The organism is Sanguibacter suarezii NBRC 16159 (assembly GCF_001552735.1).
GTDB lineage: Bacteria > Actinomycetota > Actinomycetes > Actinomycetales > Cellulomonadaceae > Sanguibacter > Sanguibacter suarezii.
Genome location: NZ_BCRT01000001.1, coordinates 57,672 through 169,551, shown reverse-complemented (window position 1 = coordinate 169,551; position 111,880 = coordinate 57,672). Strand labels below are relative to the sequence as shown.

Here is a 111,880-nt window from a genome sequence, read left to right as displayed (position 1 = left end):
GCTGCCGTGGGCACCGCCCGGACTGGTCGACGAGGTCGTGGCCCGGGTCGCGCAGCCGACCATCGACGAGATGAAGGCCCGTGGCATCCCCTTCGTCGGGGTGCTCTACGTCGGCCTCGCGCTGACCAGCCGCGGCACCCGGGTGATCGAGTTCAACGCCCGCTTCGGTGACCCTGAGACGCAGGTGGTGCTGTCCCGTCTGCAGACCCCGCTGTCGGTCCTGCTGCTGGCAGCGGCCACCGGCACCCTGGCCGAGCTGCCCCGCCTGCGCTGGGCCGACTCCGCCGCGGTGACCGTCGTGGTCGCCGCCAACGGCTACCCCTCCGCAGTGCGGTCCGGGGACCCGATCACTGGCGTCACCGAGGCCGAGCGGCTCGAGGGCGTGCACGTGCTGCACGCCGGCACCAAGGTCGACGACGACGGCCACCTGGTCAGCGCGGGCGGTCGGGTGCTCTCGGTCGTGGCCGTGGGGGAGGACCTGGCCGAGGCCCGACGTCGGGCATACGCCGGGGTGGACCAGATCGTGCTGCCGGGCTCGCACCACCGCACCGACATCGCCGCGGCCGCTGCCGCCGGCCAGACCGCTGGGACGCTGCGATGAGCGCCGGCTTCCAGGCAGACGCCCAGGCGTACGAGGGATGGCGCCACGTGTACTCCGGCAAGGTCCGTGACCTCTACGAGCCGGACCTGGCCGCCTACGGCGGGGTGCACCCGCTCGGCGACGTCGTCCTCGTGGTGGCCTCGGACCGGGTCAGCGCCTTCGACCACGTGCTCTCGCCCGGCATCCCGGACAAGGGCACGATCCTCACCCAGCTGAGCCTGTGGTGGTTCGACCAGTTCTCCGACATCGTCGACAACCACGTGGTGAGCACCGAGATCTCGACGATGGTCGGCGACGGGCTGGTCCCGGACGCGCTCGCCGGCCGGGCGATGATCTGCCGCCGGCTCGAGATGTTCCCCGTGGAGTGCGTGGTGCGCGGCTACCTCACCGGCTCGGGCCTGGTGGAGTACCGCGAGAGCCAGTCGGTCTGTGGTGTGCCGCTGTCGCCAGGGCTCGTCGACGGGTCACGCCTGCCCGAGCCGATCTTCACGCCGGCGACCAAGGCCGAGGTCGGCGAGCACGACGAGAACGTCAGCTTCGAGGTGGTGGCCGCCAAGATCGGCGAGGCCGCCGCGACTCGGCTGCGTGAGCTCACGCTGGCTGTCTACGCCCGCGCCGAGGCGATCGCCCTCGACCGGGGAGTGATCCTGGCGGACACGAAGTTCGAGTTCGGCACCGACCCGGTGACCGGGGAGATCGTGCTGGGCGACGAGGTGCTCACCCCCGACTCCTCGCGGTTCTGGGATCTCGGTGCGTGGGAGCCGGGCCAGGCGCAGCCGAGCTTCGACAAGCAGCCGATCCGCGACTGGCTGGTCTCGCCGGAGGCGGGCTGGGACCGCGCAGGCGCCCCGCCCCTGCTGTCCGACGCCGTCGTGCAGGCTACCCGCGCGCGATACCTGGACGCCTACTACCGCCTGACGGGCGAGTCGCTGTTCTGACCCGCTGATCGCACCGGACATTCCTCGTGCGCGGTGGCGAGTTTCGACCCAGTGTTAGGGGACCCATACCCAGGGAAGGTTAGGCATGCCATACTCGAAGCATGTCCTCCCGCGCGCAGACTCAGGAACGCACCCAGCCGGCCTACCGTGTGTTCTCGGTGACCGTCGCCCGGGTGCGCCGCCTGTCACCCTCCTTCGTCCGGATCACCTTCACCGGGCCTGACCTGCACGCCTTCGGGACGGACGGGCTGGATCAGCGGATCAAGGTGGTCCTGCCCACCGCTGCTGGCCGGGCCCCCGTCGCCGCGGACTTCGACGGCGACTCCTGGTACCAGGCCTGGCGCGAGCTGCCCGACGACGAGCGCTGCCCGCTGCGCACCTACACCGTGCGGGCCGTGCGCCCCGACGCCGGTCTGGGTGAGGTGGACATCGACTTCGTCCTGCACGGCGACGGCGACGGCGAGAACGACGGCCCGGCCTCGCGCTGGGTCGCCGCTGCTCAGGTGGGCGCCGAGTGCGTGCTCATCGGCCCGAACGCCCGCTACGAGGGACCGCCGTCGGGCATCGAGTGGGCGCCCCCGGCTGGGGCGACCTCGCTCGTGCTCGCCGGGGACGAGACCGCCGCGCCGGCGATCACCTCGATCCTGGAGTCCCTGGCCCCCGGCACCCGCGCGCACGCCTTCATCGAGGTCCCCCACGAGGGCGACGCCCTGCCCGTCGCCCTGCCCGACGGCGTGCGTCTCACCTGGCTGCCCCGCCACGGCGCGAACGTGGTGGCCTCCGACCACGGCGTGCTGCTGGACCGCGCGGTCCGTGACCACATGCGCGGCTGCGCGCAGTCGGCCGCCGAGGCTGCCGCCGCGTCGAGCGCCGAGCTGGAAGACATCGACATCGACGCCGGGATCCTCTGGGAGGTGCCGGCCGCAGGCGGGACGGCGCCGCTGGCGGCCAGCCCTGGCTGCGCGCTCCGCGGCTGCTACGCCTGGATCGCGGGGGAGGCCGGCGTGGTCAAGGACCTGCGCCGTCACCTCGTCCGGGACCTCGGCATCGACCGCCGCTCGGTCGCCTTCATGGGGTACTGGCGCCGCGGCAAGGCCGAGGGCTGAGGGCTCTGCGAGGAGGCCGACCACGGTCGACGTCTCAGGGGCGGGACGGGTCCGCTGGCGTGCACGATGTGGCGATAAACTAAGCCGCAGCGCCTCACAGTGCCATGCGACTCGCCGCGACCGCAGCGGGCGCTGGCCGGTGCTCGCCCGTCACGTGATCAGAACCAAGCACTAGGAGCCCCCGTGGGACGCGTAGTCGTCGACGTCATGCCCAAGCCTGAGATCCTCGACCCGCAGGGGAAGGCTGTCGCCGGTGCGCTGCCGCGCCTCGGCTTCACCGGCTTCACCAGCGTGCGTCAGGGCAAGCGCTTCGAGCTCGAGGTGGACGGTGACGTCACCCCCGAGGTGCTCGCCGCAGCCCGCGAGGCCGCAGAGCGCGTCCTGTCCAACCCGATCATCGAGGACGTCGTGAGCGTCGTGGACGCCGCCTCCCTCGACACGGTCGCCTCGGCATGAGCGAGTCCCAGCAGGCGCTGACCGGCGCCCGGATCGGTGTCATCACCTTCCCCGGCACCCTCGACGACCGCGACGCGGCCCGCGCGGTGCGCCTCGCCGGCGGCCAGGCCGTCTCGCTGTGGCACGCCGACGCAGACCTCAAGGACGTCGACGCGGTCGTGCTGCCCGGTGGCTTCTCCTACGGGGACTACCTGCGCGCCGGGGCCATCTCCCGCTTCGCCCCCGTCATGGACGCCCTCGTCGACGCGGCCAAGGGCGGGTTGCCCGTGCTCGGCATCTGCAACGGCTTCCAGATCCTCACCGAGGCGCACCTGCTGCCCGGATCCATGATCAAGAACGAGCACCTGGCGTTCCTGTGCAAGGAGCAGGACCTCATCGTGGAGAACGTGGACACCGCGTGGACCCGCGACTTCACGGCCGGCCAGACGATCAGCATCCCGTTGAAGAACCAGGACGGCCAGTTCGTCGCCGACGAGCGCACCCTCGACGAGCTCGAGGGTGAGGGCCGCGTCGTGTTCCGCTACGCCGGCACCAACCCCAACGGTTCACGCCGGGGCATCGCGGGAATCTCCAACGCGGCCGGGAACGTCGTGGGTCTCATGCCGCACCCCGAGCACGCAGTCGAGGCCGGGTTCGGCACCGACGCTGCGGCCGGTCCGCGCGCCGGCACCGACGGCCTAGCCTTCTTCACCTCCGTGCTCGGGACCCTCGTCACCGCCTGACGCACCCGCCTGACTCACGCGCCGGTGCCCTGACGGGCCGCGCAGCAGAGCCCCGGTCGACTCGTGTCGACCGGGGCTCCGTCGTTCTTGGACGTCGTCCGGGAGGTCCTTCGCGGACCGGACGCGAGGACGGCGCTGAGGTCAGATCCCGGCGATGAGGTTGATCACCGAGGCCAGGATCACCGAACCGAAGACGTAGGCCAGCAGCGCGTGGCCCAGCACCGTCTTGCGGATCTCTGGGGACTCCACGTTCGTGTCCGAGATGGCGAAGCTCATCCCCACGGTGAACGCCACGTAGAGGAAGTCCACGTACCGCGGCGGTTCCGGTTGGTTGAACCGGATCCCGCCGTCGGGCCCGGTGTAGTACTGCCGGGCGTAGTTGAGCCCGAAGAGCGTGTGCACCGCGAGCCACGACAGCACCACGCTGGCCAGGGCGATGGCGGCGGTGAGGATCTGGAAACGATGGCTCCCGCTGGAGGCGAGCAGCAGGAACCCCACGCCCACCAGGCTCACCACAGCAGCCGCCAGCACGATCAGGTGCGAGGCGGCGCGCGTGGGCTCCTCACGCGTGGCGTGCGTCGCGGTCTCGGTCGCGTCCATCCGCAGCACGCTCAGCCAGGTCCAGCTCACGAAGATCAGGGCGACGACGTCCCATCCGAGCAGCGGCGCGAAGCGCGGGTACCCGGCCACGGCCATGGCCACGGCCGCCGGGATACCCGCAGCCAGCCCGACGCCGAGCCGCACCGCGGCCATCGGGAGACCGGCGGAGGACCCATCGGTCGCCTGGCGGTCCACGGACGGTCGCGGGGTGGGGGACTGCTCCTCGGGCGTCACGTCGTCAGTTAACCACCGCCGCGCCGGGGCTGCCCCTGGGGCTCCAGGGCGTCGCTGGACCGCAGCGTTTCTCACCCTTGTGGCGAGTGACGGACCTGAGTACAGTGCTGGCAAGTGGTACGGACCAATGACGGTTGAGCGCGGAAGGGCCCGCGCAACCGCTCTGGGACCGCTCCGCCGCCGTGCACGACGCCGCCGTGCACCACCCACGCCAGCAGAGAGGTCCCGCCGTGGACACCACCGACGTCTGTCCGGACCTCAAGTACGAGAGGCTGCGCGCGAGCATCGCCGAGGACATCGCCGCCGGTCTCGCCCCGCACGACTCGCTGCCCTCCGAGCGGACGCTCATGACCACCTACGGCGTCTCACGGATGACCGTGCGCCGCGCGCTGGCGCTGCTCGTGGAGGAGGGACTCGTCTACCGCCGCCGGGGGTCGGGCACCTACGTCGCCGACCCGGCCATGATCTCCAAGACGCTGTCCCTGACCTCCTTCAGCGAGGACGTGCGTGAGCGCGGCATGACCCCCGGGGCGCTGACCCAGCAGGTCAGCTGGCTGCCCGCCACCCCCGAGGTCGCCGCCGATCTCGGGTTGTCCCCGGGGGAGGAGGTGGTCCACCTCGAGCGTGTGCGCACCGCGGACGGCATCCCGCTGTGCATCGAGGAGGTGTGGCTGGCCGCCGACCTCGTCCCCGCAGACTTCGCCGCCGGCGCGGTCACCTCCCTCTACGAGACCTTGAGCGACCTCGGCCTGGAGCCGCAGGTGGCGTCCCAGACCATCCGGGCCACGCTCGTCGACGTCGAGCAGGCGGCGCTGCTCGACGTCGCGCCGCACTCCGCGGCCTTCAGCGTCTCGCGCGTCACCTACTCGGGCGACGCCCGTCCGCTCGAACGTGCTCACAGCCTGTATCGCGCCGACCGCTACGACTTCACCTTCGCGGTGCACCGCGGATGTCGCTCATGACCGCCCCCGGCCCGCGCCTCGGCCTGGACATCGGTGGCACGAAGATGCTCGCCGTCCTCGCCGATCCGTCCGGGACCGTCCTCGCCCAGCGCGAGAGGCCCACCCCCGCACGCAGCGGGGCGCAGTCGATCGTCACGACCGCGGCCGAGCTCCTGCGTGAGGTCGCCCTCGCGGGCGGCATGACCGGGCCGCTGCGTCGCGTCGGCGTCGGCACCGCGGGCGTCGTCGACCACCGCACCGGCACCATCCTCGCCGCGACCGACGCGCTGCCCGGCTGGGCAGGGACCCCGCTCGCCGCCGAGCTCTCCGCGCTGCTCGACGGCGCACAGGTGGCGGTGGTCAACGACGTCGTCGCCTTCGCCCTCGGGGAAGGCCGGTACGGCGCAGCCGCCGGGCTGACCAGCTACGTCGCGGTGACGGTGGGCACCGGCGTCGGTGGCGCCGTCGTCGTGGACGGGACCCCGCTCGTGGGAGCGCACCACCTTGCCGGGCACGTGGGCCACATGGCCGTGCCGCAGGCCGGCGACCGGCGGTGCCCGTGCGGGCGCCGCGGTCACGTGGAGGCGATCGCCTCAGGAACCGCGATGGTCGAGACTTACCGCCTCGCCGGCGGACAGGCCGCCACCCTCGTCGACGTGGCCGCCGCGCTGCGCGCCGGGGACGAGCGCGCCGTCGACGCGGTGCGGCTGGCGGGGCGCGGGCTCGGCACGGCGTTGGCCTCCCTCGCCAACGCCGTAGACCCGCAGGTCATCGTCGTGGGAGGGGGCGCGCTCCAGGTGAGCCAGCTGCTGCTGGCCCAGGCCCGCGCGGCCTTCGCCGAGACCGCGCTCGCCTCCCTCGGAGGCGTCGAGATCCGCCATGCCCAGCTCCCCGGACTGGCGGTGGCGCTCGGAGCGACGCTGCTCGGCGCCCGCCCGCCCGGACCCGCAGACCCAGAGCACCACCAGAACGACACCGCCCCCTCCGCCCCCACACCCAGCTCGCGAGGACTCTCATGATCACGCTCACCCTGCTCCCGCTCGACGACCGCCCGGCCACCCGGGCCATCCCCCAGGAGGTCGCCGCGATCGCCGGCGTCAGCGTCGCCACGCCACCCGTGGAGCTGCGCCCGCACTGCCGCACGGCGCCTGACCCCGAGGCCGTCTCGGAGTGGTTCCGCACCTCCCGGGCTCGCACCGACGCGGCCGTGGTGAGCCTGGACGCCCTCGGCTTCGGTGGTCTGATCGGCTCACGGATCGGTCACGAGCCGGTCGAGGACGTGCTCGCCCTGTGGCGTCCGCTGACCGAGCCGGGCGGTCCGGTGCACGCCGCCATCGTCGTGCCCCGCACCCCCAACAGCCTGGACGCGATGGAAGAGCCGGAGTACTGGAGCCAGCACGGCCCGAACCTGCACGCGCTCTCCGCCCAGCTCGCCTCGACCGAGGACGAGCTCACCGCGGCCCGCGACACGGTCGCTCCGGCCGTGCCCGACGACGTCGTCACGGACTGGACCGGGCGCCGTCTGCGGCAGCACACCCTGGCGCTGGCTGCGCTGAGCATGGCCCAGCGCGGCACCCTCGACACCCTCGTCGTCGGCGTGGACGACGCGGCCTTGAAGTCCCTGTCTGCCCGCGCCCAGACCGACCTCGCCCGGTGGTCCCAGATCGCGGGGACCACCGACCGCGTGATCGTCCACCCCGGCGCGGACGAGACCGGTGCCGTGCTCGTGGCCCGGGCGATCGGTCAGCACCTGGGACTGAGCGGCCCGCGGGTCGCCCTCGCCTGCGCCGACGCGGACGGCCTCGACCGCCCGGCACCCTACGAGACCGGCCCGGTCCGCCTCACCGTGGTCCGCCAGCTCGAGGCCGCCGGCGCCACCGTCGTGGAGGACGTGGCTGAGGCCGACATCGTCCTCGTCGTCCACCCGCCCTTCTGCCCGGTCTGCGGTGCCAGCGCGGGCTGCGCCGTCGACCACGCGAGCTGGGCTGGCGCGCCCAAGGACACCTGGGACTGGGACGGTGCGGCGCGCACCACCGCGGTCGTCACCGAGCTGCTCGCCGCCGGGCACCGGGTGGCCCTCGCCGACGTCGCCCAGCCCAACGGCGCCGACCCTGCCCTGGTCGGCGCGCTCGCCCCGGCCATGAGCTGGGCCGACCTGGACGGCTACGCCGCCTGGAACACCGCCGGCAACACCCTGGGCACGGTGGCCGCTCAGCTCGTCGTGGCTCACCTGGGCCGGGCCGCCGGCAGCTTCGACGCCCAGGCGCACCGCCTCGCGATCGCCCGCCGGGTGGTCGAGGACTACGGATGGATGTCCGTGGTGCGCCACAAGGCTCGTCTCACGCTCGGCTCTGACCCGGCCCGTCACGACGACGTCAGCGGCGCCCACCCGTCCGCCGCCGCCTGGGAGGACGAGCTGCGCGAGATCCTGGCGGCCAGCCCCGGGCTGCAGGGCCTGCAGGTGGTCCCTGGGAGCCTGAGCTTCCCGTGGGCCCGGACCTTCGAGATCGACCTGTCCATCGTGGACGTGACGGACGGCGCGGGGCTATGAGTCCGGACGCCGCGAGCCCGACTGCCGTGAGTCCGGACGCGCTCGACGCCGTCCGCGGCCGCCTCATCGTCTCCTGCCAGGCGGCCGAGGGGGAGCCGCTGCGCGGACCGGAGCACATGGCCGCGATGGCCATGACCGTGCTGGGCGGCGGCGCGAGCGCCGTCCGCCTGGAAGGGCCCGACGACGTCGCGGCCGTCCGCGCACGGACCGACGCGCCGATCATCGGACTGTGGAAGATCGGGGGGACGCCGGTCTACATCACCCCGACCCTGGCCGCCGTGCGCGCCGTCGCCGAGGCAGGGGCTGACATCGTCGCGGTCGACGGCACCGGGCGCGAGCGCCCCGACGCCAGCACGCTCGCCGACGTGGTCGAGCTCGTGCACGGCACCTACGGCCGGCTCGTCATGGCCGACGTCGCCACCCTCGCCGAGGGTGTCGCCGCGGCCGACGCGGGCGCCGATGTCGTCAGCACCACCCTGTCGGGGTACACCGGCGGCCCGGTGCCGAGCGGGCCCGACCTCGACCTCGTCGAACAGCTGGCCAGTGCACTGGAGATCCCGGTGGTGGCCGAGGGGCGGATCGGCTCACCCGAGGAGGTCGCCGAGGCGCTGCGCCGTGGAGCCTGGGCGGTCGTCGTCGGTGGGGCGATCACCCGGCCGGGTCAGATCACCGCGCGGTTCGCGGCGGCTGCCCAGTAGTCAGGCGCGCAGCGCGATCTCCACGTCCTCGATGAGGTCGAGCGGGTCCTCGAGGCCGATGCTCAGCCGCACCGTGGTCTCCGCGATGCCCACGGCGGCGCGGCCCTCGGGGCCGAGCTTGCGGTGCGTCGTGGTGGCCGGGTGCGTGATGAGCGACTTCGCGTCGCCGAGGTTGTTGGAGATGTCGATGACCTGGAGGGCGTCGAGGAAGGCGAAGGTGCGCTTCTTGGCGGTCTCCGGGTCGGTGCCCTCCGGGACGGCGAGGTCGAAGGTGACCACCGTTCCGCCCCCGGTCTGCTGGGACCGGGCGAGCTCGTACTGCGGGTGGGAGGGCAGGAAGGGGTAGCGCACCCGGGAGATCCCGGGCAGCGTCTCCAGGTGCTCGGCGACCCTGAGCGCTGCCGCGGTCTGGGCGTGGACCCGCAGCGGCAACGTCTCCAGGCCCTTGAGCAGCACCCAGGCGTTGAAGGGGCTCAGCGACGGCCCGGTGTTGCGGATGAACTTCTGCACCGGGCCCTCGATGTACTCCGTCGAGCCGAGGATCGCCCCGCCGAGCACGCGGCCCTGGCCGTCGATGTGCTTGGTCGCGGAGTAGACCACGACGTCCGCGCCCAGCGCGAAGGGCTGCTGCAGGATCGGGGTGGCGAAGACGTTGTCGAGCACGACGACGGCCCCTGCCGCGTGCGCCAGGTCCGCGACGGCGCGGACGTCGACGATGTCCTGCATGGGGTTGGACGGGGTCTCGAAGAAGACGACGTCGGCCGGGGTGGCCAGGGCGGCCTGCCACTGGTCGAGCTCGTGGCCGTCGACGTAGTCGACCGTGACGCCCCAGTCGGCGAAGATCTCCTCGAAGATCACGACCGTGGAGCCGAACAGTGCGCGGGCCGAGACGATCCTGCTGCCCGACCTCACGAGGGCGGCGAGGGAGGTGAAGACCGCGGACATGCCGGTCGCCGTGGCGTAGCAGGCCTCCGCGCCGTCGAGCAGGCGCAGGCGCTCCTCGAACATGTGCACCGTGGGGTTGCCGTAGCGGGAGTAGATGAAGCGGTCGGTCTCACCCTTGAAGGCAGACTCCGCCTCCCCGGCGCTGGAGTAGACGTACCCCTGGGTGAGGTAGATCGGCTCGGAGGTCTCCTGGAAGTTGGACCGGAGCTGGCCGCCGCGGACCGAGAGGGTCTGCGGGCGCAGCGTGCGCTCGCTCGTGGCAGTCGCGGTCCCTGCGGTGGTGGCAGCAGCGTCGGCGGGACAGTCGGTGCTGGTCGCGGCGTCGGGGGTGGCCATCGTCGTCACTCCCCGGCGGTGTAGGTGGTGGCCGGCAGGCCGCGCAGGCGCCAGCCGTTCACGGTGCGCTGCCCGGCGGCGTCGGTGTCTCCCTCGAAGCCTTCCAGGACGTTGTAGGCCGGGCCGAACCCGGCTGCGGTCGCGTCGATGGCCGCGCCGATGGAGCGGTTGCCGGAGCGGCACAGGAAGATGACGGGCCGCTCGTCGCCGGGGGTGAGGCCGGTCTCGGCCAGCTCGGTGAGGAAGTTCTCGTTCGGGCCGAAGGGCGTGGTCCACTCGATGAACGCCGCGCGGTCGCCCTCGAGGGACGAGGTGTCCGGCACGCCGACCTGGCGCCACTCGCCTTCGGTGCGCACGTCCACGAGGATCGCGTCCGGGTTGCTCTCGAGCAGGTCCCAGGCCTGCTGGGGGGTGAGGTCGCCTGCATAGGTCATGTCATGCCTCCGTCTGTCGTCCATCGGTTCCGGCGGTAGCACCCTCGCCCTGCGTCAGCCCCGTCAGGGCTGGGCAAGGGGGTTGCTGCGGCGTCGTCGTGCCAGATCACTCAGCCGCTCTGGATGGTGTGTCCTACTGAGCATCACCCCGCGAGCCGTATCTGAGACGGTCGGTCCATGATGCGAGACGCCGCGTGCCTGCAGATTGACACCCCTGAGTTCCTCACGAATGCTGGACCCAGGTCATGAGTGCCAGCGCAAAACCCCGGTTTGCTGGCCGGCAACCCTCCTCCGCGGTGGGGTGCCCCGGGTGAAGACCTGGCCGGAGCCGAGAAGGCATTCCGGCAAGCGCGGGGTCGGTGCGGTACATCGCTGACGGCACGAGATCCCCTCAACTGCACGGAGGATCCTCATGCCTGTCCTGACCCCGACCGAAGCCCGGTCCTGCCTTCCCGTCGTCGGCTCTGACACCCTCGTCCCGCTGGTCGACGGCACCACCATCGCCTACGCCAACCTCGACTGTGCGGCGAGCGCCCCGGCGCTGGTCGCCGTGGCCGAGCGGGTCACCACGACGCTGCCGCTGTACGCGAGCGTGCACCGCGGCGCCGGATACCTCTCCCAGGTGTCCACCGCCCTCTACGAGGCGAGCCGCCAGACCATCGGCGCCTTCGTGGGTGCCCGCACCGACGACGTCACCGTCATCACGCGCAACACCACCGACTCCCTCAACCTGCTCGCCGGCTGCGTGCCCGCCGGCCCCGACGGAGAGCCGGGCCGCGTGCTCGTCCTGGACGTCGAGCACCACGCCAACCTGCTGCCCTGGCAGCGCAGCGCCGGCGGCGCGACGGTCCTGCATGGCGAGGACTCCGTCGCCGCGACCCTGGCGGCCCTGCGCACCGAGCTCGCCCGGGCGCCCTATGCGCTGCTCGCCCTCACCGGGGCCTCCAATGTCACCGGGGAGTACCTCCCGGTGGCCGACGTCGTCGCGCTCGCCCACGAGGCCGGTGCGCGCGTGGCGCTGGACGGCGCCCAGCTCGTCCCGCACCGTCGCTTCTCCCTCGCCGAGACCGGTGTGGACTACATCTCCTACTCCGGGCACAAGACCTACGCCCCCTTCGGCTCGGGCGCGCTGGTGGGCCGCCGGGACTGGCTCGACGCCGGCACCCCGTACCTGGCCGGCGGCGGCGCCGTGCGCCAGGTCGACGTCGACTCCGTGGTGTGGACCACGGCGCCGGCCCGCCACGAGGCCGGCTCCCCGAACGTCATCGGCGCGGTCGCCCTCGCCGCGGCCTGCGACGCGCTCGCGGCTCTGCCCGCCGGGACCCTCGAGGCCCACGAGGCCTTCCTGCGCGAGCGCCTGGTCTCCGGGCTGGAGGCCATCCCCGGTGTGCAGGTGGTGCGGGCCTGGGCGGACGCCGTCGACCCGGTCGGCGTGGTGACCTTCTCCGTCGTCGACCACGACCCGGGTCTGGTGGCCGCGTACCTGTCCGCCGAGTACGGGATCGGTGTGCGTGACGGCCGCTTCTGCGCCCACCCGCTGCTCTCTCGCCTGGGCTACGCCGCCGGGGCGATCCGAGCGAGCGTGGGCGTCGGCACCACCCTCGAGGAGGTCGAGCGGCTGCTCGGTGCGCTGAGCACCTTCGTCACCGACGGCCCGGGCGCCACCTACGAGGTCGTCGACGCCTGCTGGACGGTCTCGCCCGACCCGCGCCCGCTGCCGGAGGGCAGCGGTCTGTCCGGGCTCATCGCGACCGCCGCTGCGGGGTTCATCGCCGAGTCCGCCGGGTGCGGTCCGCTGCTCGACCAGCAGTAGGTCCACCGCAGGGAGCGGGAACGCTCCCACCCATCGCCGCTGCTCAGCCCGCTGCGGGCGCGAGTGTTTTGGCGGAAAGTGGTTACCTTTCTGGCCAATCTGCCCTGTGCTACGTTTCAGCCGTTTGAGTCAATGACGACGATGTGCAAGCTGGCGGTCAGACATGGGAAGTGCCGGACAGGCGATCCGTAGGACAGTCCATCGACGATCGGCACGGTGGATCGCGCTGATCCGGCTGCTCCCTACCGCCGGAGCCGGGATCGTCATCGGCGGCCTGGCGATGGGCGTGCTGCTCGCGCTCGCCCCGCTCGCGGTCATCGTGCTCATGGGGCGGGTGCTCTACCTCCTGCCCGACGCCGCTGCGGCCGCGACCTGGGACGAGCTGCTCACCACCCTGCTCGTCGCCTTCGCGCTGCTCGTGGTCCAGCAGCTGGCGGTGCCCTTCCAGGAAGGCATCGTCGAGGTGATCGGTCGCCGGGTCGACCAGCACTGCATCGACCGGCTCATGGGCGCGGCCTTGGCCGACGCGCCGCTCTCGGTCCTCGAAGAGCCCGAGGCTCTCGACATCCTCGCCGATGCCCGCGCGGCCTACTCCCGGCTGGCCCGCACCCCCGGTGAGGCTGCCGGTGCGCTCATCCCCCTCACCTCCCGGTACATCCAGCTCGTCGGCGCCGTCGTGCTGGTCGCGGTGGTGGTCAGCCCGGTCGCTGCCGCGGTCATCGCAGCGACGGCGCTCGTCGTGCGCTTCGCGATCCGAGGGACGCTCGGCCGCTTCGCGGTGCTGTGGGACTCCCTGTCGGGGTCGCGGCGCAAGATGTCCTACCTGCGTGAGGTGGCCACCGGAGCCAAGGCAGCCAAGGAGATCCGCCTGCTGGGGCTGCTGCCCTGGCTGCGCGCCCGGCTGCGCCACGACACGATGGCCAACTTCGAGCCCCAGTGGCGCGGCAGCCGCAAGCTCCAGCTGTGGCCCTTCGTCGGGTACTCCATGGTCGGCCTGGTCGGTGGTGCGGTGGTGCTCGTGATCATCGCGGTGGCCGGCACGGCCGGGAACCTCAATCTCTTCCAGCTCGGGGTGGCCCTCCAGGCGGTGCTCATCCCGATGCGCTTCGGCGTCTACTTCCCCGAGTGCGACGTGCAGACCCAGTACGGCCTGCACTCCTTCGAGGCGCTCGAGCGCTTCGAGGAGCTGGTCTCCGTCGCGCAGACGGCGGGTCCCGGCGAGGCAGTTTCCGGTGCGGCGGCGCCGGGCGTGGCGAGCACCGGGCGCGCGGAGAGCGAGAACGGGGAGGGCGGCGTCGGGCAGGACGCGGCCTCGCTGCGTGGTGTGGTGCGCTTCGAGAGGGTGAGCTTCCGGTACGCCGACGGCGGGCCGTGGGTGCTCCGCGACCTCGACCTGGAGCTGGCGCCGGGCGGGTCGACGGCCATCGTCGGGCTCAACGGCGCGGGCAAGACCACCCTGGTCAAGCTGCTGGCCCGGCTCTACGACCCCACCCGCGGGCGGATCACCGTGGGCGGCGTGGACCTGCGGGAGGTGGACGCCTCCGAGTGGCAGCGCCAGCTCGCCCTGATCTTCCAGGACTACGTGCGGTACGAGCTCACGGCCGGGGAGAACATCGGCTTCGGAGCCCCGCACCTCATGGACGACCGCGCGGCGGTGCGCTCGGCCGCCGAGCGGGCCGGCGCCGACGTGGTGCTCGACCAGCTCCCCGACGGGCTCGACACCCCGCTGTCCGCCCGCTACCCCGGCGGGCGGGACCTCTCCGGCGGCCAGTGGCAGCGCATCGCCCTCGCACGAGCGCTCCTCGCAGTGCAGGGCGGCGCGTCGGTGCTGGTCCTGGACGAGCCGACGGCGCAGCTCGACGTCCGCGCCGAGGCCGAGTTCTTCGACCGCTTCCTGGCCACGATGGACGGCCTGACCAGCGTGGTCATCTCGCACCGGTTCTCCACCGTGCGACGAGCAGACCAGATCGTGGTGATCGAGCACGGTCGGGTGATCGAGCGCGGCACCCACGACCAGCTCATCGAGCTGGGCGGGCGCTACGCCGAGCTCTTCGAGCTGCAGTCCAGCCGTTTCCGCACACCGACCACGGACACCTCAGCCGTGACCGGGTCGACGAACCCCGAGCAGGAGATCTCCGCATGACCTTCCTGAGAGCCATCGGCTTCATCCTGTCCCTGGGTTACCGCACCGACCGGCGTCGCCTGTTCGTGGCCTCCGGCCTGATGCTCGTGGGCTACCTGTCCGCGCCGCTGGTGGGGGCGGGGCTCGGTGCGTTCACCAACGCGGTGCTGGACCAGGACACCTCGCGTGCGGTGGGCCTGGCCATCGGTCTGGCCTTCCTGCTCATCTTCGAGCTCATGATGGGGCACTTCGCGCACCTGTCCTACTTCGAGCTGGGCGACATGCAGCAGATGCAGCTCACCGACGAGATCGCGGAGATCGCGCACTCGAGCGGCCGCATCGACCAGTTCGACCGGCCCGAGTTCGCCAAGCTGCTCACGGTGGCCACCGAGGGTTTGCAGCGGGTGCGCCTGGCCCTGGAGGTGACCCTTCAGCTGTGCGGCATGGTGCTCCAGGTGATCGTCACCACGGTGATCCTGGCCATGGTGGAGCCCTGGTTGGTGCTGCTGCCCCTGGCGGCGGTGCCTCCCGTGCTGCTCGCGCAGCGGGCGCAGAAGATCATGGACACCACCCGCGACGAGGCGGCCCTGGACATCCAGCTCTCGCGGCACCTCGTGCAGGTGGGGACCACGGGCCAGTCGGCCAAGGAGGTGCGGCTCTTCGGGGCGCAGCGTCCCCTCGCCGAGCGCCAGCGGGCGGCATGGAACGCGACCACGGCCCAGCTGTGGACGGCGCACCGGCGCGCGGCGGTGCTGCGGGCGATCGGCCAGGTGTGGTTCGCCCTCGCCTACGCTCTCGCCGTCTTCCTCGTGGTCCGCCAGGCTGCTGCCGGCGGGGCGAACATCGGCCAGGTGGTGCTGGTCATGACGCTCGCGGTGCAGGTCAGCTCACAGGTTGCCGGCGGGCTCGCGGTGCTCAGCATCTTGCAGTCGGTGGGCCGGACCGGTGAGCACATCGCCGAGCTGCGGGCCATGGTGGCGGACGACCCGGCAGCGGCCGCGGCCGCGACGGCGGCGGCGACGTCGGGCGAGTCGCAGAGCGCCTCGGCTGAGCCGTCCCCGCCCGGGGAGGTCCCCGAGCGGATGACCTCCGGCGTGACCCTGGAGAACGTCTCGTTCTGCTACCCCGGAAAGACGATCCCCGTCCTCCACGACGTGAGCTTCACCGTCCCGGCGGGCAGCACGCTCGCCCTGGTGGGCGAGAACGGCGCCGGGAAGTCCACCTTGGTGAAGCTGCTCTGCGGGCTGTACCAGCCGACGTCGGGCAGGATCTTGGTGGACGGCGTGGACCTCGCCACCCTGCCCGACTCCGTCTGGCGCGAGCGGGTAGCCACCCTCTTCCAGGACTTCGCGCGCTTCGAGCTGATGCTCCGCGAGAACGTCGGCACGGGGCTGGTCAGCAAGATCGACGACGACGAAGCGCTGTGGGCGGCCCTCGGACGGGCACGCGCGGGCACGGTCGTCGACCGTCTCGCCGACGGGCTCGACCAGCTGCTGGGCCACGAGTACGGCAACGGCGTGGACCTCTCGGGCGGGCAGTGGCAGACGCTCGGGCTGGCGCGCACCCTCATGCGGACCGACCCGTTGCTGCTCATCCTCGACGAGCCCGCCGCGGCCCTGGACGCCTTTGCTGAGAACGCGCTCTTCGAGCGCTTCGTGGCCTCGGCGGAGGAGACAGGGCGGGTTGCTGGCGCGATCACGGTCTTCGTCTCGCACCGGTTCTCCACCGTGCGTGACGCGGACCAGATCATCGTGCTCGACGGCGGCTCCGTCCGTGAGGCGGGGACGCACACGGCGCTCATGGCTCGCGCGGACCTGTACGCCGAGCTCTTCGCGCTGCAGGCGGGGGCGTACTCCTAGGCGGGCGTCAGTCCTGGACCGTGAGGCCCAGGTGCGCGGCGAAGAGGGGAGCGAAGGCGTCGAGCTGGTCGGTGCCGATCCGCGCACCCTTGAGGCCGGCCAACCCGGTCAGCTGACCCAGGTGCGCTCCGCGCAGGTCGACGTTCTTGAGCTGGGCACGGCTCAGCGTGAGGTGGTCGACCCGGGTGTTCGTGAAGATCACGGTCGTGGCGCGGACCCCGGCGAGGTCGAGCTCGCCGATCACGCAGTCGGTGAAGGTGAGCCCCGTGATGCGGGTGTCGCGCAGGTTGAGGTAGTCGATCTTGGTGCCGGTGATGGACACGCGTGACCAGCTCGACCCGAAGGCCTGGACGCCACCCAGGCGGCTGGCGGTGACGCTCACGTCCTGCCAGTCGCCGTCGGAGGCGTCGAGGGTGTCAGCGTTGACGGTGGTGAAGGTGGTCTCCATGATCCGGGCCGACTGCAGGTCCGCCCCAGAGAGCTGGGTGCCCTCGAAGGTGCACTCGATGAGGCGTGACCCGGAGGCGTCGACGCCGCTGAGGTCGTCGCTGCCGAAGGCCACCCGCTCGATGTAGGCCTCGGCCTCGAGGCGGTCGGAATCGGGGGAGTAGGGGGTGGGGGGAGCCATGGGACGACTCTCTCACGACCGGCTGACAGGCGTGTTCATCGAGCGGTCACCAACTGTTCTCCACAGAGGCCGGACGAGGCCTTGTCCGCGTTTCCAGGCCTGTGGTTCTCTGACGCTGTGGAGCACAACCTCGTCCTGGACGGCCACGGGTTCCGCCTCGAACCGTTGGCCTTGGCGCACGTCGGGGCGCTCGCTGCTGCCGTCGACGAGGCGATGTGGTCGGGCATGTCGACGCCCACCCCGCGAGGTGAGGTGGGCATGGTCAACTACGTCGAAGACACCCTCGCTACCCCTGACTGCCTCGCCTTCGCCGTGATCGACCAGGTCAGCGGAGAGGTCCGAGGCAGCACCGCCTTTTGCGCCCTGTCCCACGACCAGGGCCGGGCGGAGATCGGCCGCACCTTCTACGACCGGCAGGTCTGGGGGCGGGTGATCAACCCGGTGTGCAAGTTCCTCCTCCTCGAGCACGCCTTCAGCACATGGGGTCTGTTCCGGGTATCGCTGCGAGCCGACTCCCGCAACACCCGGTCCATCGCGGCGATCACCCGGCTCGGTGCGACGTACGAGGGGACCCTGCGCGGCTTCCGGCTGGCCCCGGACGGCTCACGGGCCGACAGCCTGTCCTTCTCGATCCTCGAACCGGAGTGGCCCCGGGTGCGCGCCGGTCTGCTCGACCGGATCGACCCCCTGCGCCGGATCGTCGTGGCGGAGGAGGGTGGGCGAGCCGCAGGCCAGGGCGGCTGACATCGGTCGACCGGGCCATGACGTGCTCTGGCACGATGTGCCCATGGACCACGCGATCACCCTCGACGGCTACGGCGTCCGGCTCGTCCCGCTCGCTCCCCAGCACGCAGCAGACCTGGCCGCCCTCGTCGACGCCGAGCTGTGGGCCGGCATGACGGTCGCGGTGCCAGACACCGCCGACGCCATGGGCGCCTACGTCGCCGCCGCGATCGCGACGCCGGGGCGCGCGGCCTTCGCCGTGCTCGGCGCGGAGGACGGCGAGGTCCGCGGGTCCACCTCGCTGTACGAGTGGGTGCCCGCCCAAGAGCGGGTCGAGCTCGGGTCGACCTTCTACGGCCGGGAGTTCTGGGGCGGGGTCACCAACCCGGCCTGCAAGCTCCTGCTCATGCGCCACGCCTTCGAGGAGGCGGGGATCAACCGCCTCGCCCTGCGCGCCGACTCCCGCAACGCCCGGTCCGTCGCCGCGATCGAGCGCCTCGGCGCGGTGCGCGAGGGAGTGCTCCGCGAGCACCGGGTCGCCCCCGACGGCTCGCGCGGCGACACGGTCTACTTCTCGATCCTCGCCCGCGAGTGGCCCGCCGTCCGCGCAGGCCTCCTCGCCCGCCTCCCCGCCAAGCACTGACACCCCTGCCCGCCTGCCCTGCCGAGGGCTGCCCCCTGCCCTGCCCTCTTCATGACCAAGCCGGCCCCGTCGACCAGCCCGTCCACCCCCCCGCTCAACGTCAGCCCCACACATCGCCCCGCTGATTCACCTACGGGGCGTGCTCTTGACGACGTGACGTGCCTACGAACGCACGCTGCGTAGTCAAGAGCACGTCCCATAGCGGTCGGTCGATCGCGCCACCCTGGCCGCGGGTGACCGTAGGTGGTGTCGCGCGGGTGGGGGTGGCTGTGGCGGGCAGAAGGGCAGGGGGCGGGGCAGAGAGGAAGGGGGATGGGAATAGCGGGGAGGCGGGGGCGGTTTGGCAGAGTGGTTGAACTTTCAAGAGATGTGGGGGAGATCGTGCTCGACGTCGTGGTCATCGGAGCGGGGCAGGCGGGGCTGGCTGCGGCGTACCACCTGCGGCGGCGCGGGCTCGTGCCCGGCGTCGACTTCGTCGTGCTGGACTCCAACGACGGCCCTGGGGGAGCGTGGCGCCACCGCTGGCCGTCGCTCACCCTCGGCACTGCCCACGGCATCCATGACCTCCCCGGCCTCGCACTGGGCACCCCGGACCCGACCGAGCCGGCGTCCTCGGTCGTGAGTCGCTACTACGGCACCTATGAGGAGACCTTCGACCTGCAGGTCCGCCGTCCGGTGACCGTCCGCGAGGTCCGCGACGCCCGCCCCGAGGAGTACACCGGCACGGGCATCGCCGACCGCCCGCCCCTCGTGGTCGTGGGGGACGACGAGGTGTGGGCCACCCGGACGATCATCAACGCGACCGGCACCTGGACCCGCCCGCACTGGCCGTACTACCCCGGCCGGGAGCTGTTCCGCGGCCGGCAGCTGCACACCCACGACTTCTGGTCGGTCGAGGAATTCCGTGGTCAGCACGTCGTGGTGGTCGGTGGGGGAGCCTCGGCGGTCCAGTTCCTGCTGCCGCTCGCGGAGGTCGCCACGACCACCTGGGCCACCCGCCGCCCGCCGGTGTTCGGCGAGCGGAGCTTCGACCGGGAGTGGGGGATCGACGTCGAGCGCCGGGTCAAGGAGCGCACGCGAGCCGGGCTGCCGACCCTGAGCGTCGTCGAGGCCACGGGTCTGGACCTCACACCCGCCTACCAGCAGGGCATCGACGACGGCGTGCTCGTCTCGCGAGGCATGTTCACCCGGATCACCGAGACCGGAGTCGTCTTCCCGACCACCGGTCCTGACGGCGAGCCGGGCGAGACGGAGGTCGCCGCAGACGCGATCTTGTGGGCCACCGGCTTCCGGCCCGCGGTCGACCACCTCTCGCCGCTGCGTCTGCGCGAGCACGCGGGCGCCATCGCGACCGACGGCGTCCACGTCCCGCGTGATCCCCGCGTCTTCCTCGCCGGCTACGGCGCAGGTGCCTCGACCATCGGTGCCACCCGGTCAGGCCGTGCGGCCGCGGTCGCGGCGGCGCGCGCAGTCGAGGACGCCGCTGACCCCGTGAGGAGCGCGACCGCCCGGAGCGCGACCGTCCGCGACGAGACGCCCGCGCCCCAGCGCTGAACGGTCAGGACGCCCCGGGCGTGACGTGCCCGCGGAAATGCTCCTTGCCCCTGCGCGCATCCCATCCCACGTACTCGAAGCCCGAGGCCTCGTCCCCGGTGATCGACACCGCGACCGAGCTGGGCAGCAGCACCGGTTTGGCGAACTCGACGGTCCACTCCACGGCGCCGCTGCGTCCAGCCCCGGCGCGCCCCACGCCGCTCTCGGCCAGGGCGCGCGCCGCGGTGTACATCCCGTGCGCGATGGCCCGCGGGAAGCCGAAGGCCTTGGCGGTCAGCGCGGACAGGTGGATCGGGTTGCGGTCGCCCGAGACGGCCGCGTAGCGGCGGCCGGTCCCGGCGTCGAGGGCCCAGCGCGCCGTGGGCATGGGAGGGGTGAACGGGGCGCTCGCAGGTGCCGCCGCCGAGCCCCCCGCGCCCACCCCGCTGCGCGTCACGCCCTTCGCGAGGTACGTCGAGACCCCACGCCACACGACCTCCATCGCGTCCCCGGCGCCGTACCGCGCCGTCACCTCCGTCACGAGCTCGACCTGCGTGCCGCGCGGGTGCGGCACGAGACCGCGCGCCCACGCGTGCACCTCGAGCCGCTCGTCGGACCGGATCGTCCGCGCGACGGTGACCGTGTTGGCCAGGTGCACCATGCCGGCCAGCGGCAGCGGGAAGTCCGGCCGCACCATGAGCGCCATGGCGACCGGGAAGGCCAGCACGTGCACGAACCCGGCAGGCAGCACGTCGTCGACCGGCTCGCCGAGAAGTCGCTGGTAGCGGACCAGGTGCTCGGGGTCGGCGACGACGTCGGCCGCGCGGTAGGTCACCTCAGGCAGCGACGCGTCGTCGGGCTCCTCGCCGCCGCGCCCGGGCAGCCGCGGCCAGCCGGGCAGCACGGCCCGGGCGTAGAGCCCGCCGAGCCCCGGCACGCCGGGCAGCGTCTTGACCGTCGAGGGCCGGCCCGGCAGATCCACGTCCATCAGGCGCCCACGAGGTTCTGGCCGCAGACCCGCAGCACCGTGCCGTTGATCCCGCCGGCCGCCGGGCTGGCGAGGAAGGCGACCGCCTCGGCGACGTCGACGGGCAGCCCGGCCTGCTGCAGGGAGTTGAGCCGGCGCGCCACCTCGCGCGTGGCGAAGGGGATGCGGGAGGTCATCTCGGTCTCGATGAAGCCGGGGGCGACGGCGTTGGCCGTGCCGTCGACGTCGGCGAGCAGCGGGCCGGTGGCCCGGACCATGCCGATCACCCCGCCCTTGGACGCGGCGTAGTTCGTCTGCCCGCGGTTGCCGGCGATCCCGGAGGTCGAGGCGAGGGAGACGATCCGCGGCGCGTGGGTGAAGGCCGGGGAGGCGAGCAGCGCCTCGTTGATGGCCAGCTGCGCGGAGATGTTGACCGCGAGCACCGACTCCCACAGTGCGGGCGTCATGTTCGCGAGCAGCTTGTCGCGGGTGATCCCGGCGTTGTGCACCACGACGTCCAGCCCGCCGTGGCGGGAGACGGCGTGGTCGATGATCGTGGCTCCGGCGTCGGCGGCGGTGATGTCGAGCTGGAGCGCGGTCCCGCGGATCTCGTTGGCGACGGCGGCCAGCGACTCCCCGGCGGCCGGCACGTCCACGACGACGACGCGTGCGCCGTCGCGGGCCAGAGTCCGCGCGATCGCGGCACCGATCCCGCGCGCCGCCCCGGTCACGACCGCGACGCGGCCGTCGAGCGGACGGTCCCAGCTGGCCGGCGCGGTGCCGGCGGTGGAGGAGACGGTGAGCAGCTGACCGTCCACGAAGGCCGACCGCGGGGAGAGGAAGAACCGCAGCGCTGCCAGCACCGACGGTGCGCCGAGGTCTGCGCCGTCGGACAGGACGATGCCGTTGGCGGTCGACCCTGCCCGCAGCTCCTTCGCGAGGGAGCGCAGGATGCCGTCGACGCCCTGGCGGGCGGCGGCCACAGCGGGGGAGTCCGACGCCGCGGCGGCGCGGGAGATGGTGACCACGCGCCCCCCGGGTGCCAGCGAGCGCAGCACACCGGACAGCTCGAGCATGGGCGCGGCGAGGTCGCTCGGGTGCACCACGTCGCTGAGGACCACCACGACGGCGCCCCACCGAGTGGCGTCCCCAGCAGCGGCGCGGCGTACGTCGAGGTCGCTGCCGCCGTCGGCGGAGAGCAGCAGCTGGGCGACGGCGTCGGCCTCCGTGCTCGCGGGGGTGCCGAGCACGAGGACCGGTCCCGGGGCCAGCGGTGCGTCCGGGGTGTGACGGCGCAGGACGCCGGGGCGGGGCAGGCCGAGCTTGGTGGCGACGGAACGGCCGAGCCCGCCGTTGACGAGGGAGACGTAGGTGTCGCTCACCAGGCACCGTCCGATCCGGTGGCGGGCGCTGCCTCGTCGGCGCTGGCGCCCGAGCCTGGCTGGCCCGACGGGTCGGCTGCAGACTCGATGATCGCCGCGACCCCCAGACCGCCGGCCGCGCAGATGGAGATGAGGGCGCGGGCCACCTGGCCGGTCTCGGCGGCGCGGGTGGCCACGAGCTTGGCGGCAGTGGCCACGATCCGGCCGCCGGTGGCGGCGAAGGGGTGACCGGCCGCCAGGGAGGATCCGACGACGTTGAGCCGGGACCGGTCCACCGTGCCCAGCGGACCGTCCAGGCCGAGCTCGGTGCGGCAGTACTCGGCGTCCTCCCACGCGGCGAGGGTGCTCAGCACGGTCGCGGCGAAGGCCTCGTGGATCTCGAAGAAGTCGAAGTCGTCCAGGGTCAGGCTGTTGCGGGCGAGCAGCCGGGGGACGGCGTGGACCGGGGCCATGAGCAGCCCCTCGTGACCGTGCACGAAGTCCACGGCTGCGGTCTCGCCGTCGACCACGCGCGCCAGCACCGGCAGGTCGTGGGCCTGCGCCCAGTCGCGGGAGGCGACCAGCACGACGGAGGCGCCGTCGGTGAGCGGGGTCGAGTTGCCGGCCGTCATGGTGGCCGGGACCGTCAAGGAGGTGCCGAAGACCGGGGGCAGCTTGGCGAGCTTCTCGACCGAGCTGTCCGGGCGCAGGTTCGCGTCTCGCACGAGTCCCAGGTACGGGGTGACGAGGTCGTCGAAGAACCCGGCGTCGTAGGCGGCTGCCAGGTGCTGGTGGCTCGCGGCGGCGAGGGCGTCCTGGTCCTCGCGGCTGATGCCCCAGGTCGCGGTGGTGATTGCCTGGTGCTCACCCATGGACAGCCCGGTCCGCGGCTCGTCGGTGCGCGGGGTGGCCGGAGCGAGGTCGGCCGGTCGCAGGGAGGCGAAGGCCTTCATCCGGGCGCCCAGGCTCTTGGCGTGGGAGGCCTTGAGCAGGGCGTGGCGCAGGCCCTCGCTCACGGCGATCGGCGCGTCGGAGATGGTGTCCGCACCGCCGGCGATGGCCGAGTCGATCTGACCGAGACGGATCTTGTTGCTCACCCCGATGACCGCCTCCAGGCCCGTCGCACAGGCCTGCTGCAGGTCGTAGGCGGGGGTCTGGGGGGACAGTGCCGAGCCGAGCACTGACTCGCGGACGAGGTTGAAGTCGCGGGAGTGCTTGAGCACCGACCCGGCCACCACCTCCCCGATCCGAGCGTCTTGCAGGCCGAACCGGGCGACGAGCCCGTCGAGGGCGGCGGTGAGCATGTCCTGGTTGCTGGCGTCCGCGTAGGCGCCGCCGGCGCGGGCGAAGGGGATGCGGTTCCCTCCCACGATCACCGCCTCGCGACCGTCGGGGGTGGGGGAGGCCGGGGGTCGGGGGGTGGTGGTCGGTGTCTGCGGGCTGCGCGGCACGGTGTCTCCTCGCGTCGTTGCTCGGGTGATCCTGCGGGTCTGCGGCTTCTTCGGTTCGGTGGACAGCGTGCGGCGACCTCGCGCGGTGCGCGAGCAGCGGGCGTCGGCTGCGTCCTGGCACCCACGGTACCTGATACTCAGAGTTTCGTGATGAACCGATGTCGCTCGACAGGGCCTAGGCTTTCCGGTGCGCGACCTTCACGCGCCGATGACGGGTAGCGACGGCGCGACCGGTCACCGGGCAGTGCGCCGTCGCACGCCTGGGGCGTGTCGGCGCCTGTGCGCGTCCCCCTGCTATATCGTCCCTCTACCCCTTCTGTCGCGTCCCGTCCTGGTCCGCGCTCCATCCTGAGGAGAGCTCATGGTCAGTCCTGCGCTCTTGGAACTCGCCGTCCAAGACGTCGCCGGACTCCAGGTGGCAGCCCGCATCGGCGCTGCGCGCGTCGAGCTGTGCGTGGCGCTGGGATCGACAGGTGGGCTCACCCCGAGCATCGGCCTCCTCGAGGCCGTCGTCGCCGCCGCCGCTGCGACCGGTCAGAAGAGTGCTCGCGGGATCGGAGTGCACCCGCTGATCCGTCCGCGCGCCGGTGGCTTCGTCTACGACGACGGCGAGCTGGCCGTCCAGGTGCGTGACGTCCAGGTGGCGGTGGCCGCCGGGGCGAGCGGCGTGGTGGTGGGTGCGCTGACGCCTGACCACGCCGTCGACGCCGCAGCCGTCGCCGCCCTCGTGGACGCCGCCGACGGCCGCGACGTGACCTTCCACCGAGCGATCGACACCCTCGACGACCCGCTGACCGCTCTTGACGTCCTGGCCGGGCTGGGAGTGCGGCGCGTGCTCACCTCGGGTGGGGCGCGGCGCAGCATCGACGGCGTCAAGCGCCTGCGCGCGATGGTGGCCCACGCCGCCGGGCGGGTGGAGATCATGGCCGGCGGTGGCGTGCGCCCCGAGGACGTCGCCGTGCTCGTGGACGCCGGAGTGGACGCGATCCACGTGTCGGCGAAGGGCTTCGTCGTCGATCCCGGGGGTGTGGGGGCCGGCTCCGAGGGTGGGTACGAGGTCACGGACGCCAAGATCGCCCAGGTGACCGCGGACGCGCTCTCATCCGCAGGATTCCGCGGATGAGGGGTAGCTCGGGGTCGCTGGAGAGGACAACATTCAGATACCAATTCGGTAACGGACGACGAGAATCATTTGGATTCAGCACTTCGTTCGTTAGGTTGCCGTACTAAAGCCACAATGACTAGTGGCTCAAGCGGCGTCGCGGCGTCGCTCGACGAAAGGACCAACGATGATCCGAACTGTGGGCCTCAGGCGAATGCTCCCAGCAGTCGCAGTTGCCTCTTCCATTGCCCTCATCGCTTCGGGCTGCTCCGGCGACGACAAGGGCGAAGCCAACACCGGCGGTGGATCGGGCGGCGACAGCGGCCGCGTGCTCAACGTCTGGGCGGGGAGCCAGACCCCGATCGTGGCGAACTTCAACCCGTTCATGCCGAACGCGCTCCTGCACGCCACCCAGGGGCCCATCCTGGAGCCGTTGTTCTACTTCAACAAGGTCGCCGACGCGGCGCCCACGCCGCTGCTGGGTGAGTCCTTCGAATGGAACGAGGACGGCACCTCGATGACCATCAAGGTGCGCGAGGGCGTGAAGTGGAACGACGGGGAGCCCTTCACCGCCAAGGATGTCGCGTTCACGTACAACTACGAGATCGCCAAGCCGTCGTACCTCGAGACTGCTGAGGCGACCGACGACACGACCGTCACGCTCACGTTCAACACCCCCTCGTTCACCAACGAGGACGGCCTGCTGCAGATGCTCATCGTTCCCGAGCACATCTGGAAGGACGTCCCCGACGCGGCTGTCGCGACCAACGAGAACCCGGTCGGCACCGGCCCCTACACGGTCGAGTCAGTCTCAGATGCCGCGTACGTGCTCGTCGCCAACCCGAACTACTGGCAGGAGGGCAAGCCGGCAGTCAAGAAGGTCCGCTACCTCGCCCTGAACTCCAACCAGACGTCGAGCGACCTGCTCACCACCGGCCAGCTCGACTGGGCCGGCATGTTCTCGCCCGACCCGAGCAAGGTCACCGGCGGTGGCACCTTGGCGATGATCAACACCCCGGTCGACCCGACCGTGCTCTACACCTGCTCCAACGCCGAGCTCGGCTGTGAGGGCCCCCAGACGGACGTTGCTGTGCGCCAGGCGATCAACCTCGCCATCGACCGCACCACGCTCAACGAGAAGGCGTGGGCCGGCCAGGCCAAGACCATCTCCCCGACGTACGCGCTGCTGGGCCGAGACGACAAGTGGATCGCCCCCGGTATGGAGAAGGAGAGCCCCCAGACGGCCGACGCCGCAGCTGCGGGCGCCATCCTCGAGGCCGCCGGCTACGCCAAGGGATCCGATGGCATCTACGCCAAGGGCGGTCAGAAGGTCGAGCTCACGCTCTCCTCGGTCGACGGCTGGACGGACTACAACGACGCGGCCAAGCTCATCTCCGAGCAGGCAGCTGCCGCCGGCATCAAGATCACCCCGATGCAGGTCACGTGGGACGAGTTCGCTGAGGGACGGTCCGCGGGCACCTACCAGCTGATCATGGGCGGCCTCATCGGAACGGCTACGGCGGACCCGTACTCGCTGTACCGCGACTGGCTCACGACGGAGGCGACCACCCCGGTCGGCACCGCCATCGCGTCCGGTGACTGGAACTTCTCCCGGTACTCCAACCCGGACGTCGACGCTGCGGTCCTCGCCGCATCAGGCACCTTGGACGAGGACGCCAAGAAGGCCGCGTACACCGTCGTCCAGGAGAACATCCTCCGCGACATGCCGTACATCCCGATCGTCGTCAACGCGACGCAGACCTTCATGAACACGAAGGACTACACCGGGTGGCCGACCGAAGACAACATGTACGCCTTCCCGCCGTCATGGGCCTCCGTGGGAGCCGGCATCGTGCTGGCCGACCTCAAGCCGGCCAACTGACGTGACTCCGAGGAGGAGATTGACGATGAAAGGACATGTTGAACAGTGAAGTACTACGTTCGACGGATCAGTTTCTACCTGATCACGGTCTGGGCAGCGATAACACTCAACTTCGTGCTGCCACGCCTGACACCCGGGGATCCCGGGGAGATCATGCTGGCAAAGCTCGCACGCAGCGGTGTGGAGATCACCGACCAGCTCGTCAGGAGCGTCAATCTCCTCCTTGGAGGTGCCACCGAAGGGTCCCTGTGGGACCAGTACGTGAACTACCTCGGCAAGATCTTCACCGGTGACCTGGGTGTGTCGATCACGACGTACCCGGAGCCTGTCGTGGATCTCATCGCGAAGGCTCTGCCGTGGACCATCGGTCTGGTCGGCCTGGCGACGGTCATCTCCTTCATCCTCGGCGTCGGGCTCGGCGCCTGGACCGGCTGGAAGCGCGGTACCTGGGCGGACAACCTCGTCCCGGGGACCACGCTCATCCAGTCGATCCCGTACTTCTGGCTCGCGTTGCTCCTGCTGTACATCTTCTCGGTGAAGCTCAAGTGGCTGCCCATCTTCGGCGCCTACGACGTCTTCACCTTCGCCGGGCCGGAGATGAGCTGGGAGTTCGTCTCCAGCGTCATCTACTACGGCTTCCTGCCGGCGCTGACCATCGTGCTCAGCTCGGTCGGTGGCTGGCTGCTGGGCATGCGCAACATGATGGTCACCACCCTCTCGGAGGACTACATCACCACCGCCGAGGCCAAGGGCCTGCGCCCGCGGCGCATCTTCACCGCCTACGCCGCCCGCAACGCCGGACTGCCGTCCATCGCCGGGTTCGCGATCTCGCTCGCCTTCGTCGTCTCCGGCTCGATCGTCATGGAGCAGGTGTTCTCCTACCCAGGCATCGGGATGCTGCTCATCCGCGCGGTCCAGGGCAAGGACTACGCGCTCATGCAAGGAATCTTCCTCGTGATCACCTTGACGGTGCTCGCCGCGAACTTCCTCATGGACATCTTCTATGGATTCATCGACCCGAGGGCGCGGCAGAATGGCTGACGAGGACATCCGTGAATCGCTGATCGCTGTACAAGCGACCGGCGCCGGCACGGCAGACGCAGTAGCAATCGACGAGACCATCGTCCGTCCGGTCCCTGACCGTGGCAGCAAGCTCGTGCGAGCGGTCCGGTTCACCCGGCGCTCCCCGAAGTTCGCCCTCGGGCTGAGCTTCGTCGTGGCGATCGTGCTGTTCGCGATCTTCGGCCCGATGCTGACCCAGAACCCGCGGTTCTCGGGGAATGACGCCCTCCTTCCCCCGTCCTCCGAGCACTGGCTGGGGACCACCGGACTGGGTTACGACATGCTCGCTCAGCTCGCCCACGGTGCGCGTGGCTCGCTGATCATCGGCGTGATCGTCGCTGCCATCGCGGTGACCCTCTCGGTGCTCTTCGGTGTGGTCGGCGGCTACCTGGGCGGATGGACCGACGAGGTCCTCTCGCTCATCACGAACATCATGCTCGTCATCCCGGGTCTGCCCCTGATCATCGTGATCTCCGGTTACATGGACGGACGCACGCTGTGGTTCGTGGCCTTCGTGCTGGGGATCACCGCCTGGGCGGGCTCGGCAGTGGTGCTCCGCCTGCAGGCTCGCTCGTTGCGCACCCGTGACTACGTCGCCGCCGCCCGGGTCTCGGGGGAGAAGACCTCCCGGATCGTCTTCGTCGAGATCATGCCGAACCTGCTGCCGCTGTTCGCCGCGCAGTTCCTCTTCGCCATGATCTTCGCGATCCTCGGCGAGGCAGGTCTGTCCTACCTGGGCCTCGGCGCGACCGGCTCCATCACCTGGGGGACCATCCTCAACGACGCCCAGGTCGGCATGGCGCTGACCCGTGACGCCTGGTGGTGGTTCGTTCCTCCGGGCGTGATGATCGCGCTGCTCGGTGGTGGGCTCTCGCTCATCAACTTCAGCATCGACGAGATCATCAACCCCAAGCTGCGCGCCGCTCCGGCTGCGGTCAAGAGCGTCCGCAAGGCACGCAAGACCGTCCGCAAGGGTGACCACACCGGTGCCGCCAGCACGACCGTGAAGGTGGACGCATGAACGCCTCGCTGGACCTGCAGTCCGCGTCACAGAGAATCCCCGGCAACTTCGGCGCCTCGCACGGGCAGGAGCCGGTGCTCACCGCTCACGACATCTCGATCACCTACGAGGTCGAGCCGCCCGTGCACGCCGTGAAGAACGTGTCGCTCACCCTGCACCGCGGGGAGATCCTCGGCCTGGCCGGGGAGAGCGGCTGCGGGAAGTCGACCCTGGCCTACGGCCTCAACCAGCTGCTCAAGCCGCCGGCGCTGCTGCGCTCGGGGGACGTGACCTTCCACGACCAGGGCGGGACGGACATCGACGTGGTCGGCCTGGAGGGGGACGCGCTGCGAGCCTTCCGCTGGGACAAGATCTCCATGGTGTTCCAGGGCGCGATGAACTCGCTCAACCCGGTCATCACCGTCCGGGCCCAGCTCTTCGACGTGTTCACCACCCACCGTCCGGGCATGTCCAAGAAGGAGAAGGAGGAGCGCAGCCAGGAGCTGCTGCGTCAGGTCGGGGTGGACCCCTCGCGCCTGGACAGCTACGCCCACCAGCTCTCCGGCGGCATGCGCCAGCGCGTCATGATCGCCATGGCCCTCGCGCTCAACCCGCAGGTCATGATCATGGACGAGCCGACGACGGCCCTCGACGTGGTGGTCCAGCGGGGGATCCTGCGTGAGCTCATGCGGCTGCGCGAGACCTTCGGCTTCGCGGTCATCTTCATCACCCACGACCTCCCGCTGCTGCTGGAGATCAGCGACCGCATCGCGGTCATGCTCCGCGGGGAGATCGTCGAGCTCAACTCGGCCGCGAACATCTACGCGCGTCCGCAGCACGAGTACACGCAACGGCTGCTCGGCTCCTTCCCGAGCCTGACCGGTGACCGTGGCGCTTTCATCCGCACAGGCGAGGCGATCTGACATGAAGAACCTTGAAGTCAAGCACGTGGTCAAGGACTTCCGCCTCGCCGGCGGACGCGGCAGGAAGTTCCGTGCCGTCGACGACGTCTCCTTCACCCTCGAGCCGGGCAAGACCATCGCCCTGGTCGGGGAGAGCGGCTCGGGCAAGTCGACCGTCGCCCGCATGATCGCCAAGCTCGAGGTCCCCACCTCGGGTGAGATCCTGCTGGACGGCAAGGCGAGCGCGACCCGCGGACGGGCCCTGGACAGCTACCGGCACAACGTGCAGATGGTGTTCCAGGACCCCTTCGCCTCGCTCAACCCCTTCCACACGATCCGCCACCACCTGGAGCGCCCGCTGCGTCTCCACGACAAGGCGAAGACGACGGCGGAGGTCGACGAGCAGGTGGCTCACCTGCTCGAGCGCGTGAACCTGGTGCCGACGGCGTCGGTCGCGCTGCGTCGCCCGCACGAGCTCTCCGGTGGTCAGCGTCAGCGCGTGGCCATCGCGCGCGCTCTCGCGCCGGGTGCGCGCTTCCTCATCGCCGACGAGCCGGTCTCCATGCTCGACGTGTCGATCCGCCTCAGCGTCCTCAACCTGCTCGCTCGTCTGCAGCGCGAGGACAACCTCGGGGTCCTCTACATCACCCACGACCTCGCGACCGCGCGTCACTTCTCCGACGAGATCATGGTGATGTTCAAGGGCAAGGTCGTCGAGCGCGGCCCCTCCGACGAGGTCATCAGGAACCCGCAGCACGAGTACACCAAGCTGCTGCTCTCCGCCGCGCCCAACCCCGAGAACCAGGGCCGGCTGCGTGAAGAGGTGCTCGCCGAGATGAACCTCGGCGCCCAGGCCACCGACCGCGACCGCTTCGGCACCCGCGGGATGTGAGCTGACCGCAGTCGCGGCTGCGACCAGCAGGACCACGGGTTCTGGAGAGAACCACCGGGACGACCAGGACCGGACCCCAGGCGTGACGGAGAACCCGTCACGCCTGAGGCGTGTCCGGGGGCGCGCGCTCCGGATCCGCGCCCGCACGGGTCCTCACGGCCACCACCATGTCCGGGACGGGCGGTACCTGATACCCTGAGTTTCGTGAGCCCAGCATCGTCTGGTCCGGCACTGAAGCCGACCGCATCTCCGTCACTCGCCACCTCCGCGCGCCCCGTCGTGGACCCGGCCCCCGCGAGCGCGGACGATCCTGCTGAGGCCCCTGAGGCGGCACCGGAACAGGTCCCCGACGGCCGCTCTACCCGCTGGGACTCCCACCGGGCGGCCCGCCGCATCGCCCTCGTGCACGCCGCCCGCAAGGCCGTGCACCGCGGTGGCCCGGAGATCTCCATGGACGAGATCGCCGCGTACGCCAAGACCTCGAAGTCCATCGTCTACCGGTACTTCACCGACAAGCCCGGCCTGCAGCTCGCCATGGGCGAGGCGGTCGTGGGGCAGATGGCCGAGGCTCTGCGTGAGGCGGCGCTGACGGCCACCACGCCGCGCGACTCGCTGCGCTCGATGGTCGCGGTCTACCTCGAGATGATCGAGCACTCTCCCAACGTCTACTACTTCGTCACGCGCACAGCCCCCGGCCTGCCCTTCCTCGACTCGATGATCGAGCTCGTCGCCGTGCCCTTCGCCCAGGAGATGAACACCTCCGCCGCTGACGCCGCCGCATGGGGCGCCGGGGCGGTCGGCTTCGTCCGCGGGTCGGGGGAGTGGTGGCTGGAGAACCGCGACGCGGCGGACGCGCCCACCCGCGAAGAGCTCACCGAACGCGTGACCGCCTGGCTCTGGGGCGGCCCCGTCGGCGTCCTGGCCAAGGAGAGCCGCCGCACCGACCTGACCTGACCCGCCACCGACCGTCGTCCTCATCTGTACAAGGGAGTTCAGAATGACCACCGTCTCGGACCCGCTCACCTCCACCGCGCCGACCGGAGACCCGTCCCCCGACGCGACCCCGCACGTCGACGTCGACTACCTCACCGATCATCTGCTGGGCCGGTGGTCCGAGCTGCGGAAGGTGGCCCGCTCCATCTCCGGCGACCCGCGCTTCGCCAAGGTCGAGGGCCAGAGCATGGCCGAGAGCCGCGCACGGGTGCTCGAGCAGCTCAAGCTCCTGGTGAAGGAGGGGCAGGTGCTGCGCGCCTTCCCCGAGCGCCTGGGCGGCAAGAACGACGCCGGCGGGAACATCGCCGGATTCGAAGAGCTGCTGGTCGCGGACCCGTCCCTGCAGATCAAGGCGGGCGTGCAGTGGGGACTCTTCGGAGCGGCGATCCTGCACCTGGGCACCCCCGAGCAGCACGACCGGCTGCTGCCCGGAGCGATGAGCGTGGACGTCCCGGGTGCCTTCGCGATGACCGAGACCGGGCACGGCTCCGACGTGGCGAGCATCGCCACGACCGCCACCTACGACCTGGACGCCGGCGAGTTCGTCATCCACACCCCCTTCCGCGCGGCGTGGAAGGACTATCTGGGCAACGCGGCCGAGCACGGCACCGCCGCTGTCGTCTTCGCCCAGCTCATCACCGGCGGCGTCAACCACGGCGTGCACGCCTTCTACGTCACCATCCGCGAGACCCTGCCTGACGGCTCCGCCGGGGAGTTCCGCCCGGGCATCGGCGGCGAGGACGACGGTCTCAAGGGCGGGCTCAACGGCATCGACAACGGCCGGCTGCACTTCGACCACGTGCGCGTCCCGCGCGAGGACCTGCTCGCCCGCTACGGCCAGGTGGACGCCGAGGGCGCCTACTCCTCCCCGATCGAGAGCCCCGGACGACGCTTCTTCACCATGCTCGGCTCCCTCGTCCAGGGGCGTGTGTCCCTCGACGGCGCGGCAGGCGTGGCGAGCAAGATCGCCCTGGCCACCGCAGTGCGCTACGGCAACGAACGCCGACAGTTCACCGGGGCCTCGGCCACGGAGGAGACCGTGCTGCTCGACTACGCCGAGCACCAGCGCCGGCTGCTGCCCCTCCTCGCCGAGACCTACGCCGGACACTTCGCCCACGACCGGCTGCTCGACCTCTTCCACGCGGTCTTCTCCGGAGACATGGACACCCCCGACTCCCGCGAAGACCTGGAAACGATGGCCGCGGCCCTCAAGCCCGCCTCCACGTGGCGGGCGCTGGAGACGCTGCAGACCGCCCGTGAGGCCTGCGGTGGTGCGGGCTTCCTCACTGAGAACCGGCTCGTCTCGCTGCGCGCCGACCTCGACGTCTACGCGACCTTCGAGGGTGACAACACCGTGCTGCTGCAGCTGGTGGGCAAGCGGCTGCTGGCCGACTACGCGACCGACTTCAAGGCGATCGAGGGCGTCGGGATGGCGCGGTTCGTGGTGGAGCGGGCGGCAGACACGCTGCTCTACAAGACGCCGCTGGTCCGGGCGACCCAGACCATCCTGGACACCGGGTCCGCCCGCCGGGCGGCGGGCTACCTGCGCGGGGAGCACGCCCAGCGGGACCTGCTCACCGAGCGGGTCGAGGCGATGGTCGCCGACCTGGCCAACGCCCTGCGCCCAGCGTCGAAGGTGAGCCGGGAGAAGGCGGCCGCGCTGTTCAACTCCCACCAGCACGAGCTCATCGAGGCCGCGCGGGCACACTCGGACCTGCTGCAGTGGGAGGCGTTCACCAAGGCGCTCACCGACATCAGCGACCCGGGCACCCTCCAGGTGCTCACCTGGGTCCGTGACCTGTACGGGCTGAGCGTCATCGAGAAGAACCTCGCCTGGTACCTCATCAACGGCCGCCTGTCCGGGCAGCGGGCCCGGACCGTGACCTCGTACATCGACCGGCTCGTCGCCCGCCTGCGCCCGCACGCGCAGTCCCTCGTCGACGCCTTCGGCTACGGCCCCGAGCACATCCGGGCGGCCATCGCCACGGGCGCGGAGAAGGTCCGCCAGGACGAGGCGCGCGAGTACTACCGCCAGGAGCGTGCCCGCGGTGGGGCGCCTGTGCACGAGAAGAGCCTCACCAAGCGCAGCTGATCGACCCCCACCCCGACCGGCTGGCAGCGCCCGGATCAGCGCTGCCGGCCGGGGTGGGCCACCGCCCTAGAGTTGTCCCGTGAATCGCATCCCCGCTCCGGTCTTGTTCATCGTCTCGGGGGTCACCCAGTACGTCGGTGCGGGCTTCGCGGTGGGGCTCTTCGACGTCGCGCCCGCGGCATCGGTGGCGTGGGCGCGGATCCTCGTGGCCGCGCTCGTGCTGCTGGCCTGGGCCCGGCCCTGGCGGGTGCGCTGGGACCGGCGCCGGCTGCTGGCCGCGGTCGCCTTCGGCACCGTGCTGGCCGCGATGAACGTCACCTTCTACGCCTCGCTGCAGCACCTGCCGCTGGGCACCGCGGTGGCCATCGAGTTCGTGGGCCCGGTCCTGGTGGCCGCGCTCACCGGCCGCGGCGTGCGCGAGCGCGCGGCGATCGCCCTGGCGCTGGCCGGCGTCGTGCTGCTGGCGGGGGTCACCCTGGCGTCCCCGTCCGACGACGCCGCGCTCGGCCTCGTGCTCATCCTGGCCGCGGCGGCGTGCTGGGCCCTGTACATCCTGCTCGGGCGGAAGGTCTCCGCCCAGGGCACCGGGCTCGCGCCGCTGGCGCTCGCGATGGCGGCCGGGGCCATCGTCTCCGCCCCGTTCACGGCTGCCGGTGCGGTGCCGCTGGTGACCGACTGGGCCTTCCTCGGGGCGATCGTGGCCATCGCGCTGGCGTCCTCGGTGGTGCCCTACGCGATCGACCAGGTGGTGCTGCGGCGGCTCTCGGCAGCGCAGTTCGCCATCCTGCTCGCCATCTGGCCGGCCACCGCGGTGGCGGTGGGCGCGGTAGTGCTGCGCCAGATCCCCAGCGGCTGGGAGGTGGTGGGGCTGGTCTGCGTGTCCGTGGCGATCGCTCTCACCAGCCGCCCGGCACCGGCTGTCCCGCCGGGAAGTCGACGCCGCCGACCATCGACCCCCGCACCGTGACCTCGGCGAGCCGCTCCGGGTCGGTGGCCATCTCGTAGGGGTCGGTGTCCAGGACCGCCAGGTCGGCCATCTTGCCCGCCTCCAAGGAACCGATCTCCGCGTCAGCGCGCAGCAGGTACGCCCCGCCGAGGGTCACTGCGCGCAGCGCCCCGTCGAGGCTGATCCGCTCCGTCTCCCCGAGCACCCTGCCTGACGGCGTGCGCCGGGTGGCCGCGTACATCGCGGTGAGCAGCGGGCTGAGCGGGGTGACCGGGGCGTCGCTGTGGAGGGAGATCTCCAGCCCGCAGCGCAGCGCTGTGGCGGCGGCGTCCATCCGGGAGGCCCGGTCGATGCCCACGGTCCGCTCGGCGTGCTGGTCGCCCCAGTACCAGAGGTGGTTGGAGAAGATGTTGGCGCCGGCGCCGAGCTCGGCGAGACGGCGGTACTGCGCCGGCGTCGTCATCTGGGAGTGGGTGACGGTGTGCCGGTGACCGGGCTGCGGGGCGTCTACCAGGACGCGGGCCAGGGTGGTGATGAACAGCTCGCTGGCCTCGTCGCCGTTGCAGTGCACGTGGATCTGCAGACCCGCCTCGTGGAAGGTCCGGAACGCCTCCTCATAGGTCTGCGGGTCGATGTTCCAGATCCCGTTGGCGCGCCCGCCCAGGTAGCCCGGCTCCTGCAGGCGTGCGGTGAACCCCTGGATGGACCCGTCGAGGATGAGCTTGACTCCGCCGTAGCGCAGCTTTGTCCCGGGTCGCGCGCGCAGGGCGACCAGGCGCGCTGCGGCCTCGGGGAAGGGGCGGGCGTACGGGGCGTAGAGGAACTGGTGGATCCGTGCGGGGAAGGACGGGTCGCCCACCACCGAGGTCCACATCGCGACCGCTGCGTCGTCCATCGGGTCGACGCTCGCCAGGTCGGTCACGGTCGTGGCGCCTACGTTGCGGGCCAGCGCCCCGAAGCTTCGGATGGCACCGGCGTCGATCGTGGTGCGCTGACCGAAGGCGCGGTACAGCGAGGTGAGCGCGAGGGCGCGCAGCTCTTGCAGCTCCCCGGTGGGGCGTCCGGCGGCGTCGGTGATCACCCCGGCGGTCCCGGTGTGCTGATTGATGCGGTCCAGCGCGATGGCGGCCGAATTCACCGTGGCCATGTGCAGGCTCGCGTGCATGACGATGATGGGCCGGGTCCTCGAGACGCGGTCGAGCACCTGGGCGTCGAGGCGGGCGCCGGTGAAGTACAGGGGGTCCAGGCCCCAGGCGATGAGCGGCTCGGCGGGATCTCTCAGCGTGGCCTCGGCCCGGGCCAGCTCGGCGACGATCTCGTCGACCGTGCGGCATGCCGCCGACTGGCGGCCGTCGGGCTGAGGCCGGGGGAAGTAGCCCACGTAGGTGGCCCGCCACATCGCGCCGGCCGACGCGTGGGAGTGCGCCTCGACGAAGCCGGGCAGCAGCACCGAGTCCTCGTAGCGGCGGTCGATGCGGGCCGGGCTGTAGGAGGCGAGCTCGTCCAAGGAGCCGACGGCGCGGATGCGGTCTCCGCGCACGGCGATCGCCTGGGCGGTGGGCCGGGCGGGGTCCATGGTCCGCACGAGCCGGGCGGGGTAGACGACGAGGTCTGCAGCGACCATGAGTGGGCTCCTGTCGGGACGGGCGGCGTCGGGCGACCGGTACGAGCGCTTCCGCCCATCGTCGCACCGGGACGGTGCTCGGGCCTGGGGGCCGGTGACAGCGGACCCTGATCGGCAACACTCATTGCACAAGAAGTCTTGTGGAAGTAGCATCGGAGCATGTCAGACCACACTGACGCCTCCACGCACGGCGCCGAGCCGCCCCTCGCCCGCACCACCGAGGCGCTGCGTGACCCACGCTCGCTGCGCGCACTAGCCCATCCGCTGCGCCTGCAGCTGCTGGGCATCCTGCGCAGCGACGGCGCCCACTCGGTCGGTCAGCTCGCCGACCTCGTCGACGAGGCGCCCGGCACCGTGAGCTACCACCTCGGGACCCTCGCGAAGTTCGGCTTTGTCGTCGAGGCGCCTGACCGGGCACGCGATGGACGGGAGCGGTGGTGGCGCGCCGCCCACAGCCACACCGAGTTCGACCCGGCCGCCCTGCTCGCCGACCCGGAGCAGTACGGCGCGGCCCGCGCCCTGCAGCAGGTGATCCTCCAGTCCTACCTGGGAGAGCTGCTCACCGCCCTCGACGCCGAGCCGACCCTCGACCGCGAGTGGGTCGCCGCGTCCACCCACTCCGACTCCTTCGCCTACCTCACCGCCGAGCAGCTGAGCGAGCTCACCGCTGAGCTCGCCGCGCTCTCGCGCAGGTGGGAGGCCGCGAGCAACCCGAAGGACGACAGTGCCAAGCCGGTCCGGTGGATTGTCCATGCCTTCCCGCGCGCCTGACCGAGCCGGCGCCACGCGCGACCGCGTGCCCCTGCTCGCGCTGCTGACCGCGTCCTTCGTCTCCCGTGCCGGGAACGCCGTCACGGCCATCGCCGTCCCGCTCTACGTCTTCTCCGACACCGGGTCGGCGCTGGCCACGGGCATCGCCGGGGTGTGTGCCACCGCTCCGGTCATCATCGGCGGGGCGCTGGGCGGGGCGCTGGTCGACCGGGTCGGCTACCGGGCGTCGAGCATCGTCGCCGACGTCGCCAGCGGGGTGACCGTGCTCGCCCTGCCGATCCTCGCGGCGACGGGCAGGCTGCATCTCGGGGTGCTCCTCGTCCTGGTCTTCCTCAGCGGGCTGCTCGACACCCCGGGGGACATCGCCAAGACCGTGATGCTGCCCGAGGTGGCCGCGCGGGCCGGCACGCCGCTGGCCCGCGCGGCCGGGGCGCAGTCGGCAGTGCAGCGCAGCGCCTCGATGGTGGGCGCCGCGGTCGCCGGCATCCTCATCGGCGTGCTCGGAGCCCCGGGGGCGCTGTACGTCAACGCGGCGACCTTCGCGGTGTCGGCCCTGGTGATCGCCGCCCTCGTCCCGCGGGCTGAGCCCGAGCAGTCTCCCGCAGGAGACGCCCGGGTCGAGGTCGGGTACTGGCGGGACTTCGCCGAGGGGTTGCGCTGGCTGTGGTCCACCGCGCTGCTGCGGGCGATCGTGCTGCTCGTCATGGCCACCAACGCCATCGACGCGGCCGGCCTCACCGTGCTGTTCCCGGTGTACGCCACCGACCGGCTCGCCTCCGCCTCGGCGCTCGGCTTCATGATCGCCTGCTTCGCCGGCGGGGCCCTGACCGGTGCTGTGCTCTTCGCGGCGGTCGCGCACCGCGCCTCCGGGCGCGGGCTGTTCGTGGTGTTCTTCGTGGTGGCCGGGGTGCCGCCCTATGTGGCGATGGCGCTCGACCTCCCCTTCGCCCCGCTGCTGGTGGTCCTGGCCGTCTCGGGGCTCGCCGCCGGAGGGATCAACCCGATGGTCTCGACCGCGCTCTACGGGCTGGTGCCCGAGGCCATGCGGGCCCGGGTCTTCGGTGCGATGAGCGCCGGGGTCTCCGGGGCGATGCCGCTCGGGGCGTTCCTCGGCGGGGCGGCGGTGTCCGCGATCGGGCTCACCCCCACCCTGGTCGCAGCCGCCTGCCTCTACGCGGTGGCCACGCTCACCCCGCTGGTCGGCCCGCACTGGCGCGGCCTCGGTGCCGCGGTGCGCGCCGCGTCGCCCGACGCCGCAGATCAGGTGGGGTTGCAGCGGGCCGCGACGTAGGCGAGGTAGCTGACGTCGGGACGCCAGGGCTCGAGGTTCCAGGTCGCCTTGTCCGGGGCGCCCAGCTGGTGACATCGGAACTGCTTCTCCATGGCGGAGGTCTGCGCCGTGGGTTCGCGGCGCACCACGTCGGCCCAGCCGAGGGCGTAGCCGGTCTGCCCGGACACCCGGCCCCACGCTGACGGCGTCACCGCGAGGGACTCCCCGCCCTCGCGGGTGCCCCACTCGGTCCCGGCCACCACGGAGGCCCCCAGGTGGACGGTCACGGTGAGCGGGCCGGTGAGCGGACCGGCGGTGGGCCCGGCGGTGGACCCGGCATCGAGGACGAGGTCGACGACGACGCCGTCGGGTGCGTCGGAAGCGTCGGTGGGGGCGCCCGCGTCGGTGGACGCACCGTCCGCGGCCTCCCAGGTGGCGTCGAGCGCGGCCCCGGCGGAGTCGAGCACCTCCGGCGCGGCGAAGCCGACGACGAGGTCGCCGGCCGCGGACACGACGGCGCCGGTGTCGTCGGGGGCGAGCGTCACGGTGCTCCCGGGCGCCGCGGTGACGGACAGCCGAACCAGCGGCGCCCCGGCGTCGCCGGACCCGGACGTTCCCTGGTCCGGGGCGGGCAGCGTGGCGGTCAGGACCAGGCCGGAGTCGCCGTCGGAGGCCGCCGTCGCGCCGCCAGCCGGGGTGGCCGCCGCCGTGAGCGCGGGTGCCTCAGAAGTGCCGGTGACCTCGACGTCGATCGCCAGCGCGGGGCCCGCAGGGGCGGACGCGCCCGGCGTCGGGCTGGGCGGTGCGCTCTGGGACGCGCTGGTGCTCAGCCCCGACGGGTGGACAGCGGGGGAGGGGCGGGTGGAGCATGCTGAGAGAGACAGCGCAGCGACGACCGACACCGCGGCCCAGCGTCGGGCGGCACCGGAGCGGCGGCTGCTGTCCACCCGGGCAGGCTGCGATCCGCCCGCACCGGGAGCGTGACCGGCCGTCGTCGGGCGGGTGCGTGAACGTCTCACCGTCTCTCCTCTCCGTGCCTCGTGGAAGGTGCCGCCAGATGTTCACTGAGACTGATGTCTGCGTGAGCTGGGGTGCGACCCTCGACGGACCTGAACTCTATGCCGCCACGCAGCTGCTCGACGCCGGAGAGCGCCGCCGCGCAGGAGCGCTGCGCGACGCCGGAGCGCACCGTCGCTTCGTCACCGCGCACGCGATGCTCCGGGTGCTCGTGGGACGGCAGATCGACGTCGACCCTCGTCTGCTGACCTTCACCCCGCTCGGGGCCTACGGCAAGCCCGAGCTCGTGTACAGCCCCCACCGGCTGCACGTGAACCTCGCCTCCGCCGCGGAGCGCGTGGTCTGCGCGGTCACCGAGCACGGGCCGGTGGGGGTGGACGTGGAGTCCCACTCGGTCATCGCCGACGCCAACCGCTTCGGTGAGCTGGACCGGATCCTGCTCACCTCCGCGGAGCGGCGCCAGCTCACCGAGACCGGGGACCGGGTGAGCTCGCTGACCCGGTGGTGGGTGCGCAAAGAGGCCGTGCTCAAGGCGAGCGGTGAAGGGCTCACCGTCGAGCCGACCACCTTGCAGATGAGCGCCCCGCACGAGGCGCCCCGCCTGCTCGCCTGGCAGGGGCGCCCCGTCCCGGCGCTGTGGATGTCTGACCTCGACGTGGGGGCCGGCTACGAGGCGGCGGTGGTCGTCGTCACCTGAGCCACACGTGCTGATCTGATGTGCAGGATGAAGTGCAGCCCAGATGCTCACGTCGGTCGGTCTGGTGTCGATCGTCAAGAGAAAGGTACTAGCAAGGAGGCGGCGGTGGCCGAGATCCGGATCGATGCGAGCACGACGAAGCTGGGAACTATCGGCAGGGGATCGGTTGCCCCGAATGGATCACCAGCACAGCAGGCTTATGACAGGGCGGTCAAGCAGTTGGCCGTTGCGCAGAAGAAGCTTGCGCAAGACGTCGTCGACCGAGCTCCCGAGGAGACTATCGAGGTTGATCGGGCGATGGTCGAGATGGCTGCGGCGGCCGTTGCTGCGGCCGCCGCAGCCCTCGCGCGTGAGCAGAGCAGGGCTCAAGAGGCCCACGCCCCAGCCGCAGCACCTGCCGAGGGCGTGAAGCGTTCACCCAGGGCTGGTCACCGTCTAGGAGATATCGACCTCGACGCCTGACGCGACCGACGCAGACGGTTGATCACGGCTGAGCGTCCAGGCCCAGCAGGCCCCGCACCCCGTCGACGCCGTGCAGCGTCACCTCAGGGCGCAGCGCCTCCGGGCGCGAGTCCCACGCCGCGCGATCGAGCAGGTACCGCAGCGACACGGTCGCGGCGTCTTCGCGGGCCAGGACGTCGCGGCCGTTGGGCTGGTAGCCGATCTTGCGGGTGACCGCGTTCGAGGCGGCGTTGTCCTCCCAGGCGGCGGTCGTCGCCACCTGGGCCCCCAACCCCTCGAAGGCGAGGTGCAGGATCATCAGGCGCATCCGCGTCCCCACGCCCGCGCCCTGGTGGCGCAGGCCGAGCCAGGAGCCGGTCTCCAGCGCGCCGGTCACGGCGAAGTCCCGCCCGACCATGCCCTGGACCCCGAGCACCTCGCCGTCGCGGACGACGGCCAGCTCGACGGTCCACTCCTTGGGGGTGATCCGCGACCGCGCACCCCACTGGAAGGTGAGCACGCTCCGGGCGATCTCCGACGGCTCGCCGCGGCTCCACGGGAAGTTGAACGGCATCTGCTCGGGCTCGTGGATGCCGTCCCCGGCGAGCTCGGCCAGCTGGAAGAGCAGCGGGTCGTCGAGGTAGCGCAGCTCCAGGTCGCCGGAGACGACCCGCAGGTCGGTCAACGGCCACGGCGAGGTGGGCTGCGAGGCGGGCTGTGCAGGGGGAGTGGGCGGGGTGACGGGGGGCTTCGGCGGGACCATCCGTGCACGTTTCCACAGGCAGGAGCCACCGTCAACAGAAATTGCCTGTGCTGCGGGGACGGTGGTGAGACGTGGGTCCGCCCCCTCAGCCCCGCGGCTAAACTGAGCCTCGTCTCGGCCAGCCGTGCTCCGCCCCAGGGCACATACCGATGAGGGATCTGATGACCGCCCCCAGCAAGCCCACTCTTGACACCGTCGACCACGCTGCGGCGACGCCGGACGAGAGCCAGCCCTTCGCAGCGCTCGGCCTCAAGCCTGAGGAGTACCAGCGCATCCGCGACATCCTCGGCCGCCGCCCCACGGCCGCCGAGCTCGCCATGTACTCGGTCATGTGGTCTGAGCACTGCTCCTACAAGTCCTCCAAGGTCCACCTGTCGAAGTTCGGTGCCAAGACCACCGACGAGATGAAGAAGCACCTGCTCGTCGGCATCGGTGAGAACGCCGGCGTCGTCGACATCGGCGACGGCTGGGCTGTCACCTTCAAGGTCGAGTCCCACAACCACCCCAGCTACGTCGAGCCCTACCAGGGTGCGGCGACCGGGGTCGGCGGGATCGTCCGCGACATCATCTCCATGGGCGCGCGCCCCGTCGCCGTCATGGACCAGCTGCGCTTCGGCGCGGTCGACCACCCCGACACCGCGCGCGTGGTGCACGGCGTGGTGGCCGGCGTCGGCGGCTACGGCAACTCCCTCGGCCTGCCCAACATCGGCGGCGAGCTCGTCTTCGACAGCTCCTACCAGGGCAACCCCCTCGTCAACGCGCTGTGCGTCGGCGTGCTGCGCCACGAGGACATCCACCTGGCCAACGCCTCGGGCGTGGGCAACAAGGTGGTCCTCTTCGGTGCGCGCACCGGCGGCGACGGCATCGGCGGAGCCTCCATCCTCGCCTCGGAGACCTTCGAGGACGGCGTGCCGGCCAAGCGCCCCAGCGTCCAGGTGGGCGACCCCTTCATGGAGAAGGTGCTCATCGAGTGCTGCCTCGAGCTCTACGCGGCCAAGGTCGTCGAGGGCATCCAGGACCTCGGCGCGGCCGGGATCTCCTGCGCCACCTCCGAGCTGGCCTCCAACGGCGAGGGCGGCATGCACGTCTGGCTCGACGACGTGCTGCTGCGCGACCCGTCGCTCAACGCCGGCGAGATCCTCATGTCCGAGTCGCAGGAACGCATGATGGCCGTGGTCACCCCGGACAAGCTCGACGACTTCCTCGCGATCACCGGCAAGTGGGACGTCGAGACGGCCGTCGTCGGTGAGGTCAACAACTCCGGCCGCCTGACCATCGACCACCACGGCCAGCGGATCGTCGACGTCGACCCGCGCACGGTCGCGCACGAGGGCCCGGTCTACAACCGCCCCTACGCCCGCCCGTCGTGGCAGGACGCCCTCAACGCGGACACCGTCGTGGCCGCCGCGCTGGCGCGCCCGGAGACGGTGGAGGAGCTGCGCGCGACCGCGCTGCGCCTGCTCGGCTCCCCGAACCTCGCCTCCAAGGCGTGGGTCACCAACCAGTACGACCGCTTCGTCCAGGGCAACACCGCCCTCGCCCAGCCCGACGACGGCGGCGTCATCCGCGTGGACGAGTCGACCGGCCTCGGCGTGGCCCTGGCCACGGACGCCAACGGACGGTACGCCAAGCTCGACCCGCGCACCGGCGCCCAGCTCGCCCTGGCCGAGGCGTACCGCAACGTCGCCACGACCGGTGCGCGCCCGCTCGCCATCACGGACTGCCTGAACTTCGGCTCCCCCGAGGACCCGGACTCCATGTGGCAGCTCGTCGAGGCCATCGAAGGCCTGGCCGACGGGTGCCAGACCCTCGGCGTGCCCGTGACTGGCGGAAACGTCTCGCTGTACAACGGCACCGGTGAGCCCGGCCAGATCGACTCCTCGATCCACCCGACCCCCGTCGTCGGCGTCCTGGGCGTGCTCGACGACGTCTCGCGCGCCACCGGATCCGGCTGGCGGGCCGCGGGGGAGACGATCTTCCTGCTCGGCACCACGCGCGCCGAGCTGGACGGCTCGGCCTGGGCCGACGTCGTGCACAACCACCTGGGTGGCCTGCCGCCCAAGCTCGACCTGGCCGCTGAGCGGTCCCTCGCCGAGGTGCTCATCAACGCCACCCGCGACGAACTGGTCGACGCCGCGCACGACCTCTCCGAGGGCGGGCTCGTGCAGGGCCTCATCGAGGCGTGCCTGCGCTTCGGTGTGGGTGCTCGCGTCTCGATCGACGCGCTCGTCGCCCGTGACGGCGTGACGCCCTTCGAGGCGCTGTTCTCGGAGTCCACCGCCCGTGCGCTGGTCTCGGTGCCGCGCGGGGAAGAGGTGCGCTTCGTCGACGCCTGCGTCGCCCGCGGCGTGCCGTACCTCAAGCTCGGCGAGACCGGCCACGCCATCGAGAGCACTGACGGCGCCGAGGCGCTCGAGATCACCGGCCTGTTCACGCTGCCGCTGGACGAGGCCCGCGAGGTCCACACCGCCACGCTGCCGGCCATCTTCGGCTGACCTGGACAGACCCCGACGACGGCGGGCGGTGCGCGGACGAGAGTCTGCGCGCCGCCCGCCGTCCGTTCCCGATGAGGAGAGCACCGCTGATGACACGCCTGCCCGAGACGTTGACCGGTACCCGCATCGAGCTGCGCCTCCCGCGCCCCGAGGACGCCGAGCAGCTCTTCGCCGCGGTGTGCTCGCACGCGGCGGTGGCGCGCTACCTGACCTGGCACCCCCACGAGTCTGCTGACCAGACGCGGGGTGTGCTCGAGCAGATCATCCGCGCCAACGACGCGCAGCACCCCGAGGAGCAGACGTGGATCATCCACCTGGAGGGTGAGCCCGCCGGGATGTTCTCGTGCTGGTGGGAGGGTGGCGAGGTGGAGCTGGGGTTCTGCCTCGGGCCCGCGCACTGGCGGCGCGGGTACATGCGCGAGGCACTGGGCCTCGTCCTGGGAGCTCTGGCTCAGGACACGGCCGTCACGAGGGTCTGGGCCTCGACCGACGTCGACAACACCGGCTCCGCCGCGACGCTGCGCGGCGCCGGCTTCGAGCTGAAGGCCGAGCTCCCTGCGCACGCCGTCCACCCGAACATCGAAGCCGGTCCCCGGGACAGCCTGCTGTTCGAGGTTGACCTCACCGAGCACGACCCGCGCCCGAGGGTCCTGTCAGGACAGCGGTGATCTGAGCCTCACCCGGCACGAGTGCGACGTCGGGAGTTAGCCTGAGGGGCAGGCCGGCGGCCGTCGACCCAGGCTCATGGAGGCAGCGTCATGACGACCCACGAGCCCTCGGAGAAGGGCGAGAGCCTACGCACCGTGATCGTCGCCCTCGGGGCGAACCTGCTCATCGCGCTCGCCAAGACGGTCGCGGCCGTGGTGACCGGCGCCGCGTCCATGCTCGCCGAGGCCGCCCACTCCTGGGCCGACGCCGGCAACGAGATCTTCCTCTTCATCGCCCATCGCCGCGCCGCCAAGCCCGCCGACGCCCAGCACCCTCTCGGGTACGGGCGGGAGGTGTACGTGTGGTCGATGTTCGCGGCGATCGGCTTGTTCGCGGTGGGTGCCGGGGTCTCGATCACCCACGGCATCCAGGAGCTGGCGCACCCTGACCCGGCGGAGAACCTCGGCGTGGCCTACGTCGTGCTGGCGGTGGCCTTCGTCCTGGAAGGTGTCTCCTTCCGCCAGGCCTCCCGGCAGGCGCGGCGCGCCGCGCGCGCCCGGAACAAGGACCTGCTCGGCCACATCCTCGACACGAGCGACGCGACCACCCGCGCCGTCTTCTTCGAGGACGCCGCCGCGCTCGTGGGCCTGGTCATCGCGGCCGCGGGCATCGCTGCGCAGGAGTTCACCGGCTCGAGCGTGCCGGACGCCGTCGGGTCCATCCTCGTCGGGGTGCTGCTGGGTGTCGTCGCGATCGTGCTGATCGACCGCAACCGGCGCTTCCTCGTGGGCCAGCTCGCTGACCCCGAGGCTCGGGCCGCGGTGCTTCGCGAGCTGCGCGCAGACCCGGCGGTCGAGCGCGTCACGTCGCTCGTGCTCGAGGTGGTCGGCGCCGGTGAGATCCTCGTCATCGGGTCTGTCGACCTCGTCGGGAACGCACCCGAGAACGAGGTGGCCCGCGAGCTGGCGGCCGTGGAGCAGCGGCTGCGAGAACGGCCGGCGATCGTGGGGGCGGTGCTGTCCCTGTCCGAGCCGCACCTTCCCGGGCTCGAGGACTGACGCCCGGCTGCGGCACCGTGGCGCCTTCCGTCCGGCACCGCCCGGGCGCCTGTAGCGTCGGGGGATGACCTCGACGCCTGCGCCTCACCTGCCCCGCACGACCGACCTTCCGCCGTCCGTGACGCTGGCCGACGGTGAGGGCGGCCTGCCGGTGGTGCGGGTGGCCACCGCCGTCGCGACGGGGGAGGTGTACCTCCAAGGTGCGCACCTCACCGCGTGGCAGCCCGCCTGTGGGGACCCGGTGATCTGGCTGAGCGGCGCTGCGCAGTTCCGCCCCGGCGCGGCGATCCGCGGGGGAGTGCCCGTCTGCTTCCCGTGGTTCGGAGCCGGGCGCACCCCGGGGCTCGCGCCCGCCCACGGCTTCGCGCGCACCACCCCGTGGCGGCTGACCAACGCCGCCGATGACGCCGGCACGGTGACCCTCACCTTCGCTCTCACCCACGACGACGTCGCCGGCGCGCCGGGAACGGAGCACTGGTCCTTCGCCTTCGAGGCCGAGTACACCGTGACCGTGGGCGCCGCGCTGACCCTCGCACTCACCGTGCGCAACACCGGCGAGGAGACCTTCTCCTTCGAGGAGGCCCTGCACACGTACCTGGCCGTCAGCGATGTCCGCACGGCCACCGTCGCAGGCCTGGACGGCGCGCGGTACCTGGACAAGACCGCGCCCTCCGGCGCCGCTCCGGTCCTGCAGAGCGGACCGGTCACCTTCTCCGGCGTGACCGACCGCGTGTACCGGCGCGGGACGTCGCTGACCGTCACCGACCCCGGCGCGCGGAGCATCACGGTGACCCCCGGCGACGCCGCGGACACGGTGGTCTGGAACCCCTGGGCGGAGAAGGCAGCCGCGATGGCCGACATCGGAGATGAGGAGTGGCCCACCATGGTGTGCGTCGAGACGGCGAACGTCCTCGACGACGCCGTGACCGTCGCGGCCGGTGGCTCGCACACCATGAGCGTCACGTACGAGGTGGGGCCCGCCAGCCGGTGATCCATGCCCTGGCCTGAGGTGATGCCGCGGGTTACGCTCGCGCCATGCCGCAGCGCATCTATGTCGAGGCTCCGATCCGCGCCGCCATGCCCGCGCTCTGGGAGGCCACCCAAGATCCGGTGGCCCACGCCTCCTGGGACCTGCGGTTCTCCTCCATCACCCTGCTGCCCACACCGGCGGGGAGCCCGCAGCAGTTCCGCTACGAGAACCGCACCGTCCCTGGTGCCACGCTCACCGGCGTCGGCATCTCCCTCGGTGAACGGCACCGCCCGGACGGGTCGTGCACCTCCGCGCTGCGTTTCCGGGCGCACTCCCGGCTGTCTCCGATCGCCTCGGGCCACGGCTACTGGCGCTACCTGCCCGACGGCGCCGTGGTGCGCTTCGTCACCGGCTACGACTACGTGCCCGGATGGCAGGGCGCAGCACTGGACCGGGTGCTCGTGCGACCGGTCATCGGGTGGATGACGGCGTGGAGCTTCGACCGGCTGCGGCTGTGGCTCGAGCACGACGTCAACCCGCAGTCCGCGCTGGCGCGGACCGTCGTCGTGCATGGGGTCCGTCTGGGTGCGGCGACGGGCGTCGTGGTGCTGCTCGACGGCCCGCTCGCCTGGGCCGCCGCCGCGGCCCTGATCCTGCTGCCCGCGCCTGTGCGTCTCCCGCGAGCCCGGCGCTGCCTGCGACGCCCGCCGACGGGCCGGGCTGACACGCCGCCACGGATCTCCGACCAGGTCGACGAGGCCGCGCTCGCAGCGGTGGGGCCGTCACCCACCGAAGCCGTGTCGCCGCACAGTGCGCGGCCGGCACCACCCGACCAGGGGGCCTCCCGCTCATGACCGACTCCGTCTTTGCCCAGGCCCTCGGCAGCGACCTGGACCGGTTGCACCCGCAGATGCGACGACGGTTCGGGCTGACCCCGGACGGGGAGAACGCGTGCGTGGGCCGCGGGGTGATGGACGAGGTCTGGCGGGGTGCGGCGGTGACCGTGCCGTTCCTGTGGTTCGGTGCGTGGCGCAACATCCTGGTGCCCCGTGCGGGGACCCAGGTGCCCTTCGTCATCGAGAACTACTGCTACGTCGACTCTCTCGGACGGGACACGACGACCTTCGTGCGGACCTTCGAGTTCCCACGCAACCGTCGCAGCCGCTTCGACGCGACGATGGTCTACGACCGGCCCGCCGGCCGCGTGCTCGACTACCTGGGCACCCACCAGCACCTCGCGGTCGACCTCGACCTGTCCGTCGACGAGCGGGGCGGACTCGTGCTGCGCTCGGGCGCCCAACGGTTCTACGAGGGCCGGCTCGGTTTCTCCTTCCCGATGATCGCCAGCGGCACCGCCGAGCTGCACGAGTACTTCGACGACGGCGCCGGCGTCTACCGGATCGACCTCACCGTGAGCAATCCCCTGATCGGGCCGGTGTTCGGCTACCGCGGGTCGTTCACGTGCGACTTCTCCTCGATCGACGCGAGCGAGATCCCCTCGTCGGTCAAGCCGCGCCGCGAGGAGCCACGGGGCTGATCGGCGCGGCGGGGCACGGTCGGCTACGCCCGCGGGGCTTCTGGGTCCGTGGTGGCGCTCTGGGCCGGCGGCGCGGAGCGGTCGGCGCCCTTCCAGGGAAGCCGGCCCCGCCGTGCGCGCACCTGCGGGTTGGTCTGCAGCTCCAGGATGAGGAGGTCGTGGCGCAGTGCGCGCTCCTCATCCGGCGTGGGGTTAGTCGGCACTGGACTGCACGATCTCGACGTCGCCCGGGACAGGCTCCGGGGAGCTGGTGGCGAGCAGGAAGACCATGAGCAGCACGGAGACCACGATGGCGCCGATGCTGAGCACGATGCTGGTGCGCAGGAGCCCTGCCCGGTCGCTCCCCCTGCGCAAGGCCATGATCGCCAGGACGAGGGTGGCGACGGCGACGGTGGTAGCGACCCACGGGACCGCGAAGACGAGGATGAAGGCGACGACCGAGCAGCTCAGCAGGACCACCGGGAGCCACGGGTGGGATCCGTGGGCCGCAGGCGTGGGGGGAGCGGAGCTCGGGGCGGGCGTCGCCGTCGCGGCGATGCGCTCCACGGGGCCGAGGCTGGCCAGCACCGCCATGGTCGTGGCGGTGTCCTGCTCCGCGCCGTCGAGGGCTTCGTCGATGTGCTCACGGATCGATGCGAGGGTGTCGGTGCGCTCCTGCGGGTCGGTGCCGGCCAGGGCGCGGTCGAGGTCGGCGAGGTATGCCACGACCAGCGGATGCGTGTCGCGGGCAGAGGTGTTCATCGTGCGTCCTCCAGGATGGCGTCGACGGCATCACTGAACGGCTGCCAGGTCGCGATGAAGGCTTCGAGCGAGGCGATCCCAGCATCGGTGAGCTGGTAGTAGCGGCGAGGCGGGCCCGAGGTCGACTCCTGCCAGGTCGTCTCGACCAGTCCTTGGCGGCGCAGCCGGGACAGCAGGGGGTACACCGAGCCCTCGCTGGCGACGAGCTGGCTGGTGTGGAGGCGGGAGGCGAGGGCCAGGCCGTAGGACGGCTGGCCGCGCAGGCAGGCGAGGACGCAGTACTCCAGCACGCCCTTGCGCAGCTGGGTGAGAACCGCCTCGGAGGATGACGCCATGGGCCCAAGGTACCAGTACCTTGCACGGCTCGGTAGTGAACATTGATGGGAACCTTGCTTAGATGCGGATGGGTCAAACTGGACCCATCCCCACAGAGAGGCACGTCCATGAGGCTGAAGCGTCGAGCGATGGTGGCACTGTTGTCGGCTGGTGCAGTGATGTTCGCAGGTGGGGGCGCACATGCGAACGTCCCCGCAGAGCCTGCCGCGTCCTCGGTCACGAGCGCACCGGCGCCCGAGATCTCACCCGAGGTGGAGGCCTACCTCGACACGCTCAGCGCCGAGGACCGGGCGGAGTTCGTCGCGACCATGCTGCCCGCCACCACGACCCTGACCTACGGCGAGCAGCGGCCGGCGAACGCCGCGGCCGTCGCGAGCCTCAACGCGGCCAACGCGCGCGGGCTCACGGTCTCGCCCCGCGCCACGGGCTGCTGGACTGCTCGCGCCAACGGCAGCGCCAAGGCGCCCGCGGGCAACACGCTGTACACCTACTACCACGTGGGTCACTGGTGCGCGTCGGGATCCACCGTCACCTCGGCGAAGATCCAGGAACGTGGGGGCGAGACGAGCACGCCAGGCTGGCGCTGGGGCGGAGCCATCGCCGGCAGCTCGGGTGTGGTGGGAAACCAGGGGCGGTCGTACTCCCAGGTCAGCTTCATCCTCAAGGTGGGCCTGTGGGACGTCCAGAACCCCACGCCGTGCGTGCGGGTCAACGGCCTCTACAACGCGGCCGCGAGCACGTCCAGCACCTGCGGCATCTACTGACCTGACCGCTCATCTCCCGCGGGCGGCGCGCCTTGCGCCCGCGGGAGATGAGTGCGCTGGGCATCCTGGCTCAGCAGCAGGAGCACCTCGACCGGACCGCCGTGCGCGCCCACGGCGTGCGGGATCATCGTGGAGTACTCGGCGGCGTGACCGGCCTCGACGAGGATGAGCCGGTCGCCGAGGCGGAGCTCGGCGGTGCCGGAGAGCACCATGAACCAGTCGCGTCCGGCGTGCACGCCGAGCTCGTCCGTCGCGGGAGCCGGTTCCGTGATCCTCATCCGGGCGACCGTCATGTCGAAGGGGTTGCGCTCGCGGTCCAGGGTCCACACGGTCATCCCGCGCCGCTCGTCGCGCTCGGGGTGGATGACGACGTCGTCATCGTTGGGTCCCTCGACGAGCTGGTCGAGGGTGGTGCCGAGAGCGCGGGCGAGGGGGACCAGCTGGTCGAGGGCGATGCGCCGGCTGCCGGTCTCGATCCGGCTGAGGGTGGACGGGCTGAGGAAGCTGCGCGCGGCGAGGTTGTCGAGTGACCATCCGCGGGAGAGTCGCAGTGCCCGGATCCGCCGACGGACCAGGGCATCGATGTCCACATCATCTTGCGTCATACGCAAGAGTGTATGCGTCAGCCGCATGGCGGGTCTAGGTTGGACGTATGCACGCTCCCCACGACCACAGCCACGACCACAGCCACGACCGCGGCCGCAGCCATGCGCACGCTCACAGCCACGACGCCGCGTCCGTGCGGACCATCGAGCTCGACACGATCATCCACGCGGCCTTCCTCGCCGACGTCACGACGTGGCTCCGCAGTCGTGTCGGCGACCTCGCCGTGCGGCGAGTCCTGGACGTCGGCTCCGGCACGGGAGCCGGCACCGTGGCCTTGGCCGAGCAGTTCCCCGACGCCGAGGTCATTGCTGCCGACGTCTCCGACGTGATGCTCGAGCGTGTGCGCTCGCTCGCCGCCGAGCGCGGCCTCGCCACGCGCATCTCGACTGAGAAGGCAGACATCGCTGCGGACGTGACCAGGCTCGGGCGCTTCGATCTGGCGTGGGCGTCGGCCTCCCTGCACGAGGCGGACGACCCGGACCGGGCCTTCGAGAACCTCTTCGCCGCGCTCCGCCCCGGCGGGCTGCTGACGGTCGTCGAGATGGACGGGCCGCCCCGGGTGCTCCCGCTCGAGCTCGCGGACCTCGAAGAGCGCCTCCACGCCGCCTTCGAACCGGTCCGGCAGGGCAACGCTTACCACCTCGACTGGTCAGCCCCGCTCGCGCGCGCCGGCTTCGAGCTGGAGACGCTGCGGACGGTCGCCATCGAGGAGACCGTGGACGGCCACGGGCCGGCGGGAGAGTTCGCCACCCTGTTCCTGACGAGGATGATGAGCGCCGCGGCGTCGCAGCTCAGCGCACCTGACGCGGCGCAGCTGACCGCCCTCCTCGGCGACGGCCCGGACAGCCTGCGCCGGCGCAGCGACCTGCGGCTGCGCGGGTCGCGCTCGGTCTGGCTGGCCCGCCGGCCTGAGCAGCGCCCCCGACCTCGCTGGACTCCGCCCTGACCAGCCCGTCGATGAGTAGACTCAATCGCTCGCTGCGATCTGGGATCCGCCGCGCTGCCCGCACCTCGAAGGAGCTCACGCATGACCGTCTCGACCCGCCGCACCCAGACCAGCACCGTGGGCGGAGAGCCTCTCGAGGTCCGCTCGGTGCACCTGGACGACCCGCTCGTGCGGCCCTTGCTGGAAGACCTCGCGGCCGAGTACGCCACCCGGTACTCCGGCGTGCTCACCGAGGAGGAGCTGCTCCACGAGATGGAGGAGTACCCGGCCACGGACTTCGTCGAACCGGATGGCGCCCTCATCATCCTGCTCGTCGGCCCGGCGCCGGTCGCCGGCGGTGCCTTCCGGCGCCGCACGGAGCCCGAGCTCGGCGACGTGCGCCTGAGCGCAGCCCCGGACCGCGTGCGAACCGAGGACGGCACGCCCGCTGTGCCGACCGCAGAGCTCAAGCGCATCTGGACCCACGGTGCGCACCGTCGTCGCGGGTTGGCCAAGGTGGTGCTCACCGAGCTGGAACGCCGAGCCGCGGCCCTCGGCTACGAACGCCTCTACCTCACCACCGGTCCGCGCCAGCCCGAGGCGGTCGCCCTCTACATCGCCGCCGGGTACACACCGCTGTTCGACACCGCCGTGCCCGCCGAGGAGTTCGGCCCGCTGGCCTTCGAGAAGTGGCTCTGTCCAACCACGCCAGCGGCCCTCATGGCCCCCGGCATCTGACGTAGAGAACCACCGACGCCGACGGCGTGGGGCACGCGAGCATGCCTGTCACCGGTGCCCCACAACCGACCTGTGGACCGAGGCGGACAGCGGCCGGGCGGCGGGGTTCACCGCTCACTCCGGCGGGGTGCCGCGCAGCCAGTCGATGTAGCGGCGCAGCGACCAGCCGACGACGGGGCGCGCCGTCGCGTCGATGATCCCGAAGGCGCCGTAGAGACGGTCGAAGCGCAACCCCATGACGGTGTCGAGGATGCGCTGCACCGCGACCTCGGGCAGCGGGATGTTGTTGACGAAGCTGCGCATGACGTTGACCGAGGCGCGGTCCGCACCCACGGCCACGGTGTCTCCGGTGAGCAGCGCGCCCCGTCCGGCTGCGCCGTCGGGCCAGTGCAGCACGGAGCTGCCGGCGAAGTGCCCGCCGCACTGGTGCATGGTCAGGCCGGGCAGGACGTCGACCGCCCCGTCCCACAGCGTGATGACCGGGTCGGGGCGGCGGATCCACTGGGCGTCGGCAGCGGCCACGTACACCGGGGCGCCACCGAAGGCGTGGCTCCACTGGATGGAGGAACCGGTCAGGTGCGGGTGGCTCGCGGTGACCGCGGCCACCCCGCCGAGGGCCTCGATCGCGGCGACGGCGGCGTCGTCGACAAGGCCGGGCGGCTCCCACAGGACGTTCCCGTGGGCGGTGCGCACCAGCAGGCCGCGCTGGCCGATGCCCAGACGCGGGACGGCCTCGACGCTGAACAGGTCGGTCTCCAGCTCCTCGACGGCCACCCGGTAACCCTCGGCCAGGAGCTCTTCGCGGGTGGTCCACCGCTGTCCACCGACGGGCAGGTACTGCCGTTCGTCGGCGCAGATCTCGCAGATCAACGCCGGTGCGTCGGTGTCGGGGTGCTCGATGGCGCAGTTCGCGCAGGTCCAGATGGTCACGGGTCCTCCTCCAGAGCGGGTCGTCCCCCCAGTGAAGCGCCTCCGGCGACCATGAGCGTCTCGGGGCGCAGGCCCTGGCACCAACCCCCGCTGCCAGCAGGGCTGAGCAGCTATCGTGAAGAGATGAGCTCAGCGATCGAGGTCCTGTCCGGACAGTACGAGACGATCGGCGAGGGGGTGGCCGCCGTCGTCGAAGGCTTGACGCCCGAGCAGCTCGCCCACCACGTCGCCCCCGGTGCCAACACGATCGGCTGGCTGGTCTGGCACCTCCTGCGGGTGCAGGACGACCACGTGTCCGACGTCGCCGACCGCGAGCAGGTCTGGACGTCCGGCGGGTGGGTGGACCGCTTCGGGCTGCCCTTCGAGCGCGACGCCACCGGCTACGGGCAGTCCGCCGCCGAGGTCGACGCCGTCCGGACAGAGGCCGGGCTGCTCGCCGGCTACGGCGCAGAGGTCCTCGCGGCCACCCAGTCGTTCCTCGCCGGGTTGTCCGAGCCTGACCTCGACCGGATCGTGGACGAGTCCTGGGACCCGCCGGTGTCCCTCGGTGTCCGGCTGCAGAGCGTCATCGGCGACGACCTCAAGCACCTCGGCCAGGCCGAGCTGCTGCGCGGGCTGCTGTGACGGCCGCCCTCGTCGACGAGCTCGTCGACTACTTCCAGACCGAGGCCGCCGGCCTGGCCCCCGGCCTCCCCGCCCACGGCACCCTGCCCGACGACGCCACGCCCGCCCAGAAGCGTGAGCACCTCGCCGCTCTGCTCACCGTCCGCCCGCCGCTGCCCATCCCCGCGCCGGTCCAGGCCAGCCTGGACGCCCTCCTCGACGCCGAGGCGGCCGCCCGCCCGCTGGTCGAGGTCAACGACCTGCCCACCCTCGCGGCGTCGGGCATCACCGGGCCGCTGGCGCAGGTGATCCTGTGGCAGGGCGACATCACGACCTTGCGGGTCGACGCGATCGTCAACGCCGCCAACTCCCAGCTGCTCGGCTGCTTCGTCCCCGGCCACCTGTGCATCGACAACGTCATCCACGCCGCCGCGGGCCCCGGTCTGCGCCAGGAGTGCAACGAGCTGATGATCGCCCAGGGGCACCCCGAGCCCACCGGCAGCGCCCAGCTCACCGACGGGTACCACCTGCCGGCGCGGCACGTGATCCACACCGTCGGGCCGATCGTCGCTGACCACCAGCCCACCCGCGAGCACGCGGCCCTGCTCGCCTCCTGCTACCAGGCCAGCCTGGAGGTGGCGCGCCGCGCCGGGGACCGGTCCATCGCCTTCTGCTCCATCTCCACCGGGGTGTTCGGGTACCCGGTGCTCGACGCCGCGCGGGTGGCCCTGACCACGATCGGGACCTGGCTCACGGCCAACCCCGACGTCGGGATGCGGGTGGTCATCGACACCTTCAGCGACCGGGACACCGACGCCTACCGCCAGGCGCTCGCGGACGCCCCGCACAGCTCTCAGAGCGAGGCACCCCAGCGGTAGCCGGCATAGGCCAGGGCCACGCAGACCACGAGCACGCCGATCGAATATGCGAAGGCGGTGGAGTACTTCTTCTCGCGGATGAGCTGGACGGTCTCGTAGCTCGCCGTGCTGAAGGTGGTGTACCCACCCAGGAAGCCGGTCCCGATGACCGCGCTCACGTCGGTCGAGGCGATCCTGCTCACGACGAGACCCGTGAGGATGCCCAGCACGAGCGACCCGGACATGTTGATGATCGCGGTGGGCCACGGGAAGGTGGTCTTGACCCGGGACCGGATGAGGCCGTCGACCACGAATCGGGTGCCGGCACCCACGCCGCCGGCGACGCAGAGCAGGAGGAAGATGCCGGGCGTCATCGCGTGGTCCCTTCACGGGTCTGCTTCTGGGCGTTGAGCTTGGCTGCCACCACGATGCCGAGGAAGGTTGCGATCGCACCGACCACCACGGTGAGCAGGACGTAGAGGACCGCCAGGTCCACGCGCGACTTGTCGAGCAGGACGGCGGTGTCGGTGGCGAGGGAGCTGTAGGTGGTGAACCCGCCGCAGAACCCGGTGCCCAGGAGCAGCTTCAGGCGCGGACCTCGAGGATCACCGGGCAGGCGCCTGTACGACAAGCCCGATCGAGGCCCAGCGCAGATAGCTAGGCCGCGTCGTGGTGTTCTGTCACATGCTTTCGAGAGTAGGGCGGTTCGCGTGGATGTGCCTGGGGTGGCCGTCCCTCCAGGCCTGGCGGCCTCAGATGCGCACGTAGGCCGAGCCAGCCGCCTGCGCCTCGATGAGTGCCACCACGGCGGCCGGGACCGTCTGGATCCCGGGCCGCAGCTCGGCCTCGGTGATGCCACGCCCCTGCATGCCTGTGCGGCACGCCTCGAGCCGAGTGTTCCTGGGCAGCTCGACCGCTTCGGTGCCCGTCACGCCGGCGAGGGCAGGCCCGTTGACGATCACCCGGACGTGAGCGTCAGGGAGCGCCGCGACGGTCCGCGCCGCGGCGTCGAGACCGTGCTGGACGTCAGCTGGATCGTCGCTGACGCGCAGGACGACGTCTTGGACGGTGTGAACGGCTGGCGGTGCGAGCGCGGATAGCTTTGAAAGCTGTCGGCTTCCCGCGCTGGCGGGGGCCGCGACAGGGACGAGCGTTGGATGCCGGAGGGTGAGCGCGGCGACGGTGCTCAAGCGGCACTGTCGGTGTGTGAAGTCGTGGTTAGAAAAGTCGGGCACCACCGGCGGAGTTTTGAGTATTCTCTCGTTAGGGCGACTGCGACCAAACCGGCTTTCGGCTGCATCTGATGCGGACGGCTACGCTAGAAATAGACTCCGTGGTCGAGTACGGGATGCCTTCCACTCAAACTTTATGGCTCGCGCCACCGGCATATCGCATCTGGATGCATCGTCGGGTTAGGTAGATGCCATCGACCACCAAGCGATCCGGCGTGGATGCTCGCCTCCGCGAAATGCCACAATTTCGCATCCGTGAGTTCTTCACAGACTCAAGGTGATTGACGTATGTCGCATTGCGGGAATGAAGGACGGGCGCCCTTTTGGACGAATAGTGCCTAATTTTGATCGGGCGGCATTGGTGATCAGCCGTGTGATCCGCGAAAGTCAACGAGAACGTTGACTGCCAGCTGGAGGCGGCTGCTCGACAGGTAGGGCCGAGCCGCGACCGACCATAGGTGGACAAGTCCTCGGCGAAGAGGCCCTGCTGGCTGCCGTGCTGGCGGATCTGAGGGGTTCGCGGACCTGCGTCTAGAGGTCGAAACTCCGAGTGTCGCTGTCGCTTGTGCTGCAGTCCCTGGGTAGTCTTGGGCCATGTCGAGCAACTACTCCTTAACGAGCTACACGAGTTTCGACCTCTTTGCATGGTATGAGCAAGGAGAACTCGAACTTAGCCCGAAATTTCAACGGCGGCCCGTCTGGAGCATCGCGGCGCGATCATACTTCCTGGACTCCCTCCTCAGCGGATATCCAGTGCCGCCGATACACATACGACTTGTCGGTCAGGAATCTCGAGTCGGAAGGCGTGAGATTATTGATGGTCAGCAACGCCTCAGAACGCTCTTCGACTTTATGGGTGGGCGATTCCGAATTTCTCGTGCGCTCGATTCGAAATGGTCTGGAATGGCGTTCGACGAACTCGATGTCAGGGCGCGCGAGGAGTTGCTCTACTATGGTTTTGTAACGTACCAATATCAAATGCTCGACGACGCCTCCGTGCTCGAGATGTTTGCGCGACTTAATACGTACTCGGTAAGCCTCACTCGCCAAGAGCTCCGGAACGGAAAGTATTTCGGACAGTTCAAGACAGCGGTTTATGATGCGGCCTACAAGCATATTGAGTTTTGGCGTTCTAACCGAATCGTGACCGAAGCGGGTATTGCCCGGATGGCGGAAGCGGAAATTACGGGCGAGTTGTTTGCGCTAATGCTCGATGGGATTCAGGATAAGAAATCGTCACTTGACGAGTTCTATGGGAATCTTGATAGCGAGTGGGGGCGCCTGCGGCAGTCTTGGTCATCAAAGCGAGACCGCGAACGCCCCTTAATCTGGCTGGATCGACAGCAGACGGTGGAACGTTTCGATCGCACATTAAATGAGATTTTTGAGACCGTGGGCGAGCTTCTGCCGAGGTCCGCATTTCGGCGGCCCGCGCTCTTTTATTCCCTATTTGGGGTGGTTTACCACCGCCTCTACGGGCTTCCTGGCTTTGAGAGGCTTGCATCACCTAATAAGAAGATGGGTCCGAATGCGGCTCGACGGCTTTGGGGTGCGATGGAAGAACTTAGCCAACTTCTCGCCGAGAAGCCTCCGATGGAGGTTGTGCCAGCGCGAGATCGTGACTTCCTTATTGCGGCTGCGGGGCAAACTGACAACATAAAGCCACGTAGCATTAGGTTTGAAGAAATATGGAGCCGTGCTGGTCTGTCGGAAGGGTAGATCAGGTGTCAAATCTGCCGCCGCCATTTGTTGACCTTCAGAAGTCTATTGGCGCAAGCATTCGGCTCGTTTCGGCAACCGAGGCGCTTTGGATTTCGGCGCCGCCAGCCAGTCAGCTCCGCCAGCAACTGACTGCTGGCCAACTTGAGGCTCTGTATGAAGCGGCATACCTGCGAATATTTGCGGCATGGGAGTCGTACTTGGAATCGACCACGGTGCGCCTTATGGCCAAGAAAGGAACTGCTAGTTACACCCCCACGTGCCCTCCGGGGACGAATCTCTACCGCACTCTCGATCTAGCGCGTGCTGCGCTCTTCGGGGGCCGGAACTATTTACTGTGGCACAATCCTCAGACGGTTATTAGTCGGTCAGCGGGTGTGCTTTCAGGCTCTCCCGTGGAAATGGTCTTGACCGCAAACGTTCAGGATATATCGGACATGGCAACGGTGCGGCACGCGATAGCGCACAATTCGTCAGATGCGCGCAGGAAATTCCAGGCAGCCTCGCAGTCGCTGGCGGGTATCACCACTGGCAATCCAGGCCATTTCCTGCGGAGCCCGAACGTGGCGGATCCGCTCAATCCCATGAAGTGGCTTCTTGTCTTGAGCCGACGGCTCGAATGCTATGCGCTGCAGATCGCATCGTAGGGCGTGTATCGAGTTTCGTCGAACTGTGGTCCATTCGGTTTTGAAAAGCCGGTCTAGATTTGGGCCCGGTTTCGCGGTCGTCGCGATACGTCTGATAGCCGCGGGATTCCCTCGTAGCACTATGAGCCCGGCGGTTCCCTGGGGAGGAAGAGTCCAGCGCAGGGCGGGGCACTTTGTCCTCGCGTAACGGCGAGGGTGGACGCCGGCGGTTGTGCCTTTGGGGCCCCAGTAGCTGAGCGACTAGGTGCTGAGCCCACAAGTTGGTGACAGGCGGGGCGTGAAATGAGGAGGCCCACGGGGGCTTAGTGGAGTTATCTGGCATCTTCGCGGCCCACGGAGGTGCTCATGTCTCACGGTAGTACGTGACTAAACGTACACGGCAGGTCCGTTCTTGTTGAGCGGGTGATCCATGGCCGCTGGCCGGTGGTCCACGTGGCCAAGTAGCTGGGCATCTCGCGAGAGCGCGCCACCGTTGGGCGCGCCGGTTCCGCAGTGAAGTCCCCGCAGGCTTGCTCGACAGGTCAAGCGGGCCGCATGCGATGCCGGCGAAAACCGTCCTCGCACGCGAGCAGTTCATGTTGGCTGCCCGCCCCGGCCCAGATGCGGTCCGGTCGCCTGCCCGCTGCCATGGACGTCCCAGCACGCACCATCTCCCGCATCCTGACCCAACACGAAGTCACGCCGTTGGCCTCGTGCGACCCCATCACTGGGCGACGTCATCCGCGCCTCCAGGACAACCCTGCGCCGCTACGAACGCTTGTCGACGACGCGTGAATACTGACCCCGTGGCGTCGGATGAATCTTGACCCCTCCGTTAGACCCTTGAAGGGTGATATCAGTGGAGAACTGGGCAGAGATTCGTCGTTTGCATCGCGCGGAGGGCGTGCCGATCAAGGAGATCTCGAGGCGGTTGGGGATCTCGAGGAACACGGTGCGGTCCGCGTTGGCCTCAGACCGGGCGCCCAAGTACGAGCGGGCCGGTCGTGGGTCGCTGGTTGACGGCGTGGAGGTGGAGGTCCGCAAGTTGCTGGTGGACTTTCCGCGGATGCCGGCGACGGTGATCGCGGAGCGGATCGGGTGGGAGCACTCGATCACGATCTTGAAGGACCGGATCCGAGCGATCCGCCCCGAGTACGCAGGCGTCGATCCGGCGGACCGGATCGTCTATGCCCCGGGCGACATTGCTCAGTGCGACCTGTGGTTCCCCGAGCCGAGAATCCCGGCCGGGCACGGGCAGTCGCTGATGTTGCCGGTCTTGGTGATGACGTTGGCGTATTCGCGGTTTCTCTCGGCGGTGATGTTGCCTTCACGCCAGGGCGGGGACCTGCTGGCGGGTATGTGGGCGTTGATCAGCGGGTGGTGGAAGGTGCCGAAGACGTTGGTCTGGGACCGGGAATCCGCGATCGGGGGCAAGGGCGTGGTGACCGCCCCGGCGGCGGCGTTCGCGGGGACGCTGGCGACGAAGTTCCGCCTGGCCCCAGCCCGGGACCCAGAGTTCAAAGGGATGGTCGAACGCAACAACAACTTCTTCGAGACCTCGTTCCTGCCTGGGCGGTCCTTCGACTCACCGGCGGACTTCAACACCCAGCTGGGCCTCTGGTTGCCCCGGGCCAACGCCCGGGTGGTGCGGTCCTTGGGGCGCCGTCCCGAGGAGGTGCTGCCAGCCGACCTGGCTGCGATGACCGCGTTGCCGCCTCTGGCCCCGGCGACCGGGCTGCGCACTCGGGTGCGGTTGGCGCGTGACTACTACGTCCGTCTCGACTCCGTGGACTACTCCGTCGACCCGCGCGTCATCGGCCGTCTCGTGGACGTCCATGCGACCCCGACCAGGGTGGTGATCACGTGCGGGGGCGAGGTCGTCGGCGACCACGAGCGGTGCTGGGCTGACCGGATCACCATCACTGACCCGGGCCACGTGGTGATCGCCAGAACGCTGCGGGCGGCATTCACGGTCGAACGCACCGCCCGAGAACGAGCCCTGCGCCGGCACGGGGACGGTCACCAGGTGAGCCTGCGGGTGCTCAGCGACTACGACGCCCTGTTCGGGATCGACTTCACCACCACCGGCACGGAGACCCAGCGATGACTGCGAACGAGATGACCTCGACGATGGCCTATCTCACCCGGGTCCTGAAGATGCCCACGATCGCCCGGGTCTGGGCCGAGCTGGCCGAGCAGGCCCGGGCCGGTGGGTGGTCCCACGAGGACTACCTGTCCGCGGTCCTGTCCCGTCAGGTCGCCGACCGGGAAGCCAGCGGCACCGCGATGCGCGTCGCCGGGGCGCACTTCCCCCACGTCAAGACCCTGGAGGATTTCAACACCGACCATCAGCCGTCCCTGCGTCGCGATGTCCTGGCACATCTGGCCTCCACGGCGTTCGTGGCGAAGGCCGAGAACGTGATCCTGCTGGGCCCGCCCGGGGTCGGCAAGACCCACCTGGCGATCGGCCTGGGCATCAAGGCCGTCCAGGCCGGCTACCCGGTCCTTTTCGATACCGCCACCAACTGGGTCGCGCGCCTGACCGCCGCCCACAACACCGGCACGCTCGACCGCGAGCTCAAGCGCCTGCGCCGCTACCGGCTGCTGATCATCGACGAGGTCGGCTACATCCCCTTCGACCACGACGCCGCGAACCTGTTCTTCCAACTCGTCGCCAGCCGCTACGAGCAGGGTTCGATCATGGTCACGTCCAACCTGCCTTTCGGGCGCTGGGGCGAGACGTTCTCCGACGACATCGTCGCCGCCGCCATGATCGACCGCCTCGTCCACCACGCCGAGGTCATCACCCTCGCCGGCGACTCCTACCGCACGCGCAGCCGCCGCGAGCTCCTCGCCGCCAACACAGCCAAATAGATCCAAACCGACCCTGGAGGGGTCAACTTTCAAACGACGATAGAGGGTCAGTTTTCAGCCGTCGTTGACAACGCTCCCGACCAGTCGAGCAGCGGCGGTGAGGCGGATCTGTGCGCAGCGGACGCCGCTTTGGCATGACAGTGATTGCAAGGATGTCCAAGTTAGTTCGAGGGGGAGACGCTACTTGAGTCACCCATAAAGGCACGGTGGTTGACGATGCTGTGCCAAGGCGTCTGTGCCATCATCCAGGTGGCGCGTTCGCTCAAATCTCTACATTGCCGCTTCAAGAGCGGTCGACAGTTGGGCAGCTGCAGGGTGCTCCCCGAACAGCGACCTGACGCGCTCTCTGTCGAGGAAATGCCACGTCTGGGGAGGCTGGAACGGGCCTCTGAGACGGAGATCTGCGAGTGACACGGGTTCTTCAAGAGCCTCGACGTCAGTCAGGTGCAACGCGACGGCTATTTTCGATCCTGTGAAGTAGTCGTTGAAATCGCTTCTTCGCACGCCCGATTGGCCCCCGACGCGACCCCAGAGGGTTGCAGGCGGCGCGCTCTCGACATGCGAGACGCGGCACAGGGCAACGACAGCCGCCTGGGGTGTTGTCGAGTAGATGGCCACCGGCTGTCCCGGAAGAATGCCGGGTCGTGAGCGTCGCAGCTCGACGGTCTTTAATCCGCTCATGATGTGAACCACGTGGCGGGGACGGATGGAAAGGAGCATCAGGCGGTCGTGACGGTTCCGCGTCGCGTCAACTGTCACCGACTAGCCTCCCTCATGATCTTTTCGAACAACCTGGCGTCGAGCCGCGACGGGCCCTGGAGTTGCAGACCGGTCTTGAAGTCGGCTGCGAACTCCTTAAGTCTCGCGAGCGTTACAGGCGTTCGGAAGACCTCGGTATTAATTACCCTCAGCACTCTCACTTGGCCAGTATTGCGAGCAGCCGCTTCCACATCAGCCCGCTGGTAGACGCCCAGCCGCCTGAACTGACGGTACGTGGTCTCCCAGGGGCCGTCTAGTACCTCAACCAGTTCACTGCGACCCATGACGACACCTTCCTGCTCGCCACTGACATACCAGAGGATTCTAGCGGGCGCGGTCTCCCCGGACCGCCCTGCTCTGTAGTAGACATGCTCGACGCTAATGCCCAGTTCATCGGGTCGGTCGAAGAGAGAGTCTGGGTAGCCGAAGAGCGGCGAGGAAAAATGGGGACGGATAGGCACCAGCCACGCGTCTACAGGCGCATCTACAATGCAGAGGGGTCGAAGTTGTCTCTCTAGGCTCAAGGCCGCTTGTGCTGAGGGGTTTTCTATGAGCCGGTGTGCCGATTCCCGAAATTGATATGAGGCGTCCGTGCCTAGCTGAGTTTCTAAGAGGGATCGATCTACGACGGCCTGAATCTCAGCAAGTTCGCACACCTCAGGGATGGTTAGCGCAGTGGCAGTGCCTTCGCTGAGCCGGAATCCGTCGCGAAGTACGGCGTCGATGATTATAGGGTCTGCGTGTCGGTCGACTATTCGGACAGCCCGAAGGTCTGATTCGGCCGCGCGAGTCCTCAGCATGTTCGCCAATTGAGCAGCGAGCGTTCCCTGGAGAGGTGTCGTAACCATTCGGGCTAGCGGGACTTCCAGTACTGGACCCGCAGGGTTGGTGCCGAGCAGTGCCACGGGCGCGCCGCTCGGATCGGTCAGGAGGAGTCTGGAGGATTGAGGTCGTCGGGCCGCGAGCTCGCGAAGGCGGCTCTCGAAGTCGGTCAGCCTCTCCCCACTGGCGTTACGGAAGAAGAATCGAAGATGTTGATCGTCGCTAGAACTTGCTTCTTTGAGCGTGTATCCAGTACCTAGGAGTGCTGATGGTCGGTAGGCGAGGGCGCTCTCTGCTTCATCGATGTGCGCGACGAGCTCCTGAGGGGCAACCAGGTTAATGCCCACTGCGGCTTCTGCGTGTTGCTTTAGGCGGCGCAGCACCGGATTGTCCCGCGTTACCAGGGTGGTGACTCCGGCGGCTGCGGTATAAGCGATGTGGTTGAGATCGCTTCGGTCTTGGTTCTTCGCGGGCGCTTTTCCAATCGCGCGGATCAGGGATTGGCGCTGTTTTTCGACCTGGTCAATATGGACTGGTAGTCGAGGATACTGGGTCTCGAGTATATTTTTCAGTCGCGCGCGCTCCTTCAGGTCAGAGACGCGGTTCATTTCGCTATACATCTCGGGTGTAACTAGGACTTCAACCCGATCTCTTATGATATCGAGGAAGATTTTCCGAGTGCTAGCAGCCTCCTTTCCGGGATTCAGCCCATGGAGGTCGATAAATATGTTGGCATCGATTACCACTGGGAACGTTAGGCTCGGCGCTCCGGCCCATGTCATGAGATCTTCGTGACCGTGGTCGCGCCACCAGTACGTGAGCTGGTGGCCTTCGCGACTTCGTCCCCGCCGAATACCCAATGGAATGAATCCGAGTCGTGGCCACATTCCGTCAGCCGGATAGTCAACACGGCAGTGGGCGGAGATGCCTCGTCTCGTCGGGTACTTCGCGGAGAGGTGTTGAATGAGTTGACGCGCGATGCCGAGATTCCTCGCGTCCGGGTGAACTACCAGGTGGGCGAGCACGATCTCATTTCGAGAAGTCCGGTAGGCAGCGTACCCCTGGATCGTGTCGGTGTCCTGATCGAGTGCGACGAGTACATGACCTGCCTGGGCATAGTCACGCCAAGCGTCGAATGTGAGATGGCCTAGATACCTTCGGTTTGCATCCCCCAGATTACGTGCCTCTGTCAACAGTGCATCGTCTGGACCTGGTTCGCGAAAATAGACGGACACGACACTCCCCAGGACGACCATGCACCTCAGACAAGCCGAGTGTAGTCGGGCATGGTCAATCTGCGGAATCCCTGAGCTCGTTTTCCCCAGATGCGCACGCCCGGCGGGGGTATACCGTTGGCTACGTTCGTCGCACCCGCGGTTCCGGCGAAGGGGCGGGAACAAGTTTCGGGAGGTGCTGGCAGCTAAGCTGAGCTAGTGCGTGGACGGGGTAGCAGACCACGCTGGCCAGAAACGTTGGAAGTTCTCTTGAGCGATTACACGATGGCAGATATATGGACCGACCGCCATGCCGAGCTGTCTTCAGAAGTTCATGCACGCCGTGGGATGGCAGACAGCTGTTGTTCGTGGAGATTCTACTTCTAGCCGGTGGTGACCAACGCCTTGCGCATGACCTCCATGCGCAGGTCAGGGACCCGCGGGGTGCCGAAGCGCTCGTCGCCGTAGGACAGCGGCAGGTGCTCCCCGGTGCGCTCGAAGCCGCGTCGCTCGTAGAAGGCGACGAGCTCGTCGCGGATGTCGATGACGGTGAGCTCGAGCTCGCTGACGTCCCACTCCTGGCGGGCCACCCGCTCCGCCTCGACGAGCATCTGCTTGCCCAGGCCGCCGCCTTGCAGACCGGGGCGCACCGCGTACAGGCCGACGTTTGCCGTGCCGGGCCGCACCGAGCAGACGTGCGTGGAGGCCACGATCTCGTCGTCGAGCATCCCGAGCAGGACGTGGCTGTCGGGCCGCTCGATCTCGGGACGGAGCATGTCTGCGTCCAGACGCTGACCGTCGATGAGGTTCGCCTCGGTGGTCCATCCCACCTTGCTCTCTTCTCCGCGGTAGGCCGAGGTCACCAGGGCGACGACGGCGGGGATGTCAGAGACGGTTGCGGTGCGGAAGGAGAGCGATTTCACCAGTGGATCGTACGGGGCGCAGGCCCCCGCAGGTGGGGTCGAGACGGCGTGATCTCGGTCTCCCGGGGCATCGTCGCCGGTCAGGGGAGCTTCTTGCGCAGCACCACCAGGTGCAGGCCGTCGCGCAGCACGACGATGCCGTCGATCCCGGGCGGCGGGAAGGGCTGGGACTCACCAGTCGGTTCGAAACCGCGACGTCCGTAGTAGGCGAGCAGCTCGGTGCGGACGTTGAGGACCGTCATCTCCAAGGTCGCCAGCTGCCAGTCTTCGCGGGCCACCCGCTCGGCCTCGCCGAGGATCTGGCGTCCGACGCCGCTGCCCTGCTCGCTCGGGCGGACAGCGAAGAGCCCGAAGTACGCGCCGGTCGGGGAGATCTGGGTGACGTGACCGCAGCCCACGAGCGTCCCGTCCCGCTCAGCCAGGACGATCCGGCTGCCGGGGCGTTCGATGTCGGCGAGCAGCATCGCCTCGTCGGCGCGGGGACCGCCCACCAGGTCCGTCTCGGTGGTCCAGCCCTCACGGCTCTCCTCCGAGCGGTAGGCGGACTCCACCAGGGCGACGAGGGCGGGCAGGTCAGCCGTGGTCGCTGGGCGGAAGGTCAGGTCGCGTGGGGTGGCAGGTCGGTAGTCTTCATCGGGCACGGGACGAGAATATCGTGCCGTCGCGGTCGGACCAGCAGAGAGCAGACAGCGGTGAGCGAGGGACAGGTGCAGCGGGTCGACGTGGTCGTCGTCGGCGGTGGGGTGATGGGTTCCGCCGCGGCGTGGGAGCTCGCGCGTCGTGGGCGCGACGTCGTGCTCCTGGAGCGCTTCGGTGCCGGGCACGCCAACGGGGCCTCGCACGGAGCCTCGCGGATCTACCGCACGACCTACGGGCAGCCGGAGTGCCTCGACCTCGCCCAGGAGGCACTGGGGCTGTGGCGCGAGCTCGAGTCGGAGTCCGGCCTGGACATCCTCACCCTCACCGGCGGCGTGAGCCACGGCGCCCCGCGCCGTGACGACATCGCTGCCGCCTTCGAGGCCCGGGGCGTGCCCTACGAGTGGCTGCACCCGGACGCCGCGGCGGAACGGTGGCCCGGGCTGCGCTTCGAGGGCGCCGTCCTGCACGAGCCCAGCACCGCCGGCCGCGTCCACGCCGACCGTGCCGTCGAGGCATTCCAGCTCGTCGCAGGCGACCACGGTGCGCAGGTCCGTCACGACGCACCCGTCCACAGCATCGTCCCCGTGCCCGGCGGCGTCCGGGTGAGCAGCGACGCCGGCGAGTTCCTCGCCGAGCGCGTGGTGCTCGCGGCCGGAGGTTGGGTCAACCGCTTCCTCGGCCTCGAGCTGCCCGTCGTGGTCACCCAGGAGCAGCCCGCGCACTTCCAGCTCCGCGCCGGTGCCCCCGGCGAGGACACCTGGCCGTCGTTCACCCACAGTCCGTCACCGGACCTGCTCGGCCCGGGCCGCACCTGGCCCGCGGAGGCCTACGGCATGGCGACGCCCGGTGAGGGCATCAAGGTGGGGCTGCACGGCGTCGGCGTCGTCACCGATCCTGACCAGCGCACCTTCCTGGCTGAGCCGGAACGCCTCGCCGAGCTCCAGCGGTACGTCGAGCAGTGGGTCCCGGGCGTGGACCCGGACGACCTCGTCCCGGTCTCGTGCACCTACACGACGACGCCGGACGAGGACTTCGTGCTCGACCGCGTGGGTCGGGTCGTGGTCGCGGCGGGCTTCTCCGGGCACGGCTTCAAGTTCGGGCCGGCGATCGGGCGGGTGCTCGCGGACCTCGCGGGCGAAGCGCCGGACGCGCCGGTCGGTGGGGCCGGGCCACGGTTCGCGCTGGGCAGGTTTGCGGGCTGACTGCCTGGTCTGCCCGGAGCTGTCGGCCGCGGTCGGGCTAGAAACCCGACGCCGAGATCCACCGGACGAACGCCGCGAGCCAGTCGTCCGAGGGCGCACCCTGGACGCGCGCGCCGAAGCCGTGCCCGCCGCGGGAGTAGGCGTGCGCCTCGACCGGCGCTCCGGCGTGGCGCCAGGCGTCGTAGAGGCGGATCGCGGAGTCGATGATCGTGTCGCCGAGCCCATCGTCGGTGGCCCACGCGAGGAACATCGGGGGAGCAGGGTCCGGGACCACGATCTCGCCCCACCACGCCGGGTAGACGGGCGCGACGAAGGACGGACGTTCCCCGTCGGCTCCGTCGAGGGTTGTGGCGAGGGTGACGAAGGCCCCGGCTGAGAAGCCGACCATGCCGACCTTGTCCGGGTCGAGGCCCCATGCGGCAGCGTTCTCGCGCACGGTCGCCAGCGCTGCGGCGCCGTCGTCGCGGGCGGGCTTGCGGCGGTCCGCCGAGATCTCCGCGAGGATCGCGTGGTCGGAGAAGATGCGGCTCACCAGCGCCTCGACCGCGCTCTCCTCCACGGGCGTGGGAGCGAGTCGGTACTGAAGCACACAGGCGGCGATCCCCTGCTCGGCAAGGCGCTGCGCCACGTTCATGCCCTCGTTGTCCACGGCGAGGAAGTGCAGCGCGCCGCCGGGGGCGACGACCACGCTGACTCCGGTCCGGGTCGCCGGGTCGGGGAGGAAAGGGGTCAGCGTGGGGATGGTGACGTTGCGCAGCACCCGGTCCTGGCCGGCCGGGTCCCCGTCGTCGGCGGTCGTGATCGTGGCATCGGTGAGGTCGGGGAAGCCCAGGACGATGGGGTCAAGACGCTGCACGGATGCTCCCTCGCGATCGGTATGGTTCGAGCCAGGCTGCGGCACTCCACGTGAGCGCTGCGGTGCGGCTCCGTCGACGATAGCCCCCGTGCGCCATCTCGGGGATCAGGCGAGGTGGGGAGTCCCGAAGACCGCGTTGACCCCGGGGGAGCACAGCACCGAGTCCGGCGGTGAGCCCACGACGCCGGGGAACCCGGCGGCCGCGACGAGGGAGTCGTCGAGGTGGGTCTGGCGCGCTCGGTGCAGCGGCCACGGCTCGTGGGCGTTGGGGACGCAGAGGGTGCGCCCGAGGTGACGGGTGTACAGCCGCCACCGGGCCGTGAGGAAGTCCTCCAGGGGTGAGGGCTGGGCGATCCGCGCGCCGGGCTCCACCACGATGCGCCCGCCCGCGCCGCGCGGGCCCGGTGCGCGGCGGGTGCTGGTGTATGTGAGCTGCGAGGAGGTCCGCCTGACGCGCATCCGCGACCACATGTACCCGATCCCGAGCCCGAGGCGGGCCGCGAGCACCACGCCCAGCCGCGAGGCGTCCAAGGAGCAGAACACCACCCCGCGGCGCCCGCTCGCATCGACGCAGTAGAGCCGCACGTTCGTCTCCGGGAAGGTCCCCAGCCACGGGATGGCCGGCCCGCGCGGGGGCCGGACCTCAGCGATCCGGAAGGGGATGAGCCCGACGTACGTCGCGCCGTCGTGCAGGTCTGGCCGGGTGCCGCGGGGCAGCAGCGGAGCGACCAGGGCAGGGTCCACCGCCCAGTGCAGAAAGGTCAGGTCCCGCCAGCGCTGGGACATGATCTGTGCCCCGGGGAGCGGGGGAGCGTGGCGCATGATCGGTTCGGAGTCCATCGGCCAACTCTCCCTGCTCGTGGGGCTCGTCTCCAGCGCTACGGCGTCAGGCCTCGGCCTGCGCCCCTCCGGAGACCGAGGACCCGGTGCCCAGCGGCATGCCCGCCCGGCGGTACATCGTGCAGGTCACCAGCCCCGCTGCTGCCAGCACCGCACCACCGCCCACCGTCACCACGATGCCGGCGGTGCTCCCGAGGAAGGCGGGCAGGGGAGCGAGGCCGAGCAGGAGGAAGCCCAACGAGACCAGCCACACGTCGCAGCGCCAGTAGTAGCTGAACATCCACCATCCGCGTGACCTCTGCTCCGCGGGGAGGGGGCCGTGCCGGCGCTCAGCCCGCACGAACCAGAGCTTCTTGACCAAGGAGCCCACCAGCGCGCCGACGAGGGCGGCGGCCAAGCCGCCGTAGACCCCGCTGAGGAAGATCGCGTCGGAGTCGGCCTCCAGGAAGGACATCCCGGGGGTCTGCGCCTGGCCGGTGGACCCGTGGGACAGCACGTACGGCACCGCGACCACCCAGGCGGCCAGCGGCACGAGCACCCAGTCGGCGTGGACCAGGGCGCCCAGGGGCCTGAAGATGGCGACGTTGTTGCCGTAGCCGCGCACGATCACCCCGCGGCGCAGCAGCTCGCCGATGAACGTCAGGCACCCGCCGACGAGGAAGGCGGCGAAGGCCGGCATGACGATGTCCACCACGCTGGGATAGGCGTCCACGAAGGGAAGCTCGAGCCCGCCCACGGTCTCGCCCCGGCGGATGAAGGCGACGGAGTAGACGGCGGCCATCACCGCCCCGGCGGCCACCAGCAGGATGCCGGGCACGAGCAGGAACGGCCACGCCCGGCCGGGGACCACCTCGGTGGCCACGCCGTCGGGCTGAACAGGTGCGCGGAGACGCTGGTGAGGTGGCATGGGCTGAATATAGGGCCGGCGCGCCGACCAGACCCTTCGACGCACGCGGCGGGAGCGCTCCCACACTGACACCAGATCGTGACCATCGGAAATATCCGGGCAACAAAACCCGGACGTCGGCGAAACAGGACATCTCTAGCGTCTACCAACGTGAGCGGCACGCATGGCTCCGGCCCGGATCCCCGGGACCGGCCGCCGCTCACCTCGGCTGATTCACGGTGGCTCCGGCCACGGCGAAAGGACCCCCGATGACCGCATCGCGACGACTGGCGCGTGTACTGCCCGCCTCGGTACTCATCTTGGCCCTCGGCCTCTCCGGCTGCGGGGCGAAGGCGGAGTCAGGCTCGACGACCACCTCCGCAGCGGCCTCCTGCGTGAAGACCGACGGTGACGCCGTGAAGATCGGCTTCCTCAACTCCCTCTCGGGCACCATGGCCATCTCCGAGCAGACGGTCCGCGACTCCCTCGACCTCGCTGCCAAGGAGATCAACGCCGCCGGCGGCGTGCTGGGCAAGCAGCTGGAGATCGTCGCCGAGGACGGTGCCTCCGAGCCCACCGTCTTCGCCGAGAAGGCCGAGAAGCTCATCACGAGCGACTGCGTCGCGGCGGTCTTCGGCGGCTGGACGTCGTCGAGCCGCAAGGCGATGCTGCCCGTCTTCGAGTCGAAGAACTCGCTGCTGTTCTACCCCGTCCAGTACGAGGGCCTGGAGTCGTCCAAGAACATCTTCTACACCGGCGCCACGACCAACCAGCAGATCGTCCCGGGCATGGACTACCTCAAGGAGCAGGGCAAGACGAAGGTCTTCCTCGTCGGCAGCGACTACGTCTTCCCCCAGACCGCGAACAAGATCATCAACGCCTACGCCGAGGCCAACGGCATCGAGATCGTCGGTGAGGAGTACGCCCCGATGGGCCACACGGACTTCTCCACCATCGTCAACAAGCTCAAGGCGTCGGGCGCGGACGCCGTCTTCAACACTCTCAACGGCGACTCCAACGTCGCATTCTTCAAGGAGTACAAGAACGTGGGCCTGGCCCCGGACACCCTCCCGGTCGTCTCGGTGTCCATCGCCGAGGAGGAGGTCGGCGGGATCGGCGTCGACAACGTCGAGGGCCAGCTCACCGCGTGGAACTACTACCAGACCATCGACACCCCGGTGAACGCCACCTTCGTCGAAGCCTTCAAGGCCGAGTACGGCGCGGACCGCGTCACCTCCGACCCGATGGAAGCCGCTTACGCCTCCCTCTACCTGTGGAAGAACATGGTCGAGAAGGCTGAGTCCTTCGACGTCGCCGACATCCAGGGCGCGGCCGACGGCGTCTCCTTCGACGCCCCCGAGGGCACCGTCACCATCAACGGCGACAACCACCACATCGCCAAGACCGCGCTGATCGGCGAGATCGGCCCGGACGGGCTCATCCACACCGTCTGGAGCTCGGGCGAACCCATCGAGCCGGACCCCTTCCTCACCGGCTACGAGTGGGCCGCCGGCCTCTCCTGAGCACCAACCCCTGAGGTGGAGGGAGGGAGCGTCCCGGCGCTCCCTCCCTCTGCCCGACCACCCGGGTCCCGCACCGCCAGCGCTGGCAGCGGCCCACAGACGGAGGCGCCCGATGGAAGTCATCATGTCCCAGCTCTTCGCCGGTCTGAGCCTCGGCTCGGTCCTGCTCCTGGCCGCGCTCGGCCTCGCCCTGACCTTCGGTCAGATGGGCGTCATCAACATGGCCCACGGGGAGTTCATGCTGGCCGGGGCGTACACCGCCTACGTCATGCAGGGGATCTTCGCCGACGCCGGCGTCTCCCTCATGCTCTCCCTGGTCGTCGGGTTCCTCGTGGGTGGCACCCTGGGGCTGCTGCTGGAGATGACCCTCATCCACCGGATGTACGACCGGCCCCTGGACACCCTGCTGGTCACCTGGGGCGTGGCGCTCGTCCTGCAGCAGGCGGCGCGCAACATCTTCGGCGCCCCCAACGTCGACGTCCGCGCGCCGGAGTGGCTCAAGGGCGCAGTCGACATCCTCGGCCTGGCGGTCCCGCGCACCCGGCTGTTCATCATCGCCCTGGCGATCGCCTGCGTCGTCGTCCTCGCGCTGGTCCTCAAGCTCACGCCGCTGGGGCGGCGGATCCGCGCCGTCGTGCAGAACCGCAGCCTCGCCGAGGCGAGCGGTATCTCCACCAAGGCCACCGACCGGCTGACCTTCTTCATCGGCTCCGGGCTGGCCAGCATCGCCGGGGTGGCGCTGACCCTGCTCGGGTCGATCGGCCCCACCCTGGGCACCAACTACATCGTCGACGCCTTCCTCGTCGTCGTGGTCGGCGGGATCGGGCAGATCAAGGGCGCGGTCATCGCGGCCTTCGCCCTGGGGATCCTGCAGGCCACCATCGAGTACTCCACGACCGCGAGCATCGCCAAGGTCCTCGTCTTCGTCGCCATCGTCGCCTTCCTCCAGGCCCGGCCCCAGGGCCTGGTCTCCGTCCGTCAGAGGGGGATCGCATGACCGCCCTCGGTCTGCTCACCCGCCCCGGCCGCGCCCGCACCCTCGCCGGCTTCGCGCTCGCCGCCGTGGTGCTCTTCGCCGTCGCGCCCGTGGTCCTGTCCGACTTCCGCCTCAACCTGCTCGCGAAGTTCCTCTGCCTCGCGATGGTCGCCGTGGGCATCGGCCTGGCCTGGGGGCGGGGCGGGATGCTCACCCTCGGCCAGGGCGTGTTCTTCGGCCTCGGCGCCTACATCATGGCCATGCACCTCAAGCTGGCCGACGCCGGCCCGGGCGGCGTCCCGGACTTCATGACCCTCTACGGCACCGGTGAGGTGCCGGGGTGGTGGGAGCCGCTGCGCTCGGCGCCCGTCGCGCTCGCGGCGATCGTCGTGGTGCCGTGCGCCCTCGCCGCCATCCTCGGCTACGCGGTGTTCACCCGGCGGGTGCGCGGGGCGTACTTCGCCATCTTGTCCCAGGCCCTCGCGGCCGCCTTCGCGATCCTGCTCGTGGGTCAGCAGAAGGTCACCGGCGGCACCAACGGGCTCAACGGCTTCCGCAGCTTCTTCGGCTATGACCTCACCGACCCGGTCAACAAGCGGATGATCTTCTTCGTCGTCGCCGGGGTGCTGCTCGTCATGGTCGCGATCGTGCGTCAGCTCATGGTGTCCCGCTTCGGTGAGCTGCTCGTGGCTGTGCGTGACCAGGAGAACCGCGTGCGGTTCCTCGGATACGACCCGGCTCTCGTCAAGGTGGTCGCCTACGTCGTCGCCGCGGGCATGGCGGCGATCGGCGGGGCGCTGTTCGTCCCGGTCGTGGGGATCATCTCCCCGGCCGACGTCGGTGTGGTGCCCTCGATCGCCTTCCTCGTCGGCGTGGCGATCGGTGGCCGCGCCACCCTGCTCGGCCCGGTCCTGGGCGCCGTTGCGGTGTCGTGGGCGCAGACGTCGCTGTCGGAGTCCTTCCCCTCGGGGTGGATCTACGTCCAGGGTGCGCTGTTCATCGTCGTGGTGGCCTTCCTGCCCGGCGGGCTCGCCTCCCTCGTCGGAAAGCTGCGGCGCACCCCGCCCCAGGCCAGCCCGACGCCGCCGCCCGGCCCGTCCGGGCCGCCGGCCGCACCCCGCGCGGCCGCCGTTACGGGAGCTGCCACCGCCACTGCCACCACCGCCGCCCCCGGTGCCCCGACGGCGCCCGTCCCGACCGTCCGAGCCGCCACCGGAGGCCACGATGACTGACCCGACTCCCGCGACTCCCGCGACTCCCGCGACCACCCCCGCGACCCCGCCGGCCGGCGACGGCATCAACCTCGCCTCGGCGAGCGCGGTGCTCGGCGCGAGCGACGACCGGTTCCGCCACGACTACCTCGAGGTGCGCGGCCTGCACGTGGAGTTCGACGGCTTCGTCGCCGTCGACTCCGTCGACCTCACCGTCGTCCAGGGCGACCTGCGCTTCCTCATCGGCCCCAACGGGGCCGGCAAGACGACCATCGTCGACGCCATCACCGGCCTGGCCAAGGCCAGCGGCTCCGTCCGCTTCGGCGGCACCGAGCTGCTGGGACGCAAGGTGCACCGGGTGGCGCGGGCCGGCGTCGGGCGGACCTTCCAGACGGCGAGCGTCTTCGAGGAGCTCACCGTGCTGCAGAACCTCGACATCGCCGCGGGCGCTGCCCGCGGCCCACGCGAGCTGCTGCGCCGCCGGGGGAGCGCGCCGGAGAACGTCGAGGCCGCGATGGAGACCATCGGCCTGACCCACCTGCGTGACGTCCAGGCCGGGATCCTCGCCCACGGGCAGAAGCAGTGGCTGGAGATCGGCATGCTGCTCGTCCAGGATGCGCGCCTGCTGCTGCTCGACGAGCCCGTCGCCGGGATGAGCCACGCCGAGCGCGAGCAGACCGGGCTGCTGCTGCAGCGGATCGGGGACCAGCGCACCGTGGTCGTCGTCGAGCACGACATGGAGTTCCTGCGGGCCTTCGCCTCCTCGGTGACCGTGCTGCACATGGGCTCGGTGCTCTCGGAGGGGACCTACGCCGAGGTGCAGGCGGACCCGCGGGTGCAGGAGGTCTACCTGGGGACGGCGGGGGCCGCGCGTGGCGCGCGGCGGTCGCGACCGGCGTCGGGCACGGCTGCTGCGCCTGCTCTGCCTGCTGCGCCTGGCGTACCCACGACGACGACCACGACGGAGGCCTGACATGCTCGAGATCCGCAACCTCCACGTCGGCTACGGCCGCTCCCTCGTGCTCTACGACGTCTCGCTCACCGTCCCGGACGGGGGAGTGGCGGCGGTGCTGGGCCACAACGGTGCGGGGAAGTCGACGCTGCTGCGGGCCACCCTCGGGCTGCTGCGCCCGCGCTCGGGGACCATCAGCTTCGACGGGGAAGACATCACGACGCTGCCCACCTTCCAACGGGTGCGCCGCGGGCTCGCCTACGTGCCGCAGGGGCAGCAGTCCTTCGGTGACCTCACCGCCCGGGAGAATCTCCAGCTCGTGGCAGACACCCGCAAGGACGGGGCCGCGCGCCTGGACTCCGCCCTGGACCTCTTCCCGGCGCTGCGCGGGCTGCTCACCCGCCGGGCCGGGCTGCTCTCGGGTGGGCAGCGTCAGCAGCTCGCGATCGCCCGGGCGCTCATCACCGGCCCGCGGCTGCTGCTGCTGGACGAGCCGACCGAGGGCATCCAACCCTCCGTGGTCACCGAGATCGAGGACGCGATCGTCGCGCTCACCGACTCCGGGGAGATGTCGGTCATGCTCGTCGAGCAGCACGTGGGCTTCGCGCTGAGTGCTGCGGACGCCTACCACGTCGTGGAGTCCGGGCGGGTGGTCGACTCCGGCGGCGGTGGCATGGACGCCGAGGATCACGTCCGCGCGGCGATGGCCATCTGATGCACCTGTCACCAGCCGACCAGGAGAAGCTCCTGCTGTCCGTCGCCGGGATGGTCGCCCGCGACCGCAGGGCCCGCGGCGTCAAGCTCAACTACCCCGAGACGGTCGCCCTGCTCACCACGTGGGTCATCGAAGAGGCCCGCGCCGGTGGCAGCGTCGCCGACCTCATGGTCGCCGGACGTGAGGTCCTGCGGCGTGAGGACGTCATGGTCGGCGTCGCCGAGATGCTGCCCGACGTCCAGGTCGAGGCGACCTTCCCGGACGGGCGCAAGCTCGTCACCATCCACACCCCCATCGCCTAGGAGCCCCGTCATGGCAGGCATGTCCAGCACCGGCCCGGGGGCGATCCGGCTCGGGTCGCACGCCCCGGTCGTGCTCAACGGCGACCGCACGGCCGCCGAGCGCCTCACCCTCGTCATCGAGAACACCGGCGACCGGCCCGTGCAGATCGGCTCCCACCTGCACCTGCCGGACTCCAACAGCGCCCTCGCCTTCGACCGCGCAGCCGCCCGCGGCTTCCGCCTCGACATCCCCTCGGGCACGTCGCGGCGATTCGAGCCGGGGGCCTCGGCGACCGTCGACGCCGTCGCGCTGCGCGGGCTGCGCCGGGTGCCGGGCATCCAGCGGGACAAGACCGCAGCCGACGTCGACGTGTCACCCGGCAGCGCGGGCAGCACGGGCAGCGGCGCACCAGGCAGCAGCGGCGCACGTCGCAGAGAAGAAGGTCTCCAGCATGGTTGACGTCCCCCGCGCCCAGTACGTGGCGCTCTACGGACCCACGACCGGTGACCAGGTCCGCCTGGGCGACACCGACCTGTGGATCGAGATCGAGGAGGACCGCACGGTCGGCGGCGAGGAGGCGGTCTTCGGCGGGGGCAAGTCCATCCGCGAGTCCATGGCGCAGTCCGCCACGACCCGCGCCGGCGGCGCCCTCGACACGGTGATCACCAACGCGATCGTGCTGGACTGGTGGGGCGTGGTGCGGGCCGACGTCGGCATCCGCGACGGGCGCATCGTCGCCCTGGGCCGCGCCGGGAACCCCGACATCGCCGACGGCGTGCACCCGGCGCTGCACATCGGCCCGAGCACCGACGTGATCAGCGGCGAGGGCAAGATCCTCACCGCCGGTGGCATCGACTCCCACGTCCACCTCATCTCCCCCTCACAGGTCGTCGAGGCCCTGGCGACCGGCCTGACCACGGTGATCGGAGGCGGGACCGGCCCGAGCGAGGGCACCAAGGCCACCACCGTGACCCCGGGCGCGTGGCACCTGCGCTCCATCCACCGCAGCCTGGACCGGCTCCCGGTCAACGTGCTGCTCCTGGGCAAGGGCAACACCGTCAGCGCGGCGGCGCTGCGCGAGCAGGCGATGGCCGGGGCGGGCGGCTACAAGGTCCACGAGGACTGGGGCTCCACGCCCGCCGCGATCGACGCGGCGCTGACCGCCGCGGGGGACTGGGGGCTGCAGGTCGCCCTGCACTCCGACTCCCTCAACGAGGCCGGCTTCGTGGCGTCCACCCTCGCCGCGATCGGCGGCCGGTCCATCCACGCCTTCCACGCCGAGGGCGCCGGCGGCGGCCACGCCCCGGACATCCTCACCGTCGCCAGCCACCCCAACGTCATCCCCGGCTCGACCAACCCGACCCTGCCGCACACCGTCAACACCGTCGCCGAGCACCTCGACATGCTCATGGTGTGCCACCACCTCAACCCCCGCGTCCCCGAGGACCTCGCCTTCGCGGAGTCCCGGATCCGCGCCACGACCATCGCCGCCGAGGATGTCCTCCACGACATGGGTGCCATGTCCATCACCTCCTCGGACGCCCAGGCGATGGGCCGCATCGGTGAGGTGATCACCCGGACCTGGCAGGTCGCCCACGTCATGAAGGCCCGCCGCGGCGCCCTGGAGGCCCCCGGTCCCGGCGTGCTGCCCGCAGACAACCTGCGCGCCCGCCGGTATGTCGCCAAGTACACGATCAACCCCGCGGTGGCGCACGGGATCGACGCCTACATCGGCTCGGTGGAGCCGGGGAAGATCGCCGACCTCGTGCTGTGGGAACCGAAGTTCTTCGGGGTGCGTCCCTCCGTCGTCATGAAGGGCGGCGCGCTGGTGTGGGGAGCGCTCGGCGACCCGAACGCCTCCATCCCCTCACCCCAGCCGGTGCTCATGCGCCCGGCCCTGGCGGACGCGACCGGCGCGGACGTGTCCTTCACCTTCGTCTCCCCGGCCGCGCTCGACGACGGGCTCATCGACCGCCTCGAGCTCACCCGGACGCTGCTGCCGCTGGGCGACACCCGCGGGGTGGGCAAGGCGCAGATGCGCAACAACGACGCCCTCCCCGCGATCGACATCGACCCCGAGACCTTCGCCATCACCATCGACGGCGACCTCGTCGAGCCGGCCCCCGCCGCGAGCCTGCCGCTCGCCCAGCTCTACTCGATGTTCTGATGCACCAGGTCACCGGCACCCACCCGGACGTCCTGCTCATGCTGCTGGCCGACGCCCGCCTGCCCACCGGCGGGCACACCCAGTCGGCCGGGCTGGAGCCGGCGTTGCGGGCGGGGATGGCTCCCCGGGACGTGCCCGCCTACATGGCCGCGCGGCTGGCGACCACGGTCCGCGTCGAGGCGGGGACCGCGGTCGTGGCGCGCCACGTCGCGCTCGGGCCGGCCCGCGCGGCCGACGGCGCACCCACCCTCGCCGACGTGCGCGCCGCCTGGGCTGCGCGCACCCCGAGCCCGGCGCTGCGCGAGACCTCCGAACGGCTGGGCCGGGGTTACCTGCGGCTGCTGCGCCGGCTGTGGCCGGACCACCCGGCGCTCGCGGTCCTCGAGGAGGACCTGCCCACCCGGGGTCGACGTGGCGCGCTGACCGTCGCCGGGACCGCACGCCCGGCCGCCGGAGTCCCACGGCCCCTCGTGCTCGGCGTCCTCGCCGCGTGCGCCGGGCTCGACGCCGTGCGCCTGGCCCGGTTGGTCGCCTACGACGACGCCCAGACCGTCGCCGCCGCCTCCCTCAAGCTCGAGCCCGTGGACCCGGCCGAGACCACCACCTGGGTGCTGGCCGCCGGCCCCGACATCGACGACGTCGTCGCCGAGGTCTCCCACCTCACTGACCCCGACCACATCCCCGCGCACGGCGCACCGCTCATGGAGCAGTGGGCCGAGCACCACGCCCGCACCACAGAAAGGCTCTTCAGTGCCTGAGAACACCGCACCCGTCGACACCCAGCCCGTCCGCACCCGCTCGCTCCGCCTCGGCGTCGCCGGTCCCGTGGGCACCGGCAAGAGCTCGCTCATCGCGCTCGTCTGCCGCGAGCTCGCCGACGAGCTCTCCCTCGGAGTCATCACCAACGACATCTACACCGACGAGGACGCCCGCTTCCTGCGCTCGGCCGGGGTGCTCGACCCTGAGCGCATCCGCGCCGTGGAGACCGGCGCCTGCCCGCACACCGCCATCCGCGACGACATCACCGCCAACCTCATGGCGGTCGAGGACCTCGAGGAGGACTTCGCCCCGCTCGACGTGGTGCTCGTGGAGTCCGGCGGCGACAACCTCACCGCGACCTTCTCCCCAGCCTTGGTCGACGCCCAGATCTTCGTGCTCGACGTCGCCGGCGGCGGGGACGTGGCCCGCAAGGGCGGCCCCGGCATCGCCCGCGCGGACCTGCTCGTGGTCAACAAGACCGACCTCGCGCCCTACGTCGGCGTGGACGTCGCCCAGATGGTGTCCGACGGCGAGGCGGCTCGGGAGGGCCGGCCCGTCCTCGCGCTGTCCCGGGAAGACCCAGCGTCGCGCGCGCGGCTCAAGGCCTGGGTCTACGAGGTGCTCGCCGCGCACACCGGCGGCCACCACGTGCCCCAGGACCCGGGGCCGATGGCCCCGCACTTCCACGCCGAGGACGAGGATCACGGGCACGACCACGCGCACGATGACCACACGCACGACGGCGAGCACGCGCAGCCCCGCGACCACACCCACGCCTGAGTGCCATGACGCGGATCGAGGTGGACGTCGAGGAGGGCCGCGCCCGGTGCTCGCTGAGCACCGGGCTGCTCAGCCCGCGGGTGCTGTCCTGCGACGACACGGGCGCGCGCGTCGCGCTGGTGGCCACCGGCGCGCTGCTGCTCGCCGGTGACGCGGTCCGCATCGACGTGCGCGTGGGCCCGGGAGCCTGGCTCCACGTGGTGGAGACCTCCGGCACCGTCGCCTACGACGCCCGTGGCGGCACCGCCACGTGGGACGTGACGATCGCGGTCGCCGCGGGCGGCACCCTCGTGTGGGAGGGCCTGCCCTTCATCGTGGCCGCCGGGGCCGACGTCACCCGCGCGACCACCGCCGAGCTGGGCACCGGCGCGACCCTCCTGCTCCGCGAGACCCTCGTGCTCGGGCGCACCGGGGAGGTCGGGGGAGACCTGCGCTCCGGGATGCGGTGCACCCTCGCCGGGCGTCCCGCCCTCGTGGACGACCTCCGGCTGGACGCCTCACGGACAGCCCCAGGCATCCTCGGCGACGAGCGCGTCGTCGACTCGGTCCTCTGCCTCGGCATGCGTCCACCGGCGACCGCACCCTCGCCGGGACGGGCGCACCTCGACCTCGACCTCCCGGGAGCGCTGGTGCGCTCCCTCGGCCGCGACGCCCACACGGGATCCCTCGACGCGGTGTGGGGGCAGTGGCTGGCCCACGTGGCCGGTGCCCCCAGGCCTGGCGCTGCCGAACCGCCTGCCGTGCCGCACCCTCCACCAAGCCAGCCTCGACCAAGCCAGCCTCGACCAAGCCAGCCTCGACCAAGCCAGCCTCGACCAAGCCAGCCTCGACCGAGCCAGCCTCGACCGAGCCAGCCGTCCTGATACCCGTCCCACCGAAGGAGCTCCACCGTGCACGTCCCCGACCACATGCTCAACGACCCCACCTCGGCCGCGACCGGAGCGGTGGCCTGCGCGGCGATCGCCTACGCCGCCTACCGCTCCCGCGAGGACCTCACCCGTCAGCGGATCGCCCTCACCGCTGCGACCGGCGCCGTCGTCTTCGCCCTGCAGATGGTCAACTACCCCGTCGCCGCCGGGACCAGCGGGCACCTCATGGGCGGGGTGCTGGCCGCCGCGCTCGTGGGGCCGTGGCTCGGCATGCTCGCGGTGACGCTGGTGCTGCTCGTCCAGGCCACGCTCTTCGCCGACGGGGGACTGACCGCACTGGGCACCAACACGCTGCTCATGGCCGTGACCGGGGTCGCGGTCGGGTGGGCCGTGACTCAGGCGGTGCAGCACCTGCGCGGCGCGGGCAGCCGTGACGGCGCTGCGACGAGCGGTGCGTCGGCCGCTCGCTCCGCCTCACTCTCCACCCCGCGCTCTGCCCCGCTCGCCGCCGGGCTCGGCGCGCTGGTGAGCGTGCCGGCGTCGGCCGCGGTGTTCGTCGCGCTCTTCGCGGCCGGGGGCGCGGTGTCGGTGCCGCTCGGCGAGCTGACGGCGTCGATGCTGTCCGTCCACGCTCTCATCGGGCTGGGGGAGGCGCTCATCACCGCAGGCGTCATCGCCGTGGTGCTGGCGGTCGCCCCGGGGGCCGCGCACATCGACCCCCGCCCCGCACAGTCCTGGGTCCAGGCCCCCGCGCGCCGCGCTGTTCTTGCCCTGTCAGCGATCGCTGCCGTCACCGCCGTCGGGCTCTCGTCCTTCGCGGCGTCGTCCCCGGACGGTCTCGAGGCGACAGCCGAGCAGCTCGGCTTCCTCGACGTCGCCTCCCAGCACGCGCTCGCGGGCCTGCCCTTCGCCGACTACGGCGCAGCGAGCGGCAGCCCGGTCGGCCTGGCCGGCCTGCTCGGGATCGTCGTGGTGGCCGGCCTGGCCGCCGCGATGCTGGGGGCAGCGCGCTCCGATCGGTCCGGCAGCTACCGGACGGTCAAGGAGCGTTCGTAGAAGACGGTCGAGTCGTTGCGGTCCACCTCGGTGAAGCCGGCCGTGAGGAGCACGCGCTGAGAGGCGACGTTGCTCAGGTCGGTGTCCGCCGCGGCGGTCCTCGCGCCGGACAGCCCCGCATGGCGCAGCGCGATCGTCACCGCGTCGGTCGCCAACCCCTGGCCCCGGGCGCTGGGGACGAGCCCGTATCCGAGCTCGACCGTCCCGTCCGCGTCCGGCGGACCGAAGAAGCCAAGCCCTCCGACGGCAAGCCCGTCGGAGGCTCGGCGGACGAGGTACATGGGAAAGGTGGGGTCGTGCTCGCAGGACCCGGCGAGGGACCGCAGCGGATCCAGCTCGTCGACGAAGGGGTACTCAGGGTGCCAGTCGTCCCCGGGTCGCTCCTCGCGGGTGACGATCCGCTGTGCGAGCTCTGGTGTGATCGGTTCGAGCGTTACCCGGGAGCCTGTGAGGATCATCCGTCGAGGATCGCACACCCCCGCACGGCACAGGGCTGGGATCTCCCCCGAGGTCCCAGCCCTGTGCCGTCTCCGCAGCGACGACCGACGGCTCAGATCGCCGTGTGGTCGCCGATGCGGTGGTAGGTGCGGTCGTGGAAGACCAACGGCTGGGCGCCGGGCCGGGTCGACGACTGCGCCGCCAGGACCGAGACCAGATAGCTGTCCCCGACCGGGGTGCGCTGCACCACCGTCCCGCGCAGCCAGGTGAGCGCCCCGTCGAGCACCGCCTCCCCGGTGGGCAGCGCGGTCCAGCCGCCCGCGGCGAACCGGTCGATGCCCGACGTCGCGAACCGCGCCGACACGTCGTCCTGGTCGTCGGCGAGAAAGTTGACGACCAGGCTGGTGGCCTGCGCGAGAGCGGGCCAGGACGAGGACCCGGAGGCGATCGAGAAGGCGATCAGCGGCGGTTCGGCCGAGACCGAGATGACTGACGTCGCCGTGAAACCGACGTGGCCGTCCGGCCCCAGCAGGGTGACCACCGCGACCCCGGCCGGGTGCTGGCGGAAGACGGTCTTGTACTCGTCGGCGGTGAGGATCTGCGGTTCGGGGCGCCGGGCGAGGTGCTCGCGCGCCGCGTCGAGGGAGGTGTCCTGGATGGTCATGCCGTCACCGCCGTCTGGAGGGTGGCGCGGTGCGTGGGGCCGGCGTCGCGCAACGCGGGACCGGCATCGGGCGATGCGGGGTGAGACGGAGCGGCGTCGGGCAGGCCGACCGCGCGGCGCAGCGCCTTCCACTCCCGACCCAGCCACGTGGTGATCGCGCCGTCCACGTCGCCGAGCTGCGACTCGGTCAGGGACAGCGCGCGGGTGGGGACCACCGCGCCGAGCTCGATGAGCACCGGGCGCAGGTGCACCTCCCCGGCCAGGGCGTGGGCGGGGTTCCCCGAGACGACCAGCGGCACCACGACCACGCCGGCCAGCCCGTCGGGACCGTAGAGGTCGAGGAAGGCCTTGAGCAGCCCGGTGTAGGACGCCTTGTACACAGGCGTGGCGACCACGGCGACGGTCGCCGCAGCCAGAGCGGCGGTGGCACGGTCGGCTGCGGGGTGGTGGTCGGTGAGGACCTCGGAGGCGAAGGAAGCCAGGTCGATCGTCTCCAGGGTGATGGGCTGGGTGCCGTGCCCGCTGCCGCGTCCGGCACCGAGCAGCGCGGTGATCCGCGCGCCGACGGTGGCCGCCGCGGCCAGGGTCCGCGAGCCGGGGCGCGGGTTCCCCGAGACGACCACCACGGTGAGGGGTGAGGAGGGGAGCGGGGCGCCGTCGTCGGGCGTCGGTGGTGAGAGCTGTGCCATGAGATGTCCTTCGGTCCGTTCACGCTTGCCGTGCCGGTCGGCACGGCCAGGTCATCTCCCGGAGCACCCCGCCGTGAGTGGGGGTTGCTGTCCGACCAGCCGGGGCTTCGCATCGGTTCTCGTGACCTTGTGGGACGGGTATAGCAACCGCCGAGCGCTTGTCAGCGCCTTGGCGGAGAAATCTCAGGATGCGGTCAGCCGAAACCGTCTCGTATGTCGTACAGATCTGATCCGTGTGCTGAGACGTTGTAACGTCAGGTTTCGCGCCGCCGCTCTGGGCACCTGACCTGCCGCAGAGCGCGCAGGTGACGCGATATGAGCCCTGAGACCTATTGGGACCGGGGTTTTCTGACGGTAGGCTGCACCGGTGCCTCTCGGCACCACCGTTGTCAGAACGGGCTGCTCGTGCAGCACAAGAATGAAGGAGAACGCCTGATGGAAGGCCAGCTCGCGCCAGTATTCGAACAGGTGCTCCGCCGTAACCCCGGCGAGGTCGAGTTCCACCAGGCAGTCCGCGAGGTGTTCGAGTCGCTCGCACCCGTGCTCGCCAAGAACCCGCAGTACACCGACGCCGCCGTGCTCGAGCGCATCTGCGAGCCCGAGCGCCAGATCATCTTCCGGGTCCCGTGGGTCGACGACCACAACCGCGTGCAGATCAACCGTGGTTTCCGCGTCGAGTTCAACTCGGCCCTCGGCCCGTTCAAGGGCGGCCTGCGCTTCCACCCCTCTGTGTACCTCGGGATCGTCAAGTTCCTCGGCTTCGAGCAGATCTTCAAGAACTCCCTCACCGGCATGCCCATCGGTGGCGGCAAGGGCGGCTCCGACTTCGACCCCCGCGGCAAGTCCGACGGCGAGGTCATGCGCTTCTGCCAGTCCTTCATGACCGAGCTGTACCGCCACATCGGTGAGTACACCGACGTCCCCGCCGGTGACATCGGCGTGGGTGGCCGCGAGATCGGCTACCTCTTCGGTCAGTACAAGCGGATCACCAACCGCTACGAGTCCGGTGTCCTCACCGGCAAGGGCCTGACCTGGGGCGGCTCGCTCGTGCGCACCGAGGCCACCGGTTACGGCACGGTCATGTTCGCCCGCGAGATGCTCAAGACCCGCGGCCAGGACTTCGAGGGCCAGCGCGTCGTCGTCTCCGGCTCCGGCAACGTGGCCATCTACGCGATCCAGAAGGCTCAGGAGCTCGGCGCGAACGTCGTCGCCTTCTCCGACTCCTCCGGCTACGTCGTCGACGAGGCCGGCATCGACCTCGACCTGCTGCGCCAGATCAAGGAGGTCGAGCGCGGCCGCGCCAGCGACTACGAGGCCCGCCGCGGCTCCGCGAAGTTCGTCTCCGACGGCTCCATCTGGGACGTCCCGGCCACGGTCGCCCTGCCCTGCGCCACGCAGAACGAGCTCGACCTCAACGCCGCGAAGGCACTGCTGAAGAACGGCGTCGTCGCCGTGGCCGAGGGTGCCAACATGCCCACCACGCCCGACGCCGTCGCCGCCTTCCAGGAGGCCGGTGTGCTGTTCGCCCCGGGCAAGGCAGCCAACGCCGGTGGCGTGGCCACCTCCGCACTGGAGATGCAGCAGAACGCCAGCCGCGACGTGTGGACCTTCGAGGACACCGCGGCCCGCCTGCAGCGCATCATGACCGGGATCCACGACAACTGCGCCGAGACCGCTGAAGAGTACGGCCAGCCCGGCAACTACGTCGCCGGCGCCAACATCGCTGGTTTCACCAAGGTTGCCGACGCGATGATCGCCCTCGGCGTCATCTGAGTTCAGCTCCCCGGGGTACACCACCCCACCAGAACAGGGCCGCCCCCACCGGGGCCGGCCCTGTTCCCGTCTCCCCGAAGATCGCCCTCCGCCCGCCCCCATACCCGCACCCATCCCCGTACCCACCCCTGCCCCCGCACCCGCACCGAACTCGTGCGCCGTGCGCCGAACTCGTGAACCATCCGTCGAACTCGTGCGCCAGGCCCGTCTTCCGGGGCCCGCAGGCCCCGCGCTCACGAGTTCGGCGACGGTCTCACGAGTTCGGGGAGGGGAGTGAGGGGGAGGAAGGGGAGGTGGGAGGCGGTTTGGGCTTCGGTGGGGGGCGGGGGCGTCGTAGAGTCGGATCGTGCCTTCACGTCACCTTCGGCTCGACCTCCCGGCGGCCACGGTCCCTGAGCGGGTCCGTATCGCCTTCGATCGGCTGCGCTCCGAGATGAGCATCCCCCTCGCCTTCCCCGAGGACGTTCTCGCCGAGGCCGAGCACGTCGCCGACGCCGCACCACCCGATGCACCCCACGCCGACGCCGCACCCGCCGACGCCCGCACCGAGCCCACCCGCACCGCCCCCGCTCCCACCCCGCCTCCGGCCACCCCACTCCTGCCGGTGCTCGACGTCGGCTTCGTCACCATCGACCCGCCCGGCTCGATGGACCTCGACCAGGCGGTGCACATCGAGCGGACGCCCGACGGCTACCTCGTGCGCTACGCGATCGCCGACGTCGCGCACTTCGTCGCTCCCGGCAGCGCGATCGACCGCGAGGCGGGCACGCGCGGGATGACCCTCTACGCCCCGGACGGACGCACCCCGCTGCACCCACCGGTGCTCTCCGAGGGCGCCGCGAGCCTGCTCCCTGGGGTGGACCGCCCCGCTGCGGTGTGGCAGATCGCCCTCGACGACCGCGGTGAGATCGCCGACGTCGACGTGCGCCGGGCGCGCGTCCGCTCCACCGCGCGCTTCACCTACGACGAGGTCCAGACCGCCGTCGACGACGGCACCGCCGCCGACCTGCTCCTGCTGCTGCGCGAGGTCGGCGAGCTGCGCCAGCTGCTCGAGCGGGAGCGCGGTGGCGTCTCCCTCAACGTCCCCGAGCAGAACGTCACCCTGCACGACGACGGCAGCTACGGCCTGGAGTTCCGCTCGGTCCTGCCGGCCGAGGGCTGGAACGCGCAGATCTCCCTGCTCACGGGCATCGCGGCGGCGCGCGTCATGCGCGAGGGCGGGACCGGTATCTTCCGCACCCTCCCCGCGAGCGACCCGCGCGACGTCGAGCGGCTGCGCCGCACGGCCCGGGCGCTGGACATCGCCTGGCCCGCCGAGCAGCCCTACGGCGAGCTCCTCGCCCAGCTGGACTCCTCCGTCCCCCAGCACGCCGCCTTCTTCAACGAGGCGACGTCGCTGTTCCGCGGGGCGGGGTACCTCACCTTCCACGGGGACGTGCCCGACGACGCCGAGCACGCCGCCATCGCCTCGGAGTATGCGCACGTCACGGCTCCGCTGCGACGTCTGGTGGACAGGTACGGCACGGAGATCTGCCTGGCGTTGTGCGCTGACGAGCCGGTGCCGGCGTGGGTGCGTGACGCCTTCGAGGTGCTGCCCAAAGCGATGTCCCGTGCGGGCCAGCGGGCCTCGGCCTTCGAGCGCGCGTCCGTGGACATCGTCGAGGCGGCCTTGCTCACCGGCGCGGTCGGTGAGCTCTTCGAGGGCGTGATCGTCGACCTGGACTCCAGGGACCCGCACAAGGGCGTCGTCGTCGTGGACGAGCCGGCTGTGCGCGGCTCCGTCGTCTCCGGCGGCGGCCCCCTGCCGCTGGGGGAGTCCGTCGCGGTGCGCGTGGCCGAGGTGTCGATCGAGGACCGCGTCGTGCGGTTCTCCTACGAGGAGCAGTGATGGCTGTCCGACGTCGTACCGACCCCGCGGCCGGTCGCCTCGCCGTCTCCGCATGGCGCGACGGCGCCGACGACCGGCCCACGGTCACCACGGCGGTGCGGTTCACTCTTGAGGAGATCGCCGACGTCGCCCCTGGTCACGCCGTCGAGGTCCGGGTGCCGCCCTGGGGAGCGGTCCAGTGCGTCGACGGCCCGCGGCACACCCGCGGGACCCCGCCGAACGTCGTGGAGACCGACCCGCAGACCTGGCTCGGCCTCGTCACCGGCGCTGTCCGGTGGGCTGACGCCGTCGCCGACGGCCGGGTGAGCGCCTCGGGGGAGCGGTCGGACATCTCTGAGCTGCTGCCCCTGCAGGCCGTCCGCGTCCGTCCCTGACTGGACCCTCAGGCCCCCGTCCCGTCGCCCAAGCCTCATGGACAGCTCCGCTGACACGCCCAGTGCGTGACTTTGGTGGTTGTGCGTGAGTCTGAACGCACGCACAGCCACCGAAGTCACGCACTCGGCGGGCGCAGCGGCGACCGCGACCGCGGGAGGGGAGGGGGCACCCCCTCGGGGAGAGGGGGCAGCTCAAGGGGGGGCGCCCCTTCAGGGGGAGGGGGCAGTTCAGGCGGGGAGGCGTTTGCGCCAGTCGGTGATGGTCACGGCGATCCGTTGGCCGGGGGTGCCGTCCCAGGTGACGCCGAGGCCGGCGTAGCGCAGCGCGTCGGCGACGACGGTCCCTGCGCGCACGAGCGACGCGTCCATGACCTGGGTGCGTGCGGCAGCGTCCCCGGCATCGGCGCGCGCCAGGAGGTCAGGGTCGAGGCCCGTGATGGGTGCGAAGGTGCCGTAGGCGAGGAAGAGGTCGGCCCCCTCGGTCAAACGGTCGGTGTCCTGCTGATGGAAGTAGGCGTAGCCCCACTCCATGTATCCGCCGTACCCATCTGAGGGGACAGGGGTGCGTTCGTCGGCGATCTCATCGTTGCCGCAGGTCTGGCAGCAGGTGAAGTTCATCCGCGCGACCATGCCCCACTCGGCGAGGTTGTTGAAGGCAGCGGCCAGCCGGGTGTAGTCGCCCTCGTCCCGCCAGCGGCTCTGCTCGGCGAGCCGGGCCTGCCACACCTCGCGGACGATGCTCGGGATCACCGACCCGGGCGGGGGCTGCTCCTCGTCGGTGAAGGCCAGACTCACCTGGGCGATCGCCCCTTCCAGGTCGACGAAGCCCGCGGACAGTGCCGCGCGGGCGCGGGCCGCCACGTCGGCGCGGGAGTAGCGGCTGCCTGGACCGGTCGTCGGCGTCGTCATGGGCCAGAGGATACGGACTCAGCCACGTGACCACCAGACTTACGGTGACCGGGCCCGTACGTTACCGGCAGGTAACGATCGCGCGCCTGGGCATGCGCAGGCGCGCGGTGGCCGATAACGTGCGTGGAGTTCCACGAGATGTGTCCTGGTTGATACCAGACGTTCAGGTTCGCGCGGTGTGATGTGTTCCGCGGGTCGATGGGGACCCTCGAAGACTGCTCACCAGGGGCTCGACGTCGTACCGCAGAAGGAGCAAGCGTGTTCACAAGTCACCACCGAAGCACCGCGTCTCGGAGGGTGGTGGCTGTGGCCACCGCCCTCTCTGGCGCTCTCATCCTGGGACCGGTGCTCTCCGCACAGGCCGCAGGCCCGCTCCCCGCAGCCGGCACGGTGCCCGCCTCGGTCGAGGGGACCGGAGTGGTCATCAACGAGGCGTACCTATCCGGAGGCAGCGCCAACGCCGTCTACGCGACCAAGTTCGTCGAGCTCTACAACCCCGGTCCCGCGCCGGTCGACCTGTCCGGCTGGTCCTTGCAGTACCGCTCGGCGACCGGATCGGGCGCCTCGAGCACCGCCGCGCGCCTGACCGGGACCATCGCGGCCGGCGGCTACTACCTCGTCTCCGGCGGGTCCAACGGCGCCAACGGCGCGGCGCTGCCGGCGGCAGACCTCGCGGCCCCCGCGCTCAACGCCTCGGGGACCACCGGCACGCTGGCGCTGGTCGCCGCGCCGGGAGCGGTCACGCTGCCCACCGGCTCCGTGGTGGGCAACGCCCAGGTCGTGGACCTGCTCGGGTACGGAGCCTCCAACACCTTCGAGACAGCTGTGGCACCGGCGCCGTCAGCGAACAACGTCCCGCGGTCGATCACCCGCACGGGCTTCGTGGACACCGACAACAACGCGGCGGACTTCACGCTCTCCGCCACCGTCACCCCGCAGGGCGCGACCACCGACCCCGGCACGGACCCGACGACGGAGCCGACCACCGAGCCGACCACGGACCCCACCGCCGAGCCGACGACCGACCCCACCGACCCCACCACGCCCACCCTCACGCCCATCGCGGACGTGCAGGGCACCGGTGACGCCAGCCCGCTCGTGGGGACCACGGTGACCACGCGCGGAATCGTCACGGCGACGTACCCGACCGGTGGGTACAACGGCTTCTACATCCAGACCCCGGGCACGGGCGGTGACCTCGACCTGGCCACCCACACCCGCTCCGACGGGATCTTCGTCTTCTCCGCGGCTGGCGCCGCAGCCGTCCGCGTCGGCCAGCACGTCGAGGTGACCGGGGCGGTGAGCGAGTACTTCACGCTCACCCAGATCACCCCGACCGCCTACACCGTGCTCGACGAGCCCGCCGAGGTGGTCAAGCCCGCGAACGTCGCCTACCCGGCCACCGCCGCCGAGCGCGAGACCCTCGAGGGCATGCTCGTCCAGCCCGCCGGTGACTACGTCGTCGCCGACAACTACTCGACCAACTACTACGGCTCCTTCCTGCTGGCCGCCGGCGCCACGCCGCTCGCCCAGCCGACCGACGTCGGCCGCCCGGGCAGCCCGGAGGCCGCCGCAGCCGTGGCCGACGCCGCCGCACGCGCGGTCGTCCTGGACGACGGCGCCACGACGAACTTCAACTCCACCGCCAACAAGTCCAAGCCGCTGCCCTACCTCACCGGCGGAGCGCCGGCCCGGGTCGGCGCTCCGGTCACCTTCACCCAGCCGGTCATCCTCGACTACCGCTTCGAGGCGTGGACCTTCCAGCCCACAACCGAGCTGACTCCCGCGAACGCCTCCGCCGTCCAGCCGGTGACCTTCGCTGACACCCGCACCCCGGCACCTCAGGACGTGGGCGGCGACGTCCGCCTGGCCACCTTCAACGTGCTCAACTACTTCACCACCACCGGTGACCAGGTCCCCGGCTGCACCTTCTACACCGACCGTGCCGGTGCCAAGATCACCGTGAACTCCGGCTGCGACGCACGCGGCGCGGCCACCGCGGAGAGCCTGCACCGTCAGGAGGTGAAGATCGTCGCCGCGATCAACGCCCTTGACGCGGACGTCGTCTCCCTCCTGGAGATCGAGAACTCTGCGGTGTTCGGCAAGGACCGTGACACCGCGCTGTCCACCCTGGTCGCGGCCCTCAACACCGCAGCCGGGTCACCTGTGTGGTCCGTCGTCGCGTCCCCGGCCGTGGTTCCCGAGGACGAGGACGTCATCCGCACGGCCTTCATCTACCGCACCGCCGCGGTCACCACCGCGGGGGAGTCGGTCATCCTCGACGACCCGGCCTTCTCCAACGCCCGTGAGCCGCTCGCCCAGACCTTCGTCCCCACCGGCGGGGACGCCTCGCAGGCATTCACCGTCATCGCCAACCACTTCAAGTCCAAGGGCTCGGGGACCGGCGCCGACGCGGACACCGGCGACGGGCAGGGCGCGTCCAACGCGAGCCGGGTCAAGCAGGCCACGGCGCTCGTCGCCTTCGCCGACACCGTCAAGGCTGCTGCCGGCACCGACAAGGTCTTCCTCGTCGGTGACTTCAACTCCTACACCCAGGAGGACCCGCTCGTGGTGCTGGCCGACGCCGGCTACACCAACCTCAGCGCGGGCACCGGTGAGCAGACGTACCTGTTCTCCGGACGCGTCGGGTCCCTCGACCACGTCTTCGGGTCACCGGCCGCCACCGCGGCGGTCTCTGGCGTCGACATCTGGAACATCAACTCCGTCGAGCCGCTGGCCAACGAGTACAGCCGGTACAACTACAACGCCTCGATCCTCTACGACGAGTCACCCTTCCGGTCCAGCGACCACGACCCGATCGTCGTCGGGCTGAACACCGTCGCGGAGCCCATCGAACTCAACCTGCTCGGCATCAACGACTTCCACGGCCGCATCGACGCCAACACCGTCGCCTTCGCCGGGACCGTCGAGCAGCTGCGTGCGACCAACCCCGACCGGACCGCCTTCCTGTCCGTCGGTGACAACATCGGTGCCTCGCTCTTCGCCTCGGCCTCCCAGGACGACGTGCCGACCCTCGACGTCCTCAACGCCCTCGACCTGGCGGCCTCGGCTGTCGGCAACCACGAGTTCGACAAGGGCTTCGACGACCTCACTGGCCGCGTCAGCGACGCCGCCGACTGGGAGTACCTGGGCGCGAACGTCTACCTCAAGGGCACCGACGACCCGGCGCTGAGCGAGTACGCGATCCTCGACGTCGACGGCGTGCGGGTGGGCGTCGTCGGCGCGGTGACGCAGGAGACCCCGACGCTCGTCACGCCGTCGGGCATCTCCGCCCTGGACTTCGGCGACCCCGTCGAGGCCATCAACCGGGTGGCCGCCCAGCTCGGTGACGGCGACGAGAGCAACGGCGAGGCCGACGTCATCGTCGCCCTCGTCCACGAGGGAGCGGGCTCGGGCACCCCCGAGGGCGCCACGATCGAGGAGGAGATCGCCGCGGGCGACGCCTTCTCCCGCATCGTGACCGACACCGACCCCTCGGTCGACGCCATCTTCACCGGGCACACGCACAAGGAGTACGCCTGGGACGCCCCGATCACCGGGACCGACCGCACCCGCCCGGTCATCCAGACCGGTTCCTACGGCGAACGGATCGGTCAGATCACCCTGACCCTGGACCCGGCGACCCTCGACGTCACCGGCTACACCGTCGCCAACGTCGCCCGCACCACGACGCCGGCCGCCGAGCTGGTCGCGACGTACCCGCGAGTGGCCGAGGTCAAGACGATCGTCGACGCGGCGCTCGCTGAGGCCGCGATCATCGGCAACCAGCCGGTCGGCTCGGTCACCGCGGACATCACCACCGCCTACCTCGACGGCAAGCGTGACGACCGGGCCTCGGAGTCCACCCTCGGCAACCTCGTGGCGAACTCGCTGCGGGACACGCTGGCCACACCTGAGCGCGGCGGCGCCCAGATCGGCATCGTCAACCCCGGTGGCCTGCGCGCCGACCTGCTCTACGGCGACGACGGCGTCATCACCTACGCCGAGGCCAACGCCGTCCTGCCCTTCGTCAACAACCTGTGGTCCACCACGCTGACCGGGGCTCAGCTCACCACGGTCCTCGAGCAGCAGTGGCAGCCGGCAGGCAGCTCACGGGCCTTCCTCAACCTGGGGCTCTCCGACAACGTCACCTACACCTACACGGCGACGAACGCCCCGGGAGAACGCATCACCTCCGTGACGATCGACGGCGTGGCCCTCGACCCGGCCGCCAGCTACCGGATCGCGACCTTCTCCTTCCTGGCCACGGGTGGGGACAACTTCACCGAGTTCACCCAGGGCACCGATGCGCGCGACTCGGGTCTGGTCGACCGTGACGCGTGGATCTCCTACCTCCAGGAGCACCCGGGGCTGAGCCCGGACTTCGCCCGCCAGGGCGTGGCCACCGGACCGCTGCCCGGTGCGGTCGACCCGGGTGGGGTCGTCTCCCTCGACCTCGCCAAGCTCGACCTCACCTCCCTCGGGTCACCGGCCAACACCTCGGTGGCGGCCTACCTCGTTCCGGCGGGCACCGCCCTCGACCCGGCGGCGACACCGCTCGCGACGGCGCCGGTCACCGCGGGCGCGGCGACGATCGCGGCCACGGTCCCAGCAGGGACCGCCGCGGGTACCTATGACCTGTACGTCAGGGCGACGCCGTCGGGCACGACGGTGCGGGTCCCGGTGACGGTCAACGCCGTCGTCCCACCGGCCACCCTGAACGTCACCTCTGACGCGTTCTCCTTCTGCCTGATCGGGCGGTCGCAGGTGGTCGTGTACGCGACCAACCGGGAACGCACCACGGTCTCCATCACGGTGACCACGCCGCTGGGGCAGCAGACCTTCGCCAAGGTCCGGCCCGGGCAGACTGTCGCGGCGACCTTTGGTCGTTGGGGCGCGCTGCCGGCCGGGACAGCCACCGTGGTGGCCACCGGCATGGTGGGGGACGCCCCCGCCACGACCACCCAGCAGCACACCTACAAGGCGACCCGGGGAGGCCTGTTCTCCTGATCCGGGCCGCCGAGACGGCGACCAGCTGAACCCATGACTCCGGCCGGGACCTCATCGAGGTCCCGGCCGGAGGTCTGTCGCGGTGCAGTCAGGGAGTCCTCAGCCGGGGCCGCTAGGATCGGCCTGTGACCACCACCCCGCCCTCGCCCTCCTCCGAGCCCGACGACGCCATGTCCCCGGAGGAGATGAACGAGATCGCCGCGCAGGCCGTCCCGGGGCGGGTCCGGCGTGCACCGAAGTACAAGTCCTTCTTCTGGGTCGGTGCGCTCGTCGGAATCATCGCAGGCATCTGGTTCGGCCTGTGGCTCTCGCCGGACGGCATGGTCAACCGCTGGATCTACGTCACGGTCACCGTGCTGGGCACCACGCTGGTCACCGTGCTCCTTGCAGGAGCCATCGCCGTGTGGGCGGACCGCCGCAGCACCCGGCACTGACCGGTCAGACGACCTCGACCAGCTCGCGTGCCGGAGCGCCTGCCGGTGCGTCGATCGAGATGGACCCTGGCGCCTGACGCAGCCAGACCGTGGTGCCGGGGACCAGTCCCAGAGTCCGAGCCTCGGCGCGGGTGAGCACCGCCTCCACGGAGGACCCGGGGCCAGCCGACGGCGCACCGTCCACCGCGCCGGTCCCGTCCGCCCCTGCGACCGCGATCTCGACGCGGGCCTCAAAACCGACCCGCACCGTGCGCACCACCGTGCCCTCGACCAGCCCGCCCGCCGCCCCAGCGGCACCGACCGCATCCGCAGCGGCCACGGCCAGCGCCGGTGGCGCGGTGTGCACCTCGACGTCGTGCGGGCGGACGAGCTTGCCGCCCAGGTGGGTGACCGGGCCGAGGAAGCTCATGACGAAGTAGTTCGCCGGGGCGTCGTAGAGCTCGTCGGGGGAGCCGACCTGCTCGATCCGCCCGTCGTTGATGACCACGATCTCGTCGGCGACCTCGAGGGCCTCCTCCTGGTCGTGGGTGACGAACACGGTGGTCACCGGGATCTCGTCGTGCAGGCGGCGCAGCCAGTCGCGCAGCTCTTTGCGGACCTTGGCGTCGAGGGCGCCGAAGGGCTCGTCGAGCAGCAGCACCGAGGGCTGGATCGCCAGCGCCCGGGCCAGCGCCATGCGCTGACGCTGCCCGCCGGAGAGCTGGGAGGGCAGCCGGGAGGCGAACTGCTCGAGGTGGACCAGCTTGAGCAGCTCGTCGACCCGCTCGGCGATCTGGTCCTTGGGCGTCTTGCGGATCTCCAGCCCGAAGGCTACGTTGCGGGCCACGCTCAGGTGCTTGAAGGCCGCGTAGTGCTGGAACACGAAACCGACGTTGCGCTTGCGGGCGGGCAGCCGGGTCGCGTCGCGCCCTTCGATCTCGATGGTGCCGGTGTCCGCCTGCTCCAGGCCGGCGATGATGCGCAGCAGCGTCGACTTGCCGCCGCCGCTGGGGCCGAGCAGCGCGGTGAGCTGGCCGGTGGGGATGGACACGGTGACGTCGTCGAGCGCGACGAAGTCGCCGAACTTCTTACCGACGCGGGAGACTTCGATGCTCATGACAGGCCTTTCGACTGTGACGACGACGTGGAGTGGTCGGGGCGCAGGAACGACACCACGACGATGCACGCCACCGAGACGAGCGCGAGCAGGAACGCGGTCGCGTACGCGGTGGGCTGCTGGAAGTCCTGGTACTTCTGCTCCACGAGCAGCGTCGCCGTCTGCGTCGTGCCCTCGAAGTTCCCCGAGACGATCTTCACCGCACCGAACTCGCCGAGAGAGCGAGCCAGGGTGAGCACGACGCCGTAGACGACAGCCCACTTGATGGCCGGCAACGTGATTCGCCGGAAGGTCTGGACCGAGGACGCGCCCAGGCTCGCCGCGGCCTGCTCCTCGTCGGTGCCCAGCTCGGTGAGCACGGGCACCACCTCGCGGATGACGAGCGGCAGCGCGACGAAGGCCGTCGCCATGACGATGCCCGGCGTGGCGAAGATGATCTGGATCCCGTTGGCCTCCAGCGCCGGCCCGAACCAGTCCCCGCGCCCGCCGTAGACGAGCACGAGCGCCAGCCCGACGACGATCGGCGAGACCGAGAGCGGCAGGTCGATGAGCGAGCTGAGCAGCCGCTTGCCTCGGAACTCGTACCGCACCAGCAGCAACGAGATGCCCACGCCGAAGATCGTGTTGAGGATGACGGCCTGGACAGCGACGCTCACCGTGAGCTTGAGGGCGAAGACCACGGACGGGTCGGAGAGGGCTGCCGACAGTGCGTCGAAGCCGTTAGCGAAGGTCTCCTTGGCCACCAGGCTCACCGGCCACGCCACGAGCAGACCCAGGTAGACGATGACGATCACGCGGAACACGTAGGTCTTAACCACGACGCACCATCCGTCTCTGCAGCACGTCGAGGACCACGATGACCAGCAAGGACACCAGGAGCAGGACGGAGGCGACGGCCGCGGCGGCGGCCTGGTCCCCGTTCTCCAGGTAGCTCAGGATGCGCACGGAGCTGACCTCGGTGCGCATCGGCAGGTTCCCCGAGAGCAGCACGAGCGAGCCGTACTCGCTGATCCCGCGGGCGAAGGACAGTGCGGCACCGGCGGCGATCGCCGGGGTCAGGGCGGGCAGGATGATCCGCCGGAAGGTGGTCAGCGGGCTCGCGCCGAGGGAGGCGGCCGCCTCCTCCACGGACCGGTCCAGCTCGGCCAGGACCGGCTGGACGGTGCGCACCACGAAGGGCAGCGTGACGAAGAGGAAGGCGAGGAACACCGCGCTGCGGGTGTTGGCCACGTTCACCCCCAGCGGGCTGTTCGGCCCGTACAGGGTGAGCAGGACGAGCCCCGCGACGATGGTCGGCAGGGCGAAGGGGATGTCGATGAGCACCTCGAGGGCGCGCTTGCCGGGGAACTTGTCCCGCACGAGCACCCACGCGATGAGCGTGCCCATGACGACGTTCACCGCTGTGACGGCGAGGGCCTGGGTGATGGTCAGGCGCAGAGCAGCCGCGGTCTGGGCGTTGGTGATGGTGGACCAGAAGACCGGCCACCCGCCCGCCGACGTCTCCACGAGCACCGCGATGAGCGGCAGCAGCGCGAGCGCGGAGAACCAGATGAGAGCGACGCCCAGGCCCACCCCCGCGGTGGGGGTGAGCCGAGTAGAACCGGGCGCCGCGCGGCGCCCGGTCCGACGTGGTGCCGGGAGGCCGGTGGCCGGCGCCTGGGGGGCGCCGGCCACCGGGGGGACCGTGGTGGTCACGACTTCCCAGTCTCCTGCTGGATGCGCGTCACGAGGCCGTCGTCGCCGAAGAACTTCTTGTTAGCGTCAGACCAGCCACCGAAGTCGTCCGCGATGGTCTGCAGCGTGCCGGGGGCCGGGAACGGGTTCTTGGGGTCGTTGGCACCCTCGACCTCGACCGTGACCGAGTCGTCGAGGGGGCGGAAGCCGACCTCGGCGAAGGCCTTCTGGCCCTCGGCGCTGAGCACGAAGTCCAGGTAGGACTGGGCCTTGGGGTCGGCATCGACGGTCACGGCGGCGGGGTTCTCGATGAGCAGGGTGGACTCGGGGATGACGTAGTCGAAGTCCTCACCGTTCTGGCGGGCCAGGATCGCCTCGTTCTCGTAGGAGATGAGGACGTCACCGGTGCCGCTGGTGAAGGCGGTGGTCGCGTCGCGGCCGCTGCCGGGCAGGGCCGCGACGTTGGTGAAGAACTTCGTCAGGTACGCCTCGGCGTCGGCGTCGCTGCCACCGGCGGCCAGGACCGAGCCGTAGGCGGCGAGGATGTTCCACCGCGCCGAGCCCGAGGAGCCGGGGTTGGGGGAGACGATGCCGACCCCGGGCTGGACGATGTCCTCCCAGGTCTGGATGTTCTTCGGGTTGCCCTTGCGGACCACGAGCACCACGACGGAGTCGGAGACGATGCCCTGGGTGGGGCCGGCGTTCCAGTCCTCGGCGACGAGCCCCTCGTCGACCAGGCGCGTCACGTCTCCTTCGAGGGAGAAGTGGACGTAGTCGGCCTTCAGGCCGGCGACGACGGCGCGGCTCTGGTCGCCCGAGGCGCCGTAGGAGGTGGTCCAGGTGACCCCGGCGCCGTCGGAGGTCTCACCCCAGAGCTTCTGCGCCGCGTCGTTGCCGGCCTTGGGGACGGCGAACCCGACGAGGGAGAGCTCGGTGGCAGGGCCAGACGCGCTGGCGTCACCTCCCGAGGACGCGGCAGGTCCACAGGCGGCGAGACCCAGGGCTGCGATGACTGCAACGGCCAGGGTGACACTGCGGCGTGATCTGCTCATGGTCTTCTCGTGTTCTCTCGTTCGGGACGAATCGGGTGACGGCCCATGCCGTGAAGCGTGACGTTACGCCTCCGTCCCACTAGGCGGTCAAATACCATCCGGTCAGTGGATGTTTGTAAACGGAGGTGACGCACAGGACCCGCACCGGACATCCACGATCAAAGCGCCCGATCGGAGCGCTCAGGGTGTCAGGATCGCGCCATGCCTTTCACTCCGGCGCACGCGATCGTGGCCCTGCCGTTCGCCCGCCGCCCGTGGTCAGCTCTGTCGAGCGACATGCGGACATGGGCGCTGACCGCCGTCGCAGTCGGCGCCATGGCGCCAGACCTCCCGTTGTTCGCCGACGTCGTGTGGCCCGGCGCGCAGGAGGGTGCGGTGCACACCCACCGGTGGCCGTTCTTCCCGCTGGTCCTGGTCGTCGCGCTGATCGTCACGGCGCTGTGGGTCCTGCGTGTGCGGCCGGCCTTCCTCGCCGCCCTCCCGCGTCGATATCCGGCCGTGGGCTCGCAGCGGAACGCCCATCCCCGGGGCGACGTCGACCGTCCGCCCTCGTCGCCCGCTCGCGCCGACCGCGTCGTCGGACCGCTCGGCGGGGTCCTCGTCGTGGTGGCAGCGGCCACCCTGGGCCTGCTCAGCCATCTGCTCTGGGACGACGTCACGCACCTGCGGGGAGCCACCGTCCAGGCCTGGCCGCTGCTGCGCGAGCCGCTGCTCGGCCGCCCGGTCTACGTCTACCTCCAGCACGGCAGCTCGATGCTCGGCGTGCTGGTGCTCCTCGTGGCGGCGGCCCGATGGTTCCGCAGGGCGGTCCCGGTCGCCGCCCCGCGCAGGCTCGGTTCCTTGGCCATGGCGATCACTGCAGGCGTCGCCACCGGCATGGCCGGTGCCACCGCGCGTCTCCTGCACGACGACGCGGACGTGTCGGCATACTCCCTGGCCCGCCTCGCGGCGACCTTCCCGGTGCTCGGTGCGGCGGTCGGTCTGACGCTGTGGGCGCTGGTCGTGGGAGCCCCTGCGCGGACGGTGTCCATGGAGTGTTCAGATTCTGGCGCGCCGGGTCAGCTGTGACACACTTGAGCAGTGGCCCCCCGTGGAGATGGACTTCTGAACCACGACCTCATGCCCGGCGAAAAAGGACCTCAGGACGCGTGTGGCGTCTTCGGTGTCTGGGCGCCCGGCGAAGAGGTCGCAAAACTCGCATACTTCGGTCTGTACTCGCTACAGCACCGCGGTCAGGAATCGGCAGGTATCGCCACCAGCAATGGTGAGCAGATCCTCGTCTACAAGGACATGGGACTCGTCTCCCAGGTCTTCGACGAGACCGCCCTCAACGCCCTCAACGGGCACATCGCGATCGGCCACTGCCGGTACTCGACCACCGGGGGAGTGACCTGGGAGAACGCCCAGCCCACCCTCGGTGCGACGTCGTCGGGCACGGTGGCCCTCGGGCACAACGGCAACCTGGTCAACAGCGCCGAGCTGGTCGACCTCGTCGCCGAGCGCTACGGCGCCCAGCGCCGTGGTGAGCTGGCCCGCGGGAACACCACCGACACCGCCCTCGTCACGGCTCTCCTGGCCGGCGACGAGAACCACACCCTGCAGCAGACCGCGCTGGAGGTGCTGCCCCGCCTGCGCGGAGCCTTCTCCCTCGTGTTCATGGACGAGACCACCCTGTACGCGGCGCGCGACCCGCAGGGTGTGCGCCCGCTCGTGCTCGGACGCCTCGAGCGCGGCTGGGTCGTGGCGAGCGAGACCCCGGCCCTGGACATCGTGGGAGCCAGCTTCGTCCGCGAGGTCGAGCCCGGTGAGCTCATCGCGATCGACGGCGACGGCCTGCGCTCGATGAAGTTCGCCAAGCCCGAGCGCGCCGGCTGCGTCTTCGAGTACGTCTACCTGGCCCGGCCGGACACCACCATCAACGGTCGCTCGGTGCACTCCGCGCGGGTGGAGATGGGTCGCGAGCTCGCCCGTCAGCACCCGGTCGACGCGGACCTGGTCATCCCGGTGCCGGAGTCCGGCACCCCGGCTGCGGTCGGCTACGCCCAGGAGTCCGGCATCCCCTTCGGTCAGGGCCTCATGAAGAACGCCTACGTCGGGCGCACCTTCATCCAGCCCTCGGACACGCTGCGCCAGCTCGGCATCCGGCTCAAGCTCAACCCGCTGCGCGAGGTGATCAAGGGCAAGCGCCTGGTGGTCGTGGACGACTCGATCGTCCGTGGCAACACCCAGCGCGCGCTCATCCGGATGCTCCGCGAGGCCGGCGCCGCCGAGATCCACGTGCGGATCAGCTCGCCGCCGGTGAAGTGGCCCTGCTTCTACGGCATCGACTTCGCCAGCCGCGCCGAGCTCATCGCCAACGGCCTCGGTCCTGAGGAGGTGGGCAAGTCCCTCGGGGCGGACACCCTGGGCTACATCTCCGAGGAAGGCATGATCGCTGCCACCGAGCAGCCCGCGTCGCAGCTGTGCGCCGCGTGCTTCACCGGCAAGTACCCGATCGAGCTGCCCAACGCCGAGCACCTGGGCAAGAACCTGCTCGAGCAGGCCGAGCTCCCGCTCGGCGCGCCCGAGGACGGTCTGCGGACGCTGTCCGTCTCTGCCGGCGGCGCCTCCGCGCTGCAGCAGCCCTGACGGCGCCACACCCCCAACCGACCATCCACAGAACGTCTGCGCTGGTGACCTCCACGAGCGCCACACCCATGGGAGTCATGTCGTGACTGAAGGCATCACCTACGCAGCCGCCGGAGTCGACACCGCTGCGGGCGACCGTGCCGTCGAGCTCATGAAGTCCGCGGTGGCTCGCACCCACGGACCCAACGTGGTCGGCGGGTTCGGTGGCTTCGCCGGTCTCTTCGACGTGAGCATGCTCAAGGGCTACGACCGCCCGCTGCTCGCCTCCTCGACCGACGGGGTCGGCACCAAGGTCGCGATCGCCCAGGCCCTCGACATCCACGACACGATCGGCTTCGACCTCGTCGGCATGGTCGTGGACGACATCGTGGTGTGCGGCGCCGAGCCGCTCGTCATGACCGACTACATCGCGACCGGCAAGGTCGTCCCGGAGCGCATCGCTGACATCGTCCGCGGCATCGCGGCGGCCTGCGAGGTCGCGGGGACCGCGCTGGTCGGCGGGGAGACCGCCGAGCACCCGGGCCTGCTCAAGGCCGACGAGTACGACGTCGCCGGTGCGGCCGTGGGCGTCGTCGAGGCGTCGGCGCTGCTCGGCCCGGAGAAGGTCCGCGAGGGCGACGTCGTCATCGCCATGGCCTCCTCCGGCCTGCACTCCAACGGCTTCTCCCTGGTCCGCGCCGTGATCAACCACGCGGGCTGGACCCTGGAGCGGGAGGTCGAGGAGTTCTCCCGGACCCTGGGTGAAGAGCTGCTCGAGCCGACCCGCGTCTACGCCAGCGACTGCCTCGCCCTCGCCCGTGACGAGGCGAGCCAGGTGCACGCCTTCTCGCACGTCACCGGTGGCGGCCTCGCGGCGAACCTCGCCCGCGTGCTGCCGACCGGCCTGAGCGCCTCGGTCGACCGCGGCAGCTGGGCTGTCCCGGCCGTCTTCGACGTGGTGCGCGGCCTGGGTCAGGTGCCGTGGAGCGACCTGGAGAACACGCTCAACCTCGGGGTGGGCATGGTCGCGGTGGTCGGCGCCGACGGCGCGGACGCTGCCCTCGCCAAGCTCGCCTCCCTCGGCCTGCCGGCCTGGGTGCTGGGCACCGTCACCGCCGACGACGGCGCGCAGGGCGCGGACATCACCCGCGGCTCCAAGGGGGTCGACGGCGGAGCGGTCCGCCTCACCGGTGAGTACCGGGTCTGACCTCGTCACCACGTGTGACCAGCCGGGCCAGGGTGCGGTTCGCCGCAGCCTGGCCCGGTCTGTGTGGTCTGCCTCTGAGCATCGCTGCCGTCAGGGGGTCATGACAGCACGACGAGCGCGTCCAACGAGTAGCTCGTCGGACGCGCTCAAACTGGCTGAGGGGGGACGCACGCCAGAGAAAGGCGGGAGCACGTCAGCACTCGGTCAGGTGTGACCCGAGGGGGTTAGGACTGCTTCAACGCTCGTCGGACCAGCCCGTATACGGGTCACGGTCCTCGGAGTCATCGGACCTGCTCGCGCTGTGGCGAGAGTCCGTAGCTACATCGGTTCGGCTATGACCGGTCAGCTCTTGTTCGAGCGCCTTGTAGTTCGTCTCGGGACTGTAGTACTTCAGATCCCGAGCGACCTTGGTCTGCTTTGCCTTCTGACGGCCGCGGCCCATGGCTCCGACCCCCTTAACGTAGAAGCGGGGCGGCAGCGCCTTCAGCACGTGCGGCCCCGGGGTAAGTTTTTTCTCTGTTCGTGAGTCAACGGTACATGATCGGGGTGGTCCGGGACTACCTGGACCACGAACCAGACCGCCATGGTCGGGGGTGCAGGCCGTCTCCGCGAGACCTTCACGCAATATTCTCCGCTTTCCCCACTTTTTCACCCGCAAAACAACATGTACGAATCGCCCGTACTGGGATAATGAATGAAAGCGCAACGATTGATCGCACAGTTCCCTCACCCCCCGGGACCGATCGTTGCCACAGAGAGGTGCATCATCATGGCAGTTAACCGTGGAGAACCAGAAGTCCTGCTGACCCCTGCAGAGGTCGCCAGCCTGTTCCGTGTCGACCCCAAGACCGTGACCCGTTGGGCCAAGGCGGGCAAGCTCTCGTCGATCCGCACCCTGGGTGGACACCGCCGCTACCGCGAGGCAGAGGTCAAGGGTCTGCTGGCAGACTCCGGCGTCAACATCGGCGAAGAGAACTGACTCTCTCCCCGCTCACTTGATACGACGAAGGGCCCTCCAGTCGGAGGGCCCTTCGTCATGTCGTGGCTGGTCACAGGACTGCTCAGCGGCGCTGGCGCCCCGCAGCGCCTCCTGAGCGCCTCCTGAGCGCCTTCTAGCGGCGGCGGTGGCGCAGGATGGTGATGACCGTGAGCGCGAGCACGCCGGCGGCCACGCCGAGCACCACCTTGGCGTTGCGCGCCCGGCTAGGCGCGCCGCCGGGCAGGCCTCCGCCGGTGATGAAGGTTCCCGCGTCGGACGCGGCGAGCTTGGTGGCCGACGCCGCCTCCGCGGCGACGTTCTTCGGGTTGAGCCGGGTGCTGAGCTCGTCGATGGTCGCGGCCAGCTCGGCGCGGGCACGCAGCACCTCGGCGCTGAGATCGGCTGGTGTCGGCTGGCTGCTCATGACTTGATGCCTTCCTTGATGGCCGTGACGTCGTCGCGCAGGCTCTTGACCGTGATCTCAGGTGAGGGCGGGGAGGCCTTCTTGAGCAGCTTCGCCCCGACCGCGGCGACGATGCCGGCGAAGATCACCAGCACCAGGCCGACGATGAGGGCGGCCAGCCACAGCGGCATGACGTTGTCCAGGCCTGACATCGCCGAGTGCAGCAGGAAACCCAGACCGTAGAGCGATGCGATGCCGGCCACGACCAGCAGGCCGATCCCGATGCCCGCCTTCTGCGCCTTCTGCGCCATCTCGGCCTTGGCCGAGGCGATCTCAGCACGAACCAGACGGCTGACCTGCTCGCTCAGCTGGCCAACCAGGGTGCCGATCGACGGCGTGCTCTCAGAGCTGCGGGGCAGCCCGTCATCCTTCTCGCTCATCTCATCACACCTTCCAGTGGTTTCACCCTGATCCGGGAGGAGGTGGTCACCCGTTGGTGCGGGGCGATCGTGCCCGCTCCACCGGGCCCACCTGCGGATCCTATGAAGATCGTACGGCTCACCGCCCTTCGGCGCGCTCACCTGAGGTGGTGGGTCCGGCCTTCGGCACTCCGCGGACAGCAAAAACCCCCTCCCAGCGGACTGGGAGGGGGTGATTGTGGCTCCGACCGGCGTCGATCCGGTGACCTTTCGATTTTCAGTCGAACGCTCTACCAACTGAGCTACAGAGCCTTGACACGGATGCCCGATCACATCTGCATGTGACCGGGCGGCCGATATCAAAGCGACCCCGACGGGACTTGAACCCGCGACCTCCGCCGTGACAGGGCGGCGCGCTAACCAACTGCGCTACGGGGCCTTGGGTCATGCTGCGACACAAGGTCCTTCAGTTCGTTGTCCGAACCGTTGAGAATCCTACAGTACTTCTTGGCTCTCGTTTCACACTGTCCCGAGATCCGTACCCCCAACGGGATTCGAACCCGTGCTACCGCCGTGAAAGGGCGGCGTCCTAGGCCGCTAAACGATGGGGGCCTAGCCTCTGACCTGCCGGCGAACCGACCAGTCCAAGACCTCGCAAAGCATATGGCCTGATCGCCGTTCTGTGCAAAACCTCAGGTGGGGGAGGATGGATCCATGGTGGACATGTCACGCGAGGACTTCGAAGAAGCGGTCAGCGACGCCCTCGACCAGGTTCCCGAGGACCTGGCCGCGCAGATGGACAACGTCGTGATCTTCGTCGAGGACGACGCGCCTCCGGACGCCCCGGACCTGCTGGGCGTCTACGACGGCGTCCCGCTCACCGAACGGGACCTCGGATGGGCCGCCGGGTCGCTGCCGGACCGGATCACGATCTTCCGCAACCCGACGCTGGCGATCTGCGAGAGCCGCGAGGAGGTGGTCGAGGAGGTGCGCATCACCGTGATCCACGAGATCGCCCACCACTTCGGGATCGACGACGAGCGCCTCCACGAGCTCGGGTGGGCGTGAGGCGGACGGTCCCACGGTTCGCCCGCGCGGGCTAGTAGCCTGGCGCCATGACGATCTTGGTGACTGGCGGGGCTGGCTACATCGGTGCGCACGTGGTGCGACTTCTCCTGGAACGGGGGGACAAGGTCGTCGTCGTCGACGACCTGAGCACCGGGGAGACCTCCCGGATCGGTGACGCCACGCTCGTCGAGCTCGACGTCGCAGCGCCGGGTGCGCAGGAGACCATCGCCGCCGCGCTGCGCGAGCACGAGGTCGACGCCGTCATCCACTTCGCCGCGCGCAAGCAGGTCGGGGAGTCGATGGCTCGTCCCACCTACTACTACCAGCAGAACGTCACCGGCCTGGCGAACGTCCTCGGTGCGATGGAGGACGCCGGCGTCGAGCGCCTCGTCTTCTCCTCCTCCGCCGCGACCTACGGCATGCCCTCCGTCTCGGTCGTCGAGGAGAAGCTCCACGCCGAGCCGATCAACCCCTACGGCGAGACCAAGCTCATCGGCGAGTGGATGGGCCGGGCCGCCTCGCGTGCCTGGGGCCTGCGCTTCGTCGCGCTGCGCTACTTCAACGTCGCCGGCTCCGGCTGGGACGACCTGGGCGACCCGGCCGTGCTCAACCTCGTGCCGATGGTCCTGGACCGCATCGAGCGAGGCGAGCAGCCGCGGCTCTTCGGTGACGACTACCCGACGCCGGACGGCACCTGCATCCGCGACTACATCCACGTCCTCGACCTGGCCAAGGCGCACATCGCCGCCCTGTCCTACCTCGACACCTCCGCCCGGCCCTTCGACGTGTTCAACGTCGGCACGGGCACCGGCTCCTCCGTCCGCGAGGTGCTCGACGGGCTGGCCCGGGTCAGCGGCCTGACCATCGACCCGATCATCGAGCCGCGCCGCGCGGGCGACCCGCCCCAGCTCGTCGGTTCGCCCGAGCGCATCAACGAGGTGCTCGGCTGGCACGCCGAGGCTGGCCTCGACGAGATCCTGCAGTCGGCGTGGGACGCCTGGCAGGCGGGCCCCCGCCGCATCACGGTCTGAGCCATGACTGCCGGCGTGCTGGTCGACCCCACCCGCTCGGTGCGGCTCGCCATCCCGCTCGGGTGGACGCTGGCCGACGACGTCGGTGCGGTCGTCTGCCAGGCGCCGGCGGCGCAGGCCGACATCACGGGACGGGTGAGCGCCGCCCAGATCCGCATCGAGCCCGCTGACCGCAGCGCGCTGGTGCCGCGACTGAGCGCCTCGGCGCACCGCCCGGGCCTCGGCTCGACCACCCAGCAGATCGTGGCCGACACCCTGGCCCACGACCCCACCGCGGTGCTGGTCGACGCCCGACGGTGGTTCGTGCCGGTCGGGCGCACTCAGCCCGGCGCACCCGCCGGGCACGTCGAGGGCGTCCGGATGGACCTGGCACACCACGACATGACGACGCCGATGATCACCACCACGATCCTCGTCGACGGCGGCCACGGGCTGGTACTGGTGACCGCCTCGGTCCCGGTGGCCCACCACGGGGCTCTCACGGGCGCCGTCGAGCAGGCGCTGGCCTCGCTCGAGGTGGTGGGCGCCGGCCCGCAGGCCAGGGCTCAGGTGGGGCCCGAGGACCCCACGGCGGAGCTGGACCAGGTGGACGCGGGCAGCTGGCAGCTGCGGATCTACCGGCCCGCGCCGGTGGTCATGGACCTCACGTCCTTCGACGTGTTCGTGCGGGGGTCGCACAAGATCAGCCCACGGTGGCGTCCCGGGCCGCTCGCGGCGGGCCTCGTCCCGGCCAGCGGCGTGGCGACGCCGGTCGGCCACTATGTCCGGCGTGCGGTCACCCGGCCGGACCAGCGGGTGATCCTGCAGGTGCGCCAGGCCGACGGTCCGCTGCGCGCCGAGCTCTGCGCCGACGTCCTGGAACGGCGGGCGGTGCTGCGCTCCACCACGCCGGCGCACGCTGCTGTGCTTCCGGGGACGTCGCCGAGCGCCCTCGGAGGCATCGACGGCCCGGAGAGCACCTTCGGGCTCGAGGTGCTCGACGTCGCTGCGGTCCCGGCGCGGCTGGCCGCCTGGCTGGGGCTGGGGCTCGCCGGTCCAGGACAGTCGTTCCTGCTGAGATCAGGGGACGTGGCGCGGGGAGTGCAGATCCGGAGCGTCGCGCCCGGTGTGCCGGCCCAGAGCCGGTCCTTCGCGCTGGACCCCTGGGGCGAGAGCCCGGTCCAGCTGTGGACCACGCTGGTCACGCAGCTGGGCTGAGCCCGGCTACTTGATGAACTTGTTCACGGCCCAGCACAGCACGAGGCCCACGCCGAAGCCGGCGAGGATGAACAGGCGCTCCGACCGGGCCATCGAGATGGCGATGCCGATGCCGGTGCACACGACGAGCAGCGTGCCGCCCAAGAACCAGTTGGCCTGCTGATGACGGATCTCTTCCTCATTCACCCCCTAAGCGTGCGCCCTCAGGGCGCAGGGGTCAAAGAACGGGCCGGCACCCGGCGCCCGCCGTGCGCCGGGACCGCGCCGCGCCAGCTCAGAAACGGTCGAGGGTGAACGATCCCAGGCCTGCGGAGTTCGTGATGACGAACCGGTCGGTGGCCGCGGCATCGCCGACCGCCGTCGTCGACTCGGCCGCGTCCAGGCCGGTGCCGTCGACGGTCGCGGACCCGAAGCCCTGCAGCGACACGGTCGCGGCGGCGTCGGCGGGCAGGTGGACGGCGAAGGTCGCGGCGCCGCCGGACTGGTTGATCGGGACGGTGCCGGTGGGCTCGGGCAGCGTGAGGTCGAAGGTCTGTGCGCCGCTGGTGAAGTCGAGGCCGGAGACGGCGGCCTCGGACAGGTCCACGGTCAGCGTCTGGGCGCCCCCGGTGAAGGTCAGGTGCCACACGATCTCCGGGTCCAGGCGCACGGTGGCGGCGCTGCGCGAGCCATCGGGGAAGGAGAATTCCAGCGCGTAGCGCCCGGGGCCGGTCTCGGTGGTGGTGGGCTGGAGCGAGGAGCCGTCCGCGCTGAACAGGGCGCCGTCGGTGTCACCGGTCACGACGGTCACCGCTTCCGCTCCGCCGACGATCTCGAGGGCGACCTCGGTGAGGTCGCCGCGGCCGGGGTAGGCGGCGTCGTCGGCCTCGGCGGAGCAGGCGGACAACGCCACCGTGCACGTGAGGGCGGCGAGGACGAGGGCGGTACGGGGGCGGAGACGGTGAGCACGCATGGCAAGAACGGTACTGGGCGACCGGTCCCGCTCCAACGTCCGAACCGTTTCACCCGGGAGCGTGGGGCGAGTGCGGGACTCCGTGGAACGTGAGGCCGTGATCGAGCGTTGTATCTCTCAGACCGGCACGGTCGCGCCGCCATCACCGGCACCGGGTTCCACGACGACCGCACGGGGAGTTCTGCCCATCGGTTGTCAGGGATCACCCAGCGTCGGTCAAGGTCGGGGCGATATAGTCGGCCCGTCGCCCGCAGGGTGGCGGATCAATGAAACGGCGGGGGCGAAAGCGCCCGCCCTGAGCGTTGGAGTACTCGTGGGAGTCAGTCTTACCAAGGGCGGAAACGTCTCGCTCACCAAAGAGGCACCAGGCCTGACCGCCGTGACAATCGGCCTCGGCTGGGATGCCCGTTCGACCACCGGTGTGGACTTCGACCTGGACGCCAGCGCGATCCTCGTCGGCACCAACGGCCGCGTCATCTCCGACGGCCACTTCGTCTTCTTCAACAACCTGACCAGCGCCGACGGCTCCGTCCAGCACACCGGTGACAACCTCACCGGTGAGGGCGACGGCGACGACGAGCAGATCACCGTCAACCTCGCGGCCGTCCCGGCCGAGGTCGACCGCATCGTCTTCCCGGTCTCGATCTACGACGCCGCGACCCGTTCGCAGAGCTTCGGCCAGGTCCGTAACGCGTTCATCCGCGTGATCAACCAGGCAGGCGGCACCGAGATCGCCCGTTACGACCTGTCCGAGGACGCCTCGACCGAGACCGCCATGGTCTTCGGTGAGCTGTACCGCAACGGCGCCGAGTGGAAGTTCCGCGCCGTCGGTCAGGGCTACGCCGAGGGCCTCGCGGGTATCGCCCGTGACTTCGGCGTCGGCGTCTAAGACACCGCTGCACCACCGCCAGGGGGCGGGCCGGACGACCTCGTCCGGCCCGTCCCCTGGACGCACGTCTCCCCCCTGTGCATCATCCAGACAAGGAACAGCATGTTTCTGCGCACATTCGGCTGGTCATTCGCCGTCACCATCGCGGCACTGATCACCGCCTTCTTCTACGGAGGGTGGAGCGCCTTCGTCCTCTGCCTCATCCTGGGTGTCCTTGAGGTCTCCCTCAGCTTCGACAACGCGGTCGTCAACGCGAAGGTCCTGGAGCGGATGAGCGAGGCCTGGCAGAAGATCTTCCTCACCGTCGGCGTGCTCATCGCCGTCTTCGGCATGCGTCTGGTGTTCCCGCTGCTCATCGTGAGCGTGACGGCGAACCTCGGCCCCGTCGAAGCTCTCCAACTCGCGATGGAGAAGGGTGACCCCTCCGTCCCGGGGACCTACGGCTACGTCCTCGCCGAGGCACACCCGCAGATCGCCGCCTTCGGTGGCCTCTTCCTCCTCATGCTCTTCCTCGACTTCATCTTCGAGGACCGTGACATCAGCTGGCTGTCCTGGATCGAGCGTCCGCTGGCCCGCGTGGGCAAGCTCGCGAACCTCTCCGTGCTCGTGGGCGGCCTGGCTCTGGTGGCTGCGGCTGAGTTCCTCGCCGAGGACCCGCACACCGTGCTCCTCTCCGGCCTCCTGGGGATGCTCACCTACCTCGCGGTCAACGGACTGGGAAGCCTCTTCGAGGGCAACCTCGAGGCTGAGATGGAGGAGGGCGCCGACGTCGCGCCGGCCACCGGATCCTCCGGTCCGACCCAGCTGGCGAAGGCCACCGGCAAGGCCGGGTTCTTCCTCTTCCTCTACCTCGAGGTCCTCGACGCGTCCTTCTCCTTCGACGGGGTCATCGGCGCCTTCGCCATCACCCCCGACCCGGTCATCATCGCGCTCGGCCTCGGGTTCATCGGTGCGATGTTCGTGCGGTCCATCACGATCTTCCTGGTCCGCAAGGGCACCCTGGCCGAGTACGTCTTCCTCGAGCACGGCGCGCACTGGGCCATCGGTGCCCTCGCAGCGATCCTGCTCATCTCGATCAAGGTCCACATGAACGAGATCGTCACCGGCCTCGTCGGTGTCGTCTTCATCGGTGCGGCGTTCCTGTCCTCGCTGCGCTACCGCAAGCTCCACCCCTCGGCCCGGTCACAGGGCGATGGTGCGACGTCCGACCACGCCTCGAGCTCGATCGAGTCCTGACCCAGCACACCGGGCGGGCCGGTCACCGGCCCGCCCGCGCAGGATCGTCTGCGCACCGCCCGCCCGCCCAGCACTCTCCTGGAGGACCTCATGGCGATCGACTACACGCGCCGCACACCGGCCCAGCCTGACCCGAGCGCCGCGGCGCCGACGGGCGCACCGGTGTCGCTGTCCAAGATCACGCTCACCAAGTCGGCCCCGAGCGTCTCGCTGACCAAGGAGGCGGTCTCCTCCGGCGTCCTGCGGGTCAACCTCAACTGGCAGAGCGCAGCCCCCGCCAAGGGCTTCCTGGCCAAGCTCACCTCCCGCCCGGTCGACCTCGACCTGGCCTGCCTCTACGAGTTCACCGACGGCACCAAGGGCGTGGTCCAGGCGCTGGGCAACTCCTTCGAGGCCTTCGACGGTTCCTCCCAGCGCCGCATCATCTGGCTCGACGGAGACGACCGCTCGGGGAAGGTGCAGGGCGGGGAGAACCTCACGATCGACCTGAGCCAGACCCCGGCGCTCCGCCGGGTGCTGGTCTTCGCCATGATCTACGAGGGCGCCTCCAACTGGGCGGCCGCGGACGGGGTGGTCACGCTGACCCCGCCGTCGGGCGCGCAGATCGAGGTCCGCCTGGACGAGTCGGACCCGTCCTCGCGGATCTGCGCCATCGCGGAGATCACCAACAGCCCCTCCGGCCTGCAGGTACGCCGCGAGGTGAAGTACATCCAGGGCGGGCACAAGGCCCTCGACGAGACCTACGGCTGGGGCCTGAGCTGGGTCCCTGGCCGCAAGTAGACCTCTTCAGCTGTTCGACCGACCCCACCACGTCGACGGCCAAGGCCGCGGCGGCGAAAGGACTCCCATGTCTGTGAACCTGTCCAAGGGCCAGAAGGTCTCCCTCACCAAGCCGACCGGAGGCACGCTCACCCGTGTGCGGATGGGGCTGGGCTGGGACGCGATGAAGAAGCGCGGCTTCTTCGGGAAGAAGGAGCAGGAGATCGACCTGGACGCGTCCGGGCTGCTCTTCGACGCCGCGGGGAACCTCGTGGACGTCGTCTGGTTCAACCAGCTGCAGAGCAAGGACGGCTCCGTCCTGCACACCGGTGACAACCGCACCGGCGCGGGCGACGGTGACGACGAGTCGATCATCGTCGACCTCACCCGGGTCCCGGCGAACGTCTCGACGGTCGTCTTCGTGGTGAACTCCTTCACCGGCCAGGACTTCACGCAGATCGAGAGCGCCTTCTGCCGCCTCGTCGACGAGACGGACAACTCCGAGGTCGCTCGCTACAACCTCTCCGGCTCGGGCACGCACAACGCCCAGGTCATGGCGAAGGTCGCGCGCGACGGTGCCGGGTGGTCCATGACGGCGATCGGCGCGCCGACGTCGGGCCGCACCTTCGACCAGCTGCTCCCGGCGGTCACCCCGTACCTGTGACCACGCCGTAGACCACGACGGGCTCGGTAGGGCGGCTCTGCGTCGCCCTACCGAGCCCGTCGTCGTTCAGGAGCGGACGAAGGCGGCGGCGGGGGCGCGCATCGCCTTGACGGTGCGGCCGTCGTGGAAGGCACCGAGGGCTTCCATCTCCCAGGCCGCACCGGCGCGGCGCAGCACGCACATGAACACCCCGGTGGACGGCTTGGAGTCGGTCAGGTCGAAGCGGACCAGCTCGGCCCGGGTCGTGGTGTCCACGAGCCGGCAGTAGGCGTTCTTGATGTCGGTGAACTTGTGGCTGGAGAAGGAGTTGATCGTGAAGACGATCGCGGCCGCCTCGGCGGGCAGCCTGTCCAGCTCGACGAGGATGACCTCGTCGTCGCCGTCGCCCTGACCGGTGACGTTGTCGCCCTGGTGCTGGACGGCACCCTTGCAGGCCTTCTTCGACATGAACCAGGCCAGGTCGATGTCCTTGCCCGCTGCGTTGAGCACGATCGCCGAGGCGTCGAGGTCGATGGACTTCGACCCGACCGCCGGGTCCCACCCCAGGCCCAGCTGGATGCGGTTGAGCGCGGGTGCGCCCGTCTTGACCAGGCTGACCCGCTCGTTCTTGCGCAGGCTCACCCGGCCCTTGTCGAGGTTGACCGTCCCACGCGCCGGAGCGACCGGTGCACCCACGGGCGGCGGCGCGTAACCGGGAACCGGGGCAGCCGTGCCCGACGCCGGCGCGGGGCGAGAGTACTGGATCGGCGCGGACGGCGCCGGGGGTGCAGGAGGCGCGGGAGGGGCCGCAGGAGCAGGTGCCGGGCGGGAGTACTGGATCGGTGCCGGCGCAGCGGCTGGTGCCGCAGGGGCGGGTCGGGAGTACGCGATCGACGGCGCGGCTGCCGGCGGTGTGGCCACGGGTGCGGACACGGGCGCAGCAGCAGCCGGCGCCGGCGCCGGCTCGTCGTCCACGGTGATCCCGAAGTCGGTCGCCAGGCCCTCCAGGCCGGAGGCGTATCCCTGCCCGACGGCGCGGAACTTCCAGTCCCCGCCCCGGCGGTAGATCTCCCCGGACAAGAACGCCGTCTCCGAGGTCGCGTCCGTCATGTCGAAGCGCGCGATCTGGGTGTTCGTGGCGAGGTCGGTGAGGAGCAGGTGCAGGCCGGGGACCTCGCTGAAGGTGCCACCGTCCGCCGAGGAGCCCAGGACGATGCGGTCCACCTCGGGCTCGATGCGCGTCACGTCGATCTCCAGCGCGTCACGCACCTGCGTCCCCGCGGTCTGCTTGGGCAGCTTGCGCACCGCCCCGGAGGCATGGTTCGGCTGGTTGAAGAACACGAAGTCGTCGTCGGACCGGACCTTCCCGGACGGGGCCAGCAGCAGCGCCGACGCGTCCACGTCTGGGGTCGTCGGACGGGTCTCCCAGACCAGCTCGGCGCGGATCCTGGCGGCGGACAACGGGATGTTGGAGCCCTTGCTCATCTGCGTCATGGGTCCATGGTGACAGAGCCTGGCGGTGCCCGGCACAGCATGGGTACTTCACCCCAGGGCGCGTGGTTCCAGGTGCCTGTCCGCGTCGGTTATCTTGAACTGCTCCTCAGTGCGGCGAGCGGGGGACCCGCGTCACGACGACGGGTTCGAGTAGGTAGAGAGCCAGGAAAAATGCGCCATTTTGAGTACTTGGGCGACGCCGAGATCGAGCGTCTGTTCTTCCGAGCACCCGAGCAGTTCACCGTCGACAGCGATCCGCAGATCCTGGCCATGGCCCTGGGAGCGACCCTCTACAGCCCTGGCACCCGGCCCACCCTCGCCCAGGACATCGCCAAGCGGGCCGCGCGCGGCGTGGTCTCGCTCGTGGTGTGCCTGGAAGACTCCATCGCCGACGAGGACGTGCCCGCCGCGGAGATCAACGTCGTCGAGCAGCTGCGTGCCTTCGCGCAGATGAAGACCCCCGGCCCGCTGCTGTTCGTCCGGGTGCGGGCGGCCTACCAGATCCCGCTCATCACCGAAGGGCTCGGCGAGCACCTGTCGGTGCTCTCGGGCTTCGTCATCCCCAAGTTCCTCGGCGAGAGCGGTGTGGAGTACCTCGACGCCGTGGAGGCAGCGAGCGCGGCAGCCGGACGCCGGCTCTACGCCATGCCGGTCCTGGAGTCGCCCGAGCTCGCCTACCGCGAGTCGCGCGCCTCCGAGCTGGCCTCGATCGCCCAGGTGCTCAGCAAGTACCGCAGCACCATCCTGGCCGTGCGCATCGGTGCGACGGACCTGTCCTCGGCCTACGGC

The 111,880-nt window shown here is 70.5% G+C and carries 111 protein-coding genes, 3 tRNA genes, 3 pseudogenes and 3 riboswitches (2 of these 120 only partly in view); of the genes and pseudogenes, 75 read left to right on the top strand and 42 right to left on the bottom strand.

From position 1 onward, the window contains the following. From purD to purQ, 5 genes are all read left to right on the top strand, one after another. Positions 1–601 carry the final stretch of a phosphoribosylamine--glycine ligase gene (gene purD, locus SS2_RS00780; RefSeq protein WP_066460379.1) on the top strand. The gene continues 704 nt to the left of window position 1, outside the view, so 601 of the gene's 1,305 nt are visible here — the last part of the coding sequence; its start codon lies off the left edge, out of view; its stop codon occupies positions 599–601. After that, the gene (locus tag SS2_RS00775; RefSeq protein ID WP_066460378.1) at positions 598–1,539 is read left to right on the top strand and encodes a phosphoribosylaminoimidazolesuccinocarboxamide synthase; all 942 of its coding nucleotides are present in this window, start codon (positions 598–600) and stop codon (positions 1,537–1,539) included. Before purD ends, SS2_RS00775 begins: the two co-directional genes overlap by 4 nt. A 101-nt stretch (positions 1,540–1,640) precedes the next feature. Beyond that, entirely contained in the window at positions 1,641–2,645 is a 1,005-nt protein-coding gene (locus tag SS2_RS00770) for a siderophore-interacting protein (protein WP_066460377.1), read from the top strand. A gap of 183 nt (positions 2,646–2,828) precedes the next feature. Beyond that, positions 2,829–3,101 carry a phosphoribosylformylglycinamidine synthase subunit PurS gene (gene purS / locus SS2_RS00765; protein ID WP_066460376.1) on the top strand — a complete coding sequence of 91 codons (273 nt, stop codon included), beginning with the start codon at positions 2,829–2,831 and terminating at the stop codon, positions 3,099–3,101. Beyond that, positions 3,098–3,823 carry a phosphoribosylformylglycinamidine synthase subunit PurQ gene (purQ, locus tag SS2_RS00760; protein WP_066460375.1) on the top strand — a complete coding sequence of 242 codons (726 nt, stop codon included), beginning with the start codon at positions 3,098–3,100 and terminating at the stop codon, positions 3,821–3,823. The genes purS and purQ overlap by 4 nt, the downstream gene beginning before the upstream one ends. A 141-nt stretch (positions 3,824–3,964) precedes the next feature. Here purQ and SS2_RS00755 read toward each other — a convergent pair whose 3' ends face one another. Further along, positions 3,965–4,657, bottom strand: coding sequence for a DUF1345 domain-containing protein (locus SS2_RS00755; RefSeq protein ID WP_245643247.1), 693 nt, complete (start codon positions 4,655–4,657; stop codon positions 3,965–3,967). Positions 4,658–4,887: 230 nt separating this feature from the next. Between SS2_RS00755 and SS2_RS00750 the strand changes: the two genes are divergently transcribed. From SS2_RS00750 to SS2_RS00735, 4 genes are read left to right on the top strand one after another with little or no spacing between them, the layout of a single operon-like run. Then, complete coding sequence (locus tag SS2_RS00750) at positions 4,888–5,619, top strand: GntR family transcriptional regulator (RefSeq protein ID WP_169796232.1); 732 nt, start codon at positions 4,888–4,890, stop codon at positions 5,617–5,619. Continuing rightward, on the top strand, positions 5,616–6,617 hold the full coding sequence (locus SS2_RS00745; protein WP_066460371.1) for an ROK family protein: 1,002 nt from the start codon (positions 5,616–5,618) through the stop codon (positions 6,615–6,617). Before SS2_RS00750 ends, SS2_RS00745 begins: the two co-directional genes overlap by 4 nt. After that, complete coding sequence (locus SS2_RS00740) at positions 6,614–8,149, top strand: DUF4127 family protein (RefSeq protein WP_066460369.1); 1,536 nt, start codon at positions 6,614–6,616, stop codon at positions 8,147–8,149. Before SS2_RS00745 ends, SS2_RS00740 begins: the two co-directional genes overlap by 4 nt. Next, entirely contained in the window at positions 8,146–8,847 is a 702-nt protein-coding gene (locus SS2_RS00735) for an N-acetylmannosamine-6-phosphate 2-epimerase (RefSeq protein ID WP_066460368.1), read from the top strand. Before SS2_RS00740 ends, SS2_RS00735 begins: the two co-directional genes overlap by 4 nt. Here SS2_RS00735 and SS2_RS00730 read toward each other — a convergent pair whose 3' ends face one another. Both SS2_RS00730 and SS2_RS00725 read right to left on the bottom strand, forming a co-directional pair. After that, positions 8,848–10,128, bottom strand: coding sequence for an O-succinylhomoserine sulfhydrylase (locus SS2_RS00730; protein ID WP_066460366.1), 1,281 nt, complete (start codon positions 10,126–10,128; stop codon positions 8,848–8,850). 5 nt (positions 10,129–10,133) lie between these two features. Further along, on the bottom strand, positions 10,134–10,562 hold the full coding sequence (locus tag SS2_RS00725; RefSeq protein WP_066460364.1) for a rhodanese-like domain-containing protein: 429 nt from the start codon (positions 10,560–10,562) through the stop codon (positions 10,134–10,136). Between the two features lie 17 nt (positions 10,563–10,579). Continuing rightward, a riboswitch (SAM riboswitch) is annotated at positions 10,580–10,692 on the bottom strand. Between the two features lie 111 nt (positions 10,693–10,803). Next, positions 10,804–10,919, top strand: a riboswitch (SAM riboswitch). A gap of 55 nt (positions 10,920–10,974) precedes the next feature. On the opposite strand from SS2_RS00725, the gene SS2_RS00720 reads away from it, so the two are divergent. The 3 genes from SS2_RS00720 (at position 10,975) to SS2_RS00710 (ending at position 16,356) form a co-directional block, all read left to right on the top strand. Further along, positions 10,975–12,375 (top strand): aminotransferase class V-fold PLP-dependent enzyme, encoded by a 1,401-nt coding sequence (locus SS2_RS00720; RefSeq protein WP_066460359.1) that lies wholly within the window; start codon positions 10,975–10,977, stop codon positions 12,373–12,375. Positions 12,376–12,538: 163 nt separating this feature from the next. Next, positions 12,539–14,518 (top strand): ABC transporter ATP-binding protein, encoded by a 1,980-nt coding sequence (locus tag SS2_RS00715; protein WP_083941448.1) that lies wholly within the window; start codon positions 12,539–12,541, stop codon positions 14,516–14,518. Continuing rightward, complete coding sequence (locus tag SS2_RS00710) at positions 14,515–16,356, top strand: ABC transporter ATP-binding protein (RefSeq protein ID WP_066460357.1); 1,842 nt, start codon at positions 14,515–14,517, stop codon at positions 16,354–16,356. Before SS2_RS00715 ends, SS2_RS00710 begins: the two co-directional genes overlap by 4 nt. Before the next feature lie 7 nt (positions 16,357–16,363). Here the strand turns inward: SS2_RS00710 and SS2_RS00705 are convergent, their stop codons facing one another. Continuing rightward, positions 16,364–16,984, bottom strand: a complete 621-nt coding sequence (locus SS2_RS00705; RefSeq protein WP_066460355.1) for a pentapeptide repeat-containing protein — start codon at positions 16,982–16,984, stop codon at positions 16,364–16,366. A 117-nt stretch (positions 16,985–17,101) separates the two neighbouring features. Here SS2_RS00705 and SS2_RS00700 point away from each other — a divergent pair, with 117 nt between their 5' ends. The 3 genes from SS2_RS00700 to SS2_RS00690 all read left to right on the top strand — a co-directional run bounded on the left by SS2_RS00700 (position 17,102) and on the right by SS2_RS00690 (position 19,904). Then, entirely contained in the window at positions 17,102–17,728 is a 627-nt protein-coding gene (locus SS2_RS00700; protein ID WP_066460353.1) for a GNAT family N-acetyltransferase, read from the top strand. 43 nt (positions 17,729–17,771) lie between these two features. Continuing rightward, positions 17,772–18,350, top strand: a complete 579-nt coding sequence (locus tag SS2_RS00695; protein ID WP_066460513.1) for a GNAT family N-acetyltransferase — start codon at positions 17,772–17,774, stop codon at positions 18,348–18,350. Positions 18,351–18,698: 348 nt separating this feature from the next. Continuing rightward, positions 18,699–19,904 (top strand): FAD-dependent oxidoreductase, encoded by a 1,206-nt coding sequence (locus SS2_RS00690; protein ID WP_439646283.1) that lies wholly within the window; start codon positions 18,699–18,701, stop codon positions 19,902–19,904. Positions 19,905–19,908: 4 nt separating this feature from the next. Here SS2_RS00690 and SS2_RS00685 read toward each other — a convergent pair whose 3' ends face one another. From SS2_RS00685 to SS2_RS00675, 3 genes are read right to left on the bottom strand one after another with little or no spacing between them, the layout of a single operon-like run. Beyond that, on the bottom strand, positions 19,909–20,871 hold the full coding sequence (locus SS2_RS00685) for a MaoC family dehydratase (protein ID WP_066460351.1): 963 nt from the start codon (positions 20,869–20,871) through the stop codon (positions 19,909–19,911). Then, positions 20,871–22,232 (bottom strand): 3-oxoacyl-ACP reductase, encoded by a 1,362-nt coding sequence (locus tag SS2_RS00680; RefSeq protein WP_066460349.1) that lies wholly within the window; start codon positions 22,230–22,232, stop codon positions 20,871–20,873. The genes SS2_RS00685 and SS2_RS00680 overlap by 1 nt, the downstream gene beginning before the upstream one ends. Continuing rightward, the gene (locus SS2_RS00675) at positions 22,229–23,662 is read right to left on the bottom strand and encodes an acetyl-CoA C-acetyltransferase (RefSeq protein ID WP_066460347.1); all 1,434 of its coding nucleotides are present in this window, start codon (positions 23,660–23,662) and stop codon (positions 22,229–22,231) included. The genes SS2_RS00680 and SS2_RS00675 overlap by 4 nt, the downstream gene beginning before the upstream one ends. Before the next feature lie 361 nt (positions 23,663–24,023). Here SS2_RS00675 and SS2_RS00670 point away from each other — a divergent pair, with 361 nt between their 5' ends. From SS2_RS00670 to SS2_RS00630, 9 genes are all read left to right on the top strand, one after another. Then, on the top strand, positions 24,024–24,785 hold the full coding sequence (locus SS2_RS00670; RefSeq protein WP_066460346.1) for a copper homeostasis protein CutC: 762 nt from the start codon (positions 24,024–24,026) through the stop codon (positions 24,783–24,785). A gap of 307 nt (positions 24,786–25,092) precedes the next feature. After that, the gene (locus tag SS2_RS00665) at positions 25,093–26,646 is read left to right on the top strand and encodes an ABC transporter substrate-binding protein (protein WP_245643245.1); all 1,554 of its coding nucleotides are present in this window, start codon (positions 25,093–25,095) and stop codon (positions 26,644–26,646) included. A 45-nt stretch (positions 26,647–26,691) separates the two neighbouring features. Beyond that, a complete protein-coding gene (locus SS2_RS00660; RefSeq protein ID WP_066460341.1) occupies positions 26,692–27,687 on the top strand; it encodes an ABC transporter permease in 996 nt (331 codons plus the stop codon). Beyond that, positions 27,680–28,729: an ABC transporter permease gene (locus tag SS2_RS00655; RefSeq protein ID WP_066460340.1), complete on the top strand. Its 1,050-nt coding sequence runs from the start codon at positions 27,680–27,682 to the stop codon at positions 28,727–28,729. Before SS2_RS00660 ends, SS2_RS00655 begins: the two co-directional genes overlap by 8 nt. After that, positions 28,726–29,631, top strand: coding sequence for an ABC transporter ATP-binding protein (locus SS2_RS00650; protein ID WP_083941446.1), 906 nt, complete (start codon positions 28,726–28,728; stop codon positions 29,629–29,631). Before SS2_RS00655 ends, SS2_RS00650 begins: the two co-directional genes overlap by 4 nt. A gap of 1 nt (position 29,632) precedes the next feature. Next, the gene (locus SS2_RS00645; protein WP_066460339.1) at positions 29,633–30,502 is read left to right on the top strand and encodes an ABC transporter ATP-binding protein; all 870 of its coding nucleotides are present in this window, start codon (positions 29,633–29,635) and stop codon (positions 30,500–30,502) included. A gap of 204 nt (positions 30,503–30,706) precedes the next feature. Beyond that, positions 30,707–31,456, top strand: coding sequence for a TetR/AcrR family transcriptional regulator (locus SS2_RS00640; protein ID WP_439646282.1), 750 nt, complete (start codon positions 30,707–30,709; stop codon positions 31,454–31,456). Positions 31,457–31,499: 43 nt separating this feature from the next. Continuing rightward, positions 31,500–33,587 (top strand): acyl-CoA dehydrogenase family protein, encoded by a 2,088-nt coding sequence (locus SS2_RS00635; RefSeq protein ID WP_066460337.1) that lies wholly within the window; start codon positions 31,500–31,502, stop codon positions 33,585–33,587. Between the two features lie 79 nt (positions 33,588–33,666). Next, positions 33,667–34,554, top strand: coding sequence for an EamA family transporter (locus SS2_RS00630; protein WP_369405196.1), 888 nt, complete (start codon positions 33,667–33,669; stop codon positions 34,552–34,554). Here the strand turns inward: SS2_RS00630 and SS2_RS00625 are convergent. Beyond that, positions 34,484–36,157: an amidohydrolase gene (locus SS2_RS00625; protein WP_066460335.1), complete on the bottom strand. Its 1,674-nt coding sequence runs from the start codon at positions 36,155–36,157 to the stop codon at positions 34,484–34,486. The two genes, SS2_RS00630 and SS2_RS00625, sit on opposite strands and share 71 nt — an antisense overlap. A gap of 159 nt (positions 36,158–36,316) precedes the next feature. On the opposite strand from SS2_RS00625, the gene SS2_RS00620 reads away from it, so the two are divergent. Both SS2_RS00620 and SS2_RS00615 read left to right on the top strand, forming a co-directional pair. Then, the gene (locus SS2_RS00620; RefSeq protein ID WP_083941441.1) at positions 36,317–36,928 is read left to right on the top strand and encodes an ArsR/SmtB family transcription factor; all 612 of its coding nucleotides are present in this window, start codon (positions 36,317–36,319) and stop codon (positions 36,926–36,928) included. Further along, positions 36,909–38,219 (top strand): MFS transporter, encoded by a 1,311-nt coding sequence (locus tag SS2_RS00615; RefSeq protein WP_066460333.1) that lies wholly within the window; start codon positions 36,909–36,911, stop codon positions 38,217–38,219. The genes SS2_RS00620 and SS2_RS00615 overlap by 20 nt, the downstream gene beginning before the upstream one ends. Here SS2_RS00615 and SS2_RS17710 read toward each other — a convergent pair. Further along, positions 38,189–39,217, bottom strand: a complete 1,029-nt coding sequence (locus tag SS2_RS17710; RefSeq protein ID WP_217995550.1) for a DUF2599 domain-containing protein — start codon at positions 39,215–39,217, stop codon at positions 38,189–38,191. The two genes, SS2_RS00615 and SS2_RS17710, sit on opposite strands and share 31 nt — an antisense overlap. Positions 39,218–39,255: 38 nt before the next feature. On the opposite strand from SS2_RS17710, the gene SS2_RS00605 reads away from it, so the two are divergent. Both SS2_RS00605 and SS2_RS17260 read left to right on the top strand, forming a co-directional pair. Next, positions 39,256–39,912 (top strand): 4'-phosphopantetheinyl transferase family protein, encoded by a 657-nt coding sequence (locus SS2_RS00605; RefSeq protein ID WP_066460326.1) that lies wholly within the window; start codon positions 39,256–39,258, stop codon positions 39,910–39,912. Positions 39,913–40,017: 105 nt separating this feature from the next. Then, a complete protein-coding gene (locus SS2_RS17260) occupies positions 40,018–40,374 on the top strand; it encodes a hypothetical protein (protein ID WP_157607138.1) in 357 nt (118 codons plus the stop codon). A 22-nt stretch (positions 40,375–40,396) separates the two neighbouring features. Here SS2_RS17260 and SS2_RS00595 read toward each other — a convergent pair whose 3' ends face one another. After that, positions 40,397–41,116 carry a GNAT family N-acetyltransferase gene (locus tag SS2_RS00595; protein ID WP_083941435.1) on the bottom strand — a complete coding sequence of 240 codons (720 nt, stop codon included), beginning with the start codon at positions 41,114–41,116 and terminating at the stop codon, positions 40,397–40,399. A 161-nt stretch (positions 41,117–41,277) separates the two neighbouring features. Here SS2_RS00595 and purL point away from each other — a divergent pair, with 161 nt between their 5' ends. From purL to SS2_RS00565, 6 genes are all read left to right on the top strand, one after another. After that, positions 41,278–43,611, top strand: coding sequence for a phosphoribosylformylglycinamidine synthase subunit PurL (gene purL, locus SS2_RS00590; protein ID WP_066460322.1), 2,334 nt, complete (start codon positions 41,278–41,280; stop codon positions 43,609–43,611). An 89-nt stretch (positions 43,612–43,700) separates the two neighbouring features. After that, positions 43,701–44,279 carry a GNAT family N-acetyltransferase gene (locus SS2_RS00585; protein ID WP_066460320.1) on the top strand — a complete coding sequence of 193 codons (579 nt, stop codon included), beginning with the start codon at positions 43,701–43,703 and terminating at the stop codon, positions 44,277–44,279. Positions 44,280–44,369: 90 nt separating this feature from the next. Continuing rightward, entirely contained in the window at positions 44,370–45,317 is a 948-nt protein-coding gene (locus SS2_RS00580) for a cation diffusion facilitator family transporter (protein ID WP_066460318.1), read from the top strand. Positions 45,318–45,381: 64 nt separating this feature from the next. Further along, positions 45,382–46,308 carry a D-hexose-6-phosphate mutarotase gene (locus SS2_RS00575; protein WP_083941430.1) on the top strand — a complete coding sequence of 309 codons (927 nt, stop codon included), beginning with the start codon at positions 45,382–45,384 and terminating at the stop codon, positions 46,306–46,308. Positions 46,309–46,352: 44 nt separating this feature from the next. Further along, positions 46,353–47,141 carry a hypothetical protein gene (locus SS2_RS00570; RefSeq protein ID WP_066460314.1) on the top strand — a complete coding sequence of 263 codons (789 nt, stop codon included), beginning with the start codon at positions 46,353–46,355 and terminating at the stop codon, positions 47,139–47,141. Beyond that, complete coding sequence (locus SS2_RS00565) at positions 47,138–47,824, top strand: DUF4166 domain-containing protein (protein ID WP_066460312.1); 687 nt, start codon at positions 47,138–47,140, stop codon at positions 47,822–47,824. The genes SS2_RS00570 and SS2_RS00565 overlap by 4 nt, the downstream gene beginning before the upstream one ends. 192 nt (positions 47,825–48,016) lie before the next feature. Here SS2_RS00565 and SS2_RS00560 read toward each other — a convergent pair whose 3' ends face one another. Both SS2_RS00560 and SS2_RS00555 read right to left on the bottom strand, forming a co-directional pair. Beyond that, positions 48,017–48,565 (bottom strand): HAAS signaling domain-containing protein, encoded by a 549-nt coding sequence (locus SS2_RS00560; RefSeq protein WP_066460307.1) that lies wholly within the window; start codon positions 48,563–48,565, stop codon positions 48,017–48,019. After that, entirely contained in the window at positions 48,562–48,900 is a 339-nt protein-coding gene (locus SS2_RS00555) for a PadR family transcriptional regulator (protein ID WP_066460305.1), read from the bottom strand. The genes SS2_RS00560 and SS2_RS00555 overlap by 4 nt, the downstream gene beginning before the upstream one ends. 129 nt (positions 48,901–49,029) lie before the next feature. On the opposite strand from SS2_RS00555, the gene SS2_RS00550 reads away from it, so the two are divergent. Further along, positions 49,030–49,665, top strand: a complete 636-nt coding sequence (locus SS2_RS00550) for a hypothetical protein (RefSeq protein ID WP_066460304.1) — start codon at positions 49,030–49,032, stop codon at positions 49,663–49,665. Here the strand turns inward: SS2_RS00550 and SS2_RS00545 are convergent. Continuing rightward, a complete protein-coding gene (locus SS2_RS00545) occupies positions 49,659–50,270 on the bottom strand; it encodes a helix-turn-helix domain-containing protein (RefSeq protein ID WP_066460303.1) in 612 nt (203 codons plus the stop codon). The genes SS2_RS00550 and SS2_RS00545 overlap by 7 nt on opposite strands. Positions 50,271–50,317: 47 nt before the next feature. Here SS2_RS00545 and SS2_RS00540 point away from each other — a divergent pair, with 47 nt between their 5' ends. Together SS2_RS00540 and SS2_RS00535 are read left to right on the top strand one after the other, a co-directional pair. Beyond that, entirely contained in the window at positions 50,318–51,217 is a 900-nt protein-coding gene (locus SS2_RS00540) for a class I SAM-dependent methyltransferase (RefSeq protein ID WP_066460302.1), read from the top strand. 81 nt (positions 51,218–51,298) lie between these two features. After that, a complete protein-coding gene (locus SS2_RS00535) occupies positions 51,299–51,934 on the top strand; it encodes a GNAT family N-acetyltransferase (protein WP_083941424.1) in 636 nt (211 codons plus the stop codon). 114 nt (positions 51,935–52,048) lie between these two features. Here SS2_RS00535 and SS2_RS00530 read toward each other — a convergent pair whose 3' ends face one another. Next, entirely contained in the window at positions 52,049–52,864 is an 816-nt protein-coding gene (locus SS2_RS00530) for an MBL fold metallo-hydrolase (protein WP_066460300.1), read from the bottom strand. A 123-nt stretch (positions 52,865–52,987) separates the two neighbouring features. Between SS2_RS00530 and SS2_RS00525 the strand changes: the two genes are divergently transcribed. After that, positions 52,988–53,488 (top strand): mycothiol transferase, encoded by a 501-nt coding sequence (locus SS2_RS00525; RefSeq protein WP_066460298.1) that lies wholly within the window; start codon positions 52,988–52,990, stop codon positions 53,486–53,488. After that, the gene (locus SS2_RS00520; RefSeq protein ID WP_066460294.1) at positions 53,485–54,345 is read left to right on the top strand and encodes a protein-ADP-ribose hydrolase; all 861 of its coding nucleotides are present in this window, start codon (positions 53,485–53,487) and stop codon (positions 54,343–54,345) included. The genes SS2_RS00525 and SS2_RS00520 overlap by 4 nt, the downstream gene beginning before the upstream one ends. On the opposite strand, the gene crcB is transcribed toward SS2_RS00520, so the two are convergent. The 3 genes from crcB to SS2_RS17545 all read right to left on the bottom strand — a co-directional run bounded on the left by crcB (position 54,321) and on the right by SS2_RS17545 (position 55,256). Then, complete coding sequence (gene crcB / locus SS2_RS00515; RefSeq protein ID WP_066460292.1) at positions 54,321–54,698, bottom strand: fluoride efflux transporter CrcB; 378 nt, start codon at positions 54,696–54,698, stop codon at positions 54,321–54,323. The two genes, SS2_RS00520 and crcB, sit on opposite strands and share 25 nt — an antisense overlap. After that, entirely contained in the window at positions 54,695–54,955 is a 261-nt protein-coding gene (locus tag SS2_RS17550) for a fluoride efflux transporter FluC (RefSeq protein ID WP_066460291.1), read from the bottom strand. The genes crcB and SS2_RS17550 overlap by 4 nt, the downstream gene beginning before the upstream one ends. Positions 54,956–55,076: 121 nt before the next feature. Continuing rightward, entirely contained in the window at positions 55,077–55,256 is a 180-nt protein-coding gene (locus SS2_RS17545) for a DsrE family protein (protein ID WP_169796230.1), read from the bottom strand. A 36-nt stretch (positions 55,257–55,292) separates the two neighbouring features. On the opposite strand from SS2_RS17545, the gene SS2_RS18080 reads away from it, so the two are divergent. The 5 genes from SS2_RS18080 (at position 55,293) to istB (ending at position 60,775) form a co-directional block, all read left to right on the top strand. Continuing rightward, positions 55,293–55,424, top strand: coding sequence for a hypothetical protein (locus tag SS2_RS18080; protein WP_281178649.1), 132 nt, complete (start codon positions 55,293–55,295; stop codon positions 55,422–55,424). A 726-nt stretch (positions 55,425–56,150) separates the two neighbouring features. Beyond that, complete coding sequence (locus tag SS2_RS16880) at positions 56,151–57,275, top strand: DUF262 domain-containing protein (RefSeq protein ID WP_083941417.1); 1,125 nt, start codon at positions 56,151–56,153, stop codon at positions 57,273–57,275. A 1,063-nt stretch (positions 57,276–58,338) separates the two neighbouring features. Further along, a complete protein-coding gene (locus SS2_RS18210; protein WP_083941414.1) occupies positions 58,339–58,728 on the top strand; it encodes a leucine zipper domain-containing protein in 390 nt (129 codons plus the stop codon). Between the two features lie 23 nt (positions 58,729–58,751). After that, the gene (istA, locus tag SS2_RS00500) at positions 58,752–60,008 is read left to right on the top strand and encodes an IS21 family transposase (protein WP_157607137.1); all 1,257 of its coding nucleotides are present in this window, start codon (positions 58,752–58,754) and stop codon (positions 60,006–60,008) included. Continuing rightward, positions 60,005–60,775: an IS21-like element helper ATPase IstB gene (gene istB / locus SS2_RS00495; protein WP_066460282.1), complete on the top strand. Its 771-nt coding sequence runs from the start codon at positions 60,005–60,007 to the stop codon at positions 60,773–60,775. The genes istA and istB overlap by 4 nt, the downstream gene beginning before the upstream one ends. Before the next feature lie 270 nt (positions 60,776–61,045). Here istB and SS2_RS17250 read toward each other — a convergent pair whose 3' ends face one another. The 5 genes and pseudogenes from SS2_RS17250 to SS2_RS00480 all read right to left on the bottom strand — a co-directional run bounded on the left by SS2_RS17250 (position 61,046) and on the right by SS2_RS00480 (position 65,134). Further along, positions 61,046–61,534: an ASCH domain-containing protein gene (locus tag SS2_RS17250; protein ID WP_157607136.1), complete on the bottom strand. Its 489-nt coding sequence runs from the start codon at positions 61,532–61,534 to the stop codon at positions 61,046–61,048. Further along, positions 61,531–63,138 carry a PIN domain-containing protein gene (locus SS2_RS16870; protein WP_245643243.1) on the bottom strand — a complete coding sequence of 536 codons (1,608 nt, stop codon included), beginning with the start codon at positions 63,136–63,138 and terminating at the stop codon, positions 61,531–61,533. Before SS2_RS16870 ends, SS2_RS17250 begins: the two co-directional genes overlap by 4 nt. An 84-nt stretch (positions 63,139–63,222) precedes the next feature. Continuing rightward, positions 63,223–63,612, bottom strand: a pseudogene (locus tag SS2_RS18205) (GNAT family N-acetyltransferase); the annotation flags it as partial. Positions 63,613–63,953: 341 nt separating this feature from the next. After that, entirely contained in the window at positions 63,954–64,493 is a 540-nt protein-coding gene (locus SS2_RS00485) for a GNAT family N-acetyltransferase (protein ID WP_066460279.1), read from the bottom strand. A gap of 80 nt (positions 64,494–64,573) precedes the next feature. Continuing rightward, the gene (locus SS2_RS00480) at positions 64,574–65,134 is read right to left on the bottom strand and encodes a GNAT family N-acetyltransferase (RefSeq protein WP_066460277.1); all 561 of its coding nucleotides are present in this window, start codon (positions 65,132–65,134) and stop codon (positions 64,574–64,576) included. A 51-nt stretch (positions 65,135–65,185) separates the two neighbouring features. Here SS2_RS00480 and SS2_RS00475 point away from each other — a divergent pair, with 51 nt between their 5' ends. Then, entirely contained in the window at positions 65,186–66,334 is a 1,149-nt protein-coding gene (locus tag SS2_RS00475) for an FAD-dependent oxidoreductase (protein ID WP_281178648.1), read from the top strand. 37 nt (positions 66,335–66,371) lie between these two features. Here SS2_RS00475 and SS2_RS00470 read toward each other — a convergent pair whose 3' ends face one another. The 3 genes from SS2_RS00470 to SS2_RS00460 form a co-directional block, all read right to left on the bottom strand. Further along, the gene (locus tag SS2_RS00470) at positions 66,372–67,190 is read right to left on the bottom strand and encodes an alpha/beta hydrolase (protein WP_066460275.1); all 819 of its coding nucleotides are present in this window, start codon (positions 67,188–67,190) and stop codon (positions 66,372–66,374) included. A 105-nt stretch (positions 67,191–67,295) separates the two neighbouring features. Further along, positions 67,296–68,030, bottom strand: a complete 735-nt coding sequence (locus SS2_RS00465) for a YqjF family protein (RefSeq protein WP_066460273.1) — start codon at positions 68,028–68,030, stop codon at positions 67,296–67,298. A gap of 46 nt (positions 68,031–68,076) precedes the next feature. Next, positions 68,077–68,937: a hypothetical protein gene (locus SS2_RS00460; protein WP_157607135.1), complete on the bottom strand. Its 861-nt coding sequence runs from the start codon at positions 68,935–68,937 to the stop codon at positions 68,077–68,079. Positions 68,938–69,185: 248 nt separating this feature from the next. On the opposite strand from SS2_RS00460, the gene urtA reads away from it, so the two are divergent. The 13 genes and pseudogenes from urtA to SS2_RS00400 all read left to right on the top strand — a co-directional run bounded on the left by urtA (position 69,186) and on the right by SS2_RS00400 (position 80,206). Next, positions 69,186–70,439 carry an urea ABC transporter substrate-binding protein gene (urtA, locus tag SS2_RS00455; protein WP_066460267.1) on the top strand — a complete coding sequence of 418 codons (1,254 nt, stop codon included), beginning with the start codon at positions 69,186–69,188 and terminating at the stop codon, positions 70,437–70,439. Between the two features lie 112 nt (positions 70,440–70,551). Continuing rightward, complete coding sequence (urtB, locus tag SS2_RS00450; protein ID WP_066460265.1) at positions 70,552–71,436, top strand: urea ABC transporter permease subunit UrtB; 885 nt, start codon at positions 70,552–70,554, stop codon at positions 71,434–71,436. Beyond that, positions 71,433–72,647, top strand: a complete 1,215-nt coding sequence (gene urtC, locus SS2_RS00445; protein WP_083941409.1) for an urea ABC transporter permease subunit UrtC — start codon at positions 71,433–71,435, stop codon at positions 72,645–72,647. The genes urtB and urtC overlap by 4 nt, the downstream gene beginning before the upstream one ends. Then, the gene (gene urtD, locus SS2_RS00440) at positions 72,640–73,599 is read left to right on the top strand and encodes an urea ABC transporter ATP-binding protein UrtD (RefSeq protein WP_083941407.1); all 960 of its coding nucleotides are present in this window, start codon (positions 72,640–72,642) and stop codon (positions 73,597–73,599) included. Before urtC ends, urtD begins: the two co-directional genes overlap by 8 nt. A gap of 1 nt (position 73,600) precedes the next feature. Beyond that, a complete protein-coding gene (urtE, locus tag SS2_RS00435) occupies positions 73,601–74,293 on the top strand; it encodes an urea ABC transporter ATP-binding subunit UrtE (RefSeq protein ID WP_066460263.1) in 693 nt (230 codons plus the stop codon). Further along, a complete protein-coding gene (locus tag SS2_RS00430; RefSeq protein ID WP_066460261.1) occupies positions 74,293–74,595 on the top strand; it encodes an urease subunit gamma in 303 nt (100 codons plus the stop codon). The genes urtE and SS2_RS00430 overlap by 1 nt, the downstream gene beginning before the upstream one ends. A 10-nt stretch (positions 74,596–74,605) precedes the next feature. Next, positions 74,606–75,034: an urease subunit beta gene (locus tag SS2_RS00425; protein ID WP_083941404.1), complete on the top strand. Its 429-nt coding sequence runs from the start codon at positions 74,606–74,608 to the stop codon at positions 75,032–75,034. Continuing rightward, positions 75,027–76,742 carry an urease subunit alpha gene (locus SS2_RS00420; protein ID WP_066460259.1) on the top strand — a complete coding sequence of 572 codons (1,716 nt, stop codon included), beginning with the start codon at positions 75,027–75,029 and terminating at the stop codon, positions 76,740–76,742. The genes SS2_RS00425 and SS2_RS00420 overlap by 8 nt, the downstream gene beginning before the upstream one ends. Further along, on the top strand, positions 76,742–77,500 hold the full coding sequence (locus SS2_RS00415; RefSeq protein WP_217995549.1) for an urease accessory protein UreF: 759 nt from the start codon (positions 76,742–76,744) through the stop codon (positions 77,498–77,500). The genes SS2_RS00420 and SS2_RS00415 overlap by 1 nt, the downstream gene beginning before the upstream one ends. Then, positions 77,493–78,281: an urease accessory protein UreG gene (gene ureG, locus SS2_RS00410; protein ID WP_066460257.1), complete on the top strand. Its 789-nt coding sequence runs from the start codon at positions 77,493–77,495 to the stop codon at positions 78,279–78,281. Before SS2_RS00415 ends, ureG begins: the two co-directional genes overlap by 8 nt. Before the next feature lie 5 nt (positions 78,282–78,286). After that, a pseudogene (locus tag SS2_RS18200) lies at positions 78,287–78,976 on the top strand (urease accessory protein UreD); the annotation flags it as partial. Positions 78,977–78,986: 10 nt separating this feature from the next. Next, a pseudogene (locus tag SS2_RS18195) lies at positions 78,987–79,088 on the top strand (hypothetical protein); the annotation flags it as partial. 83 nt (positions 79,089–79,171) lie between these two features. Continuing rightward, positions 79,172–80,206 (top strand): energy-coupling factor ABC transporter permease, encoded by a 1,035-nt coding sequence (locus SS2_RS00400; protein ID WP_066460255.1) that lies wholly within the window; start codon positions 79,172–79,174, stop codon positions 80,204–80,206. Here SS2_RS00400 and SS2_RS00395 read toward each other — a convergent pair. From SS2_RS00395 to SS2_RS00385, 3 genes are all read right to left on the bottom strand, one after another. Then, positions 80,179–80,664, bottom strand: a complete 486-nt coding sequence (locus SS2_RS00395) for a GNAT family N-acetyltransferase (protein ID WP_066460253.1) — start codon at positions 80,662–80,664, stop codon at positions 80,179–80,181. The two genes, SS2_RS00400 and SS2_RS00395, sit on opposite strands and share 28 nt — an antisense overlap. Positions 80,665–80,756: 92 nt before the next feature. Then, on the bottom strand, positions 80,757–81,308 hold the full coding sequence (locus SS2_RS00390) for a flavin reductase family protein (protein WP_083941402.1): 552 nt from the start codon (positions 81,306–81,308) through the stop codon (positions 80,757–80,759). After that, complete coding sequence (locus tag SS2_RS00385; protein WP_083941400.1) at positions 81,305–81,997, bottom strand: NADPH-dependent FMN reductase; 693 nt, start codon at positions 81,995–81,997, stop codon at positions 81,305–81,307. The genes SS2_RS00390 and SS2_RS00385 overlap by 4 nt, the downstream gene beginning before the upstream one ends. Positions 81,998–82,013: 16 nt before the next feature. After that, positions 82,014–82,124, bottom strand: a riboswitch (SAM riboswitch). Between the two features lie 308 nt (positions 82,125–82,432). Here SS2_RS00385 and gdhA point away from each other — a divergent pair. From gdhA to SS2_RS00370, 3 genes are all read left to right on the top strand, one after another. Then, complete coding sequence (gdhA, locus tag SS2_RS00380; protein WP_066460251.1) at positions 82,433–83,770, top strand: NADP-specific glutamate dehydrogenase; 1,338 nt, start codon at positions 82,433–82,435, stop codon at positions 83,768–83,770. A 346-nt stretch (positions 83,771–84,116) separates the two neighbouring features. After that, a complete protein-coding gene (locus SS2_RS00375) occupies positions 84,117–85,658 on the top strand; it encodes an RNB domain-containing ribonuclease (protein ID WP_066460249.1) in 1,542 nt (513 codons plus the stop codon). Continuing rightward, complete coding sequence (locus SS2_RS00370; protein WP_066460248.1) at positions 85,658–86,032, top strand: sterol carrier family protein; 375 nt, start codon at positions 85,658–85,660, stop codon at positions 86,030–86,032. The genes SS2_RS00375 and SS2_RS00370 overlap by 1 nt, the downstream gene beginning before the upstream one ends. A 228-nt stretch (positions 86,033–86,260) precedes the next feature. Here the strand turns inward: SS2_RS00370 and SS2_RS17245 are convergent, their stop codons facing one another. Next, a complete protein-coding gene (locus SS2_RS17245) occupies positions 86,261–86,941 on the bottom strand; it encodes a DUF6891 domain-containing protein (protein ID WP_066460246.1) in 681 nt (226 codons plus the stop codon). Positions 86,942–87,247: 306 nt separating this feature from the next. Here SS2_RS17245 and SS2_RS00360 point away from each other — a divergent pair, with 306 nt between their 5' ends. Both SS2_RS00360 and SS2_RS00355 read left to right on the top strand, forming a co-directional pair. Continuing rightward, positions 87,248–91,951: an ExeM/NucH family extracellular endonuclease gene (locus SS2_RS00360; RefSeq protein WP_245643241.1), complete on the top strand. Its 4,704-nt coding sequence runs from the start codon at positions 87,248–87,250 to the stop codon at positions 91,949–91,951. Between the two features lie 125 nt (positions 91,952–92,076). Next, positions 92,077–92,385, top strand: coding sequence for a hypothetical protein (locus SS2_RS00355; protein ID WP_066460242.1), 309 nt, complete (start codon positions 92,077–92,079; stop codon positions 92,383–92,385). 4 nt (positions 92,386–92,389) lie between these two features. Here the strand turns inward: SS2_RS00355 and SS2_RS00350 are convergent, their stop codons facing one another. From SS2_RS00350 to SS2_RS00335, 4 genes are read right to left on the bottom strand one after another with little or no spacing between them, the layout of a single operon-like run. Next, entirely contained in the window at positions 92,390–93,481 is a 1,092-nt protein-coding gene (locus SS2_RS00350) for a sulfate/molybdate ABC transporter ATP-binding protein (protein WP_066460241.1), read from the bottom strand. Then, positions 93,478–94,299, bottom strand: coding sequence for a sulfate ABC transporter permease (locus SS2_RS00345; RefSeq protein WP_066460239.1), 822 nt, complete (start codon positions 94,297–94,299; stop codon positions 93,478–93,480). Before SS2_RS00345 ends, SS2_RS00350 begins: the two co-directional genes overlap by 4 nt. Further along, positions 94,292–95,176 (bottom strand): sulfate ABC transporter permease subunit CysT, encoded by an 885-nt coding sequence (gene cysT / locus SS2_RS00340; RefSeq protein ID WP_083941390.1) that lies wholly within the window; start codon positions 95,174–95,176, stop codon positions 94,292–94,294. The genes SS2_RS00345 and cysT overlap by 8 nt, the downstream gene beginning before the upstream one ends. Next, on the bottom strand, positions 95,173–96,207 hold the full coding sequence (locus tag SS2_RS00335; protein WP_066460235.1) for a sulfate ABC transporter substrate-binding protein: 1,035 nt from the start codon (positions 96,205–96,207) through the stop codon (positions 95,173–95,175). Before SS2_RS00335 ends, cysT begins: the two co-directional genes overlap by 4 nt. Positions 96,208–96,408: 201 nt before the next feature. Here SS2_RS00335 and SS2_RS00330 point away from each other — a divergent pair, with 201 nt between their 5' ends. The 3 genes from SS2_RS00330 to purM all read left to right on the top strand — a co-directional run bounded on the left by SS2_RS00330 (position 96,409) and on the right by purM (position 100,021). After that, positions 96,409–97,275, top strand: a complete 867-nt coding sequence (locus tag SS2_RS00330) for a DUF4184 family protein (protein WP_066460233.1) — start codon at positions 96,409–96,411, stop codon at positions 97,273–97,275. Positions 97,276–97,287: 12 nt separating this feature from the next. Further along, entirely contained in the window at positions 97,288–98,835 is a 1,548-nt protein-coding gene (purF, locus tag SS2_RS00325; protein ID WP_066460231.1) for an amidophosphoribosyltransferase, read from the top strand. A gap of 82 nt (positions 98,836–98,917) precedes the next feature. Further along, on the top strand, positions 98,918–100,021 hold the full coding sequence (gene purM, locus SS2_RS00320) for a phosphoribosylformylglycinamidine cyclo-ligase (RefSeq protein ID WP_066460229.1): 1,104 nt from the start codon (positions 98,918–98,920) through the stop codon (positions 100,019–100,021). Between the two features lie 235 nt (positions 100,022–100,256). On the opposite strand, the gene SS2_RS00315 is transcribed toward purM, so the two are convergent. Then, the gene (locus SS2_RS00315) at positions 100,257–100,463 is read right to left on the bottom strand and encodes a DUF3073 domain-containing protein (RefSeq protein WP_066460485.1); all 207 of its coding nucleotides are present in this window, start codon (positions 100,461–100,463) and stop codon (positions 100,257–100,259) included. A gap of 327 nt (positions 100,464–100,790) precedes the next feature. Here SS2_RS00315 and SS2_RS00310 point away from each other — a divergent pair, with 327 nt between their 5' ends. Further along, positions 100,791–101,000, top strand: a complete 210-nt coding sequence (locus SS2_RS00310; RefSeq protein ID WP_066460227.1) for a BldC family transcriptional regulator — start codon at positions 100,791–100,793, stop codon at positions 100,998–101,000. Between the two features lie 133 nt (positions 101,001–101,133). On the opposite strand, the gene SS2_RS00305 is transcribed toward SS2_RS00310, so the two are convergent. The 5 genes from SS2_RS00305 to SS2_RS00285 form a co-directional block, all read right to left on the bottom strand. After that, the gene (locus SS2_RS00305) at positions 101,134–101,424 is read right to left on the bottom strand and encodes a DUF3618 domain-containing protein (protein WP_066460225.1); all 291 of its coding nucleotides are present in this window, start codon (positions 101,422–101,424) and stop codon (positions 101,134–101,136) included. Beyond that, positions 101,421–101,843 (bottom strand): phage holin family protein, encoded by a 423-nt coding sequence (locus tag SS2_RS00300; protein WP_066460223.1) that lies wholly within the window; start codon positions 101,841–101,843, stop codon positions 101,421–101,423. The genes SS2_RS00305 and SS2_RS00300 overlap by 4 nt, the downstream gene beginning before the upstream one ends. A 218-nt stretch (positions 101,844–102,061) precedes the next feature. After that, positions 102,062–102,134, bottom strand: a tRNA-Phe gene (locus SS2_RS00295). A 53-nt stretch (positions 102,135–102,187) separates the two neighbouring features. After that, positions 102,188–102,261: transfer RNA gene (locus SS2_RS00290), tRNA-Asp, on the bottom strand. 100 nt (positions 102,262–102,361) lie between these two features. Continuing rightward, a tRNA-Glu gene (locus tag SS2_RS00285) sits at positions 102,362–102,434 on the bottom strand. 102 nt (positions 102,435–102,536) lie between these two features. Between SS2_RS00285 and SS2_RS00280 the strand changes: the two genes are divergently transcribed. From SS2_RS00280 to SS2_RS00270, 3 genes are read left to right on the top strand one after another with little or no spacing between them, the layout of a single operon-like run. Further along, entirely contained in the window at positions 102,537–102,890 is a 354-nt protein-coding gene (locus tag SS2_RS00280; RefSeq protein WP_066460220.1) for a metallopeptidase family protein, read from the top strand. A gap of 47 nt (positions 102,891–102,937) precedes the next feature. Next, the gene (galE, locus tag SS2_RS00275) at positions 102,938–103,921 is read left to right on the top strand and encodes a UDP-glucose 4-epimerase GalE (protein WP_066460218.1); all 984 of its coding nucleotides are present in this window, start codon (positions 102,938–102,940) and stop codon (positions 103,919–103,921) included. A 3-nt stretch (positions 103,922–103,924) separates the two neighbouring features. Continuing rightward, complete coding sequence (locus tag SS2_RS00270; protein ID WP_157607134.1) at positions 103,925–105,118, top strand: hypothetical protein; 1,194 nt, start codon at positions 103,925–103,927, stop codon at positions 105,116–105,118. 6 nt (positions 105,119–105,124) lie between these two features. Here the strand turns inward: SS2_RS00270 and SS2_RS00265 are convergent, their stop codons facing one another. Next, the gene (locus SS2_RS00265) at positions 105,125–105,304 is read right to left on the bottom strand and encodes a hypothetical protein (RefSeq protein WP_066460214.1); all 180 of its coding nucleotides are present in this window, start codon (positions 105,302–105,304) and stop codon (positions 105,125–105,127) included. An 88-nt stretch (positions 105,305–105,392) separates the two neighbouring features. Continuing rightward, the gene (locus SS2_RS00260; protein ID WP_066460212.1) at positions 105,393–106,070 is read right to left on the bottom strand and encodes a hypothetical protein; all 678 of its coding nucleotides are present in this window, start codon (positions 106,068–106,070) and stop codon (positions 105,393–105,395) included. A 313-nt stretch (positions 106,071–106,383) separates the two neighbouring features. Between SS2_RS00260 and SS2_RS00255 the strand changes: the two genes are divergently transcribed. From SS2_RS00255 to SS2_RS00240, 4 genes are all read left to right on the top strand, one after another. Next, positions 106,384–106,959, top strand: coding sequence for a TerD family protein (locus SS2_RS00255; protein WP_066460211.1), 576 nt, complete (start codon positions 106,384–106,386; stop codon positions 106,957–106,959). Positions 106,960–107,061: 102 nt separating this feature from the next. Then, positions 107,062–108,195, top strand: coding sequence for a DUF475 domain-containing protein (locus SS2_RS00250; RefSeq protein ID WP_066460209.1), 1,134 nt, complete (start codon positions 107,062–107,064; stop codon positions 108,193–108,195). A 90-nt stretch (positions 108,196–108,285) separates the two neighbouring features. Beyond that, the gene (locus SS2_RS00245; RefSeq protein ID WP_066460205.1) at positions 108,286–108,975 is read left to right on the top strand and encodes a TerD family protein; all 690 of its coding nucleotides are present in this window, start codon (positions 108,286–108,288) and stop codon (positions 108,973–108,975) included. A gap of 67 nt (positions 108,976–109,042) precedes the next feature. Next, positions 109,043–109,618, top strand: coding sequence for a TerD family protein (locus tag SS2_RS00240; RefSeq protein ID WP_066460203.1), 576 nt, complete (start codon positions 109,043–109,045; stop codon positions 109,616–109,618). Positions 109,619–109,684: 66 nt separating this feature from the next. Here the strand turns inward: SS2_RS00240 and SS2_RS00235 are convergent, their stop codons facing one another. After that, a complete protein-coding gene (locus tag SS2_RS00235) occupies positions 109,685–111,091 on the bottom strand; it encodes a TerD family protein (protein WP_066460200.1) in 1,407 nt (468 codons plus the stop codon). Between the two features lie 171 nt (positions 111,092–111,262). Between SS2_RS00235 and SS2_RS00230 the strand changes: the two genes are divergently transcribed. Next, positions 111,263–111,880 carry the 5' portion of an HpcH/HpaI aldolase/citrate lyase family protein gene (locus SS2_RS00230; protein WP_066460198.1) on the top strand. 540 nt of this gene lie beyond the right edge of the window, so only the first 618 of its 1,158 coding nucleotides appear in the window; its start codon is at positions 111,263–111,265; its stop codon lies beyond the right edge, outside the window.

Coding starts and splice junctions, on each gene's coding strand:
- SS2_RS00775 (WP_066460378.1), top strand. CDS start 598: ATGAGCGCCGGCTTCCAGGCAGACGCCCAGGCGTACGAGGGATGGCGC.
- SS2_RS00770 (WP_066460377.1), top strand. CDS start 1,641: ATGTCCTCCCGCGCGCAGACTCAGGAACGCACCCAGCCGGCCTACCGT.
- purQ (WP_066460375.1), top strand. CDS start 3,098: ATGAGCGAGTCCCAGCAGGCGCTGACCGGCGCCCGGATCGGTGTCATC.
- SS2_RS00745 (WP_066460371.1), top strand. CDS start 5,616: ATGACCGCCCCCGGCCCGCGCCTCGGCCTGGACATCGGTGGCACGAAG.
- SS2_RS00740 (WP_066460369.1), top strand. CDS start 6,614: ATGATCACGCTCACCCTGCTCCCGCTCGACGACCGCCCGGCCACCCGG.
- SS2_RS00735 (WP_066460368.1), top strand. CDS start 8,146: ATGAGTCCGGACGCCGCGAGCCCGACTGCCGTGAGTCCGGACGCGCTC.
- SS2_RS00730 (WP_066460366.1), bottom strand. CDS start 10,128: ATGGCCACCCCCGACGCCGCGACCAGCACCGACTGTCCCGCCGACGCT.
- SS2_RS00725 (WP_066460364.1), bottom strand. CDS start 10,562: ATGACCTATGCAGGCGACCTCACCCCCCAGCAGGCCTGGGACCTGCTC.
- SS2_RS00720 (WP_066460359.1), top strand. CDS start 10,975: ATGCCTGTCCTGACCCCGACCGAAGCCCGGTCCTGCCTTCCCGTCGTC.
- SS2_RS00715 (WP_083941448.1), top strand. CDS start 12,539: ATGGGAAGTGCCGGACAGGCGATCCGTAGGACAGTCCATCGACGATCG.
- SS2_RS00710 (WP_066460357.1), top strand. CDS start 14,515: ATGACCTTCCTGAGAGCCATCGGCTTCATCCTGTCCCTGGGTTACCGC.
- SS2_RS00705 (WP_066460355.1), bottom strand. CDS start 16,984: ATGGCTCCCCCCACCCCCTACTCCCCCGATTCCGACCGCCTCGAGGCC.
- SS2_RS00695 (WP_066460513.1), top strand. CDS start 17,772: ATGGACCACGCGATCACCCTCGACGGCTACGGCGTCCGGCTCGTCCCG.
- SS2_RS00685 (WP_066460351.1), bottom strand. CDS start 20,871: ATGGACGTGGATCTGCCGGGCCGGCCCTCGACGGTCAAGACGCTGCCC.
- SS2_RS00670 (WP_066460346.1), top strand. CDS start 24,024: ATGGTCAGTCCTGCGCTCTTGGAACTCGCCGTCCAAGACGTCGCCGGA.
- SS2_RS00655 (WP_066460340.1), top strand. CDS start 27,680: ATGGCTGACGAGGACATCCGTGAATCGCTGATCGCTGTACAAGCGACC.
- SS2_RS00650 (WP_083941446.1), top strand. CDS start 28,726: ATGAACGCCTCGCTGGACCTGCAGTCCGCGTCACAGAGAATCCCCGGC.
- SS2_RS00645 (WP_066460339.1), top strand. CDS start 29,633: ATGAAGAACCTTGAAGTCAAGCACGTGGTCAAGGACTTCCGCCTCGCC.
- SS2_RS00635 (WP_066460337.1), top strand. CDS start 31,500: ATGACCACCGTCTCGGACCCGCTCACCTCCACCGCGCCGACCGGAGAC.
- SS2_RS00625 (WP_066460335.1), bottom strand. CDS start 36,157: ATGGTCGCTGCAGACCTCGTCGTCTACCCCGCCCGGCTCGTGCGGACC.
- SS2_RS00620 (WP_083941441.1), top strand. CDS start 36,317: ATGTCAGACCACACTGACGCCTCCACGCACGGCGCCGAGCCGCCCCTC.
- SS2_RS00615 (WP_066460333.1), top strand. CDS start 36,909: ATGCCTTCCCGCGCGCCTGACCGAGCCGGCGCCACGCGCGACCGCGTG.
- SS2_RS00605 (WP_066460326.1), top strand. CDS start 39,256: ATGTTCACTGAGACTGATGTCTGCGTGAGCTGGGGTGCGACCCTCGAC.
- SS2_RS00595 (WP_083941435.1), bottom strand. CDS start 41,116: ATGGTCCCGCCGAAGCCCCCCGTCACCCCGCCCACTCCCCCTGCACAG.
- purL (WP_066460322.1), top strand. CDS start 41,278: ATGACCGCCCCCAGCAAGCCCACTCTTGACACCGTCGACCACGCTGCG.
- SS2_RS00585 (WP_066460320.1), top strand. CDS start 43,701: ATGACACGCCTGCCCGAGACGTTGACCGGTACCCGCATCGAGCTGCGC.
- SS2_RS00580 (WP_066460318.1), top strand. CDS start 44,370: ATGACGACCCACGAGCCCTCGGAGAAGGGCGAGAGCCTACGCACCGTG.
- SS2_RS00575 (WP_083941430.1), top strand. CDS start 45,382: ATGACCTCGACGCCTGCGCCTCACCTGCCCCGCACGACCGACCTTCCG.
- SS2_RS00570 (WP_066460314.1), top strand. CDS start 46,353: ATGCCGCAGCGCATCTATGTCGAGGCTCCGATCCGCGCCGCCATGCCC.
- SS2_RS00565 (WP_066460312.1), top strand. CDS start 47,138: ATGACCGACTCCGTCTTTGCCCAGGCCCTCGGCAGCGACCTGGACCGG.
- SS2_RS00560 (WP_066460307.1), bottom strand. CDS start 48,565: ATGAACACCTCTGCCCGCGACACGCATCCGCTGGTCGTGGCATACCTC.
- SS2_RS00555 (WP_066460305.1), bottom strand. CDS start 48,900: ATGGCGTCATCCTCCGAGGCGGTTCTCACCCAGCTGCGCAAGGGCGTG.
- SS2_RS00550 (WP_066460304.1), top strand. CDS start 49,030: ATGGTGGCACTGTTGTCGGCTGGTGCAGTGATGTTCGCAGGTGGGGGC.
- SS2_RS00545 (WP_066460303.1), bottom strand. CDS start 50,270: ATGACGCAAGATGATGTGGACATCGATGCCCTGGTCCGTCGGCGGATC.
- SS2_RS00540 (WP_066460302.1), top strand. CDS start 50,318: ATGCACGCTCCCCACGACCACAGCCACGACCACAGCCACGACCGCGGC.
- SS2_RS00535 (WP_083941424.1), top strand. CDS start 51,299: ATGACCGTCTCGACCCGCCGCACCCAGACCAGCACCGTGGGCGGAGAG.
- SS2_RS00525 (WP_066460298.1), top strand. CDS start 52,988: ATGAGCTCAGCGATCGAGGTCCTGTCCGGACAGTACGAGACGATCGGC.
- crcB (WP_066460292.1), bottom strand. CDS start 54,698: ATGACGCCCGGCATCTTCCTCCTGCTCTGCGTCGCCGGCGGCGTGGGT.
- SS2_RS16880 (WP_083941417.1), top strand. CDS start 56,151: ATGTCGAGCAACTACTCCTTAACGAGCTACACGAGTTTCGACCTCTTT.
- istB (WP_066460282.1), top strand. CDS start 60,005: ATGACTGCGAACGAGATGACCTCGACGATGGCCTATCTCACCCGGGTC.
- SS2_RS16870 (WP_245643243.1), bottom strand. CDS start 63,138: ATGACATGGGCCGGAGCGCCGAGCCTAACGTTCCCAGTGGTAATCGAT.
- SS2_RS00465 (WP_066460273.1), bottom strand. CDS start 68,030: ATGGACTCCGAACCGATCATGCGCCACGCTCCCCCGCTCCCCGGGGCA.
- SS2_RS00460 (WP_157607135.1), bottom strand. CDS start 68,937: ATGCCACCTCACCAGCGTCTCCGCGCACCTGTTCAGCCCGACGGCGTG.
- urtA (WP_066460267.1), top strand. CDS start 69,186: ATGACCGCATCGCGACGACTGGCGCGTGTACTGCCCGCCTCGGTACTC.
- urtB (WP_066460265.1), top strand. CDS start 70,552: ATGGAAGTCATCATGTCCCAGCTCTTCGCCGGTCTGAGCCTCGGCTCG.
- urtC (WP_083941409.1), top strand. CDS start 71,433: ATGACCGCCCTCGGTCTGCTCACCCGCCCCGGCCGCGCCCGCACCCTC.
- urtD (WP_083941407.1), top strand. CDS start 72,640: ATGACTGACCCGACTCCCGCGACTCCCGCGACTCCCGCGACCACCCCC.
- urtE (WP_066460263.1), top strand. CDS start 73,601: ATGCTCGAGATCCGCAACCTCCACGTCGGCTACGGCCGCTCCCTCGTG.
- SS2_RS00430 (WP_066460261.1), top strand. CDS start 74,293: ATGCACCTGTCACCAGCCGACCAGGAGAAGCTCCTGCTGTCCGTCGCC.
- SS2_RS00425 (WP_083941404.1), top strand. CDS start 74,606: ATGGCAGGCATGTCCAGCACCGGCCCGGGGGCGATCCGGCTCGGGTCG.
- SS2_RS00420 (WP_066460259.1), top strand. CDS start 75,027: ATGGTTGACGTCCCCCGCGCCCAGTACGTGGCGCTCTACGGACCCACG.
- SS2_RS00415 (WP_217995549.1), top strand. CDS start 76,742: ATGCACCAGGTCACCGGCACCCACCCGGACGTCCTGCTCATGCTGCTG.
- SS2_RS00395 (WP_066460253.1), bottom strand. CDS start 80,664: ATGATCCTCACAGGCTCCCGGGTAACGCTCGAACCGATCACACCAGAG.
- SS2_RS00390 (WP_083941402.1), bottom strand. CDS start 81,308: ATGACCATCCAGGACACCTCCCTCGACGCGGCGCGCGAGCACCTCGCC.
- SS2_RS00385 (WP_083941400.1), bottom strand. CDS start 81,997: ATGGCACAGCTCTCACCACCGACGCCCGACGACGGCGCCCCGCTCCCC.
- gdhA (WP_066460251.1), top strand. CDS start 82,433: ATGGAAGGCCAGCTCGCGCCAGTATTCGAACAGGTGCTCCGCCGTAAC.
- SS2_RS00370 (WP_066460248.1), top strand. CDS start 85,658: ATGGCTGTCCGACGTCGTACCGACCCCGCGGCCGGTCGCCTCGCCGTC.
- SS2_RS17245 (WP_066460246.1), bottom strand. CDS start 86,941: ATGACGACGCCGACGACCGGTCCAGGCAGCCGCTACTCCCGCGCCGAC.
- SS2_RS00350 (WP_066460241.1), bottom strand. CDS start 93,481: ATGAGCATCGAAGTCTCCCGCGTCGGTAAGAAGTTCGGCGACTTCGTC.
- SS2_RS00335 (WP_066460235.1), bottom strand. CDS start 96,207: ATGAGCAGATCACGCCGCAGTGTCACCCTGGCCGTTGCAGTCATCGCA.
- SS2_RS00330 (WP_066460233.1), top strand. CDS start 96,409: ATGCCTTTCACTCCGGCGCACGCGATCGTGGCCCTGCCGTTCGCCCGC.
- SS2_RS00315 (WP_066460485.1), bottom strand. CDS start 100,463: ATGGGCCGCGGCCGTCAGAAGGCAAAGCAGACCAAGGTCGCTCGGGAT.
- SS2_RS00310 (WP_066460227.1), top strand. CDS start 100,791: ATGGCAGTTAACCGTGGAGAACCAGAAGTCCTGCTGACCCCTGCAGAG.
- SS2_RS00305 (WP_066460225.1), bottom strand. CDS start 101,424: ATGAGCAGCCAGCCGACACCAGCCGATCTCAGCGCCGAGGTGCTGCGT.
- SS2_RS00300 (WP_066460223.1), bottom strand. CDS start 101,843: ATGAGCGAGAAGGATGACGGGCTGCCCCGCAGCTCTGAGAGCACGCCG.
- SS2_RS00280 (WP_066460220.1), top strand. CDS start 102,537: ATGGTGGACATGTCACGCGAGGACTTCGAAGAAGCGGTCAGCGACGCC.
- galE (WP_066460218.1), top strand. CDS start 102,938: ATGACGATCTTGGTGACTGGCGGGGCTGGCTACATCGGTGCGCACGTG.
- SS2_RS00270 (WP_157607134.1), top strand. CDS start 103,925: ATGACTGCCGGCGTGCTGGTCGACCCCACCCGCTCGGTGCGGCTCGCC.
- SS2_RS00260 (WP_066460212.1), bottom strand. CDS start 106,070: ATGCGTGCTCACCGTCTCCGCCCCCGTACCGCCCTCGTCCTCGCCGCC.
- SS2_RS00250 (WP_066460209.1), top strand. CDS start 107,062: ATGTTTCTGCGCACATTCGGCTGGTCATTCGCCGTCACCATCGCGGCA.
- SS2_RS00245 (WP_066460205.1), top strand. CDS start 108,286: ATGGCGATCGACTACACGCGCCGCACACCGGCCCAGCCTGACCCGAGC.
- SS2_RS00240 (WP_066460203.1), top strand. CDS start 109,043: ATGTCTGTGAACCTGTCCAAGGGCCAGAAGGTCTCCCTCACCAAGCCG.
- SS2_RS00235 (WP_066460200.1), bottom strand. CDS start 111,091: ATGACGCAGATGAGCAAGGGCTCCAACATCCCGTTGTCCGCCGCCAGG.